This window comes from Nocardia sp. NPDC055029, assembly GCF_053608525.1.
Genome location: NZ_JBSGVQ010000014.1, coordinates 7,142 through 122,484, shown reverse-complemented (window position 1 = coordinate 122,484; position 115,343 = coordinate 7,142). Strand labels below are relative to the sequence as shown.

Below are 115,343 nucleotides of genomic sequence, written 5' to 3'. Positions count from 1 at the left end.
GCCTTGCAGGCCCTCCGTGCAATCTTTCCACTGGAGGTACGCGGGATGGAACCCGCGGGGACCAGCAGGATGTCACGAGCGGTCACGCCGTGGCGCAGCGAGACCGCCGCGCGCACCGCGTCGGCGATCGGGGCTGGGTCGGCCTTGCCGGCGCCGGGACCACGTTCGGCCACGATGACCAGCTGTTCGGACGCGTCGTCGGCGTCGAACTTCAGGCCGGAGTGGCTGTCGGCGGTGAAGACCTCGGCGGGCAGCTGGTTGGCAGGCACCGCGAAGGCGGCGACGAAACCGGGCCGCAGCGCCTTGGACGCCTCCTGCGCGGAGTACTCCAGATCCTGCGGGTAGTGGTTGCGGCCGTCGACGATCACCAGGTCCTTGACGCGACCGGTGATGTAGAGCTCACCCTCGAAGTAGACGCCGAAGTCGCCGGTGCGCATCCAGTCCGCGTCGGCCGCGGTGCCCTCGGCGTGCCCGCCCGGCTGACGGTCGGTGACGCGGTTGCGGAAGGTCTTGGTCGACTCGTCGGGGCGTCCCCAGTAGCCGATGCCCATGTTGTTGCCGTGCAGCCAGATCTCGCCGACCTGGCCGTCGGCCAGCTCGCGGCCGCCCTCGGGGCCCTCCACCGACTCGGGGTCGATGATCGCGGCCCACTGCGACAGGCCGACGTAACCGCAGGAGACCTGCGCGATGGCGTTCTCGGCCGACTGCTCGACGCGGACCATCCGGCCCTTGTTGAGCTCGTCGCGGTCGACGTAGATGTACTTGGCCTCGTCCTCGGCCTTGGTCGCCGAGACGAACAGCGTCGCCTCCGCCATGCCGTAGCAGGGCTTGATCGCGGTCTTGGGCAGGCCGTACGGGGCGAACGCCTCGTTGAACTTCTTCATCGACGAGACCGTCACCGGCTCGGAACCGTTGATCAGGCCGATGACGTTCGACAGGTCGAGCGACTCGCCCGCCTTCGGCACACCACGTGCCGCGGCGTGCTCGAACGCGAAGTTCGGCGCGGCGGCGAACGTGCCTGCCCCGTCGGAGACGGCGGCGAGCTCGTTGATCCAGCGCGAGGGGCGGCGCACGAACGCGCTCGGCGACATGATGGTGATGAACTTGCCGCCGACCGCGGGCAGGATGACCGTCAGCAGGCCCATGTCGTGGAACAGCGGCAGCCAGGTGACACCGCGCGAGTTCTCGTTCATGTTCAGCGAGTTGATCATCTGCAGCAGGTTGGTGCCGACCGCGCGGTGGGTGATCTCCACACCGGCCGGGACCCGGGTCGAACCCGAGGTGTACTGCAGGTAGGCGATGTCATCGATCGCGGTGTCGGGACGGACCCAGGAATCACCGAGGGTGTCCGGGATGGCGTCGACGGCGATGATGCGCGGACGCTGCGCGGCGGGCAGCGAACGGAAGAACTGGCGGACACCGGCGGCCGAGGAGGTCGCGGTGAGGATCGCCGAGGGCTCACAGTCACCGAGCACGGCGTGCAGCCGGTCGGTGTGGCCCGGCTCGTCCGGGTCGAACAGCGGGACCGAGATGGTGCCCGCGTAGATCGCCGCGAAGAAGGAGATCACGTAGTCCAGGCCCTGCGGCGCGAGGATCGCGACCCGGTCGCCCGGGTTGGTCACCTGCTGCAGGCGAGCGGCCACCGCGCGCAGCCGAACTCCGAACTCCTGCCAGGTCAGCTCGTGCACCTCGCCGTCGCGTTCCCGCGAGTAGTCGATGTAGCGGTACGCGAGCGTGTTCGCATCGTTACGGGTGTGCTTCTCGACGTGATCGACCAGGGTCCGACCCTCGGGAATGATGAGGTTCCCGGTTTCGTCCAGGTAGTCGTCGAAAGTCTCTTCCATTCCTTCTTCTCCTCCGAGGCCCAGACACCGGTGAATTTCCCAACGCACTTCGGCGCTGACACCCGTGAGGCCCCGACTCGCTATCGCCACCGGCCCCCGGACGACGCCGTGCGTGCATCCTGACAACCTGCGGATTTTCGAGCGGTCTGCGCGGTGACCGCTATCGGCTAGATGTTCTCAAACCAGAGTCATGTTACAGAGAACCCCCGCTCAGTCCTCCCGCAGCAGCGGAATGACAGGCGCGAAAGCGTCCATCTGGGTGGGGAAGATACCCACATACGACATCGACGTGAGTTCGCGCACACGCTTGATCTGTTCGGCGATCTCTTCGAAGCTGCCGATCGCGACGTACGGCGAATTCAGGATGTCTTCCACCGACAGCTCGACGTCGACCTCGAGGTCGGGGTGCAGGCCGCGGGCGATCGCGTTCAACGCCATCTCCGCGGTCTTCTCCCGATCGTCGGTGATGACGATCGCGGTGATCGCCCAGTTCAGTTCGATGTCGGCGAAACGGTCACCGGCAGCGGCCTTGACGATGTTGACCTTCTCGATCGTCTTCTCGAGCGTGATGCCCGACAGCAGGCCCTTACCGTTCTTGGTGGTCTGCGGGACGATCGAGACGATGTCGGCGTGCTTGGCCGCCAGCGCGAGCATCTTCGGCCCGCCGCCACCGGTACACAGCGGCGGACGCGGACCCTGCCGCGGACGCGGGGTCCCCTTGATGCCGCGCACCTGGTAGTGCTTGCCCTCGAAGTTGCACTCCTGACCACGCAGCAGCGTGTCCAGGATGGTCAGCGACTCGTCGAGCTTCTCGAGCCGGACGCCGGGCCGCTCGAACGGGATGCCCGCGTTGTCGAACTCCTCCTTGATCCAGCCCGCGCCGACGCCGACCTCGAGCCGGCCCTTCGACAGCACGTCGATGGTGGCCAGGTCCTTGGCGAGCACCACCGGATGGCGCAAGCCGTTCGCCAGCACCGAGGTGCCGAGGCGGATCTTGTCGGTCGCCTGGGTCAGTGCGCCGAGCGCGGCGATCGGCCCGATCTGGTCACCCAGGTGGTCGGGCACGAAGAAGGTGTCGAACCCGTACTCCTCGGCCTGCTGCGCAGTCTGGACGAACTTGCGTGCGCCGCCCTCCTGCTTGTTGCCCTCGCCCGCCGCTCCGAAGCGGAACGGACGCAGCGGCGTACCCAGCGCGGTCAACTCACCGACGGGTGCGGCAGCTTCGGTCATGAACTCATCGCTCCTGGCTGTTGCACGCTTTCGCGTACTAGGCGGTGTACTCGGGCTCGCCGCCTACTCCGCGGTAGCGGGGGTAGACGGCGCGATCACCAGCGCACTTTACAGCGTGCGGGCGGATGGGCGTGCGGATGTCACAGCGAGGCATGATCCATGGCAATCACACACCCGCTGTGACTGTGACAACTCCGCCTCTTGCGCCCGCTCAGGAATGCGGTGGGTGTGGCGCGTTCTCGATCAGGCCAGCGGCCCAGTTCACCGTCCACTGGGTGGCGGTGGTGCCCTGCGCGTCGACCGTGTTGGTGGCGTACAGCGCGTGCACCGGGTTGCCCGCGGAGCGGATCAGGGCGCCCAGGCTGGTCAGCGCGTTGGCCGGGCTGAGCGCCTCGCGTGGCGCGTCGCAGATCATGTCGCCGGGCGCGCAGATGGAGTTCACCTTCGGCGCCAGCGAGCCGAAACCGCCGGGACGGGCACCGGTCATGCTGATGCCCGGCACGTTGATTCCCCGCAGCGCGACCTCGGCGCCCTGGCCCGCGGGCGGCGGATCGCCGATCTCGGTGGGCTGGCCAGGACCGGTCTCGCCGGTGCGGCGGCCGTCGGCGATGACCGTCACGCCGAGGACCTTGTCGGCCGGGATGGGTCCGTTGCCGGCGCCGATCTGCGCGGCCAGGTCACCGGCGATGACGGCGCCCTGGGAGAAGCCGGAGATGACATAGGTGGTCAGCGGGCATTCCTTGTGCCGCTGGGCCAGGATGTCGGTCGCCCGCGCTGTGCCCTCGGTGCGGCTGTTGTTGTAGGAGGCCTGGCCGTCCGGCGGGATCGCGATCGGGTTCGAGAACTGGGCCACGTAGGGCACCGTGTACACCTCGAGCCGGTTGTCCGGGAACTGCGCGCGCAGCGGCCCGCTGACGCTGAGCATCAGCGAGATCGGGTTGGCGCTGGGGTTGTACGGATCGTCGCGGCTCGCCGACTCCCAGGTGCCGGGGATCGAGAGCAGCATCACATCGGGACAATCCGCCGACTGCGACGTCGGTGGCGGCGGTCCGGGCGGTGTCGGCCCCGGCTCGCGCAACCGGCCTGCCAGCAGGTACCAGAGCAGCACGATGACGATGATCGCCAGGACGAACAGCGCCAGCACGGTCAGGCACCCCACAGGCCAGAGCCTGCGGGTGCGTCGCGTCGGTCGGGGGGTCACTAGCAGTAGGTCGCGGTCGCGGCGGCGATGTAGATCTGAGCTGCCTTGTTGACGTCCATCTTGGCCGGGTCGAAGGCCGGGTCGGTGCCTGCCATCGCGGCGACGAAGGTCGCCATGTCGGATTCACTCGCACCGGTGGCCTTCGTCGAGCAGATGTAGCTCGCCGCGGTCAGCGCGCTCGCCGGGTCGGCCGGGGTGATCCCGTTCTTGGCCAGCTCGTCGAGGAAGGCCTTGTCCTTACCGGCGGCGGGCGCCGCCGCGGCCGACGTGGTCTCCGGCGCGGCCTGCGGCTGCTCGGGGGCAGCGCTGCTCTCCGGCGCGGCGGTCGCCGACGGCGCGTGGTCGCCGTGGCCTTCCGCGGGTGCCTGGGTGGCCGACGAAGCGGCGGCACTCGCGCTGGTGGAGAGGGTGGGCGTCTGCGAAGCGGTCGAGTCGTTGCCGCCACAGGCGGACAACAGGGCGACGGCAGCCAGGGCCGCGACCGATCCGGCAACCTTGCCAGGGATCCGATGCATGAAGATGTCTTTCCTCGATCGTTCGTCAGGGAAGCGGTCGCAGACCAGGCTAGCCGCACATTCGGCGCCGCCGGGTACCGCGCGACGATGCTCAGAGAGTTCTCAGCCCGAACTCACACCCCGTGAACTTCGGATTTGCCATTGCGCACCACGATGAACCCGGTCTGGAAGTTCTGCTGGATTCCGCCGGGGACGGCGAATTCGTCGGACACCGGATACCCCAGCCGTCCGTTCTCGAACCCCTGCGCGCCCCAGGCATCGGCGAGGGCGCCCTTGCGCACCGACCAGGCGCCCGACAGCGGGCTCCAGTAGATGTTGCCGCCCTCGAACCGGCTGTACCTCCCGAGATCCTTCAGCGGCGCCTCCTCGGCCACCGGGAAGCCGAGCGGGCTGTTCTCGAAGCCGAGGGTGGCGTACTTGTCCAGGATGAAGCCCTGCACGCGGTGCGCGCCGGTGGCCGCGCTGTAGAACATGGGGCCGTGTTCGAAGGCCTGCACCACGCCGTCACGGCTCGGCGTCGGTGCCTCCGCGGCCACCGGATATCCGGCGGGTCCACGCTCGTAGCCCTGCTCGCCCCATTCCTCGAGGATCGCGCCGCGCATCACCTGCGCGCCGGTATCAGGGGTCCAATAGATCGAGCCGCCATCGAAGGTCTGCATCCGGCCGCGCCCGTCGGGCAGGCCCCGCTCGTCGCCGGTCGGCAGGCCGAGCGGTGAGAGCGGCCCGCCGACGCCCGTGTAGGCACCGCCGATGCGGCCGGCGACCGGATGCGCGCCGGTCGCCGCGGAGTAGAAGACCCGGCCGTTCGCGAAGTCCTGCACCACGGCGGGACCGAGGGGGTACTCGCCGGTGACACAGTTGCCGATCCAGCTCTGCGCCACCGGGGCGATCGCACCGGCCGTCGCGCAGGTAGGGCCGTTGGGGTCGGCGCCGAGAGCGGCCGCGGCATGCGGCCAGGACTGACGCATCTCGAAGTCCCAGTACGGCCAGGTGTGCGTCCCGGCCGGCCGGTAGTTGACCTGGACCGGAATCGCGAGTTCACCCAGTTTGGTGACGAAGTTCTGTGTCGAGAGCCTGGACAGGATCTCGAGCCCTGTGCCCGACCAGTTGTCACTGGTCATCGGCAACGGACCGGGCTGGTCATGGGTGCCCGCCAGGCCACTGCCCGAGGACACGTACACGCTGATCCCTTGCAGCTTGTCGGCCATCCGCTCCGGATCGTGCGCCTCCCATTCCGGCCCGCCTGGCGGCCCCCACATCGCCGTGGAGTCGAAGCCGCCCACGCTACGGACCGCGAACTCGATCGCCTGCGGCATACCGAGCGTGGTGGTGGTTAGCAGGCCGGAATACGACGCGGCGAACTTGACGAAATCCGGATTGCGAGCGGCCAGATTCATCGCGCCGGTGCCGCCCATCGACAGGCCTGCGACGGCGCGGACACCGGTCGTCCGCCAATCGCGTTCGAGCAGCGGTGGCAGTTCCTTGGTCAGGAATGTTTCCCACCGATAGTGTTTTCCATTGCTCGGTTGCAGCCAGTCGGTATAGAAACTGGACTGTCCACCGACGGGCAGCACGACATTCACATTCTTATCGGCGAAGAATCCTTCCGCGTCGGCGTCTTTGGTCCAGCCGTTTTCGTCGTCGGTCGCCCGGAGTCCGTCGAGCATCAGCAACATCGGAAAACGCGCGTCGGGCCGCAGATGCCAATCCCTGGCAAGCAACATCTGTACTTGGATAGAGGTATTCATCGCCGCGGAGTGCACCCACAGCGCCACCCGCCGGTCCGACAGCCACTCGAGGCGCTCGATCGCCGAGGCCGCGGCGGGCTGGGCGGCCGCCACAGCGGGAAACACGGACTGGCCCAAGGGAAGCGCGATCGCCGTCGCCATGGCCAGTGGGGCGCCAAGTCGACACGCAAGGCGCCGCCGGGCGGACGGGCCGCGGTCCCTCTCCTTCTGCGCGACTCTCATCAGGTCGTTGTACCTCGCCAGGGGCGAGATAGGCGGCAGGCGCGCGGAAGTAAGGAACGGTTCACTTCGGTCTGTGACCTGACCGAAAGCGCGGTTGTGCAATCATCACCTCGTGCCGAACGTTCAACTCGTCTGCCTTCCCTTCGCCGGTTCCGGCGCCTCTTTCTTCCGAAACTCTCCACCGTCGGCCGCCGTCGATCTGGTGCCGATCCAGCTTCCGGGTCGCGAAGAACGATTCGGCGAAAAGCCATATAGCGAAATGAATCTTGCACGGGCCGGAGTTGCCGAAACGATCGCGAAGACGGTGGACCCCCAGACGTCGATCGCGTTGTTCGGCCACAGCCTCGGCGCGGTGCTGGCATTCGAGGTGGCCAGGCTGCTCGGACCGCGGGTTTCGCACCTGTTCGTCAGCGGCTCGCCCGATCCGTGGCATCCGCGGTCCGAGCGCGCCTCCGAGCTGTCCGACGAGCAATTCCTCGCGCAGGTGGAGACATTCGCCGGGTACAGCCATCCGGCGCTCGCGCATCCGGAGATGCGCCAGATCGTCCTGCCCGCGCTGCGGGCCGATGTCGCGATGCACGAGAACTATCTCGCCGAGCCGGGGGCGGTGATCGCCGCGCCGATCACCGCACTGCGTGGGCGGGACGACGCCCTGGTCGCCGAGTCCGACATGCGCGGCTGGGCGCAAGCGACCTCCGCCGAGTTCGCACTGCACACCTTCGCCGGGGGGCACATGTACATCGCGGATCACCTCGACGAGGTCTGGCAGCTCGTTGCCGATACCGCCGTCACCCAGCATGCGTGACAACGTTTCCGGGGTAGCGCTGGTCACCGGCGCGGCGCGTGGCATCGGCCGCGCCTGCGCGGTGGCGCTGGCCGAGTCGGGCTTCTCGCTGGTGCTGGTCGACATCGGCGCCGATACCCCCGAGGTGCCGTACCCGCTCGGTTCCGAGAGTCAGCTGGAGTACACCCGCGACCTGTGCCTTGCGGCCGGCGCGAACACCGAGATCGTGCTCGGTGACGTGCGCCGCGCCGCCGATGTGGATGCCGCGCTCGATGTGGCGATCCAGCGTTTCGGCAAGCTCGACGCGGTGGTGAACTGCGCGGGCATCGTCCGGCCGTCGGGGAGCAGTGTCGACCTGGTGAGCGAGGACGACTGGGCGACCATGCTCGATATCAACCTCACCGGTCCGTTCCGCGTCCTGTCCGCCGCCGCGCGCATCATGAAGCGGCAGGGCTCGGGCAGCATCGTCAATATCGCGTCGACGGCGGGGCTGGTCGGCTACCGGCATTTCGCGGGGTACGTGGCCTCCAAGCACGGCCTCGTCGGTTTGACCAAGGCCGCCGCCCTCGATCTGGCGCCGCACGGGGTGCGGGTCAACGCGGTGTGTCCGGGATCGGTGCACGACGACCCGGAGCTGGAGTCGATCATGCTCGGCGAGGTGGCCGCCGCCCTCGATCTCGCCGGGGACCACGAACAGACCTTCGTCAGGGACCAGCCGTCCAATGCGCTGGTCCGTGCCCAAGACGTCGCCGAAACAGTCGTCTGGCTGGCCTCCGAGCGAAGCCGCAGTGTGGTGGGCTCGGTGGTTACCGTCGACGGTGGATTCACCTCTCGATAGACCCGGAAGTAGTGCAGGACATGGATATTCGTCAGGCCGTCGGTGTCGCCGTCCGGTTGCGCCGGCCACTCGATCCCGCCGAGCTGGTCGATCGGCTCCGCGCCGAGATCGGTATCGACCCCACCCTGATGCGGTCCTGGGTGCAGCCGGTGCCGTTCGCCTCGGGGTCGGCCGCGGCGAAACAGCTTGTGCGCGGGCAGATGTCCCACCGGCTGCCCGCTCCGGCGATAGCTCGGATCAGTTGCACGCAGTACAGCGACGGGGTCGTCGACGTGGTGTTGCTTGCCCGCGCCGACCTCGCCGGAGCCCTTGGCCTGCTGCGTGAGCTGGGCGGCGAACCGATCGACGACGATCCGGTGGCCGGCTCGGTTGTCGTCGACCTGCCGATCGGGGATTCCTTCCGTCCGGAGTACGCGGTCGTCGCCTGCGCTGCTGTGTGTGCCCGCTATCTCGATGTCGCCGTGCTCGCCGTGGATCTGGTCCGGCTGCACGCACCGTGGCCTGCTCCGCTCGGCGAGCTCCTGCGCTGCGAGCTCGTCCCCGGCCACTCCATCGCCAAGATCGCCGCCGATCTCTTTCCTGTGCAGTCTGATTCGTCGTTGCGTTCCATCCGGGTGATCGATGCGACGGCGACCAGGGGCGGGTTCTTCCAGGATGACGACCCGGCCCACGATCTCGTCCTGACGCTCACCGCCACGTCCGACCCCGCGCTGCTGCGCCTTCGTATTACCGGCCACGGAGTGGAAAGCGAGTTCGCCGCGGCGCTGGCCGAGTCGATCGCCGTTGCGCACAGTGAAATTCAAGGGCCGGATACCCTGCTCCGCGAGCTGACCATGACCCGGCACCGACCGGAAGCCCCCGGCGACGTCGCCCCCGGCGATCGTCTGGAACAGCGCGTCTCCGCGACAGCCACCACCCAGCCGACCGCGCCAGCCGTTGTCCACGAATCGAACTCGATCTCCTACGCCGATCTCGACCAGCTGTCCGACACGGTCGCCGCCCATCTGCACGCCACCGGGATCCGCCCCGGCGACTTCGTCGTCCTCGCGCTGGACAAGGGCCCCGAGCTGATCGCCGTCGCGCTCGGCATCTGGAAATGCGGAGCCGCCTACGTCCCGGTCGACGTCGAATTCCCCATCGAGCGCGTCCGGCATGTGGCCACCGACGCGGGCGCACGCCTGGTCGTCGCCGAGCCGCACATCGCCGCGGAACTAGTCGGCGACACTGCCACCGCGCCCGATCTGCTCGCCGCGACCTCGGCACAGCGACCCAGCCACGCGCTGTCGGATCTGCTGCCCGCCTACGCGATCTACACCTCGGGCACCACCGGCGTCCCGAAGGGAACCGTTGTCTCGCATCGCAGTGTGCTCGCGCTGTTCGACGCACTGCGCACCGAATTCGCCCTCACCCCGGCCGATGCGTGGAGCGCCTTCCATTCGCCCGCGTTCGACTTCTCGGTGTGGGAGATCTGGGGTGCGCTCGTCACCGGCGGCCGCGTGGTCGTGGTGGACAAGCCGGTCGCCCGCGATCCCGGCCGATTCCACGCGCTGCTGCGCGAGCACCGGGTGACCGTGCTCAACCAGACCCCGTCCGCCTTCGCGCATCTCGACGCGGTCGACGCCCGTTCCGAGCGGCTGTCGGCCGTCCGCCTCGTGGTGCTCGGTGGGGAGGCGATGCAGTCGCACAGTGTGAGTTCCTGGCTGGACCGGCATCCGCGCCGGAGCTGCCAGGTGGTCGACATGTACGGCATCACCGAGACGACGGTGCACGTGACCGCCCATCGGGTCACCAAGGCGTCGGCGATGCGCAGGCCGGGTGCGGTCGGTGCCGCGATTCCCGGCTGGGAATTCGCCGTGCTCGGTGCCGATCTCCGGCCGGCGCCGGTCGGCTGCCCTGGCGAGATCTATGTCGCTGGTGCCGGTCTCGCGCAGTACTACATCGGCAAACCCGTGCTCACGGCCACGCGCTTCGTCGCAGGTCCCGACGGCAGGCGCTGGTACCGCAGCGGCGATCTGGGTCGCGTGCTCGGTGACGGGACCCTCGAGCATCTGGGTCGCATCGACGGCCAGGTGAAGGTCAACGGCTACCGGATCGAACTCGACGAGATCCGCACCTGCGTCATGCGATACCCGGGAGTCCTCGATGCCGCCGTGGTGTGCGCGAACACCGACGGCGAGCACGCGTTGAGCCGGATCGATGCCTTCTATGTCGGCGCCGACATCGACCGGGCCGACCTGCGCGCCGCGCTCGCCCGGTTCCTGCCGCACTACATGCAGCCGAGCACGTTCACCGAACTCACCGTCGTCCCGCTGACGACCAACGGCAAGGTCGACAAGGCCGCGCTCCCCGCGCCCGACCAGTCGAGGACAACCGACGCCCCCGACGCACAGCCGGACACCGCCGTGCAGGCATTGACCACCGCGTGGCGCACCGTCCTCGACACCGAGCCCGCCGCCGACGACAACTTCTTCCTCTCCGGCGGAAACTCCCTGGCCGCGATCCATTTCTGCAACGAGCTCAGCAGCGCGGGCGTCGCACTCCCGCTGACCGTGCTGTATCAGAACCCCACCTTCGGCGACCTGCTCGCCGTCGTCGCCGCGGATCAGCGCTCGGCGGCCGCGGTCTGAACCGACCGCCGCCCGCCTCAGCGGCTGAGGCTGCGCGCGTACAACCGGATCGCCATCGGAACGCTGATCGCCAGCATCAGCGCGGCCCAGAGCAGCGTCACCGCCACCGGATGCTGCATCGGCCAGGCCGGTGCGGCGGTCGCGGGATCGATGTTGCCGAACAGCACCCGGATAGCCTGGGTCAACGCCGACACCGGATTCCACTCGGCGACCACGCGCAATATCGTCGGCAGCTCGCGGACCGGAATGTAGGTGTTGGCGACGAAGGTCAGCGGAAACACGAGCAACAGACTGGCGCCGTGGAACGCCTCCGCGGTCCGCACCAGCAACCCGATGACCGCCATCACCCACGAGAGCGCGTAGGCGAAGACGACGAGCAGCGCGAAGGCCGCGATCGCGTCGAGCCACGAGCCACGCACCCGCCAGCCCACCACCAGCCCGGCCAGTGACATCACCGCAAGGCCGACGACATTGATCACCACATCCCCGGTGGTCCGCCCGATCAGCACCGCCCCCGGTGCCATCGGCAGAGTACGGAACCGATCGATGATGCCGCGGCGCATGTCCTCGACCAGCGCCGCACCGGTATACGGCGTCGCCGAGACCGCGGTCTGCGCGAAAACGCCTGCTACCAGGTACTCCCGATAGCCACCCGCGGCTTCCGACACCGTGATCACGCCACCGAACACGTAGGCGAACAACACGACGAACATGATCGGCGAGATCACCGAGAACAGCAGGACATCGGGTTCCCTGGACAGCCGGATGACGTTGCGTTTGACCATGGTAACCGTGTCGGCCACCACGTAGTGCCAGGCAACGGGCACCGGTGCCGTGGTCACCTCCGCCCTCATCGGTAACGCTGGGCGACTTCGACGCGGCGCAGCTTCCCCGACGACGTCTTCGGCAGCGAGTTGGGCTCGACCAACTCGACCAGCGCGGGCGTGATCCCGCACTCCGCCGTCGTCCGCGCGGCGATCTCACCGCGCGCGGCGTCCCGGTCGGCACCGGCGAATTCGGCGACCACGATCAGCCGATCCGACCCGACGCGACCACCGGCCGCACTGAGCGCGACCACATTGCCCGCGCGGACACCGGCGACGGCGTCGACCGCCCGCTCCACATCGTGCGGGAAGATATTGCGCCCGCCGATCATGATCAATTCCTTGCTCCGCCCGCACACCACCAGCTGCCCGTCGACGAGGTAGCCGAGGTCGCCGGTGCTGATCCACTCGTCCGCGGGAATCGCCGGATCGCCGTAATACCCCGACATCTGTCCGGTGGAACGGAATTCGACCTCGCCCACCGCACGGTCGGCCTCGATCCCTTCGGCATGCGCGGACGCCCGCAGCCGCACCTCGACGCCGTCGAGCGGCCTGCCGAGCAGGGCGACCCTGCGCTCGGGTGCGGTGCTGGTCGCCGCGAGCACATCGAATTCCAGCCCCGACGACGGCGCGGGCATGGTGACTCCGCACGCGGCCTCGGCGAGGCCGTACGACGCGGCGATCGATTCGCGGGGAAAGCCGAATCGCGCCAGCTCGCTGCCGAATCGCTCGGAGGCGTCGACGTCGATCGGTTCGCCGCCGTTGACGGCGAACCGCAATGCGCCGAGGTCGGCGTTCTTGGCGACGCGGGCATAGCGCCCCAGCAGGGCGTAGGCGAAGTTCGGCGCCGCGGTGACGGTGGCGCGGCTCTCGGTCAGCCAGTCCAGCCAGTCGAACGGCGCCTTGGCGAACGCCGAGGTCGGCGCGAGCCAGGTGTCGGCGCCGGTGAGCAGTCCGCCGAGCAGCATCGTCAGGCCCATGTCGTGATAGAGCGGCAACCAGCTGCACAGCACATCGGACCCGCGGTCGAACTTCTGCCGCTCGACCACGGCGTTCAGGTGGTTCAGTGTCGATTCGGCGGATAGCATCACCGTCTTCGACGAGCCGGTCGACCCCGCGGTGCCCTGGTAGACGGCGACGTCGGCCGACCCGGTCGGGCGGGGCTGGAACGACGACCTCGCCGGTTGCCATGACCCCACCGCCTCCGCGCCGACCAGCCGGACGCTCTCGGCGGCACCGGCATCGGCCAGCGCGGCCAGTCCGGTTCCCTGCCCGAACAGGTGCGAGACCCCGAGCGTCGCGAGCTGCGATCGGGTCCGCGCCGCCCAGATATCCACCCCGGCGAACCTGTTGGGCCCAGCGATGACGGTGGCCGCCCGACCCGCGAGCCAGGCGCCGCACAGCGCGGCGATGCCGTCGAACCTGGGCTCACCGAGCACCGCGATCGGCGCGCCCGCCGTCTCGTCCTCGTCGATCAATCGTGCCGCGATCGCCTCGGAGCGCTCGTAGAGCGCGGCCCAGGTGCGCGCTTCCCATTCGCCCGTCTCTTTGTTCAGCAGTCGGAGCGTGCCGCTGCCCGCCAGATTCGCCGTGATCGTCTCGAGCAGCACATTGCCCGTCGACACCCGCATCCCCCTCGTCATTTCGCCTGCGCGGCCGCGGGCTGGCGACGGTGGACCGCCGCCGCGATGTCGCCGAGCGTGGTGCACTCGAGCAACTCGCGCTCGGAGACCCGCACGCCGAGGCGGTCCTCGATCGCGACGATCGAGATGGCGAAGGCCACCGAGTCGAGCCCGAGATCGTCGATCAGCCGCGAGGAGGAGTCGATCTCGGCGACGTCGACCGAGAGTTCTTCGCGCAGTAGCGCTTCCAATTCGATTTCGATTTCCGAGACGTTCATGGTGTTCCCATCGTTGTCGTCGGCTCGGTCCGCGCCGAGCCCTGTTCCGCTGTGTTCGCCCTGATCCGGGCCGCGACCTGGGCCAGGACACCCGGTTCGCACATGTCGTCGTGGCCGTGGTCGACCTCGACGACGGTGATCGAGCCGGTGACGTGCGGCTGCCACACGGCCGGGTCGATCGGCCGTTCCCGCCGGGCGGCCCGGAACAGCACGAGGTCGGCGTCGAGCAGTCCGGGTGTGTGGTCGTGCAACAGTTCGGGATTGCGGCGCGCGACCGCCCGAACACCGGCGATGCGCTCCGGGGGCACGGTCCAGCCCCGCTCCCTGGTCATCAGCTCGGCCAAGCCCGCGTCGTCGAGCGTGGCCAGCTCCGCCGTGGCCGGGTCGAGGCCGACGGCGAGTGCGAAGCCACGGTTGAACTCGGGATCGTCGATGGTCGACGCCTCTCGTTCGGCCGCGTCGAAGGCCCGCGCGGGGTAGCCGTCGAGCAGGATCGGCGGCAGCACAGTTCCGCCGAGCGCGACGAGCCGCACCGCCACCGCGTGTGCCAGCACCGCGCCGAAGGACCAGCCGACCAGTTGCCACGGACCCGCCGGGTCGACCGCGCGGATGCGCTCGGCGACCGCCGCCGCGATCTCGGTGAGGTCCCTGCCGTCCTCGCCTGCCGCGAAATCCGCTTGGACTCCGTAGATCCCGAATTCGACGGGCAGCTGGGAGCGCAACTCCGCGTAGCTCCAGGCGAAGCCACTGTTGGGGTACAGGCAGAACACCGACGACCGACCCGGCTCACCCCAGCGCACAATGGGGTCGAAGACCTGTCCAGCCTCCGGCGTGCCGGTGACCATGCCTGGCCGCACACGAAGCGCGAGTTCGGCCACCGTCGGCGCTTCGAACAGCGTGCGCAGCTCGAATTCGGGGTCGAGTGCCGCCCGGATGTGCTCGGCCGCCGCGATCGCCTTCATCGAGGTGCCGCCGTGTTCGAAGAACACATCGCGCACACCGATCTCGTCGACGCCGAGCGCTTCGCGCACGATGCGCAGGAGCACGGCGACCGTTTCCGCGTCCGCCTCCCCCTGGCCGATCTCCGCCGCGGGCGCGGGCTCGGGCGCGGAGGCCATCGCACGATCCCATGCGACGCTGAACCGCGAGATCGGCCGCTGCGGCTCGGCGGCCAGCGCCGCCACGAGCTCACCGAGCCGGTGGGCAAGCAGGGCCGCGGTCTCGGCGTCGAACAGATCGGTCGAGTACTGCAAGGTGGCGTCGATGCCGTCCGGCACACCCTCGGAATACCGCTCGGTGAAACCGAATTCGAGATCGAACTTGGTGCTGACGGCGTCGACGGTCGCGGTCTCGATGTGCAGGCCAGGCAGCGAGAGTTCGGGCATGGCGTTGTTCTGCAACACCAGCATCACCTGGAACAGCGGGTGCCGGTTGAACGCGCGTTGCGGGTTCACCGCTTCGACGAGTGCCTCGAACGGCACGTCCTGATGCTCGTACGCCGCGAGGTCGACGGCTCGGATGCGCTGCACCAGTTCACCGAACGTGGGATCGCCGGACAGGTCGGCGCGCAGCACGAGGGTGTTCAGGAAGAAGCCGACGAGATCGTCGAGCGCTTCGTCGGTTCGGCCCGCGATCGCGGTGCCGAGCACGATGTCTTCTCCCGCACCGAGTTTCGACAGCAGTACCGACAGTCCCGCGTGCAGCACCATGAAGACACTCCCACCGCTGGAGCGGGCGAGATCGAGCACGCCGCGGTGGGCCTGCGCCGACAGCGCGAAGCTCGTGCCCGCACCCTGATAGCTCGCGATCGGCGGGCGCGGCCGGTCGGCGGGCAGCGCCAGTTCGAGCGGTGCGCCGTCGAGAGTTGCCTGCCAGTAGGCGAGCTGGCGCGACAGCTCGCTGTCCGGGTCGGTCTCCGAGCCGAGCAACTGCTGCTGCCAGAGCGCGAAATCGACGTACTGGACGGGCAATTCGGGCAGGTTCGGCGATTCACCGCCGAGGCGCGCGCCCACCGCCACCGCGATATCACGGGCGAACGGCGCCATCGACCAACCGTCGGCGGCGATGTGGTGCAGGATCGCCGCCAGCACGAATTCCCGCGCGTCGCTGGTCTCGCCGACGGCGAATACGCCGATACGCACAGGCAATTCGCGGGTGAGGTCGAATCCGCGACCAGCGAGTTCGGTCACCGCATCGTCGGCGCCGCCCGCATCGACCGTGGCTGAACTGAACCAGCCGGGATAGGTGTCGAGATCGGCGGGCGCGACGATCTCCTGCCGCGGGACACCCCGCTCGGCGGGAAAGATCGTCCGCAGCGTCTCGTGCCTGCGGAGAACATCCCGCAGCGCGTCACGCAGCACGACATCGTCCAACCGGCCACGCACCCGCAGCACCACGGGCATGTTGTAACTGGCCGAACCACCCTCGAACCGGTTCAGGAACCACAACCTCGACTGACCGAACGACAGCGGCAGGACCGCCGGGCGTTCGGCCCTGACCAGCGGCAACCTGGCCCGGCCCGACGCCTCGCCGACCCGGACCGCCAGGGCTGACACGGTCGGCGCCTCGAACAGATCCCGCACGGTGAGCTCCGCACCGAGCACGGTCCGCACCCGGCTCAGCAGCCGCGTGCCGAGCAGCGAATGCCCGCCGAGGTCGAAGAACGAGTCGTCGATCCCAACCCGGTCGACGCCGAGGACGTCGGCGAACAACCCGCAGAGCACGTCCTCGCGGCCGTCGCGCGGAGCGCGGTAGTCCAGGTGGCCGAGGAAGGCGGGCGCGGGCAGCGCCCCGCGGTCGAGCTTGCCGTTGGGCGTCAGGGGCAGCGCGGTGAGTCCGATGATCGTGGCCGGGATCATCTGTGCTGGTAGCGCCTCCGCCAGGTCGCGCCGGAGACGTGCGCTGTCGGCGATGTCCCCGGATTCGGTCACGACGTAGCCGACCAGCTGCGGTGCGCCCGTGCCGTCCGGCCAGGTCACGACGACCGCCTGCGAAATTCCTGGGAGGGCGCGCAGGGCGGCCTCGATCTCGCCGAGCTCGATGCGGAAACCACGGATCTTCACCTGGTCGTCGGCCCTGCCCACGTAGTCCAGTTCGCCGGTGGGCGTCCACCGCACCAGGTCACCGGTGCGGTACAGCCTGTCCCCGGTAGCGCCGAAGGGGTCGGCGACGAATCGCGAGGCGGTCAAGCCTGGCCTCGCGTGGTAGCCACGCGCCAGCTGGACGCCCCCGACATACAGCTCGCCCACCACAGCGGGTGGCACGAGCTGCAAGCCCTCGTCCAGCACGTAGGTTCGCGTATTCCACACCGGCGCACCAATGGTCACGGGTGCGCCCGCCTGGACTCGTGCGGCCGTCACATCGATGGACGCCTCGGTCGGGCCATAGAGATTGCGCAGCGACACGGCGGCGCCGAACCGATCGGCGAACCGGCCTGCCGTCGAATCCGGCAGTGCCTCGCCACTGCACACCACCGTCGACAAGGAGTCGCCGATCTCGGTGCCCACCGCCAGGAACTGGTCGAGCATCGACGGCACGAAATGCGCCACCGACACCGCCGCGCTACGAACCAGCTCGGCGAGGTACCCCGGATCACGATGCCCACCGGGCTCGGCGACGACAACCCGGGCACCGACGACCAACGGCAGGAACAACTCCCACACCGACACGTCGAAACTCACCGGCGTCTTCTGCAACACCCGATCATCAGCCCCGAGACCGACGTACTCGCGCATCCACTCCAGATGCGCCGCCAAGGACGCGTGCGAGGTGACGACACCCTTCGGCCTGCCCGTCGATCCGGATGTGTAGATCACGTAAGCCGAGCAACCAGGCGCCGGTCGAGTGATGCGATCCGCGTCGCCCACCGCCCGTTGATCGGCCGCCGCTATCTCGGCAGCGATCTGGGGCGCGTCGAGAACGACTGCTTCACCTGCGCGTTCGGCCGCGATCGACGATTCCGTGAGCACCAGCTGGGCACCTGAGTCGGCCAGCATGAACGCTCTCCGCTCGGCGGGGTATTCCGGATCCACCGGCACATACGCACCGCCGGCCTTGAGGACGGCCAGCAGGGTGACAACCAATCGCTCCGAACGCGGCACCATCACCGCGACGAACGACTCGGGCCCGACACCTCGATCGATCAACCAGTGCGCCAATCGGTTCGAGGCCAGATCCAGCTCCCGATACGACAGCGCGCGGTCGCCGAACACGACGGCTACGGCATCGGGCGCCCGCCGCGCCTGCTCGGCGAACCGCTCCAGCACCGATGTCCCTGACACCGCACGCGCGGTGTCGTTCCACGAACCCAGCACCAGTTCGCGCTCGGCGCCCGTCACCGACGACAGCTGCGACAGCCGTCGCTCCGGTTCGGCGACAACAGTTTCCAGCATCGTCACCAGCCGCCGCACGATCGCGGCGGCCGTGCCTTCGTCATACAGGTCGGTCGAGTACCGCAGCGATCCGCTGATGCCCTCGGCGGCCCGGTCCGCGCCGAACTGCTCGGTGAAGTTGAACTCGAGGTCGAACTTGGTCGCTTCCTCGAGCCGTTCGGCGGCGATGTGCACGCCGGGCAGCGACATCTCGGGCCGGTCGTTGTTCTGCAGGACGACCGCGACCTGGAACAGGGGGTGGCGGTTGAGCACCCGCTCCGGGTTCAGCGCCTCGACCAGCACCTCGAACGGCACATCCTGATGCTCGAAGGCGCCGAGGTCGACCGACCGGGCGCGCTCGACCACCGCGGCGAACGACGGGTCACCCGATACGTCCACCCGCAGCACCAGGGTGTTCAGGAAGAACCCGACGACCTCGTCGAGCGCCGCGTCCGGCCTGCCCGCGATCGGCGTTCCGACCACCACATCGGTGCCGGCGCCGAGCTTGGACAGCAGCACCGACACCGCCGCGTGCAGCACCATGAACACGCTCGCGCCACACGACCGCGCCACCCGCAGCACACCCTGGTGCGCCTGCGCCGAGAGCGCGATCGGCACGGCACCGCCCCGGTAGGACGGCACCGCGGGCCGCGACCGATCCACCGGCAGCGCGAGTTCCGTTGGCGCACCAGCCAGCACGCCACGCCAATATCCCAGCTGACGGGACAGTTCACTGCCGGGATCCGACGCCGATCCGAGCACCGCGCGCTGCCACAGCGCGAAGTCCGCGTACTGCACCGGCAGCTCCGGCCAGCCCGGCGCGGAGCCGGCGAGCCGGGCCGAGACCGCGACAGCCACATCGCGCGCGAACGGCACCATCGACCAGCCGTCGGCGACGATGTGGTGCAGCACCGCGGCAAGCACGAATTCGCGCTCGGCCATGCCGGTTTCGGCGGAAAGCTCGAACACCGCGACGCGCAACGGCAGTTCGTGGGAGACATCGAACCCGCGTGCGCCGAACCGGGCGACGGCGCCGGACACGTCCTCCGCTGTCGCCGTGGCGGAGCGGAAATCCCAGCGCTCGGCCAGTTCCGCGATCTCGAGGATCCGCTGCCGCGGGACGCCGTCATTGTCGGGGAACACGGTGCGCAAGGATTCGTGCCTGGTCACCACATCCAGCAGCGCCTGTTCGAGTACCCGCGGGTCGAGCGCACCGCGCAGCCGCAGCACGACCGGGACGTTGTAGATCGCCGAGGCGCCTTCGAATCGATTCAGGAACCACAGGCGCGCCTGGCCGAAGGACAGCGGCACCGTCGTCGGCCGGTCGGTCTTGGCCAGCACCGGCCGTTTCGCCGTGCTCGCGGCAACGGCCCGCTCGCTGAGCAGGGCCACCGTCGGAGCGTCGAACAGGTCGCGCACGGTGATCTCGACGTCGAGAACCGCGCGCACCCGGCTCACCAGGCGCGGCGCGGACAGCGAGTGCCCGCCGAGGTCGAAGAACGAATCGTCGATGCCGACCCGCTCCAGACCGAGCACTTCGGCGAACAGCCCGCACAGCACTTCCTCGCGGGCATCGCGCGGTCCGCGGGTGGTGACGAGCTGACCGAAGTCGGGTGCGGGCAGGGCCCGCCGGTCCACCTTGCGGTTCGGCGTCAGCGGGAGCTCGTCGAGCACGACGACGAGCAGCGGCACCATGTGGGCTGGCAGCACCGCGGCCAGCTCCGATCGCACCCGCGCGCTGTCGAGGGTGGCGCCGGGTTCCGCGACGACATATCCGACCAGCTGTGCGGCGCCCGCGCGATCGGGCCGCACGACGACGACTCCGCGCCCGACACCGGCGACCTTGCCCAGCGCCGATTCGACCTCGCCGAGTTCGATGCGGAAGCCGCGGATCTTCACCTGATCATCCGCCCGGCCCACGTATTCGAGTTCGCCGGTGGTGGTCCAGCGCACCAGGTCGCCGGTCCGGTACAGCCGCCCCCAGCCGAACGGGTCGGCGACGAAACGCGCGGCGGTCAGCGCCGCGCGACCGTGATACCCGCGCGCCAGCTGAGCCCCACCGATATGGAGCTCACCGATCACGCCGGGTGGGACCGGGGACAGTTGCCGGTCGAGCACATAGGTGCGGGTGTTGTGGAAGGGCTTGCCGATCGTCGGGGTATCGACACCGATCTCCGACTGAGTGCACCAGACGGTCGCCTCGGTGGGGCCGTAGAGGTTCAGCACCGACGCGGCATGTTCGTCGAGCGCGCTCGCCAACGCGGCCGGGAGCGCTTCGCCGCCGACCAGCACCCGGACACCGCGGTACGAGTCCGCGTCGACGGTATGCACAGACGCCCACATGGCGGGTGTGGCCTGCATGATCGTCGCGCCGGAGGTACGGAGTTCGGCGGCGAGCAGGGCGGCGTCCCTGGCGGCGGCGTCGGAGGCGATGCGGACTGTCGCGCCGGAGATCAGCGGCAGGTACAACTCCAGCGCGGCGATGTCGAAGGAGACCGTAGTGACCGCCAGCCAGCGGTCCTGTGCGTCGAGCGCGAGCGAATGGTCCATTTGGGCAAGGAAATTCACCAGTGCCGCGTGACCGACGACCACGCCCTTGGGCAGGCCGGTCGAACCCGAGGTGTAGATGGCGTAGGCGGGATGGTCCGGCCGCAGCGGAGCCAGGCGGTCGGCATCGGTCACCGGGAGGGCATCGTCGAGTTCGGCGCGCAGCTGCGGGTCGTCCAGGCGCAGCCATTCCGTCGTCGACGCCCCCGCTGCCGACTCCCTCGGCGCCGCCGTCACCGAATCGGTGATAACCCAGCGTGCGCCGGAGTCGGCGAGCATGAACGTGATCCGGTCCTGCGGGTAGGCCGGATCGAGCGGTACGTAGGCGGCGCCGGTCTTCAGCACCGCCAGCATCGCCACCACGAGCTGCTCGGAGCGGGGAAGCATCAGCGCGACAAAGGATTCGGGCCCAGCGCCACGGGCGATCAGGTAGCGGGCCAGACGGTTGGCCGCTTCGTCCAGCTCAGCGTACGTCAGCGCCGTCGCACCGCTGCGGACCGCGACGGCAGAGGGAGTGCTCCGCGCCTGTCGCGCGAACAGGTCGGGCAGCGGGTCCGGGCCGACCGGGTGCTCGGTCGCGTTCCACTCGGACAGGACGAGGTGACGCTCCTGCTCCGACAGCAGCGGAATCTCCGAGACGCGGCGATCCGGGCTCTCGACGATCGCTTCGAGGACGCGCACGAACCGCTGCACCAGACCCTCCGCCGTCGCGGTGGCGACCAGCTCGGGCCGGTAGGCGAAACGGATCTCCAGCACAGGCCCGGGAAACACGACCAGGGTCACCGCGTAGTGCGTGCCGTCGAAACCCGAGAGCCCGCGCACCGACGTCGCGGAATCCTCGGAGATGAGCGCTCCGTTGAGCTCGATCGGATAGTTCTGGAAGATCACCAGCGAATCGAACAGGTCCCGGCGCGCGCCGGCGGCGTAGATGTCGGGCAGGCCGACGTACTCGTCGTCGACGAAGTCCGCCTTGGCCGCCTGCACGTCCCCGATGACACCCGCCAGCGTCTGCTGCGCGGTCCACGACACCCGGACCGGCACGGTATTGATGAACAGGCCGATCATCCGCTCGATGCCCGCGACGTGCGGTGGCCTGCCGGACACCGTCGATCCGATGACCACATCCGAGCTCTGCAGCTGCAGGCCCAGCGTCATCGCCCAGGCGCCACGCACCACGCTGCTCATCGTCACGCCGAGCGCACGTCCGGCCGACTCGATACCGCGCGAGAGTTCGTCGCTCAGCTCGAACACGATGTCGGAGGGCGCCACCCGCTCCGCGGACCGGCTGTCCGGCGCCAGCAGACTCGGCTCCGCACCGTGCAGCGAGGCGGCCCAGCGGGCGGCCGAGGCGCCCAGGTCCTGCTTGGCCATCCAGCGCAGGTAGTCCGCGAAGGCGGGGGGCGGCGGCGCGAGGTCGGTGCCGTTGTTGCGGTACAGCACGAACAGGTCCTGCATCAGCAACGGAATCGACCAGCCGTCGAGCAGGATGTGATGGCAGGAGACGACGAGTTTGTGCTCGTGCTCGCCGAATTCGACCAGCGTGAACCGGATCAGCGGCGGCCGCGACAACTCGAACGGGGTGTTCCGGATCTCCTGGAACACCGTGTCCCAGGCCGCTTCCCGCTCGGCACCGGTCAGGCCGATCAGCGAACTGGACACCCTGAGCTCGGACGGGATGGCCGACAGGACGACCTGCACCGGATCCTTGTCGTTGCGGCTGCGGAAGAACACCCGCAGATTCGCGTGCCGCGCGAGCAACCGGTCGACGCAGGTCCGCAGCAGGTCGGCGTCGAGGGGACCGTCGATCGTCGCGACCGTCAGCACGGTGTAGACGTCGACATCGGTGTCACCGGAATATTCGTGGTGGAACATCAGTCCGCGCTGCAAGGGTGACAGCGGCAGAATGCTCTCGACCCGCCTCGAATTCGTCGCGGTCACAGAAAATCTCCTTCGAGGTACTTCTCGATGTCGTCGAGTTCGTCCTGGCTGAGTTCGACGAGCGGTTCGTCGTCGGCGGGCGTGCTCTCCGCGTCGGCGGCCCCCCACCCGACGACGGCGGCCAGCTCGACCGGGGACTTGTGGACGAAGATGTCGCGCAATGTCAGCAGCGCGCCGCGCTCCTTCGCCGCCGCGACCAGGCGGATGGACAGGATGCTGTCGCCGCCGAGATCGAAGAACGAGTCATCGATACCGACCCGGTCAAGGCCGAGGACCTCGGCGAACACCTCGCACAGGATCTGCTCGCGTTCGTCTCGCGGCGCGCGTGCGGTCACCAGGGCGGTGAAGTCCGGTGCGGGCAGCGCGCGGCGGTCGACCTTGCCGTTCGAGGTGAGCGGCAGCTCGGTCAGCGCGACGATCACGGTGGGGACCAGGTGCGCGGGCAGTCGGTCGGTCAGCGCGGCGCGGCAGGCTGTGACGTCGACCGCGGCGCCGACGTCGGGCACCACGTACCCGACCAGCTGTGGCGCAGAGCCGCGATCGGTGCGGGCGACGGCGACAGCGCGCGCGATGCCGTCGAGTGCGCGCAGCGCTGTCTCGACTTCACCGAGCTCGATCCGGAAGCCGCGGATCTTGACCTGATCATCGGTTCGACCGACGTACTCGAGTTCGCCGGACCGCGTCCACCGCACCAGATCACCGGTGCGATAGAGCCTGTCGCCGGAGCTACCGAACGGGTCGGCGACGAACCGGCCCGCGGTCAGCCCCGCACGTCCGTGGTATCCACGAGCCAACTGCACGCCGGCGACATACAACTCACCGACGACACCCGCTGGAACGAGCTGCAATCCGGCATCCAGCACATGGGCGCGGGTATTCCACACCGGCGTGCCGATGGTCACCGGACTCCCCGCGCGCACCAGCGACGCGGTGACATCGATCGATGCCTCGGTGGGACCGTAGAGATTGCGCAGCCGCACCGAGGCGCCGAAGCGTTCCGCGAAACGGCCGGCGGTCGAATCCGTCAGTGCCTCACCGCTGCACACCACACAGGACAGCGAAGGACCGGCATCAACACCGGCGGCGAGGAATTGATCCAGCATCGAGGGGACGAAGTGCGTCACCGTCACCCCGGCGGAGCTGATCAGCTCGGCCAGATAGCCGGGATCGCGATGTCCACCGGGCGCGGCGACGACAACCCGGGCACCGACGACCAAGGGCAGGAACAACTCCCACACCGACACGTCGAAACTCACCGGCGTCTTCTGCAACACCCGATCATCAGCGTCGAGATCGATGTACTCGCGCATCCACTCCAGATGCGCCGCCAAGGACGCGTGCGAGGTGATGACACCCTTCGGCTGTCCCGTCGACCCAGACGTGTAGATCACATACGCCGCGCCCTCTGGCGCCGCCCGGGAGACTCCTTCGTCCTCGCCCGCCGCGATGACAGCTGCCACCACAGGCTCGTCCAGCACGACGCGACTGCCGGAGAAGTCCTCGGGAATCACCTCGGCCACTGCGGATTCCGTCAGCAATACCCGCACACCCGAGTCGGTCAGCAGATACGCGATCCGCTCCGCCGGATACTCCGGATCCACCGGCACATACGCGCCACCGGCCTTCAGCACCGCGAGCAGGGCGACGATCAACCGTTCCGACCGCGGCATCATCACCGCGACAAAGGATTCGGGGCCGATGCCACACCCGATCAGGTACCGCGCCAGCCGATTCGACGCCTCGTCGAGTTCGCGGTAGGACAGCTCCTGCTCGCCGAAGACGACTGCCACCTCGTCGGGCGCGCGGCGGACCCGCTCGGCGAACTGATCCGGCACCGGCGAGGCGGTGACATCGCGCGTTGTGGCATTCCACGATGCCAGCGCGGCACGTTCCCGCGCCGACACCAAGGACAACCCCGACAGCGGCAACTCCGGTTCCGCGGCCAGCGTGGTGAGGCTGTCGAGGAGGCGTTCGGTCAGCAGCTCGACGGTGCCGGTGTCGAACAGCTCGGTGGCGTACTGCACCGAGCAGGTCAGGCCATCGGGTGCCCGGTCGGGACCGTATTGCTCGGCGAAGGTGAACTCCAGGTCGACCTTCGTCCGCGTGGTCTCGACGGGTTCGACCGCGATGTCGAGACCGGGCAGCGACAGTTCGGGTGTCGCGGTGTTCTGTAGCACCAGCATCACCTGGAAGAGCGGATGCCTGCCGACCACGCGTTCGGGGTCGACGATGTCGACCAGCGTTTCGAAGGGAATGTCCTGGTGGTCGTAGGCGGCCAGGTCCGTCGCGCGAACGCGGTCGAGCACCTGACCGAGGGTGGGATCGCCGGACAGGTCGGTCCGCAGCACCAGCGTGTTGAGGAAGAAGCCGACCAGGTCGGCGAGGTTCTCGTCGGTGCGGCCCGCGATCGGCGTGCCGACGACGATGTCGTGGCCTGCCCCGAGTTTGGACAGCATGACCGCGACGGCGGTATGCAACACCATGAAGACACTCGCGCCCCGCGACCTGGTCAGACGCAGTAGCGCGGCGTGGGCATCGGCGCCGATGGTGAAGTCGACGCGGGCACCGGAGCCGGTGGGGTCGGCGGGCCGGTGCCGGTCGGCGGGAAGTGCGAGTTCGGGCGGCAGACCGGCCAGCGCCCCGGTCCAGTAGTCCCGCTGACGCGAGAGTTCGCTGTCCGGGTCGGTGGCTGATCCGAGCGACCGGGCCTGCCACAGCGTGTAGTCCGCGTACTGCGCGGGCAGCGGCGGCCATTCGGGGGCACGCCCGGCACCACGGGCGGCCAGTGCCAGGCTGACATCCCGCGCGAACGGTGCCATCGACCAGCCGTCGGCGACGATGTGGTGCAGCACGGTGACCAACGTGAATTCGCGCTCGTCGGAGTCGGCACCCTGATGCTCGAAAACCGTGGCGCGGAAGGGCAGTTCACTCAGCAGATCGAAGCCGCGAGCCACGAATTCCGTGACAGCCTTGGTGACCGACTCCGCGGATACCGCACCGGCCGTGAATTCCCAATGCTCCCTGGCCTCGCCGGGTGTGAGCACCCGCTGCGCCGCGGTGCCGTTGAGTTCCGGAAACAGGGTGCGCAGCGATTCGTGCCTGCACACCACATCCCACAGCGCGGCCTCGAGCGTTGCGGGATCCAGCCTGCCGCGTACGCGCAGGACCACCGGCATGTTGTATCCGGCCGATCCCTCGTCGAACCGGTTCAGGAACCACAGCCGGGCTTGACCAGATGACAACGGCAGCACCGCAGGGCGCTCGGTCGGGACCAACGCCGCGCGTACCCGGCCCGACGCGGTATCGACACGCGCGCTCAGGGTCGCCACCGTCGGCGCCTCGAACAGGTCGCGCACCGACAACTCGACACCGAGCACCGTCCGTACCCGGCTGAGCAGTTGTGTGCCGAGCAGCGAATGGCCGCCGAGTTCGAAGAACGAGTCGTCGATGCCGACCCGCGGCAGGCCGAGCACCTCGGCGAACAGGCCGGACAGGACTTCCTCGCGACCGTCGCGGGGTCCGCGTGCCGACACCAGTGTGCCGAAGTCCGGGTCGGGCAATGCCTTTCGGTCGATCTTTCCGTTGGGCGTCAACGGCATCTCGTCCAGCACGACGACACCAGGCACCAGATGCGCGGGCAGTGTGGCGGTGAGGTCGGCGCGAATCCGCGTGCCCGAAGCGGTCGCGGTGACGACATACCCTACGAGCCGGGGGCTGCCGTCGCTGTCCGGCCGGGTAGTCACGACGGCTTGTTCGACAGCAGGCAATGCCCGCAGAGCGGCTTCGACTTCGCCCAGTTCGATCCGGAACCCTCGGATCTTCACCTGATCGTCGGCACGCCCCACGTACTCCAGCTCGCCTGCGAGGTTCCATCGCACCAGGTCACCGGTGCGATAGATCCGCTCCCCGGCACCGCCGAACGGATCGGCCACGAACCGCGCGGCGGTGAGCCCGCGGCGACCGTGATAGCCGCGCGCCAATTGCACACCACCGATGTACAACTCACCGAGAACACCCGGCGGCACAAGCTGAAGACCCGAATCCAGCACATACGCCCTGGTATTCCACACCGGTGTACCGATGGTCACCGGGTGACCCGCGCGCACCAGCGATGCGGTGACATCGATGGACGCCTCGGTCGGGCCGTAAAAATTGCGCAGCCGCACCGCAGTGCCGAACCGATCAGCGAATCGTGTCGCCGTCGAATCCGGCAGCGCCTCGCCACTGCACACGACAGTGTTCAGCGCTTCACCGGCGTCCACACCCGCCGCCAGGAACTGCGCGAGCATCGACGGCACGAAATGCGCCACCGACACCCGCGAATCACGAATCAGTTCGGCCAGATATCCGGGATCACGATGCCCACCCGGCTCCGCGACGACCACGGTCCCGCCGACGACCAACGGCAGGAACAACTCCCACACCGAGACGTCGAAACTCACCGGCGTCTTCTGCAACACCCGATCGTCGGCATCGACACCGACGTACTCGCGCATCCATTCCAGGTGTGCCACCAGTGACCCGTGGGAAGTGATGACACCCTTCGGTTTTCCGGTCGAGCCGGACGTGTAGATCACATACGCCGCGCAGCCGGGCAGCAGCGGGGCGGAGCGATCGCCATCGTCGACGGGTTCTGGTGCGTACGAAAACGTCTCGGCGACGAGATTCGGTCCATCGAGCACAACACGCCGACCGGTGAATTCCACCGGAACCGATTCCGCCACCGATGATTCCGTCAGCACCCACCGCGCGCCGGAATCGGCAAGCATGAACGCGATCCGCTCGGCCGGGTATTCCGCGTCCACCGGCACATACGCCCCACCCGCCTTCAACACCGCGAGCAACGTGACAATCAACCGCTCCGATCGCGGAACCATCACCGCGACGAACGACTCGGGTCCGACACCACAGCCGATCAGGTACCGCGCCAGCCGATTCGCTGCCGCGTCGAGTTCGCCATAGGACAGCGCCCGCGCGCCGAAGACGACAGCCGCGGCGTCGGGTGTGCTGCGAACGCGCTGCGCGAACAGATCCGGGAGCGGCAGGACGGAAACATCGCGTGCCGTGTCGTTCCACGACGCCAGCTCGGCACGCTCGAAGCCCGACACGAGCGAGACGCGCGAAAGGTGCTGATCCGGCTCGGCCACCAGCGTTTCCAGCAGTCCGGTGAGTCGTTCGGCCAGCAGCGCGCCGGTCGCCTCGTCGAACAGATCGGTCGCGAAGCGGAGACTGCCGGTGAGTCCGTCGCATTCGCCCGCGTCGTACTGCTCGACGAAGGTGAATTCCAGGTCCACCTTGGTCGACGCGGTGTCGACGGGCTCGATGGCCACGTCCACTCCGGGCAACGACAAGACCGGCGGCTCGGTGTTCTGCACTACCACCAGCACCTGGAACAGCGGATGCCGATTCGATGCCCGCTCGGGGTTCACGATCTCGACGAGCGATTCGAACGGCAGCTCCTGATGCTCGAACGCACCGAGATCCACCGACCGCGCCCGCTCGACGACCTCGGCGAACGAGGGATCGCCGGACAGGTCCAGCCGCAGGACGACGGTGTTCAGGAAGAACCCGACGACATCGTCGAGGGCGACATCGGGACGACCGGCGACCGGCGTCCCCACCACGACATCGGTGCCCGCCCCCAGTTTGGACAGCAGCACCGACACCGCCGCGTGCAACACCATGAACACACTCGCGCCGCGCGACCGAGCCATGGCGAGCAGGCCGCGGTGCACGTCGGCCGACAGCGCGATCGGCACCGCCGCGCCGCGGTAGGAAGGCGTGGCCCGGCGCGGCCGGTTTGTGGGCAATGTCAACTCGGAGGGCGCACCGGCCAGCACCCCTCGCCAGTAGTTCGCGTGGTGCGAGAGCGCGCTGTCCGGGTCCGTGATCGACCCGAGCACGGTCCGCTGCCACAGCGCGAAATCCGCGTATTGCACCGGTAATTCAGCACGGGCGGGCGCGTCACCTTCGAGACGTGCGGCGACGGCTACGGCGACGTCCCTGGCGAACGGCGCCATCGACCAGCCGTCGGCCGCGATGTGGTGGAACACCGTGGCGAGCACGAATTCCGATGCGCTCCCGGTACCGAGCGAGAACATCGCGGCACGGAACGGCAGGTCCCGCGTCAGATCGAAGCCACGCTGCGCCAGTTCCGCGACCTGCGCGCCGACCGTCTCCCCGGTCGCCTCCACCGAGCTGAACTGCCATCGTCCGTCGAGCTCGCCGGCATCGATGATCTCCTGCACGGCGACACCGTCGCGTTCGGGGAACACAGTGCGCAGCGATTCGTGCCTGGCCACCACGTCCAGCAGCGCGCGCTCCACCACCGCCGGATCCAGCGCGCCACGCAGGCGCAAGACGACGGGGATGTTGAACGAAGCCGACTCCCCTTCGAGCCGGTTGAGGAACCACAGCCGCGCCTGCCCGAAGGAGAGCGGAATACGCTCCGGGTACGGCTGTTTGACCAGCATCGGCCTGGTCGCGCCGGTGGTGACGGCGATCCGGTCGGCCAATGCGGCGACGGTCGGCGCCTCGAACAGGTCGCGCACAGTGAGCTCGGCGTCGAGCACCGCGCGGATCCGGCTGAGCAGCCGCGCACCGAGCAGCGAGTGGCCGCCGAGGTCGAAGAAGGAGTCGTCGATGCCGACCCGGTCCAGGCCGAGCACCTCGGCGAACAGCTCGGCGAGCACGGTGTCCCTGGCATCGCGGGGAGCGCGATCGCCGATGAGCACATCGAATTCCGGCGCGGGGAGCGCGCGCCGATCGACCTTGCCGTGCGCGGTCAGCGGCATGTCGTCGAGCACGACCACCACCGCGGGAATCAGGTGCGCGGGCAGCACGGCGCCGAGCGCCTCCCGTACCGACCGGCCGTCGATCGGGCCGGTCGGGTCGGCGACGACGTAGCCGACCAGCTGCTGCGCCCCCGCGTTGTCCGGCCGGGCCATCGCGACCGCGCGACCCACCCCGGGCACCGCGGCCAGTGCCGATTCCACCTCACCGAGTTCGATCCGGAAGCCACGGATCTTCACCTGGTCGTCGGCACGGCCGAGGTATTCGAGCGTGCCCGCCGCGGTCCGGCGGGCCAGATCGCCGGTGCGGTAGAGCCGTTCACCCGAGCCGAACGGGTCGGCCACGAAACGGGATGCGGTCAGGTCGACCCGGCCGTGATAGCCGCGCGCCAATTGCCCACCGCCGACATACAACTCGCCGGTCACACCCGGCGGTACGAGCTGCAACCACGGGTCGAGGACATGCACCGACGTCGTCGGCAGACCGGTGCCGATGGGACTGCCCACCGGGTTCTGCACCTCGGTGGCGGTGAGCTGTCCGGCGGTGACGTGCACGGTGGTTTCGGTGATGCCGTACATGTTCACCAGCCGCGGTCCAGCCCCCGACCGGACGAGTTCGCCGACCGCGCCGGCATTCAGGCTCTCGCCGCCGAAGATCACCGTCGTCAGCGATGGCGGCAAGACATCGCGGGAGCCGTGGAAGGCGTAGAACGCCGACGGCGTCATATTCAGGACGGTCACGCCCTCGGCGCGGATCAGCGCGGCGAGTTCGTCGCCGGTCCGGGCGACATCGACGCTCGCGACCACCACCCGGCCGCCCGAGACGAGGGGGCCGAAGATCTCCCACACCGAGAAATCGAACGAGATCGAGTGTGTGCAGACCCAGACATCGGCCTTGGTCGCGCGCACCGCGGCCAGCGCGCTGTCGAGCAGCGCCACGATTCCGGCGTGCGTGGTCACCACGCCCTTGGGCCTGCCGGTGGAACCCGAGGTGTAGATCATGTACGCCGCGTGCGCGGTCGACAACGGCGTCAACCGCTCGGCATCGGTAATCGGATCGGCGCTTCCGGCCGCGATATCGGCCTGCACCGCCTCCGCGTCGAGAGCCACCCACTGCGCATCGCCGAGCCGCTCGCCCGCCCGTTCCCGCACCGACAGCTCCGTCGCGGAGTCGGTCAGCACCAGCCGGGGCGCGGCATCGGACAACACGTATTCGATCCGCTCGACGGGGTAGCCCGGGTCGACGGGCACGTACGCGCCACCGGCCGCGAGCACCGCGAGCATGGCGACCACCATCTGCTCCGACCGTGGCAGCAGCAGCGCCACGAAGGTATCGGGGCCGACGCCCTTGGCGATCAGGTCGCGGGCCAATCGGTTTGCCGCCGAGTCGAGTTCGCCGTAGGTCAGCGTGCGCGTTCCGTAGTGCACCGCGGGGGCATCGGGCGACCACGATGCCGATCGGGTGAAGGACTCGGTCAGCGTCCGGGTCGGCGCGGGCCGAGGGGCGCGAGCCGTCGCTGATCGCCGCTGCGCGCTCGACAGCACCGACAGTCGCGACACCCTGGTATCCGGCACGGCGACCACGGTTTCCAGTACCCGGACCAGCATCTCCGCGATTCCGGCCACCGTCTGCCGGTCGAACACGTCGGTCGCGAACTGGATCGATCCCGTGATGCCACGCGCGGCGCGGTTCTCGTCGTAATCCTCGGTGAAGGTGAACTCCAGGTCGAACCTGGTGGTGCGCAGGTCGAGCGGCTCGACGGCGACCTCGACACCGGGTAGCGACAGACTGGGCCGAATGTTGTTCTGCAACACCATCATGACCTGGAAGATCGGGTGCCGCGCCGCCGAACGTTCGGGATTCAGCGACTCCACGACCAGCTCGAACGGCAGATCCTGGTGGTCGTAGGCGGCCAGATCGGCGGCGCGGGCCCTGCGCACCACGTCCGCGAACGCGGGGTCACCCGACAGGTCGGTGCGCAGAGCCAGGGTGTTGAGGAAGAAGCCGATCAGATCGTTCAGGCCTTCGTCGGTCCGGCCCGCGACCGGTGTCCCGATCACGATGTCGGACCCAGCCCCGAGCTTCGACAGCAGGACCGCCACCGCGGCGTGCAAGACCATGAACGGCGTCGCGCCTTCGGCCCTCGCGAGTTCGAGCAGTCCCACGTGCACGGCGGGCGGGACAGTGAAGCCGACCGAACCGCCGTCGTAGCTCGCGCCGGCGGGGCGGGGCCGGTCCACCGGCAGCCTCGTCTCGGCGGGTGCCTCCGCCAGCGTGCGCTGCCAGTACGCCGACTGGCGCGACAGCTCACTGTCCGGGTCGTCCGCGGTGCCGAGCACTTCCTGCTGCCACAGCGTGTAATCGATGTATTGGACCGGCAATTCGTCCCAGGCGGGCGCGACGCCCCCGAGCCGGGCCGAGACCGCGAGCGCCACGTCCCGCGCGAACGGCACCATGGACCAGCCGTCGCCCGCGATGTGGTGCAGCACCGCGACGAGCAGGAACTCCGCACCACCGAGCTCGAACACCGCCGCACGCAACGGCAGCTCACGCGAGACGTCGAACCCGCGGCCCGCGTACTGCGCGACCCGGTCATCGACCACGTCTCCGGACACCCGCTCAGCGGTGAATTCCCAGTGCTCGGCCAGCTCGTCGAGGTCGACCACCTGCTGGATGGGCACGCCGTCGACCTCGGGAAAGATCGTCCGCAGCGACTCGTGCCTGCCGACCACGTCCAACAGGGCGCGCTCGAGCACGCCAGCGTCGAGGTCGCCGGTGAGCCGGAGCACGATCGGCAGGTTGTAGACCGGGGAGGCGCTGTCGAACTGGTTGAGGAACCACAACCGCGCCTGTCCGAACGACAGCGGATACAGCGTCTTGTCCATGTCTCTCATCTCATTCGCCGCAACGCGGGCCGGACGGACCTGGCCGTGGTGCGGACACGCCCCGCCAGCGACTCGACGGTCGGGGCCTCGAACAGGTCACGAATGGTCAGCTCGGCGCCGAGCACCGTGCGGACCCGGCTGACCAGCCGGGTCGCCGACAGCGAGTGGCCACCGAGGTCGAAGAAGGAGTCGTCGATGCCGACCCGCTCCAGCTCGAGTACCTCCGCGAACAGCGCGCACAAGGCGGTCTCGGTCTCGGTGCGTGGTCCACGTGCCGACACCAGGGCCGCGAAATCGGTGGCGGGCAAGGCCTTTCGATCCACCTTGCCGTTGGGTGTCAGCGGCAGGGCGTCGGTGGCGACGACCAGTGGCACCATGTGCGCGGGCAGGCTCGCACGAAGCTCGTTGCGCAGGTTGTCCACAGACGCACCGGGCACGGCGACGACATAGGCCACCAGCTGGTCGCGGCCCGCGCGATCAGCACGGACGACCACTGCCGCCTGCGCGACCGCAGGCCTGGCACCGACTGCGGCTTCGATCTCGCCCAGCTCCACCCGGAACCCGCGCACCTTGACCTGGTCGTCGGCACGGCCGAGGAAGTCGAGCTCGCCGGATGCGGTCCAGCGGACGTGGTCGCCGGTGCGATAGAGACGCTGACCGGGCGTTCCGAACGGGTCGGCGACGAACCGCGTCGCGGTGAGCCCGGCTGCCCGGTGATAGCCGCGCGCCAGCTGGACCCCACCGACATACAGCTCACCGGTGACGCCTGCCGGGACCGGGCGCAGGGCGTCGTCGAGCACGTAGACGCGGGTGTTCCAGACCGGGGCGCCGATCACGGTGGTGCGATCCCCCGCGCCCGACGCGGTCACCATGACGGTGCACTCCGTCGGTCCGTAGGCGTTGAACACCCGCACCCGGTCGCGCCGGGCGACCAGCTCACGTGACGGCGCCTCGCCGCCGACGATGATCGTGCGCGACGCGTCGTAGAGTTCCTCGCCGGCGAGCTCGAGGATCCCGGGGGTCGCGACCACATGGGTGGGCTCCAGCTCGACGGCGACCCTGCCGAGGTCACCCTGGTAGTCCTGGATGTCGACCGGGCAGAGCGTGGCTCCGCGCACCAGCGCACTGGCGGCGATGCCGGTGAACACGTCGAATCCCGGCGACAGCACATTGACTATTCGTGATCCCTGGCCGATATCGAACGAATCCGCCTGGGTCAGCGCGAGATTGACCAGGCTTCGGTGGGTGACCACGACGCCCTTCGGCCGACCGGTCGATCCGGAGGTGTAGATCATGTAGGCGGGAGTGTCCAGGTCGCGGGCGGCGGTCACCTCGGCGCTCGGCTGTGCCGCGAGCGCCGCACGGGTGACCGGCTCATCCAGCACGATCGGCTCCGCACCGGGATCGGCCGCACGCACCAGCGTTGCGGTGGCGCCGGTCGTCACCACGACCTGCGGACCCGCGTCGCTCAACATGTACCGCACTCGTGCCGCGGGATAGGTGGGGTCGATCGGCACATAGGCGGCGCCCACGGTCATTACCGCGAGCATCCCGACGACCAGGTCCGTCGATCGGGGCAGGACGAGGGCGACAAACGATTCGGGTCCGGCACCGTGGTCGGTCAGCAGCCGGGCGAGCCGGTTCACCGCCGCCGACATCTCGCCGTACGCAATCGATCCGTGCTGGTCACGGACTGCCACGGCGGTGGGTTCACGGTGCGCCTGCGCCGCGAACAGTTCCGGGACCGTCGTCGGGGCGACGGCGTGCTCGGTGTCGTTCCATGTGTGGCAGATCCGTTCGAGCTCAGCCGGTTCGAGTACCGACAGCTGCGACAGCGGCAGCTCCGGCCGGGCGGACAGCTGATCGAGCAGCCGCTCGAACCGCCGGGCGAGCTGTGCTGCCGTGGCCTCGTCGAACAGGTCGCGCGAAAAGTGCAGGGCGCCGGTGATTCCGGCGGCGCCGTCGGCATCGTGACGCTCGGTGAACACGAACTCGAGATCGAACTTCGTCGCCCCCGTCTCGACCTGCTCGACCGTGATCCTGGCGCCGGGCAGCACGACATCGGGGCCCGCGTCGTTCTGCACGACGACGAGCACCTGGAACAGCGGGTGTCTGCTCAGTGCTCGCTCGGGGCTCACTGCCTCGACGAGCAGTTCGAACGGGAGGTCCTGGTGCTCGTAGGCCGCGAGGTCGGCGGTCCGCACGCGGTCAACGACCTCCGCGAATCCTGGGTCGCCGGACAGATCGGCGCGCAGCGCCATCGTGTTGACGAAGAAGCCGACCAGGTCTTCCAGCGCTTGATCGGCGCGCCCGGCGACCGGTGTCCCGACCACGATGTCGGTGCCTGCGCCGTGCTTCGCCAGCAGCACCGAGACCGCGGCGTGCAACACCATGAAGGCACTGGCCGCACCGGACCGCGCCAGCGCGTGGACCGCGCGGTGGGTGCCGGCGGAGATCTCGATCGGCACCGAGCCGCCCCGGTAGCTCGGCTGAGCCGGTCGCGTCCGGTCGGTGGGCAACGACAGTTCGGCGGGGGCGCCGTCGATGGCATGGCGCCAGTAGGCCAGCTGCCTGGCCAGCACGCTGTTCTCGTCGGCTGCCGCGCCGAGCCGGTCCCGTTGCCACAGTGCGTAATCGGCGTACTGCACCGGCAGCGCGGGCCAGCGCCGGGCGTCGCCCGAGAGCCGGGCGGTCACGGCGGCGGTGACATCACGCGCCAAGGGAGCCATCGACCAGCCGTCGGCGGCGATGTGGTGCAGGACGATGGCGACCAGCAGTTCGTCGCCGACCTCGAATATCCCCACCCGCATCGGCAATTCGCGGGTCACGTCGAATCCACGGCCGATCAACTCGGCTACCGCCGCATAGGCCTGCGCGGAATCGGTACGACGATAGGTGAATTCGCGGCGGCTGCGCGCTTCCTCGGGTGTCAGCACCCGCTGCACCGCGGTCCCATCCACCTCGGGAAACACCGTGCGCAACGCCTCATGGCGTTCGACCACATCATCCAGCGCCGCCTCGAGAACCACCCGATCGACGCCGTGGACCCGCAGGACCATCGGCATGTTGTAGCTGGCCGAAGCACCTTCGAAACGGTTCAGGAACCACAAGCGCGCCTGTCCGAACGACAGTGGCAGTGCGTCTGGGCGCACGGAGGCGACCAGCGCCGGATGCGCCGGAACCGACGCCGACTTCACCCGCTCGCTCAGTGCGGCCACCGTGGGCGCCTCGAACAGGTCGCGCACGGTGAGTTCCGCACCGAGCACGGTCCGCACGCGGCTCAGCAACCGCGTGCCGAGCAGCGAATGCCCACCGAGGTCGAAGAACGAGTCGTCGATACCGACCCGCTCGAGCTCGAGTACCTCGGCGAAGACCGTGCACAAGACCTGTTCGCGGTGATCACGTGGTGCGCGCGAGCTCACCAGCTCGGTGAAATCCGGTGCGGGCAAGGCCTTTCGATCGACTTTTCCATTCGGCGTCAGCGGCAACTCGGCCAGCACGACGACCACGGCGGGCACCAGCTGCACCGGCAGCGTTGCGGCGGCAGCCGCCCTGACCGCCGGTCCACTCAGCGTCGCGCCAGGCTCGGGGACCACGTAGGCGACGAGTTGGTGCGCGCCGGAGCGATCGCGCCGCGCGACCACGACAGCCCGGGCTACACCAGCCACCTGCGCGATCACCGCTTCGACTTCACCGGGTTCGATCCGGTGCCCACGGATCTTGACCTGGTCATCGGCACGCCCGACGTACTCCAGCTCACCCGCGGGCGACCACCGGACGACATCGCCGGTGCGATAGAGCCGCTCGCCCGGTCGGCCGTACGGATCCGCGACGAACCGGGCCGCGGTCAGCGCGGGCTGCCGGTGATAACCACGCGCCAACTGGACACCACCGACGTACAGCTCACCCGGAACGCCGGGCGGAACCAGTCCGAGCGCGGCGTCGAGGACGTAGGCGCGGGTGTCGGCGAACGGCACACCGACGGTCGGCGCGTCGAGCCAATCGAGGTCCACCTCGGCCTGGCTGCACCAGACCGTTGCCTCGGTGGGGCCGTAGAGGTTCCGGACCGAGGTGGTCGTCGCGACCAGTGACCGAGCCAATGCCGTGGGTAGCGCCTCGCCACCCACGAGCGCGCGCAACCCCGTCACCGCTTCGGGGTCGACAGCGAGCAACGAGGACCACATCGACGGAGTCGCTTGCAACACAGTGGCTTCGGCGGTTCGCGCGGCGGCGGCCAGGGCAGTGGCGTCCTTAGCCGACAGGTCGGAGGCGACGACAACGGCCGCACCGGTGATCAGCGGAAGGTAGAGCTCCAGAGCAGCGATGTCGAACGAGATCGTCGTCACCGCCAGCCATCGGTCCTGCGGCGTCAAGCTCAGGGAATCCGCCATTCGGACAAGGAAATTCACCAGCGCCTCATGGGAGACGATCACCCCCTTCGGCGTGCCGGTGGAGCCGGAGGTGTAGATGACGTAGGCCGGATTCGCGGCCGCGGGTCCACCGGCAACCTTCCCCGATGACAGCGCGGCGATCCGACCCGCGGTGTCCGGATCGTCGAGCATCAGGCGATCGGCTCCCACCGCGACATCGGCGGCGGTCGCGCTATCGGTGAGGACCAGTCGCGCCGCCGAATCGTCGATCATGAACGCGATGCGTTCGGCCGGATAGCCGGGATCGACCGGCACGTACGCGGCGCCGGACTTGAGCACGGCGAGCAGCGCGACCACCAGCTCCGGGCCACGAGGCAGCAGCAGGGCAACCGTCGACTCCGGGCCGATGCCCCGCGCCAGGAGGTGACGGGCCAGCCGGTTGGCGGCGGCGTCCAACTCGCCGAACGTCATCTCCTGACCACCGAAGACGACGGCGGGTGCCGCCGGTGTGCGGGCCGCTCGGTCTTCGAACAGCTCGGGAAGCGTGGCCGCCGACAGCGGTCTCGCCGGACTCTGCCAGTCCGTCAGAATCCGCGCCCGCTCCGCGGTGGAGAGCAGCGAGTGGACCGACACACGTCGATCGGGCTGCGCCACCAGCGACTCGAGCAACGTGGTGAACCGCCGGACGAGGGTGTGTGCCGAGTGCCCGTCGAACAGGTCGGCCGAGTACCGCAGCGTGCCGGTGATCCCCTCCCCGTCCCCGCGTTCGGTGAAGTCGAATTCGAGATCGACCTTGGTCGACTCCGTCCGCACCGGCTCGACCGCGACATCGACACCGGGTATCTCGATGACCGGAAGCTCGGTGTTCTGCAACACCACCAGCACCTGGAACAGCGGATGCCGGTTCAGCGCCCGTTCCGGATTCACTGCCTCGACAAGCACCTCGAACGGCACATCCTGGTGCTCGAAAGCACCGAGGTCCACCGCCCGAGCCCGCGCGACCATCGCGGCGAACGAGGGGTCATCCGACACATCGAGCCGCAACACGACCGTGTTCAGGAAGAACCCGACCATCTCGTCGAGAACGGCGTCCGAACGGCCGGCGACCGGAGTGCCGACGACGATATCGGTGCCGGCACCGAGTTTCGACAGCAAGACCGAGACCGCGGCGTGCAGCACCATGAACACACTCGCACCGCACGACCGCGCCACCGCGGTCACACCCCGATGCGCCGCGGCGGACAGCTCGATCGGCACCGCACCGCCCAGATAGGTGGGAGCGGCGGGGCGGGGCCGATCGCTCGGCACCGCCAGTTCAGCCGGAGCTCCGGCCAGCGTCTTTCGCCAATAGTTCAGCTGCTCAGCCAGTTTCCCCGTACCGGCGGCGTAGTCGCCCAGATAGTCGCGCTGCCACAGCGCGAAGTCCGCGTACTGGATCGGCAGCGGAGCCCACTCCGGTGCGCGACCGGCATCGCGGGCCGCGACGGCACGACTCAGATCACGGGCGAACGGCGCCAGCGACCAGCCGTCGGCGGCGATGTGATGGAAAACCGTGGCGAGCACGATTTCGCCTTCGCCGACAACGAGAACTCCCGCCCGCACCGGCAATTCACCGGACAGGTCGAAGCCGCGCCGGCCGAACTCACCGAGCGCCGCCTCGTTCGATCCGCCGGACAGCCTGGTCACCGACCATCGCGCACGCGCCTGCTCCGGGGTGAGTACCCGCTGCACGGCGGCACCGTCGACCTCGGGAAACACCGTGCGCAGCGGCTCGTGCCTGCACACGACGTCCCACAGCGCGTCGTCGAGCACCGCCGGATCGATGCCCCCGCGCAGACGCAGCACCACCGGGAGGTTGTAGTTCGCCGAGCCCGCCTCGAACCGGTTCAGGAACCACAACCGTGCCTGGCCGAACGACAACGGCAGCATCTCCGGTCGCTCGCGCGCGACGAGTGGCGGCCGCGCGCTGCCCGCCGCCGCTGCCGCCCTGGCGGCCAGCTGGCCCGCCGTCGGCGCCTCGAACAGATCGCGCACCGACAGGTCGGCGCCGAGCACGTCACGCACCCGGCTCAACAGCCGCGCGCCGAGCAGCGAATGCCCGCCGAGGTCGAAGAACGAGTCGTCGATGCCGACCCGGTCCAGCCCGAGCACCTCGGCGAACAGGCCGCACAGGACTTCTTCCCTGCCGTCGCGCGGTCCGCGCGCCGACACGAGCCGGGTGAACTCCGGTGCGGGCAGCGCCTTCCGGTCGATCTTGCCGTTCGGCGTCAGCGGCAGCTGATCGAGAACGACGACCACCGCGGGCACCATGTGCGCGGGCAGCAGCGCGCCGAGATCATGCCGCACCTGGGCAGCGCCGACCGCCGCCTCCGCCCACAGATAGCCGACCAGCTGCTGCGCGCCCGCGTGGTCCGCCCGGGTGACCGCGACCGCGCGCCGCGCGCCGGAGACGTCGACCAGCGCCGACTCGACCTCGCCGAGCTCGACCCGGAAGCCGCGGATCTTCACCTGATCGTCGGCCCTGCCCGCGTACTCGAGCGTGCCACCGGCGGTCCAGCGAACGAGATCACCGGTGCGATAGAGCCTTTCGCCGGCAGCGCCGAGAGGGTCGGCGACGAAACGCCCCGCGGTGAGCGCCGGACGACCGTGATAGCCACGGGCCACCTGCGCACCGCCGATATACAGCTCACCGATCACGCCAGGGGCGACCGGGCACAACCACCGGTCGAGGACATACACCCGGGTGTTCCACACCGGTCTGCCGATGCCCTGCGCGGCACCGTCCACCTCGGTCGTGATCGCCGCCGTGTCGATGAACGCTTCGGTCGGACCGTAGGCATCGACGATGCGGGTTCCCGGGAACCGGCACAGCACCTCGGTGCTCAGCGACCGGGGTAGCGCCTCGCCGGCGAACACGAAGTTCTCGATCCCGCCGACCCGGATCCCGTCGCCGAGTACCCGGGCGAACACCGACGGCACCGCGTCGACGAAGCTGAAGTGCTCGCCGGAGAGTGAACCGTCACCGAGCGCGAGAACGTTCGTGACGATCCGCGCCGAGCCACCCGCGCCGAGCGTGCCCCAGATTTCGAACGACGACATGTCGAAGCTGATCGATGTCGCGGCGAGCGAACGCCGAAAGAAGCCAGGGCCCAGTGTGTTCCGCGCCCACTCGAGGTTGTTCACGATGCCGCGATGCGTGATCACGACGCCCTTGGGCTTCCCGGTCGACCCCGAGGTATAGATCATGTACGCCGCGTGATCAGGCAGCGACGACGCGATCCGATCGGTGACCGGTGCGTCCGGGCGCTGCGCCAGGTCGGCAGCCAGCGCCGGGTCGTCCAGCAGCAGCCAATCGACCGCCGTGCGTGCGGGCTCGAGCGTGCTCGCCGTCCCCGCGTCCGAGAGCACGAGCAGCGGCGCCGCGTCGGCCAGCATGAAGGCGATCCGCTCCACCGGATACGCCGGATCGACCGGCACGTACGCGCCACCGGCCTCGAGAATCGCGAGCAGCGCGACAACGAGCTCCGTCGACCGCGGCAAGGCCACCGCGACGAACGTGTCGGGCCCGACCCCGCGCTCGATCAGCACCCGCGCCAGCCGGTTCGCCGCCTCAGCCAGCTGCTGATACGACAAGGTCCGGTCGCCGGACGAGACGGCGGGAGCGTCCGGGTCGGCGGCCAGCGAGCGGGCTACCAGCCCCGGCAGCGTCGAAGCAGGGAGCTCCTGCCCGGTCCGGTTCCAGTCTTCGAGTACCCGGCGACGATCGGCCGAGGTCAGCGGCGTGAACCCGGCGAACCGCTGCTGCGGATCCTCGACGAGTCCGTGCAGGACCCGCACGGCGAACGCCGCGCAGCCGTCGGCGAGGGTCTGCAAGGTCGCCGGGTCGATGACCGTGGGATCGGCCTCGAACACCAGCCGGATGGTGTCCTTGCGATCGCCGTAGATGATCAGCGCCGACAGGCCGTCGGTCGGACCGGCGGTCAGGATCTCGAATCGTCCGGTCGCGGTGCCGAAATCGACACCGGCTTCGATGAGCATCGCGTTGACGACGGGGCCGAAGACCGAGCCGAATTCCGTGGTCTCGACACCGATCTCGGCGGCGATCTCGGTGGCCCGGAGACGCTGATGCATGAGAGCGGAGAACAGATCGGTCTCTACGCCACGGAACATGTCGGCGAGCGTGGCCGCGGGATCCCGCTCGACCAGCACCGGTACCACATTCGACACGGCACCCGAGGCGAGCTTGGTGTCCTTGGTCATCCGGGTGGTCACCGGAATGCTCAGCCGGAAGGCAGGCTCGCCCGACACGCTCGCGAGGTACAGCGCGATCACCGAAACCAGAGCGGATTCGGTCGAGAACAGGACGACACCCCGGTCCGCCGCTTCCTCCCGGGTCGGTACCGCGGCCGCGGGGAATTCCGCGACAGCACGGGTCGTCCCGGCAGCAACGGAACCGACCACGGGAAGCGACGAGCTGGCGCCGCGCAGGGCTTCGGCCCGTTCCCGCCAGTACCGCCGATCCCGCTCCCAGGCGCGCGAGCCCCGATAGGTCTGCTCCGCCTTCAGCAGCACCGCGAGATCGTCGCGGGGTTCGACCTCGACCGGCGTACCGCACGCGATGGACCGATACAGCTCGGCGGTGCGCCCGAGCACCGTCATGCCGCTGTACCCGTCGAGAACGATGTGATGGGCACGCATGAACCAGAACCAGCGCGCAGCACCGACTCTGATCGCGGCCATCTCGATCGGCGGATGGATCGAGACATCGAGCGGCGCGTCGACGGCACGGCGCATCAGCTGCTCGGCCGCGGCGATCGGATCGTCGTCGTCGCGAAGATCGAACTCCCGCAAGCGATACGTGGTCGTCGGCCTCGTCACCGCACGGGGAAAGACCTGTCCCTCTTCCGGCGGGAGGAAGCCCGCGCGCAGGGATCCGAACTCGCGCCCGGCGAGCTCCAATGCCTGCCGCAGCACCGCTATCCCGAAATCGCCGGTGATGTCGACGTACTGCGCGATAGCGATGGCCGGTTCGGGATGCAGGTACTGCCGGAGCCAGATCTCTCGCTGCAGCGCCGAGAGATCAGAACCCGCGAACTCGGTACTCGTCACGCTGTGCCACTTTCAGAACTTCGACGGCCCGAACCCAGCGGCCGCCGCCAACATTTGTGGTCAGGACTGGAGGATCTTGTTGAGATCGCCCAGGTGGCTGAAGGATTCGCGGACCAGATCCGCGGGCACCCCGAAGTCGACGAGACACGCGACCTCGTCCACGCCGATGTCGGCGAGCTGGTCACAGATCTCCAGCGCGTCCTCGAGCGTGCCGAACAGCGCGCTGGTCCGGAAGTAGCGCTCGAACGCGAAATCGACGATGCCGGCACGATCCTGCTCCGACAGCGCGTCCAGGCCTGGCCCACCGGCCAGGTCCGCGGCTTTGGCGAGCAGATCGACGGAGTCACGCAGGTAGGCGCTGAACGGCTCACGAACGATGTCCTTGATCTGCTCGCGATCCTCACCGAGGAACGTGTGCAGCATGACGGTGACGTGCTCGTTACGCTGCGGCGCAGCCGATTTCGCGAGCTCCGCGCGGTACAGCTCGATCTTCGCGGCGAGCGCGGTCATGTCCTGGCCGATAAGATGGGTCAGGACCCCGTACCCGCCCCGGCCCGCGGCGGCGAAGGTCTCCGGGCTGCCGCCGCTGGTCAGCCAGATCGGCAGATCGCCCTGGACGGGACGTGGAAACGGCTCGACCTCGATCTGATTGCCGAGTCCGTCGGCACCGACGGCGGGCTTGCCGCGCCACAGCGCCCTGACCTCGTCGGCGGTCTCGAGCACGATATTGCGGCGATCGGCGTAAGCGCCGGGCTCGAGCAGGAAGTCCTGCGAGTTCCAGCCGGAAGCGAACGCGACACCGGCGCGGCCGCCCGACAGGTTGTCGACGACGGACCAGTCCTCCACGATCCGCAGCGGATGATGCAGTGGCGCTATGACACTGCCTGCTCGCACGGACACCCGCTCGGTGACCGCGGCCACGGCCGCCGAGGTCACCGCGGCATTCGGGAACAGGCCACCGAATCGATGAAAGTGGCGCTCGGGCGTCCAGACCGCCGAAAGACCCTCGGCATCTGCGAATTTCGCGCCATCCAGCAGGAGCGAATAGCTCCCGCCGGCCCCCGCCGAGCTACTGAAATAGAAGAGACTCAGATCCACTTTCCCCACCCTCAAAAACAGACTGCCGCCCACGGTACCGGGGGGATACAGTCACGCAAAGTGTGCATCATGGTCTGGCCCTGGGTATTTCACACAGAACCGCACGCTGCGCTGCACGGACCACCAGGTGAAACCGCCCCCGACATCACGGCTATGGCCTATGTCACAACACGACTCCCCGCCCTAGCGATACACCGGCAACTCTTCGACCCGGTCGCCCGACAACCGGCGCAGTACCTGCCGGACCGGCGGCGAGGCGAAAGCTTTCAAGCGCAGGTGCGCCAGCCCGAGCCCGAACTGGGTCGCCGGCACCTTGGACTTGATGCCACCGCCGGGAATTCGCTTGGCACGCTGTAGAAACGGGATCATCGTCGCTTCGTACCGTGACAGCGCCGATCCGAGATCCCCGGGCGAAGCCGCGAGTTCACCGGCGAGGACATAGGCGCCGACAATCGCCATCGCGGTACCACGACCGGTCATCGGCGAGCCACAGAAGCCGGAGTCACCGAGCAGCACTACTCGCCCCCTGCTGAGGCTCGGCGGGTCGAGACGCACCAGCTCGTCGAACACGAAATCGACTGCGGTGGACATGGTCTCGAGCGCCGTCGGGGCCAGCCAGCCCGCGCCGGCCAACATGCGGCGGATGAACCGCTGCTGTGCGGCGACATCACCCCGCAGCGCGGGATCGGCCGCCGCGCGCAGCGTGATCATGACATTGCAGGCCGCCGGGTCGGAATCGGGACGCAGCGCGATCGACGCGTTCGGGACCGCATGCGCCATCATCCATCCCGGCTCCCAGGACTCGGGTGTCGGCATGGTGAAGAACGACATGTAGCCGCCCAGGTACCGGACGAACTGTTCCTCCGGACCGAAAGCCATCCGGCGCACCGCCGAGCGCACGCCGTCGGCGGCGATCACCAGATCGAACCGGTCGCTGCTGCCGGATTCGAACGCGACCTCGACCCCGGTGTCGTCCTGCTCCAGCGAGACGACGTGGTCACCGTAGCGATAGTCGGTGACGCCGCCGCTCGCGGACATCGCGTCCAGCAGCACCTGATTGAGATCGCCACGGGTGATCTCGATATCGGTCAGCGGGCCGGTGCCGTCGTGGAACGACGTCCGCAGGATCTCCCGGCCGCGCCCGTCGACGTCCACCATGCCGCGCACGTGCAGCCGATGCCGGTCGATGCCGGGCATCAGCCCCATCCGTTCGGCGATCCGCGGGCTGGAACCACGCAGACCGACCGCCTGACCGCCGTCACGCTGTTGCCGCGCCCGCTCGACGACCGTGACGTCGGCACCGGCGCGGACCAGCTGGAGTGCCACGGAATTCCCCGCGATGCCACCCCCGGACACCAGCACTCGCATGTTCGCCCCCACTACTTGAAACCGTTGCCGACCCACCGGAACGTCTGCCGGATTCCCGCCGCGGGCGAGCGGAAGCAATGCGCGTACGTGATGCCGATTTCGTGGTCGTACGGGTCGATGCCGTGCCAGTACCGCGGCGGGATGTACACGACGTCGCCCGCCTCGATGATCGTCTCGTACTTGGTGATCGACAACTCCGGCGGGAAGAACTCGGCACCGCCGTTCACGTGGTGCAGGTTCGACCGAATGATCCTGGTGAACTCCTTGCGGGTCTGCGCGTCGAGCTCGAACACCGACACCCGCTTGCGTCCACGCAGCTGCGTGGTCAGCGTCTCGTCGATCCCGTGGTGGTGCCACTCCGTGCCCGCGTTGCGGTAGACGAAGACCCGGTCCCGCGGGAACAGGATCGGCCTGCGGTCGTACCGCTCGGGCAGGAAGCTGTAGCGCCCGAGGTCGTCGAACCAGCGCTCGGGCAGCTTGAACGCGGGCATCGAGTACACGTCGGTGGGCTCGCTGTCGGCCACCTTCCGCAATGACGCGGCCAGCGGCAGCTTCTCGGCCCGATCGAAGAAGGCCTTGGCCGGCACCGGATTGAAGGTGCGGGCAACGGTCACCTCGGTGTCCCCCGCTCGCGCTGCCAGATATTCGGTGTCCTGCCACCGCTCCAAGGCAGGCCAGTTCGCGATGGCGCCGGTGATCACCACCGGCCGCTGCGCGACAACGTAGGTTCGCCAGAAGGTTTCGGCATCCAGGTCAGCCGCGGAGTAGCGCGGAATCTCGGCGACCTGGCCCGGGACCAGGTCGACGACCTTCACAATATTCGACATCATTCCCCATTAAGTCGAGCGGTGAAACAGCGAAGGCATGGCCGCGAACGATGTCGCCACAGCCATGCCTTCGTCGATATTCAGTTGATGCGGATCAGACGCCGAGGGCGGCCAGGATCTGCGGGCGACCCAGCCAGAGCTGTTCTTCCCAGTACTTCCAGGAGTGGGTGCCGGTGGCGGGGAAGTCGAACGTGGCGGGAACGCCGATCGACTTCAGCCGCGATTCGAATGACCGGGTGCTGACCAGGGTGACCGCCTCGATACCCATACCGACGCCGGTATCGAAGATCTCGTTGGGCCGCTGCGGGTGGTCGTACTTACCCGGCAGGCCGCTGCCCACGGAGATCCGCATCGGCAGACCCTTGAGCTGCGACGCCACCGTGAAGGGGTCCATCCGCAGCCACTGCGGGCTCCACGGCGGAGCCAGCGAGTCGGAGGTGTAGGCACCGTGGCGCAGCATGGCCATCCGCACGGCTTCGCGCATGCCCGGCTGCGAGAGGTTGAGGGCACCGGAGAACGAGCCGGCGTACTTGAACTGGTCGCGGTGCAGGGCGGCCAGCGACAGCGCCGCGCTGCCACTCATCGACAGGCCGACGATGCCGTTGTTGGTCTTGGAGACGCCGTAGCCCGCCAGGAAGTTCGGAAGCTCCTCGGTCAGGAAGGTTTCCCACTTGTAGGTGGTCTTCTGCCCGTTGAGGCTGCTCGGCGATACCCAGTCGGCGTAGAAGCTCGACTTGCCACCGACCGGCATCACCAGGGTGACATCGTCGTTGCTGAACTGCTGCATGGCGTTCGTCTCGAACGACCAGGCGTTCTTGTCATCGCGCGCCGCCATACCGTCGAGCAGGTACAGCGCGGCGGAACCGCCGTTCTTGGCCCACTGGACCTGAACCTTCACCGGCCCCATCACCGAGGGGACCATCAGCTCCTCGTAGCCACCGGCCGGCGCCCGCAGGACGGGAGTCGCGGGCGCGGCCGAAGCGGCGACGGTGGCGGAAAAGGGCATGGCGACCGCGGCGGCGATCGCGACAAGCGCACGCAATCGCCGGTGCAGCCGAGGATCACTGCTCGCGTCGCTCAGCCCTGAAGCTGGCGTCCGTCCGAAGCGCATGGTGCGGCTCTCTTTCCGAGTTGTTCTCGACGCCGCCGGAATGCGCCCGACCGCATACCACCACGTCTATCCAATTGGCCACGCAAACTTGACTTTTCAGATGACAGCACGCGGCCTTCTGTCCGCGATGAAGGGTAGTCATACACCGACGTCAGTGCAACCTATCCAGGAGTTTCACCCGATGTTTGCCGACAGGTCGGGAATCATGCGGAATGCTTCCGCGCCCCAGGTATTCCACGCGTGAATTCCGTACCCGGGGTAGGAGTAGGTGACATTGCGTGCCCCGAGCGTGGCCATGCGGACCTCGAATGCCCGGGTATTGGCCAGCGCCATGGCTTCCAGGCCCATGCCGTTGACGGTATCCATGGTCGGGCCGTCCTGGCCCGACGGCCGGCCGGAGGCCGCACCGATCCACAGGCGGGTGTTGTTGCCGATCAAGTTCGGCGCGAACACGAACGGGTCCATCCGCAGCCACTGCGGGCCCCACGGCGGCGCCATCGCGTCCACGTTGTATCCGCCCGCATCGAGCATGGCCAGGCGGATTGCCTCGCGCATTCCGGGGGCCGAGATGTTCAGGTAACCGGAGAACGCACCGGCGTAGGAGAACTGATCAGGGTGATAGGCAGCCAGCGTCAAGGCGGCTGATCCACCCATCGACAAACCGAATACGCCGTTGCGGTCGCGGCGGAACCCGAGCCGGTCGGCCAGTGCGTTGCGCAGGTCGACGGTCAGGAAGGTCTCCCATTGGTACCGGTAGCTCTTGCCGGGGCCCGCGGCGGAGCCGGTGGCGAAGAAATCGCTCGGCGCGTTCCAATCGGCGTAGAAACTCGACATGCCGCCGACCGGCATCACGACATTGATATTCGCCGCGGCCAGCGCGTTGGGTACGTCGGTGGCTTCCTCCCAGCCGTTGAGGGACTCGGGAGCGCGCATGCCGTCGAGGGCGTAGACGACACGCTGGGTGTTGCCGTCGGCGGCACGCAGGACGCGGGTCTTGATCGGGCCCATGCCGGAATCGACCCAGAAGTCGAACGCGCCGGGATGGAATCCGGCCGACGCCGGTGCGGTAGTCCCGGCGACGACGGTTCCGAGCGGCGCCAGCAGAACCAGGGAAACGCCGGCAGCCCAGCGCTTCGCCCACGATCCACGGGTCTCGACGGGCCCACGCTTCCAGCGCAGTGTTCGCATTCGATCGACCTTTCTCGCCAAGACCGCCTGCGCAAACTTTGAGCTACGCAACCGGATCCCTCATCGGACGTCGAAATGACTCGATCCAGGGCAAAACGGACGATTCAACCTCGACGCATGCTCACTGTGTATCAACCGCTGACGAACGCTTCCATGTTGCTGGAAAGTGACCCGCAGCACAACTGGAGGTCACCTGCCGCACATGATTCGTCACCCCGTGTCCTTCGGATCGAGACGTAAACGAAAAAACCGCCCGGTGCGTCATGCACCGGGCGGTTTCGCCGTCGAACGGGTGGAGCTAGCCGATGTTGGCCGACAGATCCGGGATCATGCGGTTGACCTCGGTCTCCCAGTTGCGCCAGTTGTGCACGCCGGTGATCGGGAAGTCGAAGTTCGCGTTGCCGCCGCCGAGGGTGGCCATCCGGACCTGGAAGGCACGGGTGTTCACCATCGCGAGCAGCTCCAGCGGCACGCCCTGGACGATCTCCATCGGGTTGGACACGTCGCCCGCACCGGGGATACCGCTGGCCGAGGACACCCACACGCGGGTGCCGTTGGCGACCAGGCGCGGCGCGAAGACGAACGGGTCCATGCGCAGCCACTGCGGGCCCCACGGCGGCGCCATCGCGTCGATGTTGAAGCCACCGGCCGAGATCATCGCGACGCGCATCGCCTCACGCATGCCCGGCGCCGAGATGTTCAGGTAACCGGAGAACGAGCCGGCGAAGCTGAACTGATCGGGGTGGTAGGCGGCCAGCGTCAGCGCGGCCGAGCCGCCCATCGACAGACCGAACACGCCGTTGCGGTTGGGGTTGAAGCCAAGCCGGCTGGACAGGGCGTTGCGCAGGTTGTTGGTGAGGAAGCTTTCCCACTTGTAGGTGTTCTTCTTACCCGCGACCTGGGCCGGTGCGATCGACGAACCCGTCATCGCGGAGCCGGTGGCTGCCGAACCGGTCGAGCTGCCGCCCGAACCGGCGTCGATGCCGAAGAAGTTGCTCGGCGCGTTCCAGTCGGCGTAGAAGCTGGACTGGCCGCCGACCGGCATGACGACGTTGATGTTGGCCGCGGTCAGACCACGGACGACCTCGGTGTCCTTCTCCCAGCCGTTGAGATCGTCCTGGGCACGCATACCGTCGAGCGCGTAGACGACGCGACTGGTGTTGCCGTCGGCCGCGGGGAAGATTCGCGACTTGATCGGACCCATTTCCGAGTCGACCCAGAAGTCGAATCCCGAGGGGTTGAACGCTGCCGTCGCGGTACCGGCGGGACCCGCCACCACCGCACCGAGCGGCAGCACAACCGCCAGGGAAGCCACCATCGACCGCTTGACCCAAGCGGTTCCCCGGGCTCTTAGACGTCCGCCACGCATTCTGTTTTTGGCCTTTCCTCGTGCGGTTCGCGCGGAACCGCGGTTGCAATGACCGCCGACTTACTACCGGCACACCAGTGCGCCGACGGAGTTCCTCGTTGACCATATCGCTACATCGATAGCCGGACGTTACCGAAAAGAGATTTAATGGTGTTCGCCACTAAGAAAGCCTGAACAGGGGGTGTAACCACTGGGCTCATGGGTACCCATGAGCCCAGTGTGACGCAAGGAGAGTACTTCAGCGTGGAGGCTCGGGGAAGGGATCAACGAGCCCACATCGCTGGATTTCGTACTTCGGCACCCGGTCGATCCGGTACTTCGCGAAAGTCAGCGCATTGCGCAGGTTGTGCTTGAACCGGTCGACGGTGAGCGGGTCACGGGTGGAGAGCATCAGCGCTTGCGTCTGCGGGCACGAGAACGCCGTGCGCGCCTGGGTGACCCAGTCCTCGTCCATGTACCAGGGCATCCACGGATGGATGTCGACCATGCCCGAGTCGACCACCACCCAGTCCGGGTACAGGCTCTTGTCGTGCCCGATGCGGCCGTCGGCGAGCCGGTCCGAATGCGCTGCCAGCGGGTAGGCCAGGCCCATCGGATCGATGACGCGCACGTCCAGCGGCACATTCATGCTGGTCATGCCCAAGTTCAGGAAGTAGACCGTGTGCCCGGCGCCGCCTTCGGGGATCGGCTGCGGCGGCGGGTCGAGGTACCAGAACGTGAACGACGGCGAGTTCAGCAGCAGGCCGCCGTTGGGGTTGGCCGCGATGTCGTTGACCATCGCCCGCATGCGCGGATAGTCGAGGTAGTCCTCGGCCAGGATCGGATGATCCCTGCCGGTGTTGAGCACGTAGTAGACGCGCTCGTCGACGATGCCGGACGAACTGATCTTGGTGCCGGTCTTGATCGCGGTGGTGCTCGCCGCGTACAGCGACCAGCCCGCGGTGCCGAGCAACGCGGCGAGCACGACGACCGTCGACCAGTCACGGGGGCTGAACGCACGAAGCCGGATCGGCACGACGGCCACCGGCAACAGCAGCAGGAACAGCTGGGTCAGCAGCATCCGGCCGTGCATGAAGTCGCCGCCGACGCGGATCGCGTAGACGGTGAGCAGCAGACCGCTGACCAGGACCAGCACGACGACCGCGCTGGGCGAGCGCAGCCAGGTCCGGAACCCCGCGACCGACCACGTCGGCCGGACCGTGATCCCACGCGCCACCGCGGTCACCGCACCGGCGACCAGCAGCACGAGCAGCGGAATCCACAGGTAGTACGGGCCGACCAGGTCCCAGAGGTACTTCATGCCCTGGCCCCACTTGGCCCCGCCCGCGTCCTTGGCGACCGCGGTGTTCGGGTAGGGCAGGCCGTAGTAGCCCATCCGCCAGATCTGGTAGGCCACCGGCACGATCCCGGCGACGAACACGATCAGCGCGCGCAGCACGATCGGCCCGTACCGGAACCGCGGCATCGGGGTCAGGAAGATCATGCCGAGCGCGAGCGCGCCGATGAGGGTGGCCTCCGGCCGGATCAGCGGCGCGAGACCGGCGAGGAAGACCAGCCCGAGCAGGCTCGGCACCCGAACCACCGCCGCCTGGCTCCAACGGATCAGCAGCCACCACAGCAGCCCGATCCAGCAGATGACAAGGCCGCTCTCCAGTCCGGAGGTGGCGTAGTCACGGGCGGGCGGCAGCGCGATGTAGACGAGCACGCCGGCCGGGATCAGCAGCTGACCTGTACTGCCGCCCCACAGCCGGGCGGTGCCGAGCATGGCGAACACGATCGCCAGCAGCGAGGCCACCAGCGCGACGCCGAGCACCACGTACTCGAGCCGGGCCTGGGTGAGCCAGCTGAAGAACCAGACCACGTACGTCCACGCGGTGCTGGTATTGGCCTCGACCCGCTCGCCCATGTTGAAGACGGGGCCGTTGCCTGCGAGCAGGTTGCGCACCGTCCGCAGCACGATGAGGCCGTCGTCGGCGATCCATCGCCGCTGCCAGGCACCCACCGCGAACAACACGACGGCGAGCACAACCCCACCGACGAAGGTGGCGCGGGACAGAATCGCGAAACGCGCGGCAGGGCGTGCCGACTGCTCGTCGTCGTGTAGCCGCTCGTATTCGGTTGTTTCCTGCTCCGCTACCACGATCTCGTCAGGTGAGATAGACAGCGACACCTACCGCTCCGATCCAGGCAATAGCGAGGAACTGCAGGATGCGGTCCCCCAGCGCGATCTCTTCGGGTTCACCGGCCTCGCCACCATCGACGTCGACCGCGTAACGCAGGATTGCGATGGTAAACGGAATCATCGAGATCGAGTACCACTGGGTGTCACGCAGCTCGTCCTGCTGGAATGCCCAGAGGCCGTAGAAGATCACGACGGCGGTGGCCGCGAGTGTCCAGATGAAGCGCAGGTAGGTCGGCGTGTAGTACTGCAGCGACTTGCGGATCTTCGCGCCGGTCTCCAGCGCGATCTGCAGTTCGGCGTAACGCTTGCCCGCCGCCATGAACAGCGAACCGAACGCCATGATCAGCAGGAACCACTGCGACAGCGCGATGCTCGCCGCCGCGCCACCGGCGACGGCGCGCAGCAGGAAGCCCGACGAAACGATGCAGATGTCGAGCACGGCCTGGTGCTTGAGGCCGAGGCAGTAGGCCAGCTGGATGGCGATGTAGATGGCCATCACCACGGCGAGATGCCAGGACGCGAGGAACGAACCGGCGATCGAGCCGATCAGCAGCACCGCGGCGAGCCCGTATGCCAGGTTGACAGGGACGACGCCCGCGGCGATCGGCCGGAACCGCTTGGTCGGATGCGCCCGGTCGGCCTCGACGTCGAGCGAGTCGTTGACCAGGTAGATGCCCGAGGCCGCCATGCAGAACACGACGAACGCGATCGCGACGTGCACAAGCACGCCCGCGTCGCCGACGGCTTCTGGCCCGACGGCCAGCGGCGCGGCGAGCACCAGGACGTTCTTCACCCACTGACGTGGGCGCATGGCCTTGACGACGCCACCGACCAGGGTCTTCGGCGGGCCCTTCACAACACCTTCGTCGAGGACGGCGGCGGACGGTTCTTCGCTCATCTCAGCCAAGGTTCTTTCGGTTGCGGTCACTGTCGGAGTCTCTTTTCGGCGGCTAGCACGGCAGCTGCCGACGCGGCACCCAATGCGGAACCGGCGAGCACGTCGGAAGGGTAATGCACACCGAGCACGACCCGGGAAAGGAGCATCGGCGGCACGAGCACCGCAGGCAAGGGTAGCCCGGTCAACCTGCCGAGCAACACCGCCGCCGCCGTAGTCGAGGTCGCGTGCGAGGACGGGAAGCTCAGTTTGCTCGGCGTCGACACGTTGACCTGCACCGCAGGACTGTTCGGACGCGGGCGCCGGACGATCCGCTTGATCACGATCGACGCGGCATGCGCGCCGACGGCGCCGACCGCGACACCGGCCCACTGCCGACGGCGCGGCTTGTCGACCAGCCAGCCCGCCGCGGCGATGCCGACCCAGCCCAGCGCGTGCTCACCGAAGTGCGACATGCCGCGCGCGGCCGAGACGACGGCCGGGTTGGTGCCGATGGTCGTCTGCACGGTGTTGATGATGCCGACCTCGAGCGGAACCTCGATGTACTCGTCGTCGCCGCACGCGCAGGCGCACTCACCGCCGCAGCCTTCCTCGGCCAGCTCCAGCTCGGGCAGTTCGGGGTTGATCGCGTTCACTTCTGGGTTCCGTTCAGGCCGAAGGTCTTCTCCCACGCCGCCGTGCTGGTCAGCTCGGCGTGCGCGGCCCGGTAGCGCTGCTGCATCTCCGGGAAGCGGGCGGTGAGCTCTTTACGCAGGCGCATCGCTTCCTTGAGGAGCTCGGCGGCCTTGCGCGGGTCGCGCTTGCGGTAGACGACGCCACGCCCGTCGGCGGTCGTCACGGTGACGCCGTCGACCTGGGACAGCAGGAACCAGCGCGCGTCCAGCGTCGGCACGTTGAGCTGCGGTGTCTCGTGCGCGGCCGGGTCGGCCTTGCGGAAGTTGTGCACGACGCCCTTGGCCAGGCGCGCGACCTTCGCGATCGGGTTGCCCGGCTCGCCGGTCGCGCCGACGCCGTGCCGGTTGGCCAGCGGCAGCTCCGTCGATGACGGCAGCACCACGGCGTCCGGGTACTGCTTGCGCATCGCGTGGATCTTGCCCAGCGCGCTCGGCAGCAGGTCGAACAGGCCCTCGGGCCCGGCCAGGAAGTCGCGGATCGCCTCGTTCTGGATGGCGACCGTCGAGTACTCCAGGCACAGCAGGTGCTTGAGGGTGGCCTTGACCGTGTTCACGATCATCGGCTTGCCGTCGCCGGGCAGGTGCAGCGAGGCGACGACAAGGCGGTTGCGCAGGTGGAAATACGCCTGCCAGTCGATGGCGTCGTCCTTGTCGGACCAGGCCATGTGCCACACGGCCGCGCCGGGCAGGGTGATGGTCGGGTAGCCGGCCTCGCGGGCGCGCAGGCCGTACTCGACGTCGTCCCACTTGAGGAACAGCGGCAGCGGCTGACCGATCTGCTCGGCAACCTGGCGCGGGATCACGCAGGTCCACCAGCCGTTGAAGTCGACGTCGATGCGCCGGTGCAGCAGCTTGGAGTTGTCGCGGTCCTTGAGCGGGTACTTCGAGAAGTCGTGGTCGTACTCGACGTTCGGCGCCGAGGACCACATGAAGATCCCGCGGTCGACGACCTCGCCCATGCTGTGCAGGTGCGAACGCTCCTGCAGGTTCAGCATCTGCCCGCCGACCAGCAGCGGCGACTTGGCGAACCGGGAGAACGCGAGCGCGCGCAGGATCGAGTCGGGCTCGATCTCGATGTCGTCGTCCATGTAGACGATGAACTCGGCGTCGGTCTTGAGCGCCTCGTACATCACCCGGCTGTAGCCGCCGGACCCGCCGAGGTTGGGCTGGTCGTGGATGGAGAGCCGGTCGCCGAGGGTCGCGGCGGCCTCGGTGAAGCCGGGCTCGTCGACGACCTTGCGGTTGCCCTGGTCGGCCACGATCACCTTGGTGACATTGCCGAGCACCAGCGGGTCGGAGCCCAGCGCGGCCAGCGTCTTGACCAGGTCGGTCGGCCGGTTGAAGGTGGGCATGCCGACCGCGATGGTGCCGGTGCCCGGCGCGTCCTGCGGCGCGTACCAGCCACCGGCGAGCAGCGTGACCGCCGTGTCGGTGGTGATGTCGAACCAGATCCAGCCGCCGTCCTCGAACGGACCGAGATCGGTCTCGAACTCCACGGTCACCGAATCCGCGCCCTGGGCGACAGCGAATTCCTTGCCCTGCACATGGATTCGCGAGCCGTCGGCCTTGGAGCGGTAGACGTCGACGCGGCCGTGCCCGGCCAGTTCCAGGCGAAGCACCACCGAGTTCAGCACGCTCCAGCGCCGCCAGTAGCTGGCGGGCAGCGCGTTGAAGTAGGTGCAGAACGACACCTCGGACTCGGCGCCGATCGAGAGCGCGGTCCGGCTGGTGGCGTGCGCGCGGCGCGCGTTGGTGGTGGATTCCTCCAGGTAGAGGGTCCGCACGTCGAGCGGCTCGCCCGGACGCGGCAGGATGATCCGCTGCAGCAGCGCCTTGGCGCGCGTCTCGGTGGTCACGTCGTCGAGCACCGGCGCGCTCACGCCTCGTCCACCAGGGCTGTGCCGGACTCCAGGTGCGGACGCAGCACGTTCTCGAACATGCTCAGCGCCGAACCGATCGCCATGTGCATGTCGAGGTACTGGTAGGTGCCGAGGCGGCCACCGAAGAGGACCTTCTTCCCGGCGGTCTCCTTCTTGGCGAGCTCGCGGTAGGCCAGCAGCTTGGCGCGGTCCTCGGGGGTGTTGATCGGGTAGTACGGCTCGTCGCCGGTCTGCGCGAAGCGGGAGAACTCGCGCATGATGACCGTCTTGTCGGTCGGGTAGTCGCGCTCGGGGTGGAAGTGGCGCGGCTCGATGATGCGGGTGTACGGGGCGTCGGCGTCGTTGTAGTTCATCACCGAGGTGCCCTGGAAGTCGCCGATCTCGAGTACCTCGGTCTCGAAGTCGATCGTGCGCCAGCCCAGCTCGCCCTCGGCGTAGTCGAAGTAGTGATCCAGCGGGCCGGTGTAGACGACCGGCGCGTCCGGGCTGGCCGCGACGATCTCGTCACGCACGTCGAACCAGTCGGTGTTCAGGCGCACCTCGATGAGCTCGGAGGCGGCCATGTTCTCCAGCCACTTCGTGTACCCCTCCTTGGGGAGGCCCTCGTAGGTGTCGTTGAAGTAGCGGTTGTCGAAGGTGTAGCGCACCGGCAGGCGGGTGATGTTGCCCGCGGGCAGTTCCTTGGGGTCGGTCTGCCACTGCTTGGCGGTGTAGTCGCGCACGAACGCCTCGTAGAGCGGGCGGCCGATCAGTGAGATCGCCTTCTCCTCGAGGTTCTGCGCGTCGGCGGTCTCCACCTCGGCGGCCTGCTCGGCGATCAGCGCCTTCGCCTCTTCCGGGCTGAAGTAGCGGCCGAAGAACTGCGAGATCAGGCCGAGTCCCATCGGGAACTGGTAGGCCTGGCCCTTGTGCAGCGCGAACACGCGGTGCTGGTACCCGGTGAACTCGGTGAACTGGGTGACGTAGTCCCACACCTTCTTGTTCGAGGTATGGAACAGATGCGCGCCATACTTGTGGATCTCGATACCGGTTTCCGGCTCCGGCTCCGAGTAGGCGTTGCCACCGAGGTGGTAGCGGCGGTCGATCACCAGCACCCGCTTGCCGAGCAGGTTCGCGGCACGCTCGGCGACGGTCAGGCCGAAGAAGCCGGAGCCGACCACGATCAGGTCGTACTGGTTTGCCGAAGTGGCGGAATCTGCGTTGACGGAGTTACCCGGGGACGATGCGACGGTCACGGGTGCCCAGCGTATCGGAAGACCGCAGATTGTCCCGGCGGAGTCACCGACCTGGGCCTGACCTGGGTCGATTCGGCCGCCTCAGCGGTAGGGGTGATGCGGCGACGGGGCGCCGGGATAGGGAGTGACCTGTCCCGGCGCGGATCCACCGGGATAGGGCATCGCCTGTCCGTGGAGGTATCCACCGGGGATCGCCCCGTGCGGTGGCTGTCCAGCGAAGCCGGATGGCACCTGCGGAGGTCGTCGACCCTGCGTCCGGGTCGTGGCTGCCGAGACCAGCATCAGGATGAGCATGAGCGCCGCCAGCACAGCCGCTGCCCCGGCGATCCGCCTCCCAGATTCGTCGTCGAAGAGCAGACTGCCACCCCAGCCCGCGTCGATCATGACGACGTGCAGCATGATGGTGAATATCGAGTCCAGCCCGAGCACGTTCAACGCGAGATACCCCACCGCGAGGACGCCGGCCATCGCCCGACCTGCCTTCACCCGCCGCGCGAGCAGCAGCGCGGCAACCACCCAGAGCAGCGCGGCGACCAGGTGCGCCAGGGTCATGGCCAGGACTCGGCGAGTGTCGTCCGGGTAACCGGAGCCGATCAGCTGGATCGCCCTGAACCCGCCGACCGTCGCGCCGGCAGCAACCCCGGCGAGCACCACGGCGAGCGCGATCGCCGCCCGGTGTGTGAGCGCGCCCCGTGTGCCGGAACGTCTCGCCCGCGTTTGGGCACCCGGAAACCCTTGATGTCCCGGATATCCGGCCATCGGCATCCCGGGCAGCACGCTCGCGTCCGTAGCCGGCGATTGCCACCATTCACCGGCCGGCTGTCCTGGGCCCGCCGATCCGAGATAGGGCTGCCCGGGGAACACCCCGGGCATAGCCCCGGCCGGGCCTGCAGGCGAGCTCGGATAGCCGATCGCGGGTACTCGCTGATCCGCGCTGGCACCGGCGGGCAGCGGGTGGTCATGGCCGTAGCGCACGGTCGCGGGCGCCAGGCCATTGGTCGGCGAGACCGGCTGAGCCGCACCCGCATTCGGATCGTGGCCGGATGGATGGCTCATGCGTTGTCCCCCGTGTTCGCGCGGATCGTCAGTTGTACGGGTACGGAGGGTACGCGGGCTGGCGGCCTGCGCGGATCCAGCGGCCGGTGGACGGGGCTGCGGCCATGACAAGGATCAGCAGGGGAATCGCTCCGACGATGACGGCGCCGACAAGTGTGGCCGGAGTGGTTTCGTAGCCGGTTTCCGCACTGTTTTCCACGATCGCGGCTCCCGCCGACAATCCGATGCCGATCAGGCTGATCGAAGAAAGGAGGATGAGGAGCACCCGGCCTGCGGTCTTGCGCCGGAACAGCAGGATGGAGCCGAGCAGCAACAGCAGAGCTGGGGCTGAGCCGATCGCGAGGCCGATCGCCACTTCCTCACGGCCCGCTTCGTCCCGAGCGCTCGTGGCGTCGGTGCTCAGCAGAATCGCCAAGCCGATGCCGAGGCCGCCCAGGGAGATCAACGACAGCAGCAGTGCGATCACCGCGGCAGTGATCGCGGTTCCGCCGCCGGCCCGGGGCTGACCGTAGCCCGGGTAGGGGGCGGCGCCGTAAACCGGTGCTCCGTAACCATATTCGTGGCCCGGGGCCGGATAGGACTGGACACCATAGGCCGGTGCGCCGTGCGGTTGCGCGGGGTAGCCCTGCTGGGCGTAAGGATCTGCGCCGTAGCCTGGTTGCGCGTAGCCGCCCGCGTACGGGTCGTTGCTCTGTTGCGGGCCGTACGGATACCCCATTGCGAATCCCCCTCGTGGAAGCCGTCTTCAACACCTACGCGCCCGAACCGACGTGCCCGCGCCGCTGTCCGACGCTGACCCGCCGAAACTATACGGTCGGCCCGACAGCGTGGTCCGGCCGAGCGTAGGCCGCCGTCCACGGCAGTGCCGCGGGCAGCAGCACCAGCGCGCCGAGGACGACGGCGGCCAGCGCCGCCGCCCAGCTGTGGTTCACGATCGCCGTCACGGCACCGGGTACCCCGCCGAAGCCGATCGGAATCGAACGGATCACCGGCTCCTCGGCGAACCAGTGGATGCCGTACTCGGAGTCGTAGTTCACGAGCGTGGCCAGCAGGCCGAGCACACCGAGGCCGACCTGCGCGCTCGCCGCGACGATGAGCACCCACCGGCCGGTCTGGTCGCGCCGCGCGAGCAGCAGCCCGCCGTAGCCGAACGCGAACGCCGCCACCAGCGCGCCGAGCGTGGTGAACAGGGTCAGCGAGTCGTCGAGCCGGTCGGGGTCGGCGAGAAAGGCGCGCACGAGAATCACAGCGCCGAGCAGATTCGCCGCGGCGGCGATGGCGGCGCAGCACACGGCGGTAATCGCCATCACGTCACCGATTGTCGACTTCGTTTCCTGCACGACCATGCTCAGAACCTATCCCGTGCCCTGCCGGCGCGTGGTGGTCCAGCGCCGCGTCGGCTCACTCAGGCTGAGCCCGAGGATCACCACATTGAGCGCGAGCCAGAAATCCAGCGGCCCCAACCGCCACCCGTGACTCGACCCGTTGAGCACGATGACCAGCAATGTCGCACCGGCCATCACCGCGGACATGGTGACCAGCATCCGCCTGCCCAGCATCCGCCGCCGCAACAACAGCAACGCCCCGAGCAGATAGACCACCCCGAGCCCGCCCACGATCCCCGCCCCCACGTAATCGAGCTCGATCTCGCGTCCGAGCGCCAGCACCACCGCCGTCGCCGTGCCGACGATGATTCCCGCACCACCGACCAGCACCCCGAGCCATCCCGCGACCAGCGCGGTCACCGCGCGAGAAGGCCGCTCCGGCCGCACCTGATCCACCACTGTCCCCGCTACTTGTCGACGTCGCCGTCAGTTATACGGCGGAACGGCCGATCGCGGGGTGTTCGCGGACGCGGACGGTCCGCTCGGCGCAGCCTCGACCCAACGGTGGGTCGCCGGAAGCAGCGCCATGACCAGCAGCCCCGCGCAAGCGAGCGCGAGCCCGACATACATGACCTGCGTCTGCAAGTGCTTCGCCGTCGCGAGCGGGGCGAGGCAGCCGAAGATTCCGAGACCGCCGCCGATGATCACCATCGTCAGCCCGGCCGGGCGCCGCGCGAGCAACAGCGCTCCACCCAGGCCGAGCAGCACGGCGAAAACCGCACCAGTTGCGAGCTCGAGCTGGTTCTCCAACTCCATCCCATCCCAGTCGACTTCGACCCTGGGATCCCGCAATTCCTCCATCACTCGGAGCCCGGCGTACCCCGCCTGCGCCCAGACCAGTCCGACCAACCCACCTACGATCGCGCCGATTCCCGCGAAAATGGCCGATATAGGAGGCGTTCTGTCCGCGCGACGCTGCGGGGGCAGAAAGCCCTGCGGCCCTGGCTGATGATTCATAGCTCCCCCGAGATACCGAAACAGTGTTCAACGCCCAGCATCCGGGCGCAGGAAAAGCCTACCGTTGTCTCACACCTCGGCATCAGCGCGCGCATGACGCCAACAGCCGCACCCGGACAGCTATCGTCCGAGCGCGGCTGTCGCCTTTGCATTCCGGCTACATGGCCGTGATCCGTCAGGCGGACTTCTCCCCGACGTACGCGCGGAACGCCTCGAGGATGTACTCGGCGGTCCCGTCACCATGCACGTCGTAGTTCTTCCGGAAACGCGGGTCGGCGACGTACATCTCGCCGAGTCCGAGCAGGTACTCGTCGGTCACCGGGCGGCCCTGCGTTCCGTCACCGAGCCAGGCGCGGTGCCTGGCGACGATCGCCTGGACAGTCTCGCCATCAACGGGAAGTCCAGCGGCATGGGCCTTTCCGAAGTCGGCGGCGATGTCGAGCTGGGTCTGCAGGAACGCCTTCTTGTCGGCCTCGGTCAGCGAGCGCCAGAAACGGTCGCCGCTTTCGTAGGCATCCTTGCCCCAGCGTTCGGTGACCTCATCCTTGTACTGGGTGTGGTCGAAGCCGTCGAAAACCTCTGCGGCCATGAGTGGTTCACCTCTTTCGGTCTTGTGCAACGTGGTGGACACCGACTCGATCTGGCGTGCGATCCGATCCTGTTGCTGCCGAAGCAGTTCCAGGTGGGTGCGCAGGGCGCCCGCGGTGTCCTGTTCACCGGCGAGGACCTCGGCGATCACCGGGAGGCCGAGGCCGAGTTCGCGCAGCAGCAGGATGCGCTGCAGGCGGATCAGGGAGTTCTGGTCGTAGTAGCGGTAGCCGTTGGCGCCGGTCCGGCTCGGCTCGAGCAGCCCGAGCTGGCCGTAGTGGCGCAGCGTCCGGCTGGTGGTGCCCGCGGCTTTCGCGAGGTCCTGGATGGACCATTCACCCGCCATGACCACTCCCTTTCTCGCCGGTGTCTCCAGTCTGCAAGTTGACGCTACGTCAAAGTCAACACCGAAAGTCAGAACCCGATCTCGACCTCGACGGTGTCGCGTTCGGTGTACATCCGCCAGTACCGCGCGCCGAGTTCGTCGTTGCCGATCCGCGGCAGTTCCAGCCCGGCGGGGATCAGCTCGGGATGCGCGTCGACCTGCCGCTGGACGGCGCTGTTCTCGATGAGCGCGCCGATCGCGAGCAGCCCGACGTAGACCCCGGTGCCGTCGAGTTCGGCGGCCAGCTGGCGGACGTAGGCGCGCTGGGCGCCGAGCGCGACACCCATATTGGCCAGGTAGGGCTGCAGATTCGCCTCGGAGGCGCCCGAGGAGAACAGCAGGGCGCCGCTGCCGCGCGCGACCATGGCGGGCAGCAGCGCGCGGCTGAGCTGGATCGGCGAATACACCTTCAGCGCGAACGGCAGTTCCAGCGCCGACGGGTCGATATCGCGGGTGGACGCGCTGCGGATCGACATCCCCGCCGCGGCCGCGTGCACGGCCACCTCGATCGGCCCCAGCTTCTCCGCTACCCGTGCGATGACCTCCGCGGGCTGCGCCGGATCGGTGATGTCGGCGGCGAACGCCTCGGCCTCGATCCCGTCCGCGCGCAGGGCCGCGGCGCGTTCCGCGGCCGCGTCCGGGTCACGGCCGATCACCGCGACCCGAAATCCGTTGCGACCGAAGTACCGTGCGGTTCCCGCGCCCAGCCCGGGTCCGTATCCGAAGATCGCGAGCGTGCTCATCCGACTACCTCACTAAGTTGAGCATTGGTTCAAGTTATCGGCAACCTAGCACTAACTTGAACCACGGCTCAAGATAATTCGCACCGCTGATTTGTAGGATCGGCGAATGCCCGAGGACAAGCCGTTGCGCAGCGACGCCAAGCGCAACCGCGACGCGTTGGTCACCGCGGCCCGCGAGCTCTTCGAGGAACGCGGGCTCGACGCGCCGCTCAAGGACATCGCCGCGCGGGCCGGCGTCGCGATCGGCACCCTCTACAACCGCTTCCCCACCCGCGACGACCTCATCGCCGCCGCCGTCGCCGACCGGGTCGAGGCAGGCACCGCGATCGCCGAGCGGGCGCTCGAACTCACCGACCCGTGGGAGTCGTTCACGTTCCTCGTCGAGCGGATCTGCGCACTCCAGGCGAACGACCGCATCCTCGGCGAGCTCGCCCTGCGCAATCCACCGAGCGCCGCGCTGGAGCGGGCACGCGAGCACGGTCACGCGCTGATGCGCCGGATCATCGCCCGCGCACAGGAGGCCGGAGCGCTGCGCCCCGACTGGACACTCGAGGACATCGCCTTCATCACCTGGTCGCATACGAGTGTCGTCGCCGCGACGGCGAGCGTCGCCCCCGAGCTCTGGCGCCGCAACCTCGCCCTGATCCTGGACGGCCTGCGCGCGAAAGCCGCGCACCCCCTGCCGGTTCCGGCCCTTACCGAGGACCAGTTGATGCAGGCGATGCGCGGCTGAGCCGACCGGCTACTCAGCGAGCCGTAGCTTCGGCCGCCGAAACCGGCTCCGGCGCAGGCAGAACCGCGACCTCGGTGATCGCGACAGCGGCGGCGTCGTCGATGTCCTCGGGCGAGAACGGTTCAGCCACCACCGGCGCGGGCTTCGGCGGAATCTGGCCGAGCACGGTGCCGACGAGAGCGATGACGAGGCCGAGGATCTGCAACGGAGTGAGCGCCTGACCGAGGGCGATCCAGCCGATCACCGCGGCCGACATCGGGCTCAGCAGACCGAGGAACGCCACCGAAGTCGCGGGCACACGCGAGATTCCGCGGAACCACAGCCAGTACGCGAGCGCGGTGCCGATGATGCCGAGGTACAGGTAGCCACCGATGGCGGCACCGTCGAGCGCGGGCGGAGCGCCTTCGAGGAGCACCGCGAGCGGCAGGATGAACAGCCCACCGGCGGTGAGCTGCCAGCCGGTCATCGCCAGCGGACCGACGCCGTCGGGGCGTCCCCACTTCTTGGTCAGCACGGTGCCCGCCGACATCGCCGCCGCGCCGGCCAGTCCGGCGACGACACCGATCGTGTCCAGCTCGGCGTTACCGCGCAGCACGACCAGCGCGACGCCGAAGACGCCGATCACCCCGGCGATCACCTTGCGCCGGGTCGGCGCCTCGGCGAGCAGCACGGCCGCGAAGCCGAGCGCGATCATCGGCGCCACCGCGCCGAGCACCCCGGCCACGCCGCCGGGCAGCCGGTACGCGGCCAGGAACAGCAGCGGGAAGAACGCGCCGATATTGAGCACGCCGAGCACCGCGGCGCGGCCGAGCCAGATGCCGCGCGGCAGCACCCTGGTCAGCGCCAGCAGCACCAGGCCCGCGGGCAGGGCGCGCATCAGGGCGGTGAACAGGGGCCGGTCCGGGGGCAGGAATTCGGTGGTGACGGCGTAGGTGGAGCCCCACACGATCGGGGTGAGGGCGGTGAGTGCGAGGGTGCCCGCGTAGCCGGTCGGGCGGGTTGCGGTGGTCATGTTCACTCCTGATTGATAATCTCAACATTGAAATATCTACCCGGCGGGATGGCTCAGCGTCAAGTAGATGAACGTTAAGAGTTTCAACCGAGAGGAAAGCGCATGCGGGATGCCGTCGACCTGATCACCGCGCACTGGCGGGCCGAACGCCCCGATGTCGATGTGTCGCCGATGGCGATCGTCGGCCGGATCACCCGGCTCTCGCGCGTCCTCGAGCAGGACCTAAAACGCTTCTTCGCAGGTCACGGCCTGGAATTCTGGGAGTTCGACGTGCTGGCCACGCTGCGCCGCTCCGGCGGCGACACCGGCCTGACCGCGGGCTCGCTCAACCGGGCCGCCATGGTCACCTCCGGTGCGATCACCAACCGGATCGATCGGCTGGCCGCGAAGAACCTGGTCCGGCGCGTCCCGTCGGCCGATGACCGCCGGTCGGTCTTCGTCCAGCTCACCGACGAGGGCCGGGAACTGGTCGACCGTCTCCTGCCGCTGCACATGGCGAACGAGCAGCGGCTGCTCGCGTCACTGGGCGCCGAGGATCGCGAACAACTCGCCGGTCTGCTGCGTGTCCTGGCCGTCGGCCTGGACGACACCGCCCTCGACTAACCCGGCGTAATCGTGCAATTCGAGCTGCGGCAGTCAGATATCTGATCGAAGCGCGCCGATTTGCACGATTACGCCGGGCTACTCGCCGGCGTGGATCCCCGGCGCGGCAGCCGGATTCGCCGGGCCGTACACGGGCGTCTCCAGCGGCACACCAGCCACCGGCGCGCCAGCCGCAGCCTGCGTCGGCACACCAGCCACCGGCGCAGGCGCACCTGCCGGCGGCACAGCACCCGCACCGGGCGTCGGCGCGTCAGCCGTCGGCGCACCACCCGCACCCAGCGTCGGGTCGCCGGGTTGGGCCGGGATCTGCGCGCCCGGCGTGGCATCCATTGGCGCCGAACCTTCGGGCGTCGTCACCTTCGGCTCCCCCGACGCCGACGGAGGCAGCTGATCACCCGCACCCGGAACGAGCTGGAGCAGCGTCGAGAAGTCGACGACCTGCGCGCCGAGCGTCTTCGTCGCCACGATGACACCGTTCGTGTACAGCCGGTAGGTGCCCGCCCGTTGCGGCAGTTGCATTTCCGGCCCGATGGGCGCGCCGATCGCACTCTGCGCACCGCCGATCCGCCGGTACTCGGCGTCGATGATGCTCTCGCCCGCAAGTGCCTCGATCGTCGGATCAGGCTCGATCGTCGGATCAGGCTCGATCGGGTAGGTGGGAGCCGTTGGCGCTGGGGCGGTTTCGACGAGTTCGTCGGGCGCGGGGCCGACGGCGAAGGTCTCGATATCGGCGGGCCTGCCGCCGTCGGGAGCCGCGGAGTACTCCGAGCGCAGGATCAGCCCGTCGCGCAGCAGCACCGTGCCCGTGGTCGCCGCGACGGCTTCGGTGGTGCGCGAATCCTCTTTCACCGTACCGGGATACACCTGGCAATCGGTGGTGTCGCAGGTCTGCGCGTAGGCGTAGCGGTTCTCCGCGAGCGCGTAGGAACGGGCGGCGATCGCTTGCGCGCGCAAGGCCTCGAACGCACCCTGATCGGCCCAGTTCGCCTGCATCTCCGCGGGCAGCAGCCCGGCGAGGTAGTCGTCGAGGTCCACCTGGTTGACGGTCCGGTAGGCGCCGCCCTCCAGCGCGACGCCGAGCGCGCCGCGATAGGCGGTGCCGCCGCACAGGGTGAGGTGTTCGTCGGCGGGCCTGCCCGGCCCGGCATCGACGGGGTAGACGAACGGATCGTCGGTCGCGGCCTGCCACAGCACCTCGCCGTCGCAGCCGGTGGTGACCACCACGTTCGCGCCGCCGTCCGGCAGCGGAGTGAGGTGCGCGGCATCGCCCGGTCCGATCATCCGGCCCGCGACCTGCGCGCCGGCGGCGGCGAAGGTGTCGAGGGTGGCGTCGTCCTGGGCCTGCAGCCGGACGCCGATGGTGGTCGGACCGACCTGACCGAGGGCGGCGCCCGGATAGTAGTGCCCGAGGATCTCCTCGGCGGTCCAGCCTTCCCTGGCGCTGTCGAACGCGCCGACCTGACTCATCCCGCGCCCGTGGCCTGCTCCGACCGTCGGAGCGACTTGGCCGGGCAGGATCTGCCACAGCCCGATCGCGCCGGTCAGCGCCAGTGCGGTGCCGCCGACCAGGACCGGCAGTGGCGCTGTCCTGAGCATCGGCACGCTGCGGCGCCGTGTCCCTCGGCGGGTACTGCGGTTGATCTTGGTGTCCGCTCTCATCCTGCGCTCCCACGGTTCGGTGGTTCGACCGGCGGAGCTCGCGTCGGCATGTCGTCACCGCCGAGCGGGTTCCGAAGGCTACATTCGAGCAATCACATAATCCTCAAGTTGAGGTTTAGATATGTGACGTATGTTAACTAGTGTGGTGTGTGAGGCAAGAGGAAGCAAGCATCACTTGCCGGTGATGGGCCCCTGAACCACCAAGGTCTACGAGCTCGACCCTGATTGGAGAAGGCACGTGCGTAATCGAAAGCCGAAACGTTCCTACGTGCTCCCGGTGGTCACCACGCTCGCCGTCGCCGCTCCTGTCGGCGCCTTCGCGCTGAGCGACTCGACCGATTACCGCAGCACAAACGACCAGCTCGAGGCGGTGCCCGCACAGCTGGCCGAGGTCGCGCTGACCTCCGTCCCCGACATCACTGTCCCGCTACGCGAGCTGACCGGTCTCGACTTACCCGATCTGCACCTATCGGATCTGCAGATGCTGCCGCTGCCGACCTCGATTCCGGTGCCGCCGGGATTGCCCGTTCCGCCGGGCGTGGCGCTGCCGACAGAGATCGTGCTGCCGCCGATACCGACAAAGGCGCAACCGACAACGACCACCGCCGCGCCGGCACCCGGCCAGCAGGGCGGCGCACCCGCGCGTCCACCGGCGCCGAGCACCGCGGTCCCGACCGCGCCTGCGACACAGCCGCCCGCCGCGGCCCCGGCCGCGCCAGCTCCGGCAGCACCAGGGGCGCCAGCACCGGCAGCGCCCGGCGCACCCGCGGCACCAGCCCCCGCAGCGCCGGTCGCACCCGCGGCACCGGCCGCCCCCGCAACACCAACTCCGGCAGCACCGGTCGCACCAGGGGCACCGGCACCCGCGGCACCAGCCCCGGCGGCGCCCGCGGCTCCGGCTCCCGCAGCGCCCGTAGCGCCGACACCTGCCGCACCAGCCCCGGCCGCACCCGCGACGACTCCGCCCGCAGGTGCCCCGGTCGCCCACCGTCCGGCCGGCATCAAGTTCATCGCCGATCCGGCCAACCTGGAACCCGGCACCACTCCCGACACCCCCGCGCTCTCCCCCGGCGCGGTCGCCGCCGACCTGGTCGACCAGGTCGGCGCCCAGGTCAAGGAGCTCACCCAGGACACCCCGTTCAGCATGGTCGCCGTCACCGCGCGTGACCTGGTGAACACCACGACCAAGCTGCGCGCCCGGCAGCAGGACGGCAACTGGGGACCCTGGTACGACGCCGATCCGCTCGACACCAGGGCCACCGACCACACTTCCGCCGACGCACTGACCGGCACCGAGCCGATCTACGTCGGCGAGACCACCGCCGTGCAGATGCTGGTGACCCGCAAGCCGGCAGCGGCCCCCGACCACGACCCGGCCCACCTCACCGAGGCCGCGCTCAAGGCCATCCTGATCAACCCCGGTCGCGCCGCCATCGACGCCGGACTCACCGACGTCGCGGCCGCGCTGCCCGGCGGCGGACCGAAGGTCATCACCCGCGCGCAGTGGGGCGCCGACGAGTCGATCCGCTGCGAGGAACCCACCTACGACGATGGTGTCGGCGGCGTCACCGTGCATCACACGGCAGGCCGCAACGAATACAGCCGCGCGGAGTCGGCGGGCATCGTCCGGGCGATCTACGCCTATCACGCCGAAACCCTCGGCTGGTGCGACATCGGCTACAACGCCCTGGTCGACCAGTACGGCCAGATCTTCGAGGGTCGCTACGGCGGTCTCGATCGCGCGGTGCAGGGCGCGCACGCGGGTGGTTTCAACGAGAACACCGCGGGCGTGGCGGTGATGGGCAACTACGAGTCAGAGACCCCGAGCGAGGCCTCACTCAACGCGATCGGCAAGTTCATCGGCTGGCGGACCAAGCTCGCCGGGCTGAACCCCAAGGGCCACACCACGATGTACTCCGAGGGCACCGAGTTCACCCCGTACGCCCTGGACGAGGCGGTCGACCTGCCGGTGGTGTTCGCCCACCGCGACGTCGGCAACACCGACTGCCCCGGCGACGCCCTCTACGCCCTGATGGACCGCATCCGCAATATCGCCGCGGGCAACGCGGGCACCTATTCCTCACCCGCGACGCCTTCCCGCCCGCCGAGCCAGCAGGCCCGCGCACCGCAGCAGGGCAACATGGCCGAACTGGGCGCCCTGGTCGACAAGCTGCTCGGGCTGTCCGGCGAGAACGAGATCGCCAGGCACTGGGTGAGCCGCGGCGGCGTCGACGGTCCGCTCGGCGCGCCGCAGTCGGATCTGCTGTCGGGCTCACAGGGCCGCCAGTACGCGAAGTTCGCCAACGGCTACGTCTTCTCCGGCGAGAACGGCCAGGTCTTCGAGGTGGTCGGCGCGATCCTGGACCGCTACCTGAGCCTGGGTGCCGACGCGGGCGTGCTCGGCCTGCCGACCGGCAGTGCGTACCTCGTACCGGATGGTCTGCGCACCGATTTCCAGAACGGTTCGCTGGTGCTCAACGAGCTCACCGGCATCGTCACCACGTTCTGGAAGACCTACAACGAGACCTACGAGGAAGAGATGGAGGGGATGAACACCAAGCCCGAACAGGCGCCCGCCACCACGGCGCCCACGTCGAGGGTGCCCGCGACCCCGGCTGCCCCCGCTAATTCACCGACGGAACCGGCCGCCCCCGCCGGCCCACAGGCCGCCGCACCCGCACCGGCCGCCCCCACGGCCCCGCCGGTCCCCACGGACCCGCAGGCCGTCGCACCCGGCGCGGCTGACCCCGTACCCGTCGATCCGGCACCGGCCCAGCCTCCGGTAGCCGCAGAGCCCGCCCCGGTCGGCTAACCCCCGGTCATGGCGAAGAACGGCCGGTGCCCCTCCACCCGAGGGCACCGGCCGTTACTTGTCCGACCAAGATCACCAAGCCGTGGTGGCGCAGGCCTCTCGGCCGATACTCACCTGACAGCGTGGTGATCAATCGCGCAGCTCAGGACCACCAGCGTTCGAGCACCATCGCGACGCCATTGTCGATATTGCTTCCGGTGACCTCGTCCGCGGCGGCACGTGCCTCCGGATGCGCGTTACCCATGGCGACACCGTGCCCGGCCATCGTCAGCATCGGCACGTCGTTGGGCATGTCGCCGAACGCGACGATCGACGCGTCGTCGACGCCGACCCGTCGCGCCACCTCGGCCAGCCCGGACGCCTTGGTCACCCGCGGCACCGCCAGCTCGATCAGCCCGTTCTCGGTGGAGTAGGTGATCTCGGCGCGATCCCCGATCAGCGGCGCGAGCGCGGCGCGCATCGCGGAACTGCGGGCCGAACTCAGCCGGATCAGCATCTTGATCGCGGGCGACTCGATCACCTCGGCATGCGAGACGACGGTGTCGTCCGGGTTGAGCCAGGCGTGCTCGTAGTTCGGCGAGCTGACGAACTGCGGGGTGGCGGCGTCGTGCGCGCTCGCGCCGACGCGCTCGGTGGCCAGTCCGCAGCCGGGTAGCGCGTGTTCGGCGAGTTCGGCCAGCCAGCCGAGGGTCTCGACGTCGAGGGTGTGGCTGGACAGGACGCGGTCGTTGGCGCTGTCGTAGATGACAGCGCCGTTGCCGCACACCGCGAGCGGCGCGTACCCGAGTTCGCTGACGACCGGATCGATCCAGCGCGGCGGCCTGCCGGTGGCGAGCACGAAGGTGGCGCCGTCGGCGACGAGCGCGTTGACGGCGGACTTGGTGCGGGCCGATACCTTGTCCGCGTCGTCGATCAGCGTGCCATCGACATCGGTGGCCACCAACTTCGGTTTCGGGTGCAGGGGCGTCATCCATTCCATCCTGCCGCACGTCGCCACGCGGGGACGGCGGACTGTCCTTATGATCAGGGCCTGAATACCCGATCCAGAGGGGACTGATGACCGGCTTTCTGTTGCGGCGCGCGCTCAACTACGTCGTGCTCTTGCTGCTGGCCTCGTTCCTGACGTTCAGCCTGGCCTCGCTCACCTTCCGCCCGCTCGACAGTCTCGAGCAGCGCAATCCGCGCCCGCCGCAGTCGGTGATCGATGCCAAGGCCGAGCAGTTGCACCTCGACGAGCCGATCCCTCAGCGCTATCTCACCTGGCTCGGCGGCGTCGTGCAAGGGGATTTCGGGACGACGCTGGCCGGCCAGCCGGTGAGCGAGGAACTGGGCAGACGGGTGGCGGTGAGCCTGCGGCTGCTGATCCTCGGCTCGGTCATCGGCACGTTCCTGGGTGTACTCATCGGCGCGGCAGGGGCGATCCGGCAATACCGGTTCAGCGACTATTTCACGACAGTGGTCTCGCTGCTGATCATCTCCACCCCCGTGTTCCTGCTGGCGACTCTGCTGAAATACGGTGCGCTGCAGATCAACACGGCGACCGGTACCCAGATCTTCCTGTACACCGGCGAGACCTCGGCCACCCAGGTCGTCGGCTTGTGGAACCAATTCGTCGACCGCGCACAGCATCTCGTACTGCCGACACTGGTGCTGGTGCTCGGCGCCGCGGCCGGGTACAGCCGCTACCAGCGCAACGCCATGCTCGACGTCCTGCAGAGCGACTTCATCCGCACGGCTCGGGCGAAGGGGCTCTCGCGCAACCGGGCACTGTACAAACACGGCCTGCGCACCGCCCTGATCCCGATGGCCACCCTGTTCGCCTACAGCCTCGGCGGATTGATCACCGGAGCGACATTCGTCGAGAAGATCTTCGGCTGGCACGGCGTCGGTGAATGGTTCATCGACGGGATCAACGCCCAGGATCTGTACATCGTCGTCACGGTGGCGACCTTCGCCGGGCTGGTGGTGCTCGTGTCGGGTCTGCTCTCCGATGTCGTGCTGGCCCTGCTCGACCCGAGGGTGCGTGTCTCGTGACCGAAACCGAGATCATCGTCGTCGGCGCCCCCGAGGCGGTCGCGGCCGGACGCCGCAAGCTGGTCTGGCGCCGTTTCCTGCGCAACAAGCCCGCCGTCGTCGGCGCGGTGATCCTGCTCCTGCTGGTGATCGTCAGTTTCGCGCTGCCCCCGCTGCTGGCGTGGGACTACCAGCAGATGGACTACAAGGCGCTACTGAAGCCGCCGAGCGCCGAGCATCCGTTCGGCACCACCCAGATCGGCCAGGATGTGCTCGCCCAGACCATGCGTGGCCTGCAGAAATCGCTGATCATCGGATTCTGTGTAGCGCTGTTCTCCAGCATCATCGCCTCCACGGCGGGCGCGCTGGCCGGGCTGCTCGGCGGCTGGACCGACCGGGCCATCATGTGGCTGGTCGACCTGCTGCTGGTCGTCCCCGCGTTCATCATCATCGCGCTGTTCGCCCCGCGCACCAAGGGTTCCGGTTCGATCGCGATCCTGATCGTGCTGCTCAGCGTGTTCGGCTGGATGATCTCGGCCCGCATCATCCGCGGCCTCACCCTGAGTCTGCGTGAACGCGAATTCATCCGCGCCGCACGGTATATGGGCGCGCCGACGCACAAGGTCATCATCAGCCACATCATCCCGAACATCGCCTCGATCCTGATCATCGACACCACGCTGGCCGTCGGCGCCGCGATCAGCGCCGAAACAGGTTTGAGCTTCCTCGGTTTCGGTGTCCAGCCGCCCGATGTGTCGCTGGGTTCGCTGATCGCCGCAGGCACCAAGTCCGCGCTGACCTACCCGTGGCTGTTCCTGTTCGCCGGTGGCCTGCTGATCACGATCGTGTTGTGCGCCAACCTCGTCGGCGACGGCCTGCGTGACGCCTTCGACCCGGGCGCCCGCGGTGCCCGCAGGGCGCGCAAGGAGGTCGCCGAGCAGAAGGACGAGGCGCAGGTGGAGTTGAAGGAAGCCGAGAAGCGATGACCACGTCCACCGCACCCCTGCTCGAGGTAACCGACCTGCGGGTTTCCTTCCCCGGTGAGGAAGGCCGCGTCGACGCCGTGCGCGGGGTGAACTACACCGTCGGCGACGGCGAGGTGCTCGCGATCGTCGGCGAGTCCGGTTCCGGCAAGTCGGTATCCTCGCTGGCCGTGATCGGCCTGCTGCCCGAACAGGCACGCGTGCAGGGCTCGATCCGGCTGCGCGGTCGCGAGCTGCTCGGCCTCGGCGACAAGCAGATGTCGAAGCTGCGCGGCTCCTCGATCAGCATGGTCTTCCAGGACCCGCTCTCGGCGCTGACCCCGGTGTACCGGGTGGGCGACCAGGTGGCGGAGGCGCTGCTCGCGCACGGCTCGATGAGCCGCAAGGAAGCCGACGAACGCGCGATCGAGCTGCTCGAACTCGTCGGCATCCCCGACGCGCGCCTGCGCTCGCGGGCGTTCCCGCACGAGTTCTCCGGCGGTATGCGCCAGCGCGTGGTGATCGCCATGGCCATCGCCAACGATCCGGCGCTGATCATCTGCGACGAGCCGACCACCGCACTCGACGTGACGGTGCAGCGCCAGATCCTCGACCTGCTGCGCAAGGCCCGCGACATCACCGGCGCCGGCGTCATCATGATCACCCACGACATGGGCATCGCGGCCACGATCGCCGACCGGGTCGCGGTCATGTACGCGGGCAAGGTCGTCGAAACCGCGCCGGTCACCGAGCTTTTCACCGCGCCGCGGATGCCGTACACGGTGGGCCTGCTCGGCTCGATCCCGCGCATGGACGGCCCGCCGCGCAAGCCGCTGATCCCGATCGTCGGCGCGCCGCCCGCCATGCACGATCTGCCGCGTGGCTGCTCGTTCGCGCCGCGCTGCCCGATCGCCATCGACGACTGCACCGCCGCCGAACCGCCGCTGGAGAAGGTCGCGCCCCGGCACTCGGCGGCCTGCATCCGTACCGCCGAGGTCGGCACGTCCCAGCTGTTCGAGGCCTACCGCAAGGAGATCCCCGAACCGGCGCGGCCCGAGGCCACCGATTCCGATGTGGTCCTGCGGGTCACCGATCTGGTGAAGACCTTCGCGCTCACCTCCGGCGTGCTGCTGCGCCGCAAGACCGGCGAGGTTCGCGCCGTCGACGGCATCAGCTTCGCCGTGCGCGCCGGCCGCACCCTGGCCCTGGTCGGCGAATCCGGTTCGGGCAAGTCGACGACCCTGTCCCAGATCATGGACCTGGTTCGCCCGCAGTCGGGCAGCATCGAGGTCCTCGGCACCGACGTCGCGAGCCTCACCAGGGACCGCACCCGCGAGATCCGCCGCAAGATGCAGATCGTCTTCCAGGACCCCAGTTCCTCCCTCGACCCGCGCCTGCCGATCTTCGACGCGCTGGCCGAGCCGCTGCGCATCGACGGCCGCTCGCGCGAGGAGGTCAACCGCCGGGTCCCGGAGCTGCTGCGCCAGGTCGGCCTGCGCCCCGAACACGCCGAGCGCTACCCGGCGGACTTCTCCGGCGGACAGAAACAGCGCATCAGCATCGCCCGCGCCCTCGCCCTCGACCCCCAACTGCTCGTCCTCGACGAACCCGTCTCCTCGCTGGACGTGTCGATCCAGGCCGGCGTCCTGAATCTGCTGCGTGACCTGCAGGCCGAGCGCGGACTGTCCTACCTGTTCGTCTCGCACGACCTGTCCGTGGTCCGCAATCTCGCCCACGACATCGCCGTCATGTTGCGCGGCAAGATCGTCGAATCCGGCCCGGCCGAGCAGATCTTCGCGAATCCTCGGCACGAGTACACCCGCGCGCTGATCGCGGCAGTCCCGGAACCCGTCGTCAGCGGCTGAGCACCAGGAGGCGCCATGAGATCCCGAGGAATGCAGTCCCGTCGCCGCGGCCGGCTGCGCTGCGCCGCCGTGGTGGTGGCGGCCGGGATGATCGTGGCGGGGTGCGGGGCGGGTGAGGAGTCGGCGACCGGTCTCAGCGATGCGCTCGGGACGACCAGCGATATCAATCCCCAGGGATTGGACGCGCTGCGCGAGGGTGGGAATCTGCGGCTGGCCACCACCTCGTATCCGGCGAACTGGAACACGCTGTCCAACGACGGCAACGAGGGCGAGATCGCCGACATCCTGCGGCCGATGATGCCGCGCTCGTTCGAGATCGACGCGGCCGGACAGCTCAGCGTCAACACCGACTATTTCACCGATATAGCGCTGACCGGCACCGACCCGATGCGGGTCACCTATTCGATCAACCCGAAAGCGGTGTGGTCGGATGGTTCGCCGATCACCTGGGAGGACATCGCCGCCCAGGCGAACGCGCTCAGCGGCCGCGACAAGCGCTACCTGATCGCGATCACCTACGGTTTCGAGTTCGTCGAGAAGGTGGAGCGTGGCGTCGACGACCGCCAGGCGATCCTCACCTTCAACACCCCGTTCGCCGACTGGCGCGGCCAGTTCGCGGGCAACAGCTCCCTGTACCCGAAGTCGGTGACCAGCACGCCCGAGGCGTTCAACACCAGCCTCGTCGACGCGATCGGCCTCACCTCGGGCCCCTTCGTCATCACCGCCACCGACCGTGCTCAGGGCCGGATCACCCTGGGCCGCAACCCGAAATGGTGGGGCGACAAGCCGGTCCTCGACACCATCACCTACAGCGTGCTCGACCGATCGTCGTGGGTACAGGCCCTGCAGAACAACGAGCTCGACCTCGCCCTACTCACGACCATCGACGACGTGAAGACGGTCCGCGGCACCGAAGGACTCGTCGTCCGCCGTGCCCCCGGTAATCGCTGGCGGCACATCACCTTCAACGGCGCGCCGGGCTCGATCCTCGCCGACCCCGCAGTGCGCGTGGCGATCTCGAAGGCGATCGACCGCCAGGGCATCGTCTCCGCGATCCAGAACGGCCTCGTCGAGAACCCGAAACCGCTGAACAACCACGTCTTCCTGCAGGGCCAGCAGGGCTACCAGGACAACAGCCTCGGCTTCGATCCAACCGCCGCCGCCAAGGAACTCGACGCACTCGGCTGGAAGCTCAACGGTGACGTCCGCGAGAAGGACGGCCGCAAACTCGTCATCCGCGACGTCATGTACAACGACCCGACCTGGGTGCAGATCGCCCAGATCATCCAGCAGAACCTGGCCGCGATCGGCGTCGGCCTGACCCTCGACACCAAGCCCGCCGCGGGCCTTTTCACCGACGTCATCCAGCCCGGCGATTTCGACGCCGCCCAATTCACCTTCCAGGGCGACCCGTTCCCCCTCGCCAGCATCCGCCAGATCTACTACTACGACCCCAACGACCTCCAGGGCAATTTCGGCCGCATCGGCTCCCCCGAACTCAACGCCCTCATCGAACGCACCCTCACCGAACTCGACCCCCAGAAGTCCATCGACCTGGCCAACCAGGTGGACCGCATGGTCTTCGAAGAAGGCCACTCCCTGCCGCTCATGCAGTCCGACGGCAGCTACGGCGCCCGCACCACCCTCGCCAATATCGGTTCGCCGGGATTGGCATCGTACGACTACACGAAGATCGGCTTCGTGAAATAGCCGCAGCTACTCACGCCGTCCGGCTCATGAGGTAAACGCGCCGCACTTGTGCAGCGAACTATCGGAAAGGAGCGAACCATGCGGATTCGTTCAATGACCACCCGCTTGGCAATACCACTGGTCATAGTCAGCGTGCTCGCTGCCGGGTGCGGCGTGGGCGAGGAGGTGACAGCGGAAGGCTCCGCGGCGCTCGGCACCACCAACGACATCAATCCCAAGGATGTCAGCGAACTGCGTGACGGTGGCAATCTGCGGCTGGCGCTGACCTCCCTGCCCGAGAACTGGAACAACCTGCACACCGACGGCAACGACGGTGACACCGGCGCCCTGCTGCGTCCGGTCATGCCGCGAGCCTTCAAGACGAACGCGGCAGCGGAGCTCTCGGTGAATACCGACTTCTTCACCGATGTCGCGTTGACCAATACCGATCCGCAGCAGGTGACGTACACGATCAACCCCAAAGCGGTATGGACGGACGGCACTCCGATTTCCTGGGAGGACATCAAGTCCCAGGCCGCGGCCCTCAGTGGCGCCGACAAGGCATTCTTGATCGCCAACAACAGCGGTTTCGATCGCGTCGAGAAGGTCGAGCGCGGTGTCGACGACAAGCAGGCCGTCATCACCTTCAAAAAGCACTATGCCGACTGGCGTGGCCAGTTCGCAGGCAACTCGTTCCTGTTCCCGAAGTCGATCACAGGCACCGCGGAAGCCTTCAACAACAGCCAGGTCGACGCGCTGACCGTGTCGTCCGGACCGTTCGTCGTCCAGTCCGTCGACCGGGGGCAGAGCCGGGTCGTCCTCGGGCACAATCCGAAGTGGTGGGGCGACAAGCCGAAGCTCGACACCATTACCTTCAGCGTGCTCGACAGCTCGGCGTTCGTTCCCGCTCTGCTGAACAACGAGATCGATGCGGTGGGCGTCGCCAGTCGCGACGAGTTGAAATCCGCGAGAGACACCGCGGGCGTCGCGATTCGCCGAGCGCCCGGCAACAGCTGGGGCCACTTCACCTTCAATGGCGCACCCGGCTCTGTCCTCGCCGACCAGGGTGTTCGAGTGGCGATCTCGAAGGCGATCGATCGTCAGGGCATCGTCACCGCTGTCCAGAACGGGCTCGTCCAAGATCCGCAGCCGCTGAACAATCACATCTACCTGCGCGGCCAGGACGGCTATCAGGACAACAGCCTCCCCTTCGATCCGACGGCCGCGGCCAAGGAGCTCGACGCTCTCGGCTGGAAGCTCAACGGCGACGTGCGCGAAAAGGACGGGCGCAAGCTCGAGATCCGCGACGTCATGTACAACGACCCGACCAATATCCAGATCGGGCAGATCATCCAGCAGAACCTCGCACAGATCGGCGTCAAGCTGACGATCGAGACGAAGCCAGGAGCCGGGCTCTTCTCGGATGTGCTCCAGCCGGGCAACTTCGACGTCGGCCAGTGGTTCTGGGCAGGCGACCCCTTCCCGCTCAGCAGCCTGACCCAGATCTACGGCTACAACCCGGACGACATTCAGGGTAACTACGGCCGCATCGGCTCCGCTGAGATCAACGCCCTGATCGAGCAGACCGTCTCCGAGCTCGATCCGGTCAAGGCGAAGCAGCTGGCCAACGAGCTCGATCGAAAGATCTTCGAGGAGGGGCATTCCCTGCCTCTGTTCCAGTCCGCGGGCAATGTCGCGGTGCGGGACAACCTGGCGAACTTCGGTGCGGCAGGCTTGGCTTCGCTCGACTACACCAAGATCGGCTTCGTCAAGTAGCTGTCGACCCGCCGCACTCGTGCAGCGAACCTTCGGAAAGGAGCGGACCATGCGGATTCGTTCAATGACAACCCGTCTGGCAATACCACTGGTCATCGTCAGTGTGCTCGCTGCCGGATGCGCATCGGACGAGGGTGCCGAAACCGGTGGTTCTGCCGCGCTCGGCACTACCAACGACATCAATCCCAAGGATGTCAGCGAACTTCGTGATGGCGGCAACCTGCGGCTGGCGACCAGCGCTCTGCCGCAGAACTGGAACGCGCTGCACAACGACGGCAACGACGCCGGGACCGCCGCTCTGCTGCGGCCGGTGATGCCGCGGGCGTTCACCACTGATGCGGCGGCCAATCTCTCGGTCAACACCGACTTCTTCACCGACATCCAGCTGACCGGAACCGACCCACAGCAGGTGACGTACACGATCAATCCCGAGGCGGTGTGGTCCGACGGCACGCCGATCTCCTGGGAGGACATTCAGTCTCAGGCCACTGCGCTCAGCGGCGCCGACAAGGCGTATCTGATCGCCAACAATTCCGGCTTCGATCGGGTCGAGAAGGTCGAGCGGGGCGTCGACGACAAGCAGGCCGTCATCACGTTCAAGGAGCACTACGCGGATTGGCGTGGCCAGTTCGCGGGCAATTCGTTCCTGTTCCCCAAGTCGGCCACCGCGACGGCCGAGGCGTTCAACAACAGTCAAGTCGACGCGCTGGGGCTGTCGGCGGGTCCGTTCATCGTCCAGTCGGTCGACCGCGCGCAGGGCCGAGTCGTGCTCGCGCGTAACCCCAAGTGGTGGGGCGATACTCCGAAGCTCGACACGTTCACTTTCAGCGTGCTGTCCAGCGAAGCCACTCTGCCCGCGTTGCAGAACAACGAGATCGACGCGGTCGGTCTCGCCAACATCGACGAGCTGAAGACCGCACGCAGCACGCCCGGCATCGCGATTCGCCGAGCACCGGGCAACAGTTGGTCGCACCTGACATTCAACGGCGCGCCCGGCTCGATCCTGGCCGAACAGGGTGTGCGCGTCGCCATCTCGAAGGCGATCGACCGCCAGGGCATCGCCACGGCCATTCAGAACGGCCTGGTTGCCGACCCGAAGCCACTCAACAACCACATCTACTTGGCCGGCCAGAAGGGCTATCAGGACAACAGCCTCGGCTTCGATCCGACCGCCGCCGCCCAAGAGCTCGATGCTCTCGGTTGGAAGCTCAACGGTGACGTCCGCGAGAAGGACGGCCGCAAACTCGAAATCCGCGACGTCATGTACAACCAGGACGTCTGGGTACAGATCGCACAGATCATCCAGCAGAACCTCGCTCAGATCGGCGTGAAGCTGAACATCGAGACCAAGCCGGGCGCGGGGTTCTTCACCGAGAACATTCAGCCGGGCAATTTCGATGTCGGACAATGGAGTTGGGTCGGCGATCCATTCCCGCTCGGCAGTCTGACCCAGATCTACGGCTACTACCCCGATGATCTGCAGGGCAACTACGGTCGCATCGGCTCGCCGGAACTCAATGCGCTGATCGAGCAGACAATTTCCGAACTCGATCCGGACAAGGCGGTCGAACTGGCGAACCAGGTAGACCGGAAGGTCTTCGAGGAAGGCCATTCCATTCCGCTGCTGCAGTCGCCCGGCAATGTCGCGGTGCGTGACACTCTGGCCAACTACGGCGCGGCAGGACTGGCCTCGCTGGACTACACCAAGATCGGCTTCGTGAAGTAGCAGTGCACAGCTCGGGCCCGGCGCGCGCGCTCACCTATCCACTGCTGGTCACCTCCGGCACCCTCGCGGTCATCGCCGCGTGGGTGCCGTTCGCCGACCTGGACCAGCTGAGCGCGCTCGCCGCGGTCGCCCTGGTGATCCTCGCTGTCACCACCTACCAGCTCGGACTCGCCTTCGGCGTCATCCCGACCGGACTCGTGGCAACCGGCACGGTGGGCGGGAAGCGAGTCCGGCAGCAGCATCGGCTGGTGAGCCGATCATGGCTGGAGATCACCAGTGGTGACCGGATGGTGTGGCAGCCGGTTTTCTACGAACCGAGCCTGTCCGCGCTGACCCCCACCGACCTGGAGCTGACCGGCCGCACGATCCGCGCGGGCGACACCCGCTTCTACCCCTCCGGCCGGGTCCGCACCACCGAGCCCGCGGGCAAACTGATCGACAACCCGAGCCGCCCCACCGAGGAACCCACCTTCGGCATCCCCCGCCGCCTGATCCTCGACATCCAGCCCGCAGTAGCCGCCCCCATCGCGGGCCTCCTGTGGATCTACGTCATGAACGGCGGCATCGCCGCCTTCGTCGGAGCCACCACCGTCACCGCCGCCACCTTCACCTGGCTCTCCGCCATCCGCGGCTCCGACCCGAGCTGACCCTGCGGCCGTCCGATCTGCCGGCCGGCTCGGCGGGACTGCCCCTATCCCGACCGGATGTCCCGTTGCGCGACCTCGGGTCGTGCGGGGCACCATTCAGAACTGAAGTGGGCTGGCTGCGATCTTGATTCGCCTGGCAAGGTCGGCGCAGTCGACTGGCCGGGTCGTGTCGATGACGACGGTAGGCATGAGCCCGAGCGGCTCGGCCTGCTCAGCCCACACCGTCCAGTCTTCAGCCAGGCGCTGTTCGTCCCGATGCAGCACGGTTCGGCGCCTGGACGCATAGCGGACTCTTGCTACCTCGGCTGGGACGTCGCACCAGACTTCGACCACCAGATCGGCCCCGGACTGCTTGATGCCCGCCGCGGCGAATTGCAGGTCGCGTGGCTTGAACCACCACGAGTCGACGACCACGGTTTCCGGCGTCGCCCGTGCGAGTGCCCACAGCGCGTCCATCGCGATCCCGCCGATTTCGGGGATCGTCAGTGCGTCGTCGACGCAGGTGGCAAGTGCCTCTTTCACGATGTCCTTGGACAGGAACTGAGCTTCTAGCGTGTGGGCCAACGAGCGGCCCAACGTCGATTTGCCCGAGCCTGGCAGACCGTTGACCAGCACAAGAAGTTTGTCCACCGGGACATCATGACGGAACGACGCTTCGTCTGAGGCAACGGAACTGGTCTGACCACTTGACCTCTTGACCTGTTGGGTGCATGCTCGGGGTATGGCATGGACTCCTGTGGTGAAGCGCTCGGTTTCCGGTGATGTGTTCGAGCAGATCGCCGCCGAAGTGCTGGGTGGGGAGTTGGTGGCGGGGAGTACGTTGCCGAGTGAGCGGCAGTTGGCCGAGGCGCTGGGGGTTTCGCGGCCTGCTGTTCGGGAGGCGTTGCAGCGGCTCGCCGCGGCGGGGCTGGTGTCGGTGCGGCAGGGTGAGGCCACCACGGTGCTCGATTATCGGCGGAGTGCGGGGCTGGAGGTGTTGCCTCGGCTGCTGCTTCGGGGTGACACCATCGACCCGGCGGTGGCGCGCAGCATTCTCGAGGCGCGGCTGCACAACGGTCCGAAGATCGCCGAACTCGCGGCCGTGCGCGTTCGGCGGGCCCGATCGCTCGGTACCGGCGCCGCCTCGGGTTCCGCTCCCGGCAGCGGCCGGAAAGACCTGAGCGAGAGTCGGAACTCCACTGCGCCGATCGACAGCGAACTGGTGCTACTGCGGGAATCCGTCGACGCCCTTGTCGCCGAACAGGACCCGCTCACCCAGCAGCGGATCGCCCTCGAATTCTGGGATCTCGTTCTCGATCTCGCCGATTCGATCGCGTTCCGGCTGATGTATTCCATGCTGCGCGCCGCCTATGAACCCGCGCTGGCTGCGCTCGCGCCGATCATGTCCGCCGAGGTGGGCAATGGTGGCGCGTATCGAGACCTGGCCGCCGCGATCACCGCGGGCGAGCCGGAAAAGGCCGCCGAATCCGCCCGGGCACTGCTCGGGCCGGCGACCACCGCTCTCATCCACGCCCTCGACGGGGCGTGATCCACCCGAGGAATCGCCATGAAGAATGACCGTCCGACAACGACGTCGCACGAGACCGCCCCGGCAGGGGACACCCCGATCGACACCGGGCAACGCCGCGCGACCGGCGCGATCCGTCGCGGCGCGACGCTGCGCGAGATGGCGCGCGAGTTCGTCCGGCACCCGTCGCCCTGGATGATCGCCGCGGTTTTCGTGGCCGCGCTGGTGGCCCGCATCGCCGTCGGCGACTGGCGGCTCACCGACGCTCTCGTTCCCCTGATCGCCGTCGCCACCTTCCCGGTGACCGAGTGGATCATCCACGTGACAGTGCTGCACTGGCGTCCGCGCCACGTCGGCCCGATCACCATCGACAGCGAGCTCGCGCGCAAACACCGTGAGCACCATACAGATCCGCGCGACACCCCTTTGGTGTTCATCCCGCCCAAATCCCTGATACTCACCATCGTCACGCTGGTCGCCATCGCCCTGCTGGCCTTCCCCCGCCTCGGCCTCGGCCTGACCTTCCTGCTGACGATCACCACCCTCGGCCTGCTCTACGAGTGGACCCATTACCTCATCCACACCGACTACAAGCCCAAGCACGCTCTCTACCGGGCGATCTGGCGCAACCACCGCCACCACCACTACAAGAACGAGCACTACTGGTTCACCGTGACCACCTCCGGCACGGCGGACCGGCTACTCGGTACCGCGCCCGATCCAGCGACGGTGCCCACGTCACCGACGGCCCGTCACCTGCACGCGCAGTAGCCACGCCACCGCGTTGCCCGCCTGCACGCGCCGCGCAACCGGGTGACCCACACGGAGTCGCTGCTCGATGCCGCCGTCGAGCAGCGACTCCAGCTGTGTGACGGGCACCAGCCGCGATCAGCCCCGCACTGACACTCAGGCGAGCAGCCGGGCGGCGATGGCGGCCGCGCGGTCGGCGGCGGCCGGGGAGTTCTCGCGGACGGCGGTGACGATGGCGCCGTCGATGAGCAGGGCCAGTTCGGTGGCGAGAGTTTCCGGGTCGGGTTGGTCTGCGGCGGTGAGGAGTTCGGTGAGGTAGGTGATGACGCGCCGTTTGTGGCGGTCGGCTACCCGGTGGGCCGGTGAGGTGGGGTCGGCCATTTCGATCATGGTGTTGATGAAGGCGCAGCCGCGGAAGTCGTTGCGGGCGAAGCGTTCCGCGAGGGCGGTGAAGACGGCCAGCGGGCGGGCCGCGGGGTCGTCGACGGATTCGACCGAGGCGCGCAGCCAGTCGAGCCAGCGCTGGTCGCGGTCTTCCAGGACGGCGACGACGAGGTCGTCCTTACTCGCGAAGTGGCGGTAGAAGGAGGCGCGGCCGATGCCGGACTCCTGGAGCAGCCGGTCGATGCCGACGGCGCGGATGCCCTCGGCGTAGAACAGCTCTTCCGCGGTGATGAGCAAACGCTGCTTGGCCCGTGTCGCCATGCGCTCACGGTACCAGAACGGAAACGATCGGTACCGAATTGCTCGACAACTACGGAACCGATCAGTACCGTCTCCATTCGGTACCGATCAGTACCGTCGTCGACAAACCTTGGAGCACATGATGTCCCGACTTCCCCTCGTCACCGCCGACGCCGCCGATACCGAACAGGGCGAACTACTCGCCGAGGTGCACCGGCAGCTGGGCCGGGTGCCGAATCTCTACGCCGCGATGGCGAACAGTCCGGCCACCCTACGGGGGTATCTGCGCCTGCGGGATGCGCTGAGCGCCGGCAAGCTCGGCGCGAAGACCCGCGAGCGACTGGCCCTGCTGATCGCGAGCGACAACGGTTGCGAGTACTGCGTCTCCGCGCACACGATGCGGGCGGCGAAGATGGGGTTCACCCCGGAGGCGATCGCGGCGACGCGCGCGGGCGGCGCCGACAACCCGCATACCGAAGGGGTGTTGCGCTTCGCGCGCGAGGTGCTGCGCACCGGCGGACGGGTGAGCGACGAGCAGCTGGCCGCGGCCAGGAACAGCGGTGTCAGCGACGGCGAGCTGGCCGAGGCCGTCGGGCATGTGGCATTGAACGTGCTGTCGAACTACTTCAACCACGTCGCACGCCCTGAGCTGGACTTTCCGCTCGTTCCCACGCCGGCGAAAGAGGCTGCGACGTCCCCGAAATGGCGCGCCGCCGACACCGTCGCGCTGGTCGACGGCTACACCCTGACCGATGCCGACGGGCAGCCGGCGTCGACGGTGCGCGACGCGCATGTCGCCATCGAAGGCGGCTTCGCGCATATCTCCGTCAACGGAAGCGCGCAGGTTCAGATGGTCTCGGCGCCCGCCGTCGCGCTGATCACCTATCGCCCCGAATCCTGATCCGGCACAGCCATGTACGCCCGGCCCGTCACGACGCGGGCCGGGCGTTCGGCTATCCGAATCCTTTCCCGCCGGAGGCTTGACAGGTTTATACCCTAGGGGGGTATGGTACCGACCACGAGACGCACTCCGCTCGAAAGGACGAAAGTCGTGACTACGCAATCGCAATCCACCCGGAAGTGGTGGGCGCTGGCGGTGATCGCCGCAGCGCAGTTCATGGTCATCATGGACACCTCGATCATCGGGATCGCACTGCCCAAGATGCAGGCCGAGCTCGGCTTCACCCCCGGCAATCTGACCTGGGTGTTCAACGCCTACGTGATCGCCTTCGGCGGCCTGCTCCTGCTCGGCGGGCGGCTCTCCGACCTGCTCGGCGCGCGCCGGGTATTCGGCGCGGGCTGGCTGGTTCTCGCCGTCGGCTCCGTCATCGCGGGCGCGGCGGGCAATGTCGGCCTCGAGCTGGCCGGCCGGGCGATCCAAGGCGCGGGCGCCGCGCTGATCGCACCGTCGGCGCTCACGCTGCTGATGATGTTGTTCGGCGGCTCGCCACAGGAGCTCACCAAGGCACTCGCCGTCTACGGCGCGGCCGCACCGGCCGGTGGTACCGCGGGCGTGTTCCTCGGCGGTGTGATCACCGAATACATCAGCTGGCCTTGGGTTTTCTACATCAACATCCCGATCGCGGTGCTCGCGTTGATCGCCGTTCCGCTGCTGATGCCCGCCGCTCCCGCACGCAAGGGCTCGATCGATATCGCCGGATCCGTCACTGTGACAGCCGGTTTGGCGGCCGCGGTGTACGCGATCGTGCAGGCTCCGGAGGCGGGCTGGGCTTCGGGCCAGACCTGGGGTGTGCTGGCGCTGGCCGCCGCGCTGCTGGCAGGCTTCGTCTTCATCCAGTCGCGCCGCGGCGAACCGCTGATGCGGCTGAGCATCTTCCGCGCGCCGAATCTCGCCGCCGCCAACTTCGCCCAGTTCGCGCTGGCCGCCGCGTGGGTGCCGATGTGGTTCTTCCTCAATCTGTACCTGCAGCAGGTGCTCGGGTACAGCGCGTTCCCGTCGGGCGCCGCGCTACTGCCGATGACCACACTGATCATGCTCGGCATGGTGGTGCTGGCCCCGAAGGCGATGCAGCGCTTCGGCGCCAAGCCGATGATCGTCACCGGCCTGATCGTGCTCGGCCTCGGCCTCGGGATCATGTCGCTGGTCCGGCCCACCGGCAACTTCTGGGTCGACGTGCTGCCCGCCTCACTGGTGGCCGCCGGCGGCATGTCGCTGGCCTTCATCCCCTCGCTCGGCACCGCCATCTCGGCGGCGCGACCGGAAGAGGGCGGTCTCGCCTCGGGCATCGTCAACGTCAGCTACCAGGTGGGTTCCGCGCTCGGCCTGGCCGCGATGACCGCGGTGGCCGCGGCATTCGGCGCGGGCGAACTGGGCGACGCAACGGCACTGACCGACGGCTACTCGGCGGCCTTCCTCGGCGCGGGCCTGCTCGCCCTGGCAGGCGCGGGCATCACCGCGGCGGTCATGCGCACCCCGGCGATGGCCGACGCGACTGTTTGACAAAGTACCCTAGGGGGGTATGGTAATGATTGAGATCGACGACGAGGAGAACACCACCATGAGCACCACTGTCACCGTCACCGGCATGACCTGCGGTTGCTGCACCAACAAGGTTCGCGACAAGGTCGGCGCCCTGCCCGGCGTCACCGGCGTCGAGGTCGACCTGGCCGCGGGCTCGGTCACCATCGAAGGCACCGAACCCGACCGCACCGCCCTCGCCGACGCCGTCACCGCGGCCGGTTTCCAGCTCGCCGACTGAACCCGAAACGGAGCATCCCGATGAACGCAACAGGAAAGTTCGCCGGTTTCACCCTCGGCCTCGCGGCGGTCTTCGGGATCGCTCTGGCCGCAGGTGCCCTGGTCGGTCCGGAACCCACCGAACCGGCCGGGCACGGCGAGCACGAGACCGCCGCGGCGCCGTCCACCGATCTGCCCGGTGGCCTGCTGGTCACCGACCAGGGCTACACGCTGGCCCTGGACAAGCCGAACACCACGACCGCGGCGCAGACACCCGTCGCCTTCCGCATCCTCGACGCCACCGGCGCCCCGGTCACCAAGTACGAGACCAGCCACGACAAGGACCTGCACCTCATCGTGGTCCGGCGGGACATGGCCGGTTTCCAGCACGTGCATCCGGTGCTGGACCCGGCCGGGACCTGGTCTGTTCCGCTGAATCTGAGCAGGGCAGGCGACTACCGCGTGTTCGCCGACTTCACGCCGGTGGGCGGGTCGAACCTGACTCTCGGCGCCGATCTGCGCGTCGCGGGCAACTATGACGTGCAGGCGCTGCCGGCCCCGGCGGCCACCGCGCAGGTCGGGGAGTACACGGTCGCGCTGAACGGCACCGTCACCCCGGGTGCGGCGTCGAAGGTCACGCTCTCGGTGAGCCGCAACGGCGCGCCGGTCACCGACCTGCAGCCCTACCTCGGGGCTTACGGTCATCTGGTCGCCTTGCGGGCAGCCGACCTCGCCTATCTGCACGTTCATCCCGAGGGCACGCCCGGTGACGGGGTCACTCCCGCCGGTCCCGGCGTCGACTTCATGGTGAACGCGCCGAGTGCGGGCGACTACCGCCTGTTCCTCGACTTCCAGCACCAGGGCGTGGTGCGCACGGCCGAGTTCACGGTGCGGGTCGCCCAGCCGGACGCCACCGGCGCGAGCAACCCCGCGCCGACGAGTGCACCGGCCGACCACGGCACCCCGGGCCACGGGCACTGACGTAACTCACCCCGACTCGGGCAAGGCCACCGGCGCAGCCACGGCACTGATGTAGCCCACCAGCAATCCCTCAGCAAGAATCGATACCAGGAACGAAACGGAGCACCCCATGACCACCGTGACGCAACCACCGGGCACCAGCCAGGTCGAACTGGTGATCGGTGGCATGACCTGCGCTTCCTGCGCGAACCGGATCGAGAAGAAGCTCAACAAGCTCGACGGGGTCACCGCGACGGTCAACTACGCGACCGAGAAGGCCAGGGTCGACTTCACCGGTGACGTCTCCCCCGAGGAACTGATCGCCACCGTCGAGCAGGCCGGCTACACCGCGGCACTGCCCGCGCCGAAGCAGGCCGAGCCCGCCGAGGACACGGCCGCCGAGCCGGACCCGACGGCCTCGCTGCGCACGCGGCTGCTGGTCTCGCTGGTGCTCACCGTCCCGGTCATCGCGATGGCGATGATCCCGGCGCTGCAGTTCACCAACTGGCAGTGGCTGTCGCTGACGCTGGCCGCGCCGGTGGTGGTGTGGGGCGCGCTGCCCTTCCACAAGGCGGCGTGGACGAACCTGAAGCACGCCACCGCCACCATGGACACGCTGGTGTCGATCGGCGTGCTCGCCGCCTTCGGCTGGTCGCTGTACGCCCTGTTCTGGGGTACCGCGGGCACGCCGGGGATGACGCACCCGTTCGAATTCACCATCGCGCGGATGGACGGCACCGGCAGCATCTACCTGGAGGCAGCGGCGGGCGTCACCACGTTCATCCTGGCCGGGCGCTACTTCGAGGCCCGCTCCAAGCGGCGGGCCGGTGCGGCGCTGCGGGCGCTGCTCGAGCTGGGCGCCAAGGATGTCGCGGTGGTCCGCAATGGGGTCGAGACGCGCATTCCGGTGGAGCAGTTGGCCGTCGGTGACGAGTTCGTCGTGCGACCGGGCGAGAAGATCGCCACCGACGGTGTGGTGACCGAGGGTTCCTCGGCCGTCGACGCTTCGATGCTCACCGGCGAGTCGGTGCCGGTGGAGGTCGGCGTCGACGACGTCGTCACCGGCGCGACCGTCAATGTCGGCGGACGGCTCCTGGTGCGCGCCACCAGAATCGGCGCCGACACCCAGCTCGCCCAGATGGCGCAGCTGGTCGAGGACGCGCAGACCGGCAAGGCGCAGGCCCAGCGGCTGGCCGACAAGATCTCCGGCATCTTCGTGCCGATCGTCATCGCGCTGGCCGTGGCCACGCTCGGCTTCTGGCTCGGCACCGGCGGCGCGATCGCGGCGGCCTTCACCGCGGGTGTCGCGGTGCTGATCATCGCCTGCCCGTGCGCCCTCGGCCTGGCCACCCCGACCGCGCTGATGGTCGGCACCGGTCGCGGCGCCCAGCTCGGCATCCTGATCAAGGGTCCCGAGGTGCTGGAATCGACCCGCAAGGTCGACACCATCGTGCTGGACAAGACCGGCACCGTCACCACCGGCAAGATGACCCTGCTCGACGTGATCCCCGCCGAGGGCGAGATCGGCAGCCGGGTGCTGGAACTGGCCGGTGCGCTGGAGGATTCGTCGGAGCACCCGATCGCGCAGGCGATCGCCAAGGGCGCGCGCGACGAGATCGGCACGCTGCCGCCGGTGGAGGGCTTCGCCAATGTCGAAGGTCTCGGTGTGCAGGGCGTGGTCGACGGGCACGCGGTGATCGTGGGCAGGGCGAAGCTGCTGGCCGACTGGTCGCTGGCGCTCGACGACAAGCTGGAAACCGCCATGGCGGAAGCGGAGTCGGCGGGCAAGACCGCGGTCGCGATCGGCTGGGACGGGCAGGCACGTGGCGTGCTGGTTGTCGCTGATGCGGTGAAACCGACCTCGGCACAGGCCATCTCGCAGTTCCGCGCGCTCGGCCTCACCCCGATCCTGCTCACCGGTGACAATGCTCGCGCGGCCCGCGCCATCGGTGACGAGGTCGGCATCGACGAGGTCATCGCCGAGGTGCTGCCGCAGGACAAGGTCGACACGGTCAAGCGGCTGCAGGCCGAGGGCAAGGTCGTCGCCATGGTCGGTGACGGCGTCAACGACGCGGCCGCCCTGGCCCAGGCCGACCTCGGCCTGTCGATGGGCACCGGCACCGATGTCGCCATCGAGGCCAGCGACCTGACCCTGGTCCGTGGCGACCTGCGCGCCGCCGCCGACGCGATCCGCCTGTCCCGCCGCACCCTGGCCACGATCAAGGGCAACCTGTTCTGGGCCTTCGCCTACAACGTGGCCGCCATCCCGCTGGCCATGGCGGGCCTGCTCAACCCGATGCTGGCCGGCGCCGCCATGGCCTTCAGCTCGGTATTCGTGGTGAGCAACAGCCTGCGCCTGCGCCGGTTCAAGTCGACGGCACAGTAGGCCTTGTGACAGGGCGGGGCGGCAAACCTATTGCCGCCCCGCCCTTTTCACGTACTCGCTAGAACAGCGATTGCTCGTCGGCGGAGATCAGGAAGCCGTGGCCGCCCGCGTCGCAGCGCATGCCTTGCGGGGTGGAGGTGCAGGCGGCGCCGAGGACGACGATGGTGTCGCCGTAGTTCAGGATCTTGCCGCCGCCCTTGCGCGAACCGTCGACGGGTTCGCCGACGAAGATGCCCTGGCTGGTGCACAGGAATTCGGCTTTGCTGCCGTAGACGTGGACGGCGACCTTGCGGTTGGGGGCGTCGGTGCAGTCGGGGAGCTGGGGCGGGATGACATTCGCGTGGCCCAGCTGGCAGCCGACACCCAGCGTGCTCTGACTGACGATCCCGCACATGATGTTGCCGGTGGGCGACTGGAAGTAGTAGCTGTCGCGCTGCTGGTAGTCGCGGGCGTCGACGGTGGCGTCGTCCCGGGAGGGCAGGCCGGTCGGGCTGGGGCTGGGGCCGAGGGCAGGCGTCGGATCCGTGGAGCCCGGCACAACTGTCGGTTCGGCGCCCGGCGCACCGGCTGGCGGCGCGGCAGGCTGGGTGACGCTCACCTGTTCGTCCGTCGCCGGGCCGTCCGAGCTGTCACAGGCGGCGAGCCCCCCGGCGAGCGCAACCAGCGCGGCCATCACGATTGCTGATCTCATGATCTGTCCCCTCCGTGTCCTCCCGACCCATCGAAGGAACAATCGGAAGTACGAGCGATGTCGTTTCTTTCGCTCACGGAACCGTGACCTGCCCGAGGTGAGCCCGTGACCACAGCTCCGCACGTCTGGTACGCCGCATACGGCTCCAACATGCATGCCGCGCGGTTCGACTACTACCGCCTCGGCGGCACGCCACCGGGAACCGGGCACACCTATCCGGGATTCGTCGACCGCACCGCGCCTGCCGACATCGCCGCCCTCACGCTGCCTGGGACCCTGTATTTCGCCTGGCAGAGCCTGGTGTGGACGGGCGGCGTCGCGTTCTACGCCGATCACCCGGCGCCCGGATGGCCGACCGGCACCGCGGCCCGCGGATACCTGATCACCGTCGGCCAGTTCGCCGACCTGCTGGCCCAGGAGATGTACCAGACCCCCGGCGCGAGCTTCGACCTGCCGCGGGTGCTCGCCGCCGGCGTGCTGCGGCTCGGGTCCGGCCGCTACGAGACCGTGCTGCACGCGGGTACCAGAGACGGCATCCCGATCCTGGTCTTCACCGCGCCGTGGGACCCGGAAACCGTGGTGTTGCAGCGTCCATCGGCTCGCTACCTCGCCATGATCGGGGCGGGTCTGCGCGAATCACACGGCTGGGATATCGACCGCATCGTCGAGTATCTGCGAGTGCGGCCCGGTGTCGCCGGGAACTGGGACACTCGCGAACTGCGCCGCGCGCTGACCGGGGACCGTTTCGCGCAACGGCCACTCGGGTAGACAATCGAACTGGAGAATTCGACGCGTCCAGGAGCGGGTGCATGGAGTGGTTCCCGGCACCGGAGTACTGGCAGGGCAGGCTGATTTTCCAGCGTGGCCTGGCGGTGGTCTACGCGCTCGCGTTCCTGGCGGCGGCGCTGCAATTCCGCGCGCTCCTCGGCGAGCGCGGGATGCTGCCGATCCCGCGCTACCTGGCGCGGACCCCGTTCCGCCGGTCACCGAGCCTGTTCCACCTGCACTACTCCGATCGGTTCTTCGCCGTCCTGGCCTGGTCGGGGGCGGCGCTCGCGGTGGCCGTCGCGGTGGGGGCCGCGGATCTGGTGCCGCTGTGGGCGTCGATGCTGCTGTGGTTCGTGCTGTGGGTGCTGTATCTGTCGATCGTCAATGTCGGGCAGACGTGGTACTCCTTCGGCTGGGAATCACTGCTGCTCGAGGCGGGATTTCTGGCGATCTTCCTCGGCAACGACACCGTCGCGCCGCCGCTGCTCGTACTGTTCGCCGCGCGCTGGCTGCTGTTCCGGGTGGAGTTCGGCGCCGGGCTGATCAAGATGCGCGGCGATCGGTGCTGGCGTGACCTGACCTGCCTGTACTACCACCACGAGACCCAGCCGATGCCGGGTCCGCTGAGCTGGTTCTTCCACCATCTGCCCCGGCCGCTGCACCGGGTGGAGGTCGCGGCCAACCACGTCGCCCAGCTCGTCGTGCCGTTCGGGTTGTTCATGCCGCAGCCGGTGGCGAGCGTGGCCGCCTGCCTCATCATCGTCACCCAGCTGTGGCTGGTGTTCTCCGGCAATTTCGCCTGGCTGAACTGGGTGACGCTGCTGCTCGCCACCACCGCCGTCGACGCGCGGACCTACCCGGTGCTGCCCGACGCGCCACCGGTGCCGGCGCCACCGGCGTGGTTCATCGGGGCGGCGCTCGCCTACGTCGCGCTGGTCACCGTGCTGAGCTTCTGGCCGATCGACAACCTGCTGTCCTCGCGTCAGGCCATGAACGCCTCGTTCGACCCGTTGCACCTGGTCAACACCTATGGCGCCTTCGGGAGCATCACCCGTGTGCGCGAGGAGATCGTGATCGAGGGCACCGATGACACCCACCTCACCGCGGACACGGTGTGGCGCGAGTACGAGTTCAAGGGCAAACCGGGTGACCCACGGCATCGCCCCGGCCAATGGGCGCCCTATCACCTGCGACTGGACTGGCTGATGTGGTTCGCCGCGCTGTCACCGTCGTACGCGCGGTCGTGGGCGCTGCCGCTGGCCGCGCGATTGCTGTGCAACGATCCCGACACGCTGCGGCTGGTACGGCACTGCCCGTTCCCCGACGCACCGCCGCACTACCTGCGCGCCCGCCTGTACGAGTACCACTTCAGCACGCCCAAAGAGCTCTTCCGCGAGCGAATATGGTGGCGCCGCACCCTGATCGGCGAATTCCTGCCGCCGCTGACGCTCGAGCGGATCGCCCGGCGCTGACAACCGGAAAAGCCCGGCGACATGGTGTCGGCCGGGCTTTTCGTTGAGCGGATGACGAGATTCGAACTCGCGACCCTCACCTTGGCAAGGTGATGCGCTACCAGCTGCGCTACATCCGCGCGCAATTCGAGGCCCGATCCGGGATCACCGGGGGCTTCGGCGTGCGAGAAGAAACTTTAGCGCGTGTTCCCGGAAAAACGAAATCCATGCGCACAGCTGTTCGACAGCCGCGGTGAGGTCGCCGGGAGCCCCTGGTCGGCGAGTCGCGCGTTAAGCGCGCGACAAGGAATCGGAAGCCCTTGCGCGGAAAGCTCTTTCGCGGGCCGGCAGACACCGCCGGCACTACAGGAGGAGCGGGATGAAGACTCTGGGGCTGATAGCGGCGGGTGTCGCTGTGACCACCGTGACCATCATGGGGGCCGGTCCGGCGCACGCCGACTTCACCGACGCGGTGGAGTACACCGACAGCGGCGAGAACGTGGAGGAGGGCGAGTACGGCGACTACGCGATCGACCGGAACAACCCGGGGTCGTGCCTGGTGGTCCAGAACCACACGGGCGGCAAGGTGACGCTGCGGTTGAACTACCCGACCAGCAAGGGCAAGTGGACGTTCTCCCACGACGAGGTGGGCGTGCTCACCCGCAACGGCCGGGTGGTGACCTCGCCGTCCGGACGCTGGAACGTCCGGACGAACCCGCCGATCGTGTTCAACTGGGTCTACGACGACGACCTGAACAACCGTAAGGGTTGCAACGGGTCGTGGGTGTTGACCATGAACTGATCGGGGTGTGGCCCGGAGCAGCGCCGCTCCGGGCCGTGCACCGGCCGGGTGTCGCTACCCCGCAGTGACGACCGGCTCGAAGGCGGCGCGGTGGTCGGCGGCCCACTCGGCGTAGCTGCGGGCCGGGCGGCCGAGTACCTCGGCGATGTCGCCGGAGACCAGCTCGTTGTGGCCGTCGCGGATGAAGGTCTGGCCGATCAGGGCGCCGTCGACGAAGGCGGGTGGGAGGCCCGCCGACGTCATGAAGGCGCGGGCGTCGGCTTCGGCGATATCGGTGACGGGGACCGGGCGGCCGATGATCCCGGCGAGGACGGCGGCCTGGTCGCGGCCGGTCTGCAGGGTGGGGCCGGTGAGGGTGTAGATCCGGCCATCGTGCGCGCCGGTGCGCAGGGCTGCGGCGGCGACCTCCGCGACATCGCGGGGGTCGACCACCGCCTGTCTGCCGTCGCCGGTGAGGTTCGGCACCGGCGAACCGGTGGTCAGCGGTTCGATCCAGCTGAAGGTGTTGGACGCGAAGGTGTTGGGGCGCAGGATCGTCCACTCCAGGCCGGAGTTCCGCACGGCTTCCTCACCGGGGACGTGCCAGGAGCCCGGGGTGCCGAGGCGGGGGTCGCCGGTGCCGACGGCGGAGAGTTTCACGACCCGGCGGACACCGGCGGCGCGGGCCGCCTCGACGAGTGCGGCGTCGACGCCGGTGTCGTCGGGGCCGGGGAGGCCGTTGAGGAACGCGGCCTCGATGCCCGTCATCGCGGGGGCGAAGGTGTCCGGCTCGCGGTAGTCCACGCGGACCACCTCGACGCCGGCGGGAAATGCCGCGTTATCCGGGTCGCGGGTGGCTGCCCGGACGGGCACGCCCTCGGCGACGAGCTGACGGACGATGGCGCTGCCGATGGTGCCTGTCGCACCGGTGATCAGGATCATGCGACGAGCATGGCAACTCCCCTGCCTGCGGCTATAGGAAAAACCGGCACAGACAAGGCGAGCCGCAGCACCTACTGTTGACCAGGTGAGCACGCAGTATCTGACCTCGGCACAGCTCGAGACACCGGTGCCGACGCCGGAATCCCTGCGGCCCTGGCTCACCGAGCTGACCAGTACACCCGTCTACGACGACCTCTCCCAGCCGTTCGCCCATCCGCCCGTGGCGTCGACGACGGTGGTGCTGCGTACCGAACAGTCGGGCAGGAGAGCGGCTTTCGTGGTCGGAGCGCAGTCGAAGGCGTCGTACTCCCTGGCCGACGAGCCCGCCGGGTGCGTGCGGTTGCGCCTGGCGCCCGGAGTGACCCGTCAGCTCCTCGGCGTCGCCGCTGGTGAGCTCACCGACCGGGTCATGCGGCTCGACGACCTGCCGGGACCGCTGAGCACGGTCGCACGCGAACTGACCCAGCTGCCCGCCCACGAGGCGATCGCCTACCTGGAAGACATTCTCCCGCACCAGATCTCCGAATCCGACACCGAACGCGCGCACCGCATCGTGCTGCGCGAGGCCATCTCGGCACTCACCGCCGACGACGCGCCGCCGATCCCCGATCTCGCCGCCCAGCTCGCCGTCAGCGAACGGCAGCTGCGCAACCTGTTCGCCACCGGGATCGGCCTGTCCCCCAAGCACTTCGCCCGCATCGACCGCGTCCGCCGCGTCCTCGCCTACGCGGGCAACACACCCTGGTCCCACCTGGCGGCGGATTCCGGCTACTACGACCAGTCCCACCTCACCGCCGACTTCCGCACCCTCATGGGCGTCCCACCCGCGGCGTATCTGCACGGCAGGCTCCCCGCACCGAGCCGCTGCCGGGTACCACGCTGAGCGATGACGCACCCACCCGGATCACCGCCGTTGCGTCAGCGACGCCGCGACAGGTGACCGGGCGGCGGCGAAGTCAGGCTTCCGGGTTCTCCTGCTGCGCGGCCTTGCGGGCGAGACGTTCGGCCGCTTCGGCGTCGTCGAGGGCGGTGGCCTCCTCCAGGGTGGGCGCGCTGCCGCCGAGGCGGCGTGGGACCCAGTAGGCGCCGGGCTCGTGTTCGTAGGATTCCTGTAGCTCGGCGAGCAGTCGCTGCATGGTGGTGCGAAGCTCGGCGGTGAGGTCGGCGGCGGGTTCGTAGGGCTGGATAGGGGTGCCGACGGCGATCGAGATCGGGGTGTTGGTGCGGCCAAGGCGCTTGGGGAAGCCCTTGGTCCAGACGCGCTGGGCGCCCCAGATGACGATCGGGATGATCGGGACGTCGGCTTCCAGTGCCATCCTGGCCGCGCCGGACTTGAATTCCTTGATCTCGAAGCTGCGGCTGATCGTGGCCTCGGGGTAGACGCCGACGAGCTCGCCGTCGCGCAGGTATTTCACCGCCGACTCGTAGGAGTCGGCGCCGGCGGTGCGGTCGACCGGGATGTGCTTGAGGGCGCGCATGATCGGGCCGGAGATATTGTTGTCGAACACCTCCTGCTTCGCCATGAACCTGATGTAGCGACCAGGGGTGCGCGCGGGCAGTCCCGCGTAGGTGAAGTCCATGTAGCCGGTGTGGTTGATCGCCACCACGGCACCACCGGAGGCGGGGATGTTCTCCGCCCCCTTGACGGTGAACTTCAGACCTTCGAGGAAGAAGACGGTTCGGGCCAGGCCGATGATCGACCGGTAGACGGGTTCCACAATTCAGCTAGCGTAGTCGCAGATCGCCGCTTCCGGCAGGGCTGCCGTCCTCGCGCGCCGCCCCGCCGGATCGCGGCGTTTGCCGCACGAGGCGAATTCGCTTCGCGCGCACCGGTCTATCCCCGGCGAGCTCGCTCGCCCGCCAGTCACCGCCCGCGCCGAAACACGCGGGTGCCCCGGCCCAGGAAGAGGAACGTCGTCGTGGAACGCGCTCAGCCGACCCCGCTCACTCCGACCCGCCCGCGCCGCGCCGTCGCGCTGGCCGCGGGACTCACCGTCGCCGCCGCCCTGATCGCCGGATGTGACTCCGTCTCGGGCATCCCCGGCGACGATCCGGCCCCGGCGGGCACCACCACCGCAGCGCCGACAACCACGTCGACCGCCACCCAGGCGATCGCGCCCGGCGAGCCCGCCCCGACCGGGGCGACGACCCCGCTGCCCGCCGACGCGCCGCAGGTCGGGGCAGTGCCCGGCGCCGCCGACGCCGTGACCGCGGTGCGCCGCTGGGCCGTCGACCTGAAGACCGGCACGATCGCCGAGTTGCAGGACAAGTGCTGGACGATCCCGCCGCGCACGGTCACCGACATGTACGCCGACCCGCAGGCGATCCTGGACGCGCTCAGCCGGCCAGGTACCGCGACCGCCGACACCGTCACCTGGCGCAACCGCACCACCACCGTCACCGTGGAGCGCGAGTCCGTCGCCACCGGGTACGCGTGCGGGCGGGTGTTCGCGGCGGGTGTCGAGCCCGGTTACGACGAGGCCGACGCGCGCCACACCGTGCGCCGCTACCTCGCGCGAGCCGCGGGCAAACCACTCGACCCGGCCGACATCGAAGCCACCCATCCGCTGACCTGCGAGGCAACCCTCACCACCTGGGATCCGCAGGGCACCGGCAACCCCGCAGCACCCCCGCTGACCGGCGACTCGGCCAAAGTAGGCAATGTCACCTCCTACGCCGGTGAGGAGCTACGATCCGACCAGGTTCGCGGCGACTACCTGGCAGTTCACGTCCCGGTGACCACCTCGCCCGGGGGCACGCGGACTCGAACTTTCACCGTCGCCCCCACCGGCGAGGGCTATTGCATCGGTGACGTGACGGCCTAACCACTACCCTGGTTGGCTGGTACTGGTCAGGAGGACAAGCTCGTGCAGATCACCAGCGTCGGACACGCCGGCTTCCATATCCGCACCACGGCCGGGACGATCCTGTGCGATCCCTGGGTCAATCCCGCCTATTTCGCGTCGTGGTTCCCGTTCCCGGACAACTCCCAGCTCGATTGGGAGTCGCTCGGCGATGTCGACTACCTGTATGTCTCGCATCTGCACCGCGACCACTTCGACGCCGCGCACCTGCGCAAGTACGTCAACAAGGACGCGACGATCCTGCTGCCCGACTACCCGGTGCCGGATCTGCGCCGCGAGCTCGAGGCGCTGGGCTTCACCAAGTTCTTCGAGACCGAGGACTCGGTCAAGCACACCGTCACCGGGCCCAAGGGCTCGCTCGACATCATGATCGTGGCGCTGCGCGCGCCCGCCGACGGTCCGATCGGCGACTCCGGCATTCTCATCTCCGACGGTGAGACCACCTGCTTCAACATGAACGACGCGCGTCCGGTGGATATGGACGTCATCCACGACGCGTTCGGTGACATCGACATCCACCTGCTCCAGTACTCGGGCGCCATCTGGTACCCGGCGGTGTACGACATCCCGGCGCGCACCAAGGCCAATTTCGGCAAGCAGAAGCGGCAGCGCGGCATGGACCGCGCCCGCTCCTACATCGAGCAGGTCGGCGCGACCTGGGTCGTGCCATCGGCCGGTCCGCCGGTGTTCCTCGACGAGGAACTGCGCTACCTCAACGACGATCGCGGCGACGAAGGCAATATCTTCCCCGACCAGATCGTGTTCCTCGAGCAGATGGAGATCCACGGCAACGCCGGCGGCGTCCTGATGATCCCGGGTTCGGTCGCCGATGTGCGCGGCAAGGAACTCGACCTCGAGCACCCCTTCGATCCGGACCGGATCTACGGCGACAAGGCCGCCTACATCGCCGAGATGGCCGAGCGTTTCGCGCCGGTGCTCGCGGCCGAGAAGGCGTCGTGGGAGATCGGCGATGGTTCGCTGCTCGAGCCGCTGCGTGAGCTGTTCGAGCCGATCATGAAGCAGTCCGCGCTGATCAGCGACGGTATCGGCTACCCGGTCGGCCTGGTCATCGGTGACGAGACCGTGGTGCTCGACTTCCCGCATCGCACCGTGCGCGAGCCGGTCGAGGGCGAGGGCCGCTACCGCTACGGCTTCCGGATCGCACCCGAACTGGTCCGCACCGTGCTGCGCGACGACGAGCCGGACTGGGTCAACACGATCTTCCTGTCCACCCGGTTCCAGGCGTGGCGCATCGGCGGCTACAACGAGTTCCTCTACACCTTCTTCAAGTGCCTCACCGACGAGCGCATCGCCTACGCCGACGGCTGGTTCTCCGAGGCGCACGACGACTCCGCCGTCACCGAGCTCGACGGCTGGGAAGTCCAGCGCCGCTGCCCCCACCTCAAGGCCGACCTCTCGAAATTCGGTGTGGTGGAAGGCAACAACCTCACCTGCAACCTGCACGGCTGGCAGTGGGACCTGGAATCGGGCCGCTGCAAGACCTCCAAGGGCCACGAACTGCGCTCGCGCAAACTCTGACACCGGATTACGAACGGGCGGGACGGCTTTCGTCCCGCCCGTTTCGCATGTCCAGGCCCGGATCGGGTTCAGGGCTCGGCGGGGCCCGCTACGTGGCGGGCGTATTCGAGGATGCGCAGGGTCTCTACGGCGTCGCGTGGGTCCACGGGGACCGGGGCGTCGTCCAGGAGGGCGGCGGCCATGCCCGCGTAGAAGGCGGGGTAGTCGCCGGGGACGGTGGGGATCGTGCGGAGGTCATCGCCCGCGCCGAAGGTTCCCCACTTGTCGGGTCGAACTGTGCCCCATTGTTTTCCATCGACCGGGCGGCGGCCCGCGCGCAACGCGTCTTCCTGCGGGTCAAGGCCGAAGACGGTGTAGGCGTTGGTGGAACCGAGGACTCGCATGCGTGGGCCCAGTTGCGGCGCGACGGCGCTCATCCACAGCTGCGAGCGGGTCCCGGAGGCGTGGGTGAGGGCGATGAAGGCGTCGTCGTCGGCTTGGACGCCGGGGCGGCGGCGGTCGAGTTCGGCGTAGAGCTCGGTGACCGGGCCGAACAGGGTCAGTGCCTGGTCGACCAGGTGACTGCCCAGATCGAAGAGGATGCCCGCGCCAGCCTCGGCCTCGCCCAGTTCCCGCCAGCCGCCCTTGGGGGTCGGGCGCCAGCGTTCGAAGCGGGACTCGAAGCGGCGGATCTCTCCCAGCTCGCCCGCGTCCATCAGACCGCGCACGGTCAGGAAGTCGTTGTCCCAGCGGCGATTCTGGAACACGCTCAACGGCAAGCCCGCCCGCTCGGCCGCCGTGACCACTTCGTCGGCGTCGGCGGAGGTCACCGCGAACGGTTTGTCCACGACCACCGGCAGCCCGGCGGCCAGCGCCTGGAGCGCCAGCGGCGCGTGGGAACGGTTGGGCGTGGCGATCACCGCGAGATCGATATCGTCGGCTTCGGCGAACAGCGCGTCGGCGCTCGGCCACACCCGCGCACCGGGATGTTCCGCCTGCGCCTGCTCGGCCCGCTCCTGCGACGAGGTGACCACCGCCGCCACCCGCAACCGCGGATCGGCCGCGATCAGCGGTGCGTGGAACACCGAGCCGGCCAGGCCGTACCCGACTACCGCTACCCCGAGTTGGTCCATCGGCCCAGCGTATCCGCGGTCGCCGACCACTGACGCGGATCAGCGAACGGGCAACCGATCGACCGCGGCCCGGAGAACCGTCGTGGCCAGCCGGCAATAGGCTTCGCTGCGGCCGTCGCCACCGCGCACGGAGACCTCGACGAACTCGAGGTCGGCGCCGGGGTTGCGATAGCCGCGCGCGCAGCTGGAGCCGCCACCGCGCACGAGCACCAGATCGACCCCGTCGACGGTGGTCGTCTCCGGATCTTTCAGCTTCACGTCGCGCTGCAATTCGATCGACACCGCGACCTGGCCGTCCCAGGTACAGGTATGCGCGTCGGCGACGGTCGGCGCGGCCGGGAGCGGGCCGACCGCCTGATCGATCACGGCCTTGTCCAAGAGATCGCAGGGTGCGACGGTCGCCAGCGAGTTCGGTTGGTCGCCGGAACGTCGTGGGGCCGAGTCGAGCGTGCGGGCAAGGCCGGCGATCAGTTCGTCGGTCGCGGTCCCGCATTCCTTGGCGCTCGAGCTGATCCACACCGAGATCCCCGCCTGGGACTCGGCGCCGGGGCTCGCGATGACCCGGCCGCAGGAGGTGGGCGAGACATGCCGGATGGGCACGCCATCGATCTCGCCGTCGGCGAGGACGGTTTCCCTGCCTGGTTCCCGATACTGCGCGCCGAGGTCGAGATAGATCGTCTGCGCGCGGTAGGACGCGCTACAGCCCCAGCCCGACGTCGGTTGCAGCTTCCAGTCGGCCTCGGGAATCGGGGTCGGCGCCACACCGACCGGACCATCGATGGCCCGGTCCAGCCACGCACACCCGTCGATGGTGCGCAGCTCGGCCAGGCTGAGGCCGGTGAGCGCGGCGAGCGGTTGGTCGTCTGCCACCGTCGCGGCGACCACGGCGGTGCCTCCGGCGACCACCAGGCACGCCGCCGTTCCCACCGCGACCGCGGCTCGCTGACGCCTGCTCGCTCCGGCCCAGCGGCGACGCGACTCCGTCCACCCGGAGCGCACGGCACCGGCGACCCGCGCGAACGAAAGGCCGCGTGGGACCGGTTCGTCGGCCGGTGCCGTGGCGACCAGCGCCGCGCACCGCTGCCGGACACCGTCGATGTCCGCTGCGACCGGCGCGGGCCAAGCCGGCGCGGAACCTGGCCCGAGATACCGCAGGATCTGACCCGGTGTCGGCCGGTCGGCGGGTTCCTTGCGCAGGCAGCCCCAGATGAGTTCGCGCAACTCGGTGGGCACCGCGTCGAGCGCGGGGTCGCGTTGGGCGATGTTGAACAGCGTGTACGCCACCGACGGCGCGGCGAACGGGGTCTTGCCGGACGCGGCGAAGGCGAGGATCGAGCCGAGCGCGAAGATGTCCGCGGCCGGGTGGACGGTCCGTGACGCGGCGACCGCGCTGTGCCGCAATCGGATACGGAACTGCCTGTCGACCGGTTGCGCGGCAGCCGGTTGCTGGACGAGATACAGCTGGTCATCCGCTCCCGCGCCGAGATAGGTGCGGAACACCGCAGTGGGATGCAGCGTGGCGAGGAGCCGGTAGCGCCCGATCCGGCGCGCATCATCCGGTGGCAGCGGTTCGAACATCATGACTTCGGCAGTTTCGCTAGTACGGAGGTGAGGGACTGGGCGGCGCGATCGCAGGCGCCGACGCGTTGCCGGTCGCGCCAGGCGTGCACGTCGATGGCGAGCACTTCGGCATAGCCCGCGCGAGTCGGGCGCAACATGACGGTCAGATAGCAGCGCCAGCCGAGATCGTCGACATAGACGGTGCGGCCCGCGATCTCCCTGGTCGGCAGGGCTTTCGCGGAGTGCAGATCCGGCCGCAGCTTCTCCTCGAACGAGAAGTTCATGAACCACTCCCGACCCGACACGGTGCATCCGTGCGCGGTCGAGAGCTCCAGTTTCGCCGGATCACCGACCACGGCCAGGTTCACCGAACGATCCAGCAGCGCACAGGGTTCGATCCGAAATGCCGATTCGGCCGGTATTCCCTTCCGCATCGGCGGATTCACCGAGAGCTTGCGCACCACAGCGCTCAGCGCCCGCTCGGCGACCGGACAGGAATCGCCCGTATCGGCGTGCGTCTGCAACCAGACCGCGATCGGCGTTCCGCTCTGGGCGACCACCGACCGATGGCAGATCCGGGCTTCTCTGTTGCTGCCGAGCACCGGCATCCAGCCGATGGTGGTACCCATCGGCGTATCGTTCGAACCCGGCGAGATGGTGACACTCAGGTCGATGCCGATCTTGCGGCCACTCGGTTCGACCAGCCCGGTGCCGCAGCCGTACGCGTTCACGGTCAGGGTGCCCGAATGCTCGCCGAGATCGCCGATGACGTCGGGGCCGACCAGCCCACACGGGTCGATCAGCCGGGCTTCCTCGGCGGTCAAGGCCAGCGGCGGGTCGGCCATCGGCTCGGCCTTGCCCCGCATGCCGGTACCCCAGGCGAACGTGGCGGCCAGCACGAGCAGGGCCACCGTGGCGGCGGCCGCAGCGACCCGGGCCGGACTCCAGCGCCGTTTCGCCGGCGTGGCCGCGGCGACCGGGACGGTGCGCGCGGTGCCGTCGGCCCAGGAGTTCGATTCGTCGCCGTACTCGGCGATCCGCTTACGCACCCGGGAGGGCCAGACCGGCTCGACAGGGATCCGCTCGGCGGCCTCGAGTAGTTGGTCGGGGGTGGGTCGCTGACCGGGGTCCTTGGCCAGACAGGCGTCGACGATGCCGCGGAACGGCTCGGGGACCGCGCTGGTGTCCGGGTTCGTGTACAGGACGTTGTAGAGGATCTGCGGGGTCGATGTGCCGCGGAACGGGCTGGCGCCGGTGGCCGCCATGGCCAGGATGACGCCGAGCGAGAAGACATCGCTCGCCGCGGTGAGCGGACGGCATTCGGCCTGCTCCGGCGACATGTACGCGGGTGAGCCGATCACCGCGCCGGTGGCCGTGAGGGCCACGTCGTCTTCCAGCGCGCGGGCGATGCCGAAATCGATGACGCGCGGGCCGTCATTGGTGAGCAGGATGTTGCTCGGTTTGAGATCACGGTGCACCAGTCCGGTGCGATGGATTTCCAGCAGTGCCATGGCCAGGCCGGTGAGCAGCAGTTTCAGCCCGCCCTGGGTGAGTCCGCCGAACTTCTCGACGGCCTCCTGCAGCGCCGGACCCGCGATGTATTCCGAGGCCAGCCAGGGATTCTCGGCCTCGGTGTCGTAACCGAGCACCCCAGCGGTATAGGCGCCGGTAACCTGCTGTGAGGCGACGACCTCGCGATGGAACCTGGCCCGGAACTCGGGGCTGCCGGTGAGGTTGCGGTGGATCTGCTTGACCGCGACCAGCCTGCCGTCCGGAGCTCGCCCCAGCAGCACCACGCCCATCCCGCCGCGACCGATGACGGCGAGCATGCGGTACCTGCCGAGCTGTTCGGGATCCTCGGGAGTCAACGGCTCCAGCATCGTCACTGCGTACCCCCCAGGGCCAGGTATTGCGCCGCGGCCAGCTGCCGGACATCGGTTTCCTGATTGCTGCGCACGACCGCGAGGACCTCGCCGTGCGGGACCAGGCACTCGTACCGGATCGCCGCGCGAGAAGCGGTGTCCGGGCGCAGCGCCCGATAGCACTGCACCTGGGGCAGCCCTGGCAGGCCGGACATCGCTACATAGCGGTCGCCGAGCACGGTGTCCCGCTGGTAGCCGAGCAGGGATGTCACCTTCTCCGCGGCGCCGAGCCGGAACAGGAACTTGTTGTGCGACACCGCGACAGCGGTGACGCCGTACTCGCGATAAGCCCGATACCGCGGGCCGGGTTCGGACACCAGCAGGGCGAAAGCGCGCGGACTGTAGACCGCGAACTCCTTCGCGTCCGGATACCGATCGGCGGTCGGCACGAGCCGGGTCAGCAGCCGGTCGGGATCGAGCTTCAGCGCGGGCAGGTCGGTGACGGGAGTCGGTGTGTAGCTGTCGAGTTCACTCAGCTGGGCGGTGTAGACCCGCTGTGCCAGGTCGACGAGCTGACCTTCGTTCGGGTCGACGATCTTCGCGAAGACCCGGATGACGTGGTTCTTCCACACCATCCAGCTTCCGATGGTCGGCACACCGGGGCGCCAATGAGTCAGCGCGGCGGGAAAATTCGGCAGCGGCAACGGCGCGTTGCCTTCGTTGGCCCCGAAGTCCGCCCCGGCCATGGCCTGGGCGGCGCGGGCCGCCGTCGGCTCATCGGCGAAGGCCAGCACCGTGACGGCCAGTGATTTGTCGGCCTTCTCGTTGTTGAGCGCAGTATTGCCCGCGATGGCGCCGAACCCGGCCATGACCTCGAACTCCTGCAACGCCATGCGCTGCGGACCCGACAGCATGTCGCTGACGCCCAGGTGGTCGGCTTGCACACCGCCACCGCGGCTCTCGGTCAGTTCGGGGTCGATCCGGTCGGCCTGCACGATCCGCTCGCCGAGACGCAGCGATTCGACGAGAATGCCGCGGCCGAGGCTGGGCGCGTCGTCGTAGTCGCCAGGGACCGGTTGGGTGGGATAACTGCCGGTGTCGACGGTCGTGGTGTCGCCACAGGCTGTGCCGGTGAGGCAGACGAGGGCAATGAGCGCCGCGACGCGGCGCGATCGAAACAGCATGCCAACCCCTCCGGGCGCTATGACTCGCGCGCCCGCTCCTCCCGAATCCACTGCCGAAACTATCACTGTGCGGCGGCGGCCGCGCGGCTGCCGTGGTGCGCGATCATCGCGCGGGCAGGCGGCCGACGATCGTTCGCACCACGGACTCGGCTGCGGGACACAGCTGTTCGGGACGCCGCGACGGGTCGCTGAGCTCCACCGAAACCAGTTCGACGAAAGTGTCGCCGACCGGGCGATGCCGGTACAACCGGGTGCATTCGTTGAGCGAGTTGCCGACGCCGGACGGCGTCCACGCGGTGATGCCGTCACCGAGGTCCACCGGTTTGGCCGTGAACCCGAGATCACGTTGTCTGGGTTGGGACAGGGTGATGCGCAGCTGCCCGGTGCCTTTCCATTCGCAGCCGTGCGCACCGACCGGGTGTGCCGCGCCAGGGGCGGGCAGCACCCCCGAATCCGGTTCTCCCACCAGCGCGCACGGTTCGAGCGCGGCCAGCGAACGACCCTCGTCGGGATCGCGGGGCAGCGTGCCGAAGGCCGCGGCCAGGCGTCCGAGGGTGTATTCGGACAGGGCGCACGCGCGAGGCGTCGACGCGTCGACCGTGACACCCCAGCGGTTCGTCTGGTCGCCGCTGTCGAGACCGACCGCGCACCCGGTACCACGGCGGAGCAGCGGGTGTCCCGCGACCCTGGTGCCGGTGGGCGTGAATCCGTCCATGCGCGTGCCGATCTCGACAGTGAGGCTGCCGGTGTCCGCGTCGCCGTCGCAACCCCACGTCGAGGTGGGCTGCCAGTTCCAGGCCGCCGTGGCCTTCGGGCCCGCGTCGGCCAGCTCGGCGGGCAGCTGGTCGCCGAGGGCGGCGCGCAGCCAGGCGCAGGTGTCGGTGCCGCGAGCCTGCGCCAGCGTCGGAAAGGCCACCGGAGCGATATCGGGGTCCGTCGTTGGCGCGGCGTCGCCGCGCGTCAGGACCACTGCCACCGCGGCGGCGGCAACGACAGCGGTGGCCGCCGCGGCCCACCGGATTCGGTTCGAGGTCCGCCGCGGCGGCGCGGGCTCGGGTGCCGGGCGGACAGGCGAGATGATCTGGGTTGTCGAGGGATCAGCGGTGAACGCGGTCAACTGTGCGGTGCGCGTGCCGATCTCCGCGCCGATGGCCGCGGGCCACGGACTGGCTTGAACCGGCAGCACACCCAGGTGATCGAGGACCTGCGTCGGCGACGGCCTGAGGCGCGGGTCCTTCGCCAAGCACGCGCCGATCAGGCCACGCAGCTCCGGCGGCACCCGGTCGATGGCGGGTTCGGTGTGTACGACATTGAACAGCGTGTAGGGCGCCGACGATGCCGCGAACGGACTGGCGCCGGTGGCAGCCATGAACAGCAGGGCGCCGAACGAAAAGATGTCGCTCGCCGCGGTGACCGCCGTACCGTTCGCCTGCTCGGGCGACATGAAGGCGGGCGAGCCGACCACCGCGCCGGTCTCGGTGCGCAGCCCGCCTGCTTCCGCGGAGTACGCGATGCCGAAATCGATGACGCGCGGGCCGTCGGCCGCGAGAATCACATTGGCGGGCTTGAGATCGCGATGAATCAGGCCGGTGCCATGGATCGAGTGCAGCGCCGAGGCCAGGCCGGAAGCGAGCGTGCGCAGCGCAGGTACCGGCAGCGGACCGAATGACGCGATCGCCCGGTCGAGCGGAACGCCGGGAATGAACACCGACGCCAGCCACGGGGTCGGACCGGTGAGTTCGAAGTCGATGAGCGCGGCGGTGAAGGCGCCGGATACCCGCATCGATACGCGGATCTCCCGTTCGAACCTGGCCCGGAACTCGTTGTCGCCTACCAGGTGCGCATGGATCTGCTTGACCGCGACGAACCTGCCGTCCGGGCCGACGCCGAGCAGGACCCGGCCCATACCGCCTGCCCCGAGAACACCGAGGATCCGGAAGCGGCCGACGGACGCCGGCTCGTCCGGCGACAGTGGTTCGATCACTTCGGCACTCCCCCAACTCGATTCCAGCAACCTAACATCCGCGTCCATCGGTCCGAAGTCGCAAGGTTCAGCGGTGGGTGGTCGGGGACTGGTAGGCGCTCGACGATCTGCTCGCAACCAGGACCGCGGCGAGGACGATCAGGCAGCTGAGAACTGCTGTGGTGGAGAGTTTTCCGTCGAGGGCGTCGAGCAGCAGGGCGGCGACGAGCTGGCCTGCGACGGAGGTCAGGCCGAGCAGGAGGACGCCGATCAGGCCGACGGTGACGGCAGCCAGGGCGATGAAGGCGACGCCGATCAGGCCGCCGAGGTAGAGCCAGGGTTCGGTGGGGAAGGTGGTCGGCAGGCCGTTGCGGATGAGGGTGTACACGTCGAACAGGCAGAGCGCGACCAGGCCGACGGCGAAGTTGATCAGGGTGGCCGGGAAGGGACCGCCGACCGCGCCGACCCGGCCGTTCACCGCCTGCTGCCAGGCCAGGCCGATGCCTGCCAGCGCGGGCAGCACGATGAGCAGGGCATCGGACACCCCGGTCGCCGCGGTGGCCGGGGTGGAATCGCCGCCCGCCGAAAGGAAGACGCCGAGGATGCCGAGGACGGCGGCGACCACCCGCCACGGAGTAATCGATGTCCGGCCGTGCGGGGCGATGCCGAGGCGGTCGACGACGAGGCTGCTGAGCAGCTGACCGGCGACGACCGCCACGGTGAACGCGGTGACGCCGATGGCGGCGATCGTGAGTCCCTGACTCGCCACGAAGAACGCGCCGCACAGACCGCCGAGCAGCTGCCACGGCCGCACGGTGCCGTCGGCGACGGCGGTGCGTACGCTCGCGAGACCGGCGCGGAAGGCCGGGCTGGCCGCCAAGGCGATCAGCAGCACGATCAGGCCGGTGCCGAAGCTGATGGTGGCGGCCGCTACACCGTCACCCAGCTCGGCGCCGAGCGCGCCGTTGATCCGGCCCTGCACCGCGACACCGGCGCCGATGCAGAATCCGAAGACCGAACCGAGACCGTTGCGCCCGACCACCGCGTCCTTCCGTCAGCTCGCCGCCGTAGCTTTCGACAGTAGACTGGCCTGCGACTTCAGCGGCTTTCCGGATGGTTCGTCAGGAGGCGAAACGATGTCAGTGGCCATGGTTCCGATGCAGTCCCATCCGGTGATCGACGCGGTGCTTGCACGCCACCGCTCGGCTCTCGGCCAGGACGAACAGACCTACCGTAATCACGTCTATCGCTGCGCCAACTACCAGTGGGAGCTGCTCGACGGAGAACTGCCCGACACCGCCGCCCTGGCCTGGGCCGTCCATGATCTCGGGATCTGGACGGCGGGAACATTCGACTACCTCACGCCATCGGCAGGCCTGGTCGACGAGTTCGCGGCCGAATTCGGGATCGCGGATCCGGAACTCGTGCGGACGATGGTGCTCGACCATCACGGCCTCGTGGCGCGGGCGGATCCGCTGGTCGAGACGTTCCGGCTGGCCGATCGCGTCGATGTCGGCCACGGACTGCTGCGTGGCCGCATCGACGCGGAGTTCGTCGCGCAGGTCGTCGAGCGGTTTCCCTATGCAGGTTTCCATCGGTTTCTCGTCCGCAGCGGCCTCCGGCACCTTGTGCGCCATCCCGCTCGTCCGCTGCCGATGCTGCGGTGGTGATCAGTCGTCGGCGGCTCGTGGCGGCAGCCAGCTCGGGGTGAGCAGCGCGGAGACGAGCAGGACCGTGCCGAGCGCGGCGATCGTGGCCGACATCGTCAGCCACTGGGTGGCCGCGGCGACGAAGCCGAAGACCAGCAGGGCGACGATCTCCGAGAGCAGGCCGGAGAAGGACAGGACGGTCGCGCGGGCACGGCCCTCGATGGCGGCCTGCAGGCGGGCGCCCGCCACCACCTCGATGTTGAAGTCGATGCCGTAGGCGATGCCGATGCCTGCGAAACCGGCCCACAGCAGCCACGGACCCGCCGTGAGTGCGGCGCCTACCGCCAGCGAGCCCGCGATGAACAGGATTCCGGCGACGAACAGCGCGACGGCCAGCCAGCGGGCCGGAACGACTTCGGTGCGGCCCGCCAGCACGGAACCCACGAGCGATCCCGCTACCGTGACGGCGACCAGCAGGGCGGAGGTGCTGGTCGAAGCGCCGCCGGAGACGGCGAGCAGACCGAAGTACTCGTCGAAGGCCGTGACGCCATAGAGCAAGGCGCCCAACAGGACTCCCCGGCGAACCCGGCGGACACGGAACGCCTCGGCGGTGCCGGTGCGCAGCATGGTGAGGTAGCGGGACAGTCCACCCGGCTCGGCGCCGGACATCGACTGCGCCGACCCGGGGACGACGTGTGGCCCGGCTGACCCCGGCGGCTCGTCGTCGAGGTCGTCGACGGCGCCCGCGGAGATGGCGACCGGCGCGTTCGGCAGCGCGACGGCGGTCAGGGTGTGCAGTACGGCGATACCGACACTGACCCAGCCGACCAGCGGATAACCACCCAGCGCGAACAGTGGCGCGGCCGCCAGAATCGCCACCAGCACCGTGGTTTCCTGCGCGCCACGCGCCCAGCCCATGATCGAGGCGTAGGCCGACGGTTCGCCGCGGGCGACGAGGTCGTCGTAGATCAGCGCCTCGAAGGTGCCCGATTCCAGGGACGAGGCGACACCCCACACCACGAATCCCAGCGCGAAGCCGAGGAACGACGGCGCCAGCATCCAGAGGGCGAAGCAGGTCGCCTGCAGGAGAGAGCTCAGGACCAGCAGCGCACGCCGGGAGACGGTGTCGGCCCACGCGCCCGACGGAACCTCCAGCACGAACGCGGTCACCGACCAGAGGGCGAGCAACAGGGAAATCTGCGCCGTGCTCAGGCCGTGATCGGCGAACAGCACGCCGTAGAGGGCATAGATCGGCAGGAGGTCGCGCGTGCCCTTGAACAGGACCGCGCGAATGGCGACACCGCGGACGCCGACCGGCTCACGGGTCAACCGTGCCACCACCGCCGCACCGAGTCGCCGGAGCTCCGCAGATCAACAGCCGTAGATGAGCATGCGCATGCGTCCATGGTTCGCCGCGCACGCGCGGTGCGTCAAGCGATTATCCGAGGGGGATCCAGCCGCTCGCGGACAGCGAATCGTCGTCGTCGGTGGTGGTGGTGGCGGCGATCCCGGGTTTGCCGTCGTTGAGGTCGTTGATCAGTTCCGAGACCGGATGCGAATCGCTGTAGTGGTAGCCCTGGGCCAGCGCGAAGCCGAGCTCGGTGAGCACCGCCGCCTGGTATTCGGTCTCCACGCCCTCCGCGATGACCTGCAGATCCAGCGACTTGCTGAGCGCGGCGATGACGCCGAGCAGCGGCGGGGCAGGCGAATCGGAGCGGATCGCGGCGACGAAGGACTGGTCGACCTTGAGGATGTCGCTGGGAATGGTGGCCAGGCGGCTCAGCGAGGAGTAGCCGGTGCCGAAATCGTCGATGGCGATGCGAACGCCACGGTCGCGCAGGGTGTGCAGGTTGGTGATCGCGGTCTGCGATTCGGCGGCCAGTTCACTCTCGGTGACCTCGAGGACGAGCTGGTCGGCGGGCCAGCCGGTGTCGTTCAGGATGGTCGCGACCCGCTCGGCGTAATCGGGTTCGGCCAGCTCCAGGCCGGAGACGTTGACGTTGAGGGTCAGATCGAGCGAGGCGAAGCTCTCCTGCAGGCGGGCGGCGTCGGCGCAGGCGCGGCGCAGGACCAGCTCGTCCAGGTCGGAGATGAGGTCGTATTCCTCGGCGACCCGGATCAGGCCCTCGGTGGTGACCTCGGGCTGGGCGTTCGACGACCAGCGCAGCAGCGCCTCGACACCGACCGCCTGGCCGCCGTCCTCGGTCAAGCTGACGATCGGCTGGTAGTGCACGTCGAGGGCGCCGCGGTCGATCGCCTCGCGCAACTCCACCGCCAGCGGCAACTGCCGCGACGACTCGAGCACCGTGCGGTTGCGGCCTGCCTGCTTGGCCCGGTACAGGCCGACATCGGCGCGGCTGATCAGCAGCGAACCGGATTCGCCCGGCTGCCAGGAGGTGACACCGGCCGAACAGCCCATGGTCACCGCGGCGCGCAGTTTCTCGGTGAGCAGGATCGCGGCCTGCTCGGTGGTGCCGGGCAGCAGCAGCGCGAAGACGTCGCCACCGAAGCGGGCCAGCACCTGATCGGGGGCGAGCAGGTCGAGCCAGGTGTCGGCTACCCGCTGGAGTACCGCGTCACCGGCGCGGTGGCCGAGGTGATCGTTGATCTTCTGGAAGCGGTCGAGGTCGACCAGGACCAGGGCAAGGCCCTGACCGCCACGGCCCGCCGCGTCGATCGCGGGGTTGAGCTGCTTCTCGAAACCGCGCCGGTTCAGCAGACCGGTGAGCACGTCTATGTCGGCGTCCGAGGCCATCCTGGTCAGGATGCCGACGACAACGCCCGCGCCGAAGGTGACGCCGGCCGGGATCATGCCCGACCACCAGGGCAGGCCACGGTCGGGCAGCACCCACAGGCACAGCGCCATGGCGAAACCGATGTGCGCGGCGGCCTGCGGCCAGGCGAAGAACAGCGCGGCATCGCAGGCGACGAAGACATAGAACGAGGCCAGCGTGATGCCGCCGACCAGGTTCGGGAAGGAGTGCACCGCGATCGTCACCAGGACGGTCGCGGTCGCCAGGTAGAGGTGGTGCAGGGTGTGTGGCATCCGCGGACCCCACGCCAGCAACGTCAGACCGAGCACCAGCGCGACCGCCGCCGCCGTACCGACCAGCAGCCGATTACCGTCGTCACCCGGTGCGATGGCAGTGATCGTCAGGCCGAGGACACCGCCGAGGACGTAGAACGCCCCCGTTGTCCTGGCCATGACCTTCGCCGTCGCCAACGCCGATGCCGCCCGCACCCGGGTTCGGGTATCGCCGCGCGCCCCGATTCCTCGCACGAGCACCAGCCTAGATGTTGTTCGGTCAGGGCGTTTGCCAAAAGGGCTCTACGGTTTCAGTACGTCGGTGCCGACGAACGGCACCAGCGCCGCGGGAACCCGCACCGAACCGTCGGCCTGCTGATGGTTCTCCAGAATCGCCACGATCCAGCGCGTGGTCGCCAGCGTGCCGTTCAGCGTGGCCGCGACCTGCGCCTTTCCGTTCTCGTCCCGGTAGCGGACCGAGAGCCTGCGCGCCTGGAAGGTGGTGCAGTTCGAGGTGGAGGTGAGCTCGCGATAGGTCTGCTGGGTCGGGACCCAGGCCTCGCAGTCGAATTTGCGGGCCGCCGAGCTGCCCAGATCGCCCGCGGCCACATCGATCACCCGGTAGGGCACATCGATCGCGGCCAGCATCTCGCGCTCCCACGCCAGCAAGCGCTGATGCTCGGCATCGGCCTGCTCGGGGGTGGTGTAGACGAACATCTCCACCTTGTCGAACTGGTGCACGCGGATGATGCCGCGGGTGTCCTTGCCGTAGCTACCCGCCTCGCGCCGGAAACACGACGACCAGCCCGCGTACCGCTTCGGGCCCGCGCTCAGGTCGAGGATCTCCTCGGCGTGGTAGCCGGCCAGCGGCACCTCCGAGGTGCCGACGAGGTACAGGTCGTCGTCGGCCAGGTGGTAGACCTCGGCCGAATGCTGACCGAGGAAGCCGGTGCCCGCCATGATCTCCGGGCGCACCAGCACCGGCGGGATCATCATGGTGAAGCCGTTGGCGACGGCCTTCTGCGCGGCCAGCTGCAACAGGCCGAGCTGCAGCAGCGCGCCCGCGCCGGTGAGGAAGTAGAACCGCGAGCCCGACACCTTGGCGCCGCGCTCCATATCGATCAGGCCGAGCGACTCGCCGAGCTCGAGGTGATCCTTGGGCTCGAAGTCGAACTCCGGCGGGGTGCCGACCGTCTCGAGCACGATGTAGTCGTCCTCGCCACCGGCGGGCGCGCCCTCCTGCACCACGTTGGAGATGGCGCGGTGCGCGGCGTCGAGGTCGGCGTCGGCCGCGTTCTGCGCGACCTCGGCCTCCTTGACCTTCGCGGACATGTCGGTCGCGGCGGCCAGCAGCGCCGGGCGCTCCTCCTTGCTCGCCTTGCCGATCACCTTGCCCATCGCCTTGTGCTCGGCACGCAGCGTGTCGGCGGTGGCGACGGCGGCCCGGCGAGCGGCGTCGGCTTCGAGCAGCGCGTCGACGAGAGCGGGGTCCTCACCGCGGGCCCGCTGCGAGGCTCGGACGGCTTCCGGGTTCTCGCGCAGGAATCGGAGGTCGATCATAGGAAAACAGCCTAGTAGCTGATGCCTTGTGGCCGGAACAGGGGCATAGTTGCCGGTGTGAGTACTACTTTCGACACCGCCGTCATCGACAACGCACTCGCCGATCTCACACAAGGGGAGAAGACCTGGGCCACGACGGATCTGCGTCGCCGCCGCGAACTGCTCGAGGAACTCCACGCGCTCACCGCCCGCCATGCCGAGGCCTGGGTCGCGGCCGCCCGCACCATCAAGCAACTGGCCGCCGACAGCCCGCTGCTCGGTGAGGAGTGGATGTCCGGGCCGATGACGATGCTCGGCGGCGCGCAGGCGCTGGCCGAATCGATGGCCGCGCTCGAACGCGGCGCGAGCCCGCTCGATGGTGTCGAGTTCGGTGCCGCGCCCGGCGGACGCGTGTCGGTGCCTGCGCTGCCGCACAGCGGCTACGACAAGCTGCTGCTCAACGGGTTCAGCGCCGATGTGTGGCTGCGGCCTGGCGTCGACGCCGCGACCGCGCGGCGCAAGGCGGGACTGGCCCAGCTCGACCCGGCCGCGACCGGCGGTGTCGGGGCCGTGCTCGGCGCGGGCAACATCATGTCGATCGCGCCGCTGGACACCCTCTACGAGCTCTACGCCAACAACCGGGTCGTCGCGCTCAAGCTCAACCCGATCACCGATCCGCTGCTACCGGTGTTCCAGGCGATCTTCGCGCCGTTCATCGCCATCGGCGCGGTCCGCATCCTCACCGGTGGGGCGCCCGAGGGCGGCTACCTGGTCACCCACCCGCAGGTCGCGCACGTGCACATGACCGGCGGCGCGCCCACCCACGACGCGATCGTGTGGGGCCCCGGCGAGCAGGGCGCGCAGCGCAAGCAGACCGGCGAGCCCGCGCTGGACAAGCCGATCACCAGCGAACTCGGCGGCGTCGCGCCGTGCATCGTCGTCCCGGGCGACTGGACGGCGGCTGACCTGAAGTTCCAGGCCGAGCACGTGGCGACCCAGCGGCTGCACAACGGCGGCTACAACTGCGTGGCGGCCCAGACCGTGGTGCTCAGCGCGGACTGGCCGCTCAAGGAGCAGTTCCTCACCGAACTGCGTTCCGCGATCGACAACGCCCCGGCACGTCCCGCGTACTACCCGGGCAGCGGCGGCCGGGTCGAGGGCGCGCTGGCGGACTACCCCGGCTCCGAGCGCGCCAACGGCCGGGTCCTGGTCGAGAACCTGCCGACCAGCGATACCCCCCTGCTGCGCACCGAGTACTTCTCCCCCGTCCTCGGCGTGGTCGAGCTCACGGGCACCGGTAACGAGTTCCTCCGCAACGCGGTCGATTTCGCCAACGAGGAGCTGATGGGCACGCTCGGGGCCAACATCATCGCGCACCCGGCGACCATCAAGGAACTGGGCGGCGAGCTCGACACCGCGATCGAGGACCTGCGCTACGGCACCGTCGCGCTCAACGCCTGGACCGGTCTGGCCTTCCTGACCCCGCGCGCGAGCTGGGGCGCCTTCCCCGGCCACACGCTCGACGACATCCAGAGCGGTATCGGCGTCGTGCACAACGCCTTCCTGCTCGACGACGTGGAACGCACCGTGGTGCGCGGCCCGTTCCGGCCCGCACCGCGCTCGATCCTGCGCGGCGAATTCACCACAACGCCGAAGCCGCCGTGGTTCGTCACCAACAAGACCGGCACGGCCACCGGCCGCAAGCTGACCGAGTTCTACGGCGACGGAAAGCCCACCCGCCTGCCCGGCATCTTCGCCTCCGCCCTCCGCGGCTGACCTCAGCCTGGGCCCGGGACGGAACGTTCCGGGCCCAAGGTCGTGGCACGGCAAGCACCTCGCTGCCATGATGGACCGCGATGTCTGAACAGCAGAGTGAACCAGCCAAGAGACCAGCGCAGCGCCGCGCCGCCGATTCGCTGCACCTGTCCGCGAACAAACTGCGGTGGGGGCTGCTGATCGGCGCGCTGGGCGCGGTGATCGCGGCGATGGTCACCATGGTGGTCACCGGGTTCGAGAACGACACGGGCCTGGAGGCGCATCAGCCCGGGTCGGCGCCGGTGGTCAGGGACAAGGAGTTCAGCAGCGCGAACGAGGGCGACTGCCTGAGCTGGACCAAGGCCGACCGCAGCGACCTGGTGAAGGTGAACTGCGGGGACAAGCACCTGTTCGAGGTGGCCGGGGTCGTCGACCTCAGTGCCTACCCTGGCCGCGAGTTCGCGGGCGGCACCAGGCACCCCGACTCGCTGCGGATGACCGAGCTCAGGGACGAGCACTGCGTTCCGGCGGTGCAGCGGTACCTGGGCGGGCGCTTCGATCCGCGCGGCCGGTACATGGTCAACGTGATGTCGCCGAGCCCGGCGGGCTGGCAGCACGGCGATCGGACGCTGCGCTGCGGTCTGCAGGTGGCAGGCACCTCGGCGAGCCCGGCCGCGACGGGCAGCATCGAGGGTCAGGACCAGTCGAAGGTGCACGCGACCGGCACCTGCCTCGGCATCAACCAGAACCTGCCGACCGATCCGGTCGACTGCGCGCAGCCGCACGCGGTCGAGATCGTCGGCACCGTCGACCTGGCGGCCAACTTCACCGGCGGACCGCCATCGGAAGCCGATCAGGACAAGTTCGTCGAGGCCGAATGCAACCGGCTCTCCAGCGACTATCTCGGTAGCCCGGACGCTATTCGGAACAAGACCCTGACGCTGTTCTTCGACTATCTGGAACCGACCAGTTGGCTTGCCGGTAGTCACAAACTGGATTGCTGGCTCGGAAAGGGCGCCGACCGTGAGGGTTTCGCGCCGATCGTCGGTTCGGCGCGCGGCGAGATCTTGATCGACGGGCAAGCACCGGTGCCGCCGCCGAACACCGGCCGCTCCACCCCGGCGCCGCTGCCTGGCGCCGCACCGCTGCCGCCGCAGCCGAAGCCGCGGTGACCGGGCCTGCCAGGATGTCGCCGGATCGGTTCGAGGAGCTGGTCGGCGACGCGCTCGACCTGATCCCGCCCGAGCTGGCCGGGGCCATCGACAATGTCGTTGTGCTGGTCGAGGCGAGGAACGACGAGGAACCCTCGCTGCTCGGGCTGTATCACGGGATCGCGCTGACCGATCGCGACAGCTACTACGCGGGCTCGCTTCCGGATACCGTGACCATCTATCGAGAGGCTATTCTCGACATCTGCAACACCGACGACGAGGTGGTCGAGGAAGTAGCGATCACCGTGATCCATGAAATAGCACACTATTTCGGGATTGACGACGACCGGTTGCATGAGCTGGGATGGGGCTAGCGAAAATTGGGTGGGGAATCGATGGAACCGAACGACCCGCTCTCGCGTCCTATCACTCGTAGGGGGAATTCTCGTGGTTCCCGTTAGTCGCCACCAGAAGGAGTCGGGTCATGGTCGGACACGTTCTCGTCACACCTGAAATCGTCCTCGCCGCAGCCGCGGAGCTGGATCTGCTCGCCGAGCGGCTCGCCGTGGCCGCCGGCCTGGCCGGGCCGACCACGCACGTGCTCCCCTCGGGAGCCGAAGAAGTGTCGCTGCTCGCGGCGTCGCACTTCAACAGGGCTGCCGCCACGCACGACAGCTCGGTCGCCCAGGGCATCCTCGAGCTGCACCACGCGGCCGCGACTCTGCGCTCGCAGCTGGTCACCAACATCGGCGAGGACATCGCCCAAGGCGCGGCGATCACCGCGATCCAGATCTAGTCGTACCCGATCCGTCGACGATCATTCATTCAGGGGAGAAACAAGCATGACCGCAGGGATCACCGGGGTCTTCTGGCTGCCGCGCATGGCAGAAGTCAACTCGACCACACTCAACGCCGGCGCACACGCGATTCCGATCTCGGCCGCGGCCACGTCGTGGGGCACGCTGGCCGCCGCCTGGGGCGATGCCACCTTCACCGTGACGCGCGTGATCGCCGAGGTCGGCGTCGGCCTGCAGGGCATCAACGGCCTCGCCGTGCTCGCCAAGCTCGCGCCCTTCGGCGCCTGGGCGGGCCAGCAGGGCATCATGGCCGCGGCGATGAGCGCCAAGGCCACGGCCAACGCCACCGCCTACACCGTTGCCTCGCTCGCGATGCCGAGCCTGCCCGAGATCGCCGCGACCAACACCGCGGTCGCCGCGTCGGCCAACCCGCCCGGTGTCGTCTCCGGCGCGTTCGAGGCCGCCGAGGTCGTTCGCCACGCCATGGACATCCGCGCCGCGCTGGTGATGGAGACCTACGAGGCCGCCACCACGGCCACCGTCACCACGCCCGGCGAGTTCTCGATGCCGCCGACGATCGCCAGCGGTGCGGGCACCGCGGCCCAGGGCGACTTCGGTGGTGACCCGGTGGCTACCGCGGTCGCCGCGGCGCAGGCCTTCGTCACCAACCCCGGCGTCGTCAGCGCGGCCACCCAGGCGGCCAATGTCGCCGGTGGTGTCGTCAGCAGCGGTGTCGGCACGGTCGGCAACCTCGGCGCCTCCGCCATCTCGGCCGCCACCACGGCGACCATGCCCGCGGCCACCGCCGCGGTTCCCGCCATGGCCGGCGTCGGCGCCGCCGGTGCCGCGGCGGGCGTGGCGACCTCGGCGGCCGGTCTCGGCGGTGTCTCGCTCGCGCCGGGTCAGCTCAAGATGCCCGAGGGCTGGGGCGCTCCGGCCGCCAGCGCGCCCGCGGCCGCTCCGGTCAGCGAGTCGGTCGTCTCCCGCGTCGACAGCGCGCCCGTGCGCAACACCGGCACCGGGGCCAACCCGCTGCTCGGCAACCGGGCCGACGGCGAGGACGACGACGAGCACGACGCCATCGACTACGGCACGTCGAACGAGGCCTTCACCGATGGCCGCTACACCGCCGAAGGCGTGATCGGCGCCGACATCGCCGGAACGGCCAAGTGACGGTGCTCGGCGGGGGCAGCGGGGGATCACTGCTCGAGGCCGTCGTGCTCTCGCTCGACGACATGCAGTTCCTCCTGGAGAAGCTGCAGTTCGACGAGATGCCCGTGGTGCTCGACGCCATGGGCCGCTACGACCACCTCGCGGCGCACGACGCGGCCATGCAGGCTGCCGAGGCCGCCCTCACCGAACGCGAACTGCTGTTCGGTGAGGTGGTGGCGCCCGAGTTGGCCGAGCGCCTGCGGGTGCTCAACCGGCCGCAGTGGATCATCGCGCTGCGGTGGGTGGTCCAGGGCCACGTGAACCGGTTCTGTCTGGCGCAGGGCGACGACCGCGCGGTCGTCGCCCTGCGCGGGCCGGAGTCCTACGTCAT

79 protein-coding genes and 1 tRNA gene (1 of these 80 cut by a window edge) are annotated in these 115,343 nt (G+C 68.7%); 33 read left to right on the top strand and 47 right to left on the bottom strand.

Annotated features, from left to right (window positions below):
* From fadD32 to ACWF9G_RS15350, 5 genes are all read right to left on the bottom strand, one after another.
* Positions 1-1,844: the 5' portion of a long-chain-fatty-acid--AMP ligase FadD32 gene (gene fadD32 / locus ACWF9G_RS15370; RefSeq protein WP_452515897.1), read on the bottom strand. The gene continues 70 nt to the left of window position 1, outside the view; the window shows 1,844 of its 1,914 coding nt (coding positions 1-1,844); it begins with the start codon at positions 1,842-1,844; its stop codon lies off the left edge, out of view.
* Positions 1,845-2,054: 210 nt separating this feature from the next.
* On the bottom strand, positions 2,055-3,074 hold the full coding sequence (locus ACWF9G_RS15365) for an LLM class F420-dependent oxidoreductase (protein WP_379306306.1): 1,020 nt from the start codon (positions 3,072-3,074) through the stop codon (positions 2,055-2,057).
* 211 nt (positions 3,075-3,285) lie between these two features.
* Positions 3,286-4,233, bottom strand: coding sequence for a cutinase family protein (locus ACWF9G_RS15360; protein WP_452515895.1), 948 nt, complete (start codon positions 4,231-4,233; stop codon positions 3,286-3,288).
* 41 nt (positions 4,234-4,274) lie between these two features.
* Positions 4,275-4,790, bottom strand: a complete 516-nt coding sequence (locus tag ACWF9G_RS15355; protein ID WP_452515894.1) for a DUF732 domain-containing protein — start codon at positions 4,788-4,790, stop codon at positions 4,275-4,277.
* Between the two features lie 113 nt (positions 4,791-4,903).
* The gene (locus tag ACWF9G_RS15350) at positions 4,904-6,760 is read right to left on the bottom strand and encodes an alpha/beta hydrolase-fold protein (protein WP_452515892.1); all 1,857 of its coding nucleotides are present in this window, start codon (positions 6,758-6,760) and stop codon (positions 4,904-4,906) included.
* A gap of 112 nt (positions 6,761-6,872) precedes the next feature.
* Here ACWF9G_RS15350 and ACWF9G_RS15345 point away from each other — a divergent pair, with 112 nt between their 5' ends.
* Genes ACWF9G_RS15345 through ACWF9G_RS15335 form a run of 3 tightly spaced genes read left to right on the top strand, consistent with a single transcriptional unit; the run spans position 6,873 to position 11,009 of the window.
* The gene (locus ACWF9G_RS15345; protein WP_452515890.1) at positions 6,873-7,565 is read left to right on the top strand and encodes a thioesterase II family protein; all 693 of its coding nucleotides are present in this window, start codon (positions 6,873-6,875) and stop codon (positions 7,563-7,565) included.
* Complete coding sequence (locus ACWF9G_RS15340; RefSeq protein ID WP_452515888.1) at positions 7,558-8,382, top strand: SDR family oxidoreductase; 825 nt, start codon at positions 7,558-7,560, stop codon at positions 8,380-8,382. The genes ACWF9G_RS15345 and ACWF9G_RS15340 overlap by 8 nt, the downstream gene beginning before the upstream one ends.
* 20 nt (positions 8,383-8,402) lie before the next feature.
* Positions 8,403-11,009: a non-ribosomal peptide synthetase gene (locus ACWF9G_RS15335; protein ID WP_452515887.1), complete on the top strand. Its 2,607-nt coding sequence runs from the start codon at positions 8,403-8,405 to the stop codon at positions 11,007-11,009.
* 17 nt (positions 11,010-11,026) lie between these two features.
* Here ACWF9G_RS15335 and ACWF9G_RS15330 read toward each other — a convergent pair whose 3' ends face one another.
* The 24 genes from ACWF9G_RS15330 to ACWF9G_RS15215 form a co-directional block, all read right to left on the bottom strand.
* Positions 11,027-11,794 (bottom strand): ABC transporter permease, encoded by a 768-nt coding sequence (locus ACWF9G_RS15330; RefSeq protein WP_452515942.1) that lies wholly within the window; start codon positions 11,792-11,794, stop codon positions 11,027-11,029.
* A 65-nt stretch (positions 11,795-11,859) separates the two neighbouring features.
* Complete coding sequence (locus ACWF9G_RS15325) at positions 11,860-13,476, bottom strand: AMP-binding protein (protein ID WP_452515885.1); 1,617 nt, start codon at positions 13,474-13,476, stop codon at positions 11,860-11,862.
* A complete protein-coding gene (locus ACWF9G_RS15320; protein WP_452515883.1) occupies positions 13,473-13,733 on the bottom strand; it encodes an acyl carrier protein in 261 nt (86 codons plus the stop codon). Before ACWF9G_RS15320 ends, ACWF9G_RS15325 begins: the two co-directional genes overlap by 4 nt.
* The gene (locus ACWF9G_RS15315; RefSeq protein WP_452515881.1) at positions 13,730-22,588 is read right to left on the bottom strand and encodes an amino acid adenylation domain-containing protein; all 8,859 of its coding nucleotides are present in this window, start codon (positions 22,586-22,588) and stop codon (positions 13,730-13,732) included. The genes ACWF9G_RS15320 and ACWF9G_RS15315 overlap by 4 nt, the downstream gene beginning before the upstream one ends.
* Positions 22,585-32,265 carry an amino acid adenylation domain-containing protein gene (locus ACWF9G_RS15310; RefSeq protein WP_452515880.1) on the bottom strand — a complete coding sequence of 3,227 codons (9,681 nt, stop codon included), beginning with the start codon at positions 32,263-32,265 and terminating at the stop codon, positions 22,585-22,587. The genes ACWF9G_RS15315 and ACWF9G_RS15310 overlap by 4 nt, the downstream gene beginning before the upstream one ends.
* Before the next feature lie 5 nt (positions 32,266-32,270).
* Complete coding sequence (locus tag ACWF9G_RS15305; protein WP_452515879.1) at positions 32,271-41,744, bottom strand: amino acid adenylation domain-containing protein; 9,474 nt, start codon at positions 41,742-41,744, stop codon at positions 32,271-32,273.
* A gap of 60 nt (positions 41,745-41,804) precedes the next feature.
* The gene (locus tag ACWF9G_RS15300) at positions 41,805-42,842 is read right to left on the bottom strand and encodes a MupA/Atu3671 family FMN-dependent luciferase-like monooxygenase (protein WP_452515877.1); all 1,038 of its coding nucleotides are present in this window, start codon (positions 42,840-42,842) and stop codon (positions 41,805-41,807) included.
* Positions 42,843-43,025: 183 nt separating this feature from the next.
* Positions 43,026-44,210, bottom strand: coding sequence for an FAD-dependent monooxygenase (locus ACWF9G_RS15295; protein WP_452515876.1), 1,185 nt, complete (start codon positions 44,208-44,210; stop codon positions 43,026-43,028).
* 11 nt (positions 44,211-44,221) lie between these two features.
* Entirely contained in the window at positions 44,222-45,037 is an 816-nt protein-coding gene (locus ACWF9G_RS15290; RefSeq protein ID WP_452515875.1) for a cupin-like domain-containing protein, read from the bottom strand.
* 94 nt (positions 45,038-45,131) lie between these two features.
* Positions 45,132-46,148, bottom strand: coding sequence for an alpha/beta hydrolase (locus ACWF9G_RS15285; RefSeq protein WP_452515874.1), 1,017 nt, complete (start codon positions 46,146-46,148; stop codon positions 45,132-45,134).
* 174 nt (positions 46,149-46,322) lie between these two features.
* Positions 46,323-47,336 carry an alpha/beta hydrolase gene (locus tag ACWF9G_RS15280; protein ID WP_452515873.1) on the bottom strand — a complete coding sequence of 338 codons (1,014 nt, stop codon included), beginning with the start codon at positions 47,334-47,336 and terminating at the stop codon, positions 46,323-46,325.
* Between the two features lie 298 nt (positions 47,337-47,634).
* Positions 47,635-48,654, bottom strand: coding sequence for an alpha/beta hydrolase (locus ACWF9G_RS15275; RefSeq protein ID WP_452515871.1), 1,020 nt, complete (start codon positions 48,652-48,654; stop codon positions 47,635-47,637).
* A gap of 289 nt (positions 48,655-48,943) precedes the next feature.
* Entirely contained in the window at positions 48,944-50,875 is a 1,932-nt protein-coding gene (gene zomB / locus ACWF9G_RS15270) for a flagellar motor control protein ZomB (RefSeq protein WP_452515869.1), read from the bottom strand.
* Positions 50,853-51,785 carry a decaprenyl-phosphate phosphoribosyltransferase gene (locus tag ACWF9G_RS15265; RefSeq protein ID WP_189032058.1) on the bottom strand — a complete coding sequence of 311 codons (933 nt, stop codon included), beginning with the start codon at positions 51,783-51,785 and terminating at the stop codon, positions 50,853-50,855. Before ACWF9G_RS15265 ends, zomB begins: the two co-directional genes overlap by 23 nt.
* Before the next feature lie 26 nt (positions 51,786-51,811).
* The gene (locus tag ACWF9G_RS15260; protein WP_357164521.1) at positions 51,812-52,324 is read right to left on the bottom strand and encodes a phosphatase PAP2 family protein; all 513 of its coding nucleotides are present in this window, start codon (positions 52,322-52,324) and stop codon (positions 51,812-51,814) included.
* Between the two features lie 89 nt (positions 52,325-52,413).
* Positions 52,414-54,336, bottom strand: a complete 1,923-nt coding sequence (locus ACWF9G_RS15255; protein WP_452515867.1) for a glycosyltransferase — start codon at positions 54,334-54,336, stop codon at positions 52,414-52,416.
* On the bottom strand, positions 54,333-55,571 hold the full coding sequence (gene glf, locus ACWF9G_RS15250) for a UDP-galactopyranose mutase (protein ID WP_452515866.1): 1,239 nt from the start codon (positions 55,569-55,571) through the stop codon (positions 54,333-54,335). Before glf ends, ACWF9G_RS15255 begins: the two co-directional genes overlap by 4 nt.
* A gap of 81 nt (positions 55,572-55,652) precedes the next feature.
* The gene (locus ACWF9G_RS15245; protein WP_452515864.1) at positions 55,653-56,627 is read right to left on the bottom strand and encodes a hypothetical protein; all 975 of its coding nucleotides are present in this window, start codon (positions 56,625-56,627) and stop codon (positions 55,653-55,655) included.
* Positions 56,628-56,655: 28 nt separating this feature from the next.
* On the bottom strand, positions 56,656-57,345 hold the full coding sequence (locus tag ACWF9G_RS15240) for a hypothetical protein (protein ID WP_379306335.1): 690 nt from the start codon (positions 57,343-57,345) through the stop codon (positions 56,656-56,658).
* A gap of 88 nt (positions 57,346-57,433) precedes the next feature.
* Positions 57,434-57,973: a hypothetical protein gene (locus tag ACWF9G_RS15235; RefSeq protein WP_452515862.1), complete on the bottom strand. Its 540-nt coding sequence runs from the start codon at positions 57,971-57,973 to the stop codon at positions 57,434-57,436.
* Between the two features lie 9 nt (positions 57,974-57,982).
* The gene (locus ACWF9G_RS15230) at positions 57,983-58,372 is read right to left on the bottom strand and encodes a hypothetical protein (protein WP_452515861.1); all 390 of its coding nucleotides are present in this window, start codon (positions 58,370-58,372) and stop codon (positions 57,983-57,985) included.
* Between the two features lie 66 nt (positions 58,373-58,438).
* Positions 58,439-58,861: a hypothetical protein gene (locus ACWF9G_RS15225; RefSeq protein WP_452515859.1), complete on the bottom strand. Its 423-nt coding sequence runs from the start codon at positions 58,859-58,861 to the stop codon at positions 58,439-58,441.
* 283 nt (positions 58,862-59,144) lie between these two features.
* Positions 59,145-59,903, bottom strand: a complete 759-nt coding sequence (locus ACWF9G_RS15220; protein ID WP_452515858.1) for a MerR family transcriptional regulator — start codon at positions 59,901-59,903, stop codon at positions 59,145-59,147.
* Between the two features lie 68 nt (positions 59,904-59,971).
* The gene (locus ACWF9G_RS15215; RefSeq protein ID WP_452515856.1) at positions 59,972-60,685 is read right to left on the bottom strand and encodes an SDR family NAD(P)-dependent oxidoreductase; all 714 of its coding nucleotides are present in this window, start codon (positions 60,683-60,685) and stop codon (positions 59,972-59,974) included.
* A gap of 106 nt (positions 60,686-60,791) precedes the next feature.
* On the opposite strand from ACWF9G_RS15215, the gene ACWF9G_RS15210 reads away from it, so the two are divergent.
* Positions 60,792-61,418, top strand: a complete 627-nt coding sequence (locus tag ACWF9G_RS15210) for a TetR/AcrR family transcriptional regulator (RefSeq protein ID WP_452515854.1) — start codon at positions 60,792-60,794, stop codon at positions 61,416-61,418.
* Between the two features lie 13 nt (positions 61,419-61,431).
* Here ACWF9G_RS15210 and ACWF9G_RS15205 read toward each other — a convergent pair whose 3' ends face one another.
* A complete protein-coding gene (locus ACWF9G_RS15205; protein ID WP_452515853.1) occupies positions 61,432-62,430 on the bottom strand; it encodes an EamA family transporter in 999 nt (332 codons plus the stop codon).
* A gap of 102 nt (positions 62,431-62,532) precedes the next feature.
* Between ACWF9G_RS15205 and ACWF9G_RS15200 the strand changes: the two genes are divergently transcribed.
* Positions 62,533-63,033: a MarR family winged helix-turn-helix transcriptional regulator gene (locus ACWF9G_RS15200; protein ID WP_452515851.1), complete on the top strand. Its 501-nt coding sequence runs from the start codon at positions 62,533-62,535 to the stop codon at positions 63,031-63,033.
* Positions 63,034-63,111: 78 nt separating this feature from the next.
* On the opposite strand, the gene ACWF9G_RS15195 is transcribed toward ACWF9G_RS15200, so the two are convergent.
* Entirely contained in the window at positions 63,112-64,692 is a 1,581-nt protein-coding gene (locus ACWF9G_RS15195) for a SpoIID/LytB domain-containing protein (RefSeq protein ID WP_452515850.1), read from the bottom strand.
* Positions 64,693-64,930: 238 nt separating this feature from the next.
* Here ACWF9G_RS15195 and ACWF9G_RS15190 point away from each other — a divergent pair, with 238 nt between their 5' ends.
* Positions 64,931-67,504, top strand: a complete 2,574-nt coding sequence (locus tag ACWF9G_RS15190; RefSeq protein ID WP_452515848.1) for an N-acetylmuramoyl-L-alanine amidase — start codon at positions 64,931-64,933, stop codon at positions 67,502-67,504.
* A 142-nt stretch (positions 67,505-67,646) separates the two neighbouring features.
* Here the strand turns inward: ACWF9G_RS15190 and ACWF9G_RS15185 are convergent, their stop codons facing one another.
* On the bottom strand, positions 67,647-68,483 hold the full coding sequence (locus ACWF9G_RS15185; RefSeq protein WP_379306355.1) for an HAD family hydrolase: 837 nt from the start codon (positions 68,481-68,483) through the stop codon (positions 67,647-67,649).
* 77 nt (positions 68,484-68,560) lie between these two features.
* On the opposite strand from ACWF9G_RS15185, the gene ACWF9G_RS15180 reads away from it, so the two are divergent.
* The 7 genes from ACWF9G_RS15180 to ACWF9G_RS15150 all read left to right on the top strand — a co-directional run bounded on the left by ACWF9G_RS15180 (position 68,561) and on the right by ACWF9G_RS15150 (position 78,182).
* Positions 68,561-69,538 carry an ABC transporter permease gene (locus tag ACWF9G_RS15180; protein ID WP_379306357.1) on the top strand — a complete coding sequence of 326 codons (978 nt, stop codon included), beginning with the start codon at positions 68,561-68,563 and terminating at the stop codon, positions 69,536-69,538.
* On the top strand, positions 69,535-70,503 hold the full coding sequence (locus tag ACWF9G_RS15175; RefSeq protein WP_379306359.1) for an ABC transporter permease subunit: 969 nt from the start codon (positions 69,535-69,537) through the stop codon (positions 70,501-70,503). Before ACWF9G_RS15180 ends, ACWF9G_RS15175 begins: the two co-directional genes overlap by 4 nt.
* Positions 70,500-72,344: an ABC transporter ATP-binding protein gene (locus ACWF9G_RS15170; protein WP_452515845.1), complete on the top strand. Its 1,845-nt coding sequence runs from the start codon at positions 70,500-70,502 to the stop codon at positions 72,342-72,344. The genes ACWF9G_RS15175 and ACWF9G_RS15170 overlap by 4 nt, the downstream gene beginning before the upstream one ends.
* A gap of 15 nt (positions 72,345-72,359) precedes the next feature.
* Positions 72,360-74,054, top strand: a complete 1,695-nt coding sequence (locus ACWF9G_RS15165; RefSeq protein ID WP_379306363.1) for an ABC transporter family substrate-binding protein — start codon at positions 72,360-72,362, stop codon at positions 74,052-74,054.
* Between the two features lie 78 nt (positions 74,055-74,132).
* Positions 74,133-75,809, top strand: coding sequence for an ABC transporter family substrate-binding protein (locus ACWF9G_RS15160; RefSeq protein ID WP_379306365.1), 1,677 nt, complete (start codon positions 74,133-74,135; stop codon positions 75,807-75,809).
* Positions 75,810-75,858: 49 nt separating this feature from the next.
* Positions 75,859-77,535, top strand: coding sequence for an ABC transporter family substrate-binding protein (locus ACWF9G_RS15155; protein ID WP_379306431.1), 1,677 nt, complete (start codon positions 75,859-75,861; stop codon positions 77,533-77,535).
* Between the two features lie 2 nt (positions 77,536-77,537).
* Positions 77,538-78,182 (top strand): hypothetical protein, encoded by a 645-nt coding sequence (locus ACWF9G_RS15150; protein ID WP_452515843.1) that lies wholly within the window; start codon positions 77,538-77,540, stop codon positions 78,180-78,182.
* 96 nt (positions 78,183-78,278) lie between these two features.
* Here the strand turns inward: ACWF9G_RS15150 and ACWF9G_RS15145 are convergent, their stop codons facing one another.
* Positions 78,279-78,797: an AAA family ATPase gene (locus ACWF9G_RS15145; protein ID WP_452515841.1), complete on the bottom strand. Its 519-nt coding sequence runs from the start codon at positions 78,795-78,797 to the stop codon at positions 78,279-78,281.
* A gap of 106 nt (positions 78,798-78,903) precedes the next feature.
* On the opposite strand from ACWF9G_RS15145, the gene ACWF9G_RS15140 reads away from it, so the two are divergent.
* Both ACWF9G_RS15140 and ACWF9G_RS15135 read left to right on the top strand, forming a co-directional pair.
* Positions 78,904-79,710, top strand: coding sequence for a FadR/GntR family transcriptional regulator (locus tag ACWF9G_RS15140; RefSeq protein ID WP_452515839.1), 807 nt, complete (start codon positions 78,904-78,906; stop codon positions 79,708-79,710).
* 138 nt (positions 79,711-79,848) lie between these two features.
* Positions 79,849-80,460, top strand: a complete 612-nt coding sequence (locus ACWF9G_RS15135; RefSeq protein WP_452515940.1) for a sterol desaturase family protein — start codon at positions 79,849-79,851, stop codon at positions 80,458-80,460.
* A gap of 135 nt (positions 80,461-80,595) precedes the next feature.
* Here ACWF9G_RS15135 and ACWF9G_RS15130 read toward each other — a convergent pair whose 3' ends face one another.
* Positions 80,596-81,144, bottom strand: coding sequence for a TetR/AcrR family transcriptional regulator (locus ACWF9G_RS15130; RefSeq protein WP_452515838.1), 549 nt, complete (start codon positions 81,142-81,144; stop codon positions 80,596-80,598).
* Positions 81,145-81,265: 121 nt separating this feature from the next.
* Between ACWF9G_RS15130 and ACWF9G_RS15125 the strand changes: the two genes are divergently transcribed.
* The 5 genes from ACWF9G_RS15125 (at position 81,266) to ACWF9G_RS15105 (ending at position 87,167) form a co-directional block, all read left to right on the top strand.
* Complete coding sequence (locus ACWF9G_RS15125; protein ID WP_452515837.1) at positions 81,266-82,024, top strand: carboxymuconolactone decarboxylase family protein; 759 nt, start codon at positions 81,266-81,268, stop codon at positions 82,022-82,024.
* A gap of 150 nt (positions 82,025-82,174) precedes the next feature.
* Positions 82,175-83,584 (top strand): MFS transporter, encoded by a 1,410-nt coding sequence (locus ACWF9G_RS15120; RefSeq protein WP_452515835.1) that lies wholly within the window; start codon positions 82,175-82,177, stop codon positions 83,582-83,584.
* Positions 83,585-83,603: 19 nt separating this feature from the next.
* Positions 83,604-83,843, top strand: a complete 240-nt coding sequence (locus ACWF9G_RS15115; RefSeq protein ID WP_229740050.1) for a heavy-metal-associated domain-containing protein — start codon at positions 83,604-83,606, stop codon at positions 83,841-83,843.
* A 20-nt stretch (positions 83,844-83,863) separates the two neighbouring features.
* On the top strand, positions 83,864-84,802 hold the full coding sequence (locus ACWF9G_RS15110) for a hypothetical protein (protein WP_452515834.1): 939 nt from the start codon (positions 83,864-83,866) through the stop codon (positions 84,800-84,802).
* A 109-nt stretch (positions 84,803-84,911) separates the two neighbouring features.
* Complete coding sequence (locus tag ACWF9G_RS15105) at positions 84,912-87,167, top strand: heavy metal translocating P-type ATPase (protein WP_452515832.1); 2,256 nt, start codon at positions 84,912-84,914, stop codon at positions 87,165-87,167.
* Between the two features lie 58 nt (positions 87,168-87,225).
* On the opposite strand, the gene ACWF9G_RS15100 is transcribed toward ACWF9G_RS15105, so the two are convergent.
* A complete protein-coding gene (locus ACWF9G_RS15100) occupies positions 87,226-87,858 on the bottom strand; it encodes a DUF6636 domain-containing protein (RefSeq protein WP_452515830.1) in 633 nt (210 codons plus the stop codon).
* 105 nt (positions 87,859-87,963) lie between these two features.
* Here ACWF9G_RS15100 and ACWF9G_RS15095 point away from each other — a divergent pair, with 105 nt between their 5' ends.
* The gene (locus ACWF9G_RS15095) at positions 87,964-88,626 is read left to right on the top strand and encodes a histone deacetylase (RefSeq protein WP_379306386.1); all 663 of its coding nucleotides are present in this window, start codon (positions 87,964-87,966) and stop codon (positions 88,624-88,626) included.
* A 41-nt stretch (positions 88,627-88,667) separates the two neighbouring features.
* Positions 88,668-90,098: a lipase maturation factor family protein gene (locus tag ACWF9G_RS15090; protein WP_452515828.1), complete on the top strand. Its 1,431-nt coding sequence runs from the start codon at positions 88,668-88,670 to the stop codon at positions 90,096-90,098.
* Positions 90,099-90,144: 46 nt separating this feature from the next.
* On the opposite strand, the gene ACWF9G_RS15085 is transcribed toward ACWF9G_RS15090, so the two are convergent.
* A tRNA-Gly gene (locus ACWF9G_RS15085) sits at positions 90,145-90,217 on the bottom strand.
* A gap of 239 nt (positions 90,218-90,456) precedes the next feature.
* Between ACWF9G_RS15085 and ACWF9G_RS15080 the strand changes: the two genes are divergently transcribed.
* Positions 90,457-90,879 (top strand): hypothetical protein, encoded by a 423-nt coding sequence (locus tag ACWF9G_RS15080; protein ID WP_379306389.1) that lies wholly within the window; start codon positions 90,457-90,459, stop codon positions 90,877-90,879.
* Positions 90,880-90,933: 54 nt separating this feature from the next.
* Here the strand turns inward: ACWF9G_RS15080 and ACWF9G_RS15075 are convergent, their stop codons facing one another.
* On the bottom strand, positions 90,934-91,800 hold the full coding sequence (locus ACWF9G_RS15075) for an NAD(P)H-binding protein (protein WP_452515827.1): 867 nt from the start codon (positions 91,798-91,800) through the stop codon (positions 90,934-90,936).
* Positions 91,801-91,885: 85 nt separating this feature from the next.
* Here ACWF9G_RS15075 and ACWF9G_RS15070 point away from each other — a divergent pair, with 85 nt between their 5' ends.
* Positions 91,886-92,683 (top strand): helix-turn-helix domain-containing protein, encoded by a 798-nt coding sequence (locus ACWF9G_RS15070; protein WP_452515825.1) that lies wholly within the window; start codon positions 91,886-91,888, stop codon positions 92,681-92,683.
* Positions 92,684-92,756: 73 nt separating this feature from the next.
* Here the strand turns inward: ACWF9G_RS15070 and ACWF9G_RS15065 are convergent, their stop codons facing one another.
* A complete protein-coding gene (locus ACWF9G_RS15065) occupies positions 92,757-93,518 on the bottom strand; it encodes a lysophospholipid acyltransferase family protein (protein ID WP_452515823.1) in 762 nt (253 codons plus the stop codon).
* Between the two features lie 201 nt (positions 93,519-93,719).
* On the opposite strand from ACWF9G_RS15065, the gene ACWF9G_RS15060 reads away from it, so the two are divergent.
* Together ACWF9G_RS15060 and ACWF9G_RS15055 are read left to right on the top strand one after the other, a co-directional pair.
* The gene (locus tag ACWF9G_RS15060; RefSeq protein WP_452515821.1) at positions 93,720-94,625 is read left to right on the top strand and encodes a hypothetical protein; all 906 of its coding nucleotides are present in this window, start codon (positions 93,720-93,722) and stop codon (positions 94,623-94,625) included.
* Between the two features lie 42 nt (positions 94,626-94,667).
* Positions 94,668-96,203: a Rieske 2Fe-2S domain-containing protein gene (locus tag ACWF9G_RS15055; protein ID WP_379306399.1), complete on the top strand. Its 1,536-nt coding sequence runs from the start codon at positions 94,668-94,670 to the stop codon at positions 96,201-96,203.
* Positions 96,204-96,271: 68 nt separating this feature from the next.
* Here ACWF9G_RS15055 and ACWF9G_RS15050 read toward each other — a convergent pair whose 3' ends face one another.
* The 6 genes from ACWF9G_RS15050 to ACWF9G_RS15025 all read right to left on the bottom strand — a co-directional run bounded on the left by ACWF9G_RS15050 (position 96,272) and on the right by ACWF9G_RS15025 (position 104,926).
* Positions 96,272-97,315, bottom strand: a complete 1,044-nt coding sequence (locus ACWF9G_RS15050) for a Gfo/Idh/MocA family protein (protein WP_452515819.1) — start codon at positions 97,313-97,315, stop codon at positions 96,272-96,274.
* A gap of 39 nt (positions 97,316-97,354) precedes the next feature.
* Positions 97,355-98,896 carry a hypothetical protein gene (locus tag ACWF9G_RS15045; RefSeq protein ID WP_452515817.1) on the bottom strand — a complete coding sequence of 514 codons (1,542 nt, stop codon included), beginning with the start codon at positions 98,894-98,896 and terminating at the stop codon, positions 97,355-97,357.
* A complete protein-coding gene (locus tag ACWF9G_RS15040; protein ID WP_452515815.1) occupies positions 98,893-100,755 on the bottom strand; it encodes a serine/threonine-protein kinase in 1,863 nt (620 codons plus the stop codon). The genes ACWF9G_RS15045 and ACWF9G_RS15040 overlap by 4 nt, the downstream gene beginning before the upstream one ends.
* A 2-nt stretch (positions 100,756-100,757) precedes the next feature.
* Complete coding sequence (locus ACWF9G_RS15035; protein WP_452515813.1) at positions 100,758-101,921, bottom strand: DUF7373 family lipoprotein; 1,164 nt, start codon at positions 101,919-101,921, stop codon at positions 100,758-100,760.
* Between the two features lie 103 nt (positions 101,922-102,024).
* The gene (locus ACWF9G_RS15030) at positions 102,025-103,905 is read right to left on the bottom strand and encodes a protein kinase domain-containing protein (protein ID WP_452515811.1); all 1,881 of its coding nucleotides are present in this window, start codon (positions 103,903-103,905) and stop codon (positions 102,025-102,027) included.
* 67 nt (positions 103,906-103,972) lie between these two features.
* On the bottom strand, positions 103,973-104,926 hold the full coding sequence (locus ACWF9G_RS15025) for a DMT family transporter (protein ID WP_452515810.1): 954 nt from the start codon (positions 104,924-104,926) through the stop codon (positions 103,973-103,975).
* A gap of 106 nt (positions 104,927-105,032) precedes the next feature.
* Between ACWF9G_RS15025 and ACWF9G_RS15020 the strand changes: the two genes are divergently transcribed.
* Entirely contained in the window at positions 105,033-105,554 is a 522-nt protein-coding gene (locus ACWF9G_RS15020; protein WP_452515938.1) for a hypothetical protein, read from the top strand.
* On the opposite strand, the gene ACWF9G_RS15015 is transcribed toward ACWF9G_RS15020, so the two are convergent.
* The 3 genes from ACWF9G_RS15015 to serS all read right to left on the bottom strand — a co-directional run bounded on the left by ACWF9G_RS15015 (position 105,555) and on the right by serS (position 110,118).
* Positions 105,555-106,871 carry an MFS transporter gene (locus tag ACWF9G_RS15015; protein WP_379306413.1) on the bottom strand — a complete coding sequence of 439 codons (1,317 nt, stop codon included), beginning with the start codon at positions 106,869-106,871 and terminating at the stop codon, positions 105,555-105,557.
* Between the two features lie 100 nt (positions 106,872-106,971).
* On the bottom strand, positions 106,972-108,813 hold the full coding sequence (locus tag ACWF9G_RS15010; RefSeq protein ID WP_452515807.1) for a putative bifunctional diguanylate cyclase/phosphodiesterase: 1,842 nt from the start codon (positions 108,811-108,813) through the stop codon (positions 106,972-106,974).
* 48 nt (positions 108,814-108,861) lie between these two features.
* Entirely contained in the window at positions 108,862-110,118 is a 1,257-nt protein-coding gene (gene serS, locus ACWF9G_RS15005) for a serine--tRNA ligase (protein ID WP_379306417.1), read from the bottom strand.
* A 57-nt stretch (positions 110,119-110,175) separates the two neighbouring features.
* Between serS and ACWF9G_RS15000 the strand changes: the two genes are divergently transcribed.
* The 6 genes from ACWF9G_RS15000 to ACWF9G_RS14975 all read left to right on the top strand — a co-directional run.
* Positions 110,176-111,873 carry an aldehyde dehydrogenase family protein gene (locus ACWF9G_RS15000; protein WP_452515805.1) on the top strand — a complete coding sequence of 566 codons (1,698 nt, stop codon included), beginning with the start codon at positions 110,176-110,178 and terminating at the stop codon, positions 111,871-111,873.
* A gap of 80 nt (positions 111,874-111,953) precedes the next feature.
* Complete coding sequence (locus ACWF9G_RS14995) at positions 111,954-113,024, top strand: septum formation family protein (RefSeq protein ID WP_379306419.1); 1,071 nt, start codon at positions 111,954-111,956, stop codon at positions 113,022-113,024.
* A 14-nt stretch (positions 113,025-113,038) separates the two neighbouring features.
* Positions 113,039-113,377, top strand: a complete 339-nt coding sequence (locus ACWF9G_RS14990) for a metallopeptidase family protein (protein WP_379306421.1) — start codon at positions 113,039-113,041, stop codon at positions 113,375-113,377.
* A 110-nt stretch (positions 113,378-113,487) separates the two neighbouring features.
* On the top strand, positions 113,488-113,799 hold the full coding sequence (locus ACWF9G_RS14985) for a PE family protein (protein WP_218717458.1): 312 nt from the start codon (positions 113,488-113,490) through the stop codon (positions 113,797-113,799).
* A 46-nt stretch (positions 113,800-113,845) separates the two neighbouring features.
* Positions 113,846-114,973 (top strand): PPE family protein, encoded by a 1,128-nt coding sequence (locus ACWF9G_RS14980; protein WP_379306423.1) that lies wholly within the window; start codon positions 113,846-113,848, stop codon positions 114,971-114,973.
* The coding region (locus ACWF9G_RS14975) for an ESX secretion-associated protein EspG (protein ID WP_452515802.1) at positions 114,970-115,343 on the top strand (374 nt) is incomplete at its 3' end. The genes ACWF9G_RS14980 and ACWF9G_RS14975, both read left to right, overlap by 4 nt.

Bases quoted from the DNA above. Each gene is read 5' to 3' on its own strand.
- ACWF9G_RS15365 (WP_379306306.1), bottom strand. From the start codon at position 3,074: ATGACCGAAGCTGCCGCACCCGTCGGTGAGTTGACCGCGCTGGGTACG.
- ACWF9G_RS15355 (WP_452515894.1), bottom strand. From the start codon at position 4,790: ATGCATCGGATCCCTGGCAAGGTTGCCGGATCGGTCGCGGCCCTGGCT.
- ACWF9G_RS15350 (WP_452515892.1), bottom strand. From the start codon at position 6,760: ATGAGAGTCGCGCAGAAGGAGAGGGACCGCGGCCCGTCCGCCCGGCGG.
- ACWF9G_RS15340 (WP_452515888.1), top strand. From the start codon at position 7,558: ATGCGTGACAACGTTTCCGGGGTAGCGCTGGTCACCGGCGCGGCGCGT.
- ACWF9G_RS15335 (WP_452515887.1), top strand. From the start codon at position 8,403: ATGGATATTCGTCAGGCCGTCGGTGTCGCCGTCCGGTTGCGCCGGCCA.
- ACWF9G_RS15330 (WP_452515942.1), bottom strand. From the start codon at position 11,794: ATGGTCAAACGCAACGTCATCCGGCTGTCCAGGGAACCCGATGTCCTG.
- ACWF9G_RS15325 (WP_452515885.1), bottom strand. From the start codon at position 13,476: ATGACGAGGGGGATGCGGGTGTCGACGGGCAATGTGCTGCTCGAGACG.
- ACWF9G_RS15320 (WP_452515883.1), bottom strand. From the start codon at position 13,733: ATGAACGTCTCGGAAATCGAAATCGAATTGGAAGCGCTACTGCGCGAA.
- ACWF9G_RS15310 (WP_452515880.1), bottom strand. From the start codon at position 32,265: ATGGACAAGACGCTGTATCCGCTGTCGTTCGGACAGGCGCGGTTGTGG.
- ACWF9G_RS15295 (WP_452515876.1), bottom strand. From the start codon at position 44,210: ATGCGAGTGCTGGTGTCCGGGGGTGGCATCGCGGGGAATTCCGTGGCA.
- ACWF9G_RS15290 (WP_452515875.1), bottom strand. From the start codon at position 45,037: ATGTCGAATATTGTGAAGGTCGTCGACCTGGTCCCGGGCCAGGTCGCC.
- ACWF9G_RS15285 (WP_452515874.1), bottom strand. From the start codon at position 46,148: ATGCGCTTCGGACGGACGCCAGCTTCAGGGCTGAGCGACGCGAGCAGT.
- ACWF9G_RS15280 (WP_452515873.1), bottom strand. From the start codon at position 47,336: ATGCGAACACTGCGCTGGAAGCGTGGGCCCGTCGAGACCCGTGGATCG.
- ACWF9G_RS15275 (WP_452515871.1), bottom strand. From the start codon at position 48,654: ATGGTGGCTTCCCTGGCGGTTGTGCTGCCGCTCGGTGCGGTGGTGGCG.
- ACWF9G_RS15265 (WP_189032058.1), bottom strand. From the start codon at position 51,785: ATGAGCGAAGAACCGTCCGCCGCCGTCCTCGACGAAGGTGTTGTGAAG.
- ACWF9G_RS15245 (WP_452515864.1), bottom strand. From the start codon at position 56,627: ATGAGCCATCCATCCGGCCACGATCCGAATGCGGGTGCGGCTCAGCCG.
- ACWF9G_RS15240 (WP_379306335.1), bottom strand. From the start codon at position 57,345: ATGGGGTATCCGTACGGCCCGCAACAGAGCAACGACCCGTACGCGGGC.
- ACWF9G_RS15235 (WP_452515862.1), bottom strand. From the start codon at position 57,973: ATGGTCGTGCAGGAAACGAAGTCGACAATCGGTGACGTGATGGCGATT.
- ACWF9G_RS15220 (WP_452515858.1), bottom strand. From the start codon at position 59,903: ATGGCGGGTGAATGGTCCATCCAGGACCTCGCGAAAGCCGCGGGCACC.
- ACWF9G_RS15215 (WP_452515856.1), bottom strand. From the start codon at position 60,685: ATGAGCACGCTCGCGATCTTCGGATACGGACCCGGGCTGGGCGCGGGA.
- ACWF9G_RS15210 (WP_452515854.1), top strand. From the start codon at position 60,792: ATGCCCGAGGACAAGCCGTTGCGCAGCGACGCCAAGCGCAACCGCGAC.
- ACWF9G_RS15205 (WP_452515853.1), bottom strand. From the start codon at position 62,430: ATGACCACCGCAACCCGCCCGACCGGCTACGCGGGCACCCTCGCACTC.
- ACWF9G_RS15200 (WP_452515851.1), top strand. From the start codon at position 62,533: ATGCGGGATGCCGTCGACCTGATCACCGCGCACTGGCGGGCCGAACGC.
- ACWF9G_RS15195 (WP_452515850.1), bottom strand. From the start codon at position 64,692: ATGAGAGCGGACACCAAGATCAACCGCAGTACCCGCCGAGGGACACGG.
- ACWF9G_RS15185 (WP_379306355.1), bottom strand. From the start codon at position 68,483: ATGGAATGGATGACGCCCCTGCACCCGAAACCGAAGTTGGTGGCCACC.
- ACWF9G_RS15180 (WP_379306357.1), top strand. From the start codon at position 68,561: ATGACCGGCTTTCTGTTGCGGCGCGCGCTCAACTACGTCGTGCTCTTG.
- ACWF9G_RS15170 (WP_452515845.1), top strand. From the start codon at position 70,500: ATGACCACGTCCACCGCACCCCTGCTCGAGGTAACCGACCTGCGGGTT.
- ACWF9G_RS15165 (WP_379306363.1), top strand. From the start codon at position 72,360: ATGAGATCCCGAGGAATGCAGTCCCGTCGCCGCGGCCGGCTGCGCTGC.
- ACWF9G_RS15160 (WP_379306365.1), top strand. From the start codon at position 74,133: ATGCGGATTCGTTCAATGACCACCCGCTTGGCAATACCACTGGTCATA.
- ACWF9G_RS15155 (WP_379306431.1), top strand. From the start codon at position 75,859: ATGCGGATTCGTTCAATGACAACCCGTCTGGCAATACCACTGGTCATC.
- ACWF9G_RS15140 (WP_452515839.1), top strand. From the start codon at position 78,904: ATGGCATGGACTCCTGTGGTGAAGCGCTCGGTTTCCGGTGATGTGTTC.
- ACWF9G_RS15135 (WP_452515940.1), top strand. From the start codon at position 79,849: ATGGCGCGCGAGTTCGTCCGGCACCCGTCGCCCTGGATGATCGCCGCG.
- ACWF9G_RS15130 (WP_452515838.1), bottom strand. From the start codon at position 81,144: ATGGCGACACGGGCCAAGCAGCGTTTGCTCATCACCGCGGAAGAGCTG.
- ACWF9G_RS15125 (WP_452515837.1), top strand. From the start codon at position 81,266: ATGTCCCGACTTCCCCTCGTCACCGCCGACGCCGCCGATACCGAACAG.
- ACWF9G_RS15115 (WP_229740050.1), top strand. From the start codon at position 83,604: ATGGTAATGATTGAGATCGACGACGAGGAGAACACCACCATGAGCACC.
- ACWF9G_RS15110 (WP_452515834.1), top strand. From the start codon at position 83,864: ATGAACGCAACAGGAAAGTTCGCCGGTTTCACCCTCGGCCTCGCGGCG.
- ACWF9G_RS15105 (WP_452515832.1), top strand. From the start codon at position 84,912: ATGACCACCGTGACGCAACCACCGGGCACCAGCCAGGTCGAACTGGTG.
- ACWF9G_RS15100 (WP_452515830.1), bottom strand. From the start codon at position 87,858: ATGAGATCAGCAATCGTGATGGCCGCGCTGGTTGCGCTCGCCGGGGGG.
- ACWF9G_RS15090 (WP_452515828.1), top strand. From the start codon at position 88,668: ATGGAGTGGTTCCCGGCACCGGAGTACTGGCAGGGCAGGCTGATTTTC.
- ACWF9G_RS15080 (WP_379306389.1), top strand. From the start codon at position 90,457: ATGAAGACTCTGGGGCTGATAGCGGCGGGTGTCGCTGTGACCACCGTG.
- ACWF9G_RS15075 (WP_452515827.1), bottom strand. From the start codon at position 91,800: ATGATCCTGATCACCGGTGCGACAGGCACCATCGGCAGCGCCATCGTC.
- ACWF9G_RS15050 (WP_452515819.1), bottom strand. From the start codon at position 97,315: ATGGACCAACTCGGGGTAGCGGTAGTCGGGTACGGCCTGGCCGGCTCG.
- ACWF9G_RS15045 (WP_452515817.1), bottom strand. From the start codon at position 98,896: ATGATGTTCGAACCGCTGCCACCGGATGATGCGCGCCGGATCGGGCGC.
- ACWF9G_RS15040 (WP_452515815.1), bottom strand. From the start codon at position 100,755: ATGCTGGAGCCGTTGACTCCCGAGGATCCCGAACAGCTCGGCAGGTAC.
- ACWF9G_RS15035 (WP_452515813.1), bottom strand. From the start codon at position 101,921: ATGCTGTTTCGATCGCGCCGCGTCGCGGCGCTCATTGCCCTCGTCTGC.
- ACWF9G_RS15020 (WP_452515938.1), top strand. From the start codon at position 105,033: ATGGTTCCGATGCAGTCCCATCCGGTGATCGACGCGGTGCTTGCACGC.
- serS (WP_379306417.1), bottom strand. From the start codon at position 110,118: ATGATCGACCTCCGATTCCTGCGCGAGAACCCGGAAGCCGTCCGAGCC.
- ACWF9G_RS14995 (WP_379306419.1), top strand. From the start codon at position 111,954: ATGTCTGAACAGCAGAGTGAACCAGCCAAGAGACCAGCGCAGCGCCGC.
- ACWF9G_RS14990 (WP_379306421.1), top strand. From the start codon at position 113,039: ATGTCGCCGGATCGGTTCGAGGAGCTGGTCGGCGACGCGCTCGACCTG.
- ACWF9G_RS14985 (WP_218717458.1), top strand. From the start codon at position 113,488: ATGGTCGGACACGTTCTCGTCACACCTGAAATCGTCCTCGCCGCAGCC.
- ACWF9G_RS14980 (WP_379306423.1), top strand. From the start codon at position 113,846: ATGACCGCAGGGATCACCGGGGTCTTCTGGCTGCCGCGCATGGCAGAA.